A 115343-nucleotide genomic window follows, 5' to 3' on the forward strand; every position below is an offset into this window, starting at 1 on the left:
GCTCCCCGCACGGCGGTGCTGACCAAGCTGTACCCCACACGCTCGCACACGGGTGCCGCACAGGGCGGCATGTGCGCCGCGCTGGCCAACGTCGAGGAAGACAACTGGGAGTGGCACACCTTCGACACCGTCAAGGGTGGTGACTACCTCACCGACCAGGACGCGGCCGAGGTTATGGCCAAGGAGGCCATCGACGCGGTGCTCGACCTGGAGAAGATGGGGCTGCCGTTCAACCGGACCGAAGAGGGCCGCATCGACCAGCGGCGGTTCGGCGGCCACACTCGCGACCACGGGAAGGCCGCCGTCCGCAGGGCCTGCTACGCGGCCGATCGCACCGGTCACATGATCCTGCAGACGCTGTACCAGACCTGCGTCAAGCACGGCATCGAGTTCTACAACGAGTTCTACGTACTCGACGTGGTGCTGACCGACACCGACGAGGGTCCGGTGGCCTCCGGTGCAGTGGCCTACGAGCTCGCAACCGGCGAGATCCACGTCTTCCAAGCCAAGTCGGTGGTGTTCGCCACCGGCGGGTTCGGCAAGGTTTTCAAGACCACCTCCAACGCCCACACGCTCACTGGCGACGGGATGGGCATCTACTTCCGCAAGGGCCTGCCGCTGGAGGACATGGAGTTCTACCAGTTCCACCCGACCGGGCTGGCCGGCCTCGGCATCCTGCTCACCGAGGGAGCCCGCGGCGAAGGCGCGATCCTGCGCAACGCCTCGGGCGAGCGGTTCATGGAACGGTACGCCCCCACGATCAAGGACCTCGCGCCCCGCGACATCGTCGCCCGCTCGATGGTGCTCGAGGTACTGGAAGGTCGCGGCGCGGGTCCTGAGAAGGACTACGTCTACCTGGACTGCACTCACCTCGGCGAGGAAGTGCTGGAGAACAAGCTGCCGGACATCACCGAGTTCGCGCGGACCTACCTGGGCATCGATCCCGTGTACGAGGCGGTGCCGGTCTACCCCACGGCGCACTACGCGATGGGCGGGATCCCGACCAATGTCGACGGTGAAGCGCTTCGCGACAACGACACCGTGCTGCCCGGCCTGTACGCCGCCGGTGAGGTGGCGTGCGTGTCGGTGCACGGTTCCAACCGGCTCGGCACGAACTCACTGCTGGACATCAACGTGTTCGGCAGGCGGGCCGGGATCGCCGCGGCGCGGTACGCCACCCGCCGGGAGCACGTCGAGCTCCCGGAGAACCCCGCCAAGACCGTCGAGGGGATGGTGCACCACCTTCGGACGGCCACCGGCGGCGAGCGAGTGGCCGACATCCGCACCGAGCTGCAGCAGACCATGGACGCCAACGCGGCCGTGTACCGCACCGAGGACACCCTCAAACAGGCCCTGTCCGACATTCACGTGCTCAAGCAGCGCTACGGCAGGGTCGCGGTGCACGACAAGGGGATGCGGTACAACACCGATCTGCTGGAGGCCGTGGAGCTCGGGTTCCTGCTCGACCTGGCCGAGGCGCTGGTGACCACGGCACTGGCCAGGAAGGAGTCGCGGGGTGGGCATGCCCGCGAGGACTACCCGAACCGTGACGATGTGAACTTCATGCGTCACTCGATGTGCTACAAGCTGCTGCCCGAGGAGGAGGACCCGAACGCTCCCCTCGGCCTGACCGGCTTTACGTCCGACATCCGGCTGGACTACAAGCCCGTAGTCTTCACCCGGTACGAGCCCATGGAGCGCAAGTACTGATGGCTAGCCCGACAACCACCGACCCGGCCACCGGCACGGGCAATGACACGGTCCACGACACCTCGCAGATCCCCGCTCCGGAGGGGGCAGTCACGGTTTCGGTCAGGATCCTGCGGTTCAACCCGGAGATCGACGACGAGCCGCACTGGGAGACCTACGACGTCCCGGCGCTGCCCACCGACCGGGTACTGAACCTGCTGATCAACATCAAGAGCTATGTGGACGGTTCGCTGTCCTTCCGCCGGTCCTGCGCGCACGGCATCTGTGGCTCGGATGCGATGCAGATCAATGGTGTGAACCGCCTGGCGTGCAAGGTGCTAGTCAAGGACCTGCTGTCCAAGGGGGACAAGCCGACCACGATCTCCATCGCACCTATCAAGGGCCTCCCACAGCTGAAGGATCTCTATGTCGACATGGAGCCCTTCTTCGAGGCATTCAAGGCGGTGAAGCCGTACCTGATCGCCTACGGCAACGAGCCGAGCAAAGAGCGAGTGCAGTCCCCCGCCGACAGGGAACGCTTCGACGACACCACCAAGTGCATCCTGTGCGCCTGCTGCACCACCTCGTGCCCGGTATACTGGGCGGATGGCTCCTACTTCGGACCGGCGGCGATCGTCAACGCGCACCGGTTCATCTTCGACTCCCGTGACGAGGGGGCCGAGGAGCGGCTGGACATCCTCAACGACACCGAGGGCGTGTGGCGCTGCCGCACCACGTTCAACTGCACCGAGGCCTGCCCGCGCGGCATCCAGGTCACCAAGGCGATCCAGGAGGTCAAGCGCGCCCTGCTGTTCAAGCGCGTGTGAGGGCACCCCGTGTCGGGCCCTGCGAACCCCCGTGTCCGGCGCACCGGCACCTTGTGTTGGGTACGCGTGCACCCCGTTTCAGGTACTCGATGTCAGGACAAGGCGACAGCGTGGCGCGCGCGGCCCTAGCTGATCTCCGTCGAGTGCCCGGTGTGAGCAGACCGGTCGCCCACCAGCGGTACGGTTCTACACGCGCGGAGTGATCCTTGGCGGACTGTCGGTGCGGGCTGCTTAGCTGTATCCATCGAACCGGCACGCAGGACACGGAAGGTGGAGCATGGGCACACGCATCCAGGTGGCGTTCGACGCCGCCGAGCCCCACGCGCTGGCCCGATTCTGGGCGGCGGCGATGCGCTACGAGGTGGAGGACCACAGCGGGCTGGTCGATCACCTGCTCGGCGCGGGCTACATCCAGGGGAGCGACATCATCGACCTCGATGGTCGCAAGGCCTTCCGGGACGCCACCGCGTGCAGCGATCCAGAGGGGGCCGGGCCCCGCCTCTACTTCCAGCGCGTTCCCGAGGCCAAACAGGCCAAAAACCGGGTCCACCTGGACCTGGAGGTCGGCCAGGAGCGCCGGGAAGCGGAGGTGGAGCGCCTGGTCGACCTCGGCGCTACCGTACTGTGGATCACCGCAGATCGTGGGCCGGTCACCACCACCCTGGGCGATCCGGAAGGCAACGAGCTCTGCGTCTGCTGATGGCGGCGGCCAGCGTCACGGAGAGCACCATGCTGACCGTGCTCGGCCGTGGTGTCGAACTCCACCTGGTGTGGCTCGACCCGTCGATCGAAGAAGCCTCCCGGGACCGGCAGGTCACCGATCCCGGGAGGCTGCCACAACGGCCCGTACGGCGCCGGTTACGTCCAGAGAATGGCCAGGCCGAGGTTGACCACGAGCAGCGCACCGAGCGCGCGGTTCAGCCATCCCGGTGCGGCCGGTTTGCGCAGGAAAACCAGTGCCAGCGCGCCGATAGCGACCACGACCAGGATCTTGATTCCCAGCTTCAGGTGGTTCAGGTCGGCGTCGGTGAACGGTTCCAGCGCCATCATGGCCACACCGGTGATCAGCATGACTCCGCTGCCGTGCAGCCAGCCCTTGTTCACCGGGGCGCCCGCCCCGGCGTGCTGCTGCAGCATGAACGTACCGACGAGCAGGCCGAAGCCCAGCACGTGTAAGAACACCAGCACCTGGTGTAGGAACTCCATGGGTGCCCCCTTCGTGGTAGGAATCTCAGCGGGACGGCGAGCCGGTTCGGGAATGTGCGCGCTGCGCGCGCAGGCCGCGCCAGCCGATCACACCGATGATCGTACCCAGAATGATCGACACCACGGTGAGCGCGGCGTGCACCACGAAGTAGGACGTCGGTGAGCCGTCAGCGGCCCAGGAGTCCTCGCTGGCCCACAGGTTGCGGGCGAACATCACCCAGATCACCCAGGACCAGATACCGAAGGCGAGCAGGAACCCTGATGTCAGCCGGGAGTGCATGGTCGCAGTATCCCTACCGGCCGCGGCGGACTCGTCCCCCGGGTACACCACATCACTGGCCGGGCGATCACACACGCGGTGACCGTTTCGTCTCGATATCGTGACAACACACGACTGGGCGTCACTGCGCCATACACAGCGTGCGACCGACACAGTTACGCTGTCCTGCGTGACTGGCTGGTGTTCGCGGGCGCGAGGCGTGGTGCTCCCCCCTGCGCTGCTCGCCCCTGTGCTGCTCGCGTTGACGATCCTGGTGGCGATCACAGGCGTGCCCGCGGCACAGGCCGACCCCGGTACGCCGGAACCACCGGAACCGTGCTCCAACCACGAGACTCCTCCCGGACCGATCTCCCCTTCTGAGGAACCCGCTCCCGGCGAGGACCCGCCCGATCCGCTGCCCGTTCCCGAGGAACCCATTGGCGGCGAGCGGCTGGGAGAGTGCGGCGAGGTGCTGCCGCCCGAGGTGCCCGGCCCGCCGGAGGAGATCACCGCCGCAGCGTGGATGATCTCCGACCTCGATTCCGGCGAGGTGCTCGCCGCCCGCGATCCGCACGGCAGGCACCGGCCCGCTTCGCTGATCAAGGTGTTGCTGGCAGCCACCGTGGTCGACGAGCTCGATCCGGACGAGACGGTGATCGCCTCGGAGGACGACACCGACCAGGTCTGCACCTGCGTCGGCCTGGTCACCGACGAGGAGTACACGGTCGAGGACCTGCTCACCGGCACGCTCATCCACTCCGGCAACGACGCCGCGCACGCGCTCGGCAGCGCCCTCGGCGGCAAACGGGAGGCGCTGGAGGCGATGAACGGCCTGGCCACACGCTTGATGGCGCTGGACACCCGCGCGGCGACCACCTCAGGGCTCGATGGCCCCGGCATGACCAGCTCCGCCTACGACCTGAGCCTCATCTTCCGGCACGCGCTGGAGCAGCCCCGTTTCGTCGAGGCCATCGGCACCCGGAATCTGGACTTCACCTTGGAAGACGACGAGTCGATCTCGCTGTACAACGACAACCGGCTGCTCGGCTCCTACGAGGGCTTCATCGGCGGCAAGACGGGGTACACCAACGCGGCGCGGCACACCTACATGGGTGCCGCCGAGCGGGGAGACCGTAGGGTGGCGGTAGTGTTGCTGCACGCAGAGCAGCGCCCGGTTCCGGTCCACGAGCAGGCGGCGGCCGCGCTCGACTACGGTTTCGCGCTCGCGGGCGAGGGGGTCGCGCCCGTCGGGGAGCTGGTGCCGCCGCTACAGGAAGGCGAGGGCAGTCTCGCGCTGGACGACGACATGCTCGAACGGGACGGCGAGGGGTTCGTGCACGCGATCCTGGACGGTGAGCGCAGCATCCCCGGCATGACGCTGGGTGTCGCGGTGGCCGGTGTGGCGCTGGTCGGCATCGTGCTGATCTGGCGTAGCAGGCGCGACCGGCTGTTCCGCTGACCCGCCACGGTTGGTGCCCGAACGCCACGGCGGGACTGGTCGTTCCGGTCACGAAGCGCCGGGGACTCCCGCGGCCAGCGACGCGGTGACCAGCGGTGCGTAGCCGAGCGCGTAGCCACGCTGATTCGGGTGGTACGACTCCAGGATCGGGTACGACAACCCGTTGATCCACTCGTCACTGTCGCAAACGGCGTGCCCGTTGAATGCCTCCCTCGGATCGGCGAAGGCGAACCCGTGGGCGGCCGCGCGGTTCGCGATCACTTGCGCGAGCAGGTCAGCCGTGGCGTTCAGCTCGGCCTGCTGCTCCGGTGTGATCTGTGCGACGAGGTTGCACACCTGGCCGTTGAAGAGCCTGGGATAGCCGACCGCCACCACCGTGGCCTGCGGCGCGCGCTCGGCGATGGCCCGGTACAACATGTCCAATTTCGCGGGGAGCGCGCCGGTGATGACCGCCCGGGCCTCGGCGATCTCCTCGGCGCAGGTGTATGGCCATGGCCGGGCGCACGCCGTGAGCACCTCGGCGAAACCTGCGTCGTTGCCGCCGACCGTCACGGTGACGTAGTCGGTCGCCGCGCCCATCCCGTCCAGTTGGGAGTCGAGCACGTCGGCGACACGGGCACCGGAACACGCCCGCAGGTCCAGCCGGGCGCCGAGTTCCTCGCCGACCAGTGCCGGGTATCCCAGCGGCGACCGGTAGCACTCCCGTTCGTGGTAGCTGCGGGTGCCGACGCCGGATGCGTAGGAGTCGCCAAGCGCGACGTAGCTGTCCTCCTCGGCCCGCGCCGCCTCGCCGACTCCCACCAGTAGCCCGGTGAGCAGCATCGGCACCAGCGCCATGCGGACGGTACGCCACAACCGGCCCACGCCTCACCTCCCGCCGTCAGCGTCCGCGGCGCCTCCCGCGGCTGGGTTCGAGCGTGGTCGATCCGGACGAACGCGGCAATCATCCGAACAGGAGACTGCCACACGGACAGTGACTACGTACCGTCACCACCGCCGCAACTGTCGCTACTGTCCTCACCGGTCACGATGGCCGGCCAGACCGGCCCGATCCCGGTCAGCGCGTACGGTCGCGGCGCCGCCGGGAGAGCAGGCTCGCCGCGCCGCCGAGAGCCGCACCGAGCCCGACCAGGCCAGCGACATGACCCGCGCTGGGACCACGTCGCACGTGGACGAGCGGCCGCACCATCGTGGGCCCGGGCTCCGGGACGGTCTCCACGACGTTCTCACGTGCGGTGGCGGTCCAGGCGGTGACGAACAGCAGGAACCGCGACACCACGTTGGCGAAGACGAGCAACCCGATGATGGGTCCGAACAGCGCCCCGGTCGGTGAGGTCATCACCGAGGCGATGAACAGCGAGGCGAGCTGTTTCAGGAGCTCGAATCCGATCGCGGCGATCAACGCGCCCTTCACCGCGCTGCGCGCGCTCACCCGCTCGCGCGGCAGGCGCGCGATGACCCACAGGAACACCAGCCAGTTGGCGGCGATGGCCAGCACGATCGTCAGCAGGCTCAACCCCACACGGGCGGGCGTGACATCCTCCAGCCCCACGGTGGCCAGCACAGCCCTTGCCGCCATGGTCCCGGCGGTGGTCAGCCCGAACGACACCAGCAGCGCCGCACCGAGCCCCAGCAATGCCAGCAGGTCCTTCGCCATGCCACTGACCAGCGGGCGTTTCTTGCGCTCCTGACCCCACTGCGCGGTCAACGCGTCCCGCAGGTTGCGCATCCACCCGATACCGGAGTACAGCGCCACCGCCAGGCCAAGGACACCGACCGTGGTGCGGGCCTCCACCGCGGTGAGCACCACCTCCTCGATGGTGCCTTCCAAGCCGTCCGGTGCCGCCTGCACCAGCCTGGTGATCAGCTCCTGCAACAGCGCCGGATCGGCGGCCAGCACGTAACTCGCGATCGCGAAGGCAACCATCAGCAGCGGCACCAGCGATAACACACTGAAATACGTGATGGCCGCCGCGTAGTGGTTGCCGTACCGATCGCCGAACGCTTGTTGCGCCCGGATCAGGTGATCGATGCCGGGATACCGGCGCCGCAGTCGCTGCGCGCGCTCGGAAACCTCCTGCGCCTTCTCCTTGGCCTGCCGCACGCTCGGTGTGATTCCTTGGGTTGCCACGTGCCAACGGTAACCGGCCAGGCGCGTTCCGCTGTGGACGCACCTCCCGAGAGGGGTCGCGTCGCGTGTCGCGTGCTACCGGCCGGAGTCCCGCAGCCCGAGGGCATCGAGGACATCGGCCACACGCCGCGTCTCGACGTCGAGGAACTCGCCGTACTCCTCGCCAGCCAGGTAGGAGTCCTCCCAGCCGTACCGGTCGACCGCCTCGCGCCACGGCGCACTGTCCCGCAACCGGTCGATCGTCCCGATCAGCGCGTCGCGCTCGTCCTCGGCCAGGCCTGGCGGTGCGAGCAAGCCCCGCCAGTTCACGAATTCCAGATCGACGCCGAGTTCCGTCAGTGTCGGGGCATCGATCCCCCGTACCCGTTCTGGCCCCGTCACCGCGAGCACCCGTAGCTCCCCTGCCTCAACGGCGTGCATATGCTCGCCCGCACCCATCGCGGCGTAGTCCACCTCGTGGCTGAGCAGTCCAGCCAGCAGCTCCCCGCCACCGTCGTAGGAATGGTACGACACCTCGGCCGGGTCGATCCCGAGCTCGTCGGCGAGCAGCATCACTGCCAGGTGGTCGGGGCCACCCGGCTGGGAACCGCCGCCGCCTGCCACCTCGCCGGGACGGTCACGCAGATCCGCGACCAGATCCGGCAGATTGCCGTAGTCCGAGCCCGCGGGCACCACGATCGCTCCTGCCTCCTCGACTACTCTGGCCAGCGGGGTGAGCTCGGCAAGCTCCCCGGCATGACCGCTGATCTGCGCCGTGGCCACCAGTCCCAACCCCATCTGCAACAGCAGCGTGTCGTCGCCCGACTCATACCGGGCGCGGGACAGCGCGGCCATACCGGTCTCCCCCGGCATGTTGAGCACCTCGACCGATTCCGCCAGCCCGCTGTCCTCCAGCCCACCGGCCAGGGTGCGTGCCGTCTGGTCGAACCCGCCGCCGGGCGGAGTCGGCACGATGACCCGCAACTCCTCGGGAGCTTGCGTAGTCCCGCACGCCACCGGACCGAGCAACGCCGCGAGAGTCATCGCGATGCCGCGCAGCACGCACCTCACGCCGCGGACACTCCTTCCTGTTCACGGGATCGGGATCGCCGACGCCGCAGCCATCCCACCACACTCGGCAGCAGCGACGCGGCCGCAAGACCCAGCAGCACGGCGGGGATCGGCTGGGTGACGAACACCGACCAGTCGCCCCCGGAGATCTGTAGCGCCTGGCGCATGTTGCGTTCCATCAGGCCACCGAGGATGAGCCCGAGGATGAGCGGGGCAGCTGGGAAGTCGTTGGCCCGCATGAGGAACCCGAGCACACCGAACCCCAGCAGCAACCAGAGGTCGAACACGGCGAAGCTGAGCCCGTAGACTCCGACCGCGCAGAACACCACGACCAGCGGAAGCAGCACCGCTTTCGGGGTGTTGAGCACCTTGGCGAACACCGGGATCAGTGGCAGATTCAGGATCAGCAGCACCACGCTGCCGATGTACATGCTCGCGACGACGCCCCAGAACATGCCGGGGTGCTCGTCGAGCATGAGCGGGCCCGGTTGCACGCCGAGCACCAGCAACGCCCCGAGCAGGATGGCAGTGGTGCCCGATCCGGGGACCCCGAGGGTCAGCAACGGGACGAACGAACCGACCGCCGCGCCGTTGTTGGCGGACTCCGGAGCGGCGACTCCCTTGATGTTGCCCCGCCCGAAGCTGTCACCGTCCCTTGCGATGCGTTTCTCGGCCGAATAGGACAGAAACGAGGCCACGGTCGCGCCCGCGCCGGGAAGCACCCCGGTAAAGAAGCCGAGCACCGAGCCTCGCAACGTCGGCGGCGTGATCGCACCGACCTCGCCCCTGCTCAGCCGAAGCGACGTCACCCCGCCACGCGCGCCGCCCTCGCCGCGCCGGGACAGCAGCACGAACACTTCGGCGAGCGCGAACACGCCGAGCGCGACGATCAGGAAGTCGATGCCCTCGTACAGTTCCGGGCGGTCGAAGGTGAACCGCAGGGTGCCCGTGGCTGCGTCGATGCCGACCAGCGCGACGACCACCCCGACAACCGCGGAGATCAACCCCTTGGTGAGGTTCTTGCCCGACAGCGAGACGATCGCGGTCAACCCGAGGACCATGAGGGCGAAGTACTCAGCAGGGCCGAAGCTCACCGCCACCGTCGACAGTGTGGGTGCGATCAACATCAGTCCGACGACACCGATGGTGCCGCCGACAAACGAGGCGATCGCCGCGACGGCCAACGCCTTGCCCGCCCTGCCGTCACGGGCCATGGGGTAGCCGTCGAACGACGTTGCCACCGTCCCGGCGATGCCGGGAGCGTTGAGCAGGATCGACGAGGTCGACCCGCCGAACACGGCGCCGTAGTAGACACCGGCCAGCATGATCATCCCCGTTGTGGGGTCCATCCCGAAGGCGATGGGGATCATCAACGCGATCGCGCTCATCGGGCCGAGTCCCGGCAGGATGCCGATGACCGTGCCCGCGAGGACACCGACGAAGACGAACGTCAGGTTCTCCGGGCTGAGCGCGACGCCGAACCCGGACACGAGCTGGTTGAGGGTATCCATGGCAGGCTCCGTGAATGCGCGTGGCGGTGGCGATAACGCGAAAGGGGACGACCGGTGGGCCGGCCGGGGGTCGGATCAGCTGGCTCGGGAGTGAGTGGGAACGGCCTCAGAACGGCAGCGGGCCGTTCGGCAGCACCACACCGAGCCCTTCGGTCATACCGAGATAGGTGACCAGTGGGATCCCGATGCTGACCAGCGCAGTGACGAGGTGCCGCCGGTAGCCCAGGTACCACACCATCGCGGCGAGGTAGGCCGCCGTAGCCAGCACGAAGCCCGCGATGGTGAACAACGCGACGTAGGCGGCGGAAGCTGCGGCGAACAGCCCCAGTTCGAGGCGAATGTCGCCGAGCCTGCCGAGCCCACCGGTGCCCGCCTGCCCGGCAGCTGCCGTACCCTCGCCTGCCGGGCCTTCGGACGCCTGCTCCGGCTGCTCGGCCAGCGGGGTGCTGCGCTGGAAGAACAGCACCACCGCCAGGCCGAGCAGCACGAACCCGAGGCCACGCGGCAACGTCGCGGGCTGCACCGGGACGTCCACGGCCACGAAATCGGGCAGCCGGTACGCCCCCGCGAGGTACACGCCCGCGAACAGCGCCACCACAACGGCGACCGTGCGGTTGGACAACCGGAACGCGTTCATGTCCCGCTCCCGATCACCGGAGGCCGACCTCGTCGAGGATGTCGGCGATCTCCTCGTGGGACTCGTCGAGGAAGGCCTCGAACTCCGCGCTGTCCTGGTACGAGTCGACCCAGCCAAGCTTGCTCGCCTCCTGCTGCCACTGCTCGGTCTGCAGCATGTCCGCAAGGACCTCCTCGTAGTAGGCGATCTCCTCCCCGGTCATCTCGGCGGGGCCCATCACGCCACGCCAGATGTCGAAGGTGAAGTCCACATCCTGCTCGGTGAGGGTGGCAACGTCGGGCATGCCGTCGAGGCGTTCCGGGGCCGATACCGCCAGCGGCTTGACCTCACCTGCCTCGATGAGTTCGGTGGCTTCACCGCCGCCGGTCACCGCGGCATCGACGTGCCCGCCGAGCAGCGCGGTCATCGCCTCACCGCCACCGTCGAAGGCGACGTAGTTGAGCTCGCTCGCGTCGACCCCGGCGGCGTCGGCGGCCCCGGCCAACGCCACGTGGTCCATGCTGCCCGGCGCCGAACCGCCCGCGATGCTCACCGAACCCGGGTCGCTTCCCCACTGTTCGACGAGGTCGTCGAAGGATTCCATGGGCGAGTCGGCGGGCACCAGGTACACCATGTAGTCGGTGATCAACCGCGCGATCGGCGTGAAGTCGGTGTGGTCGTGGTCGGACTCACCCGCGAGCGGGACGAGGAGGATCGGCGGGCTGGTCACGAATAGCTTGTGCGGGTCACCGGTGTGGTTGGCGATGTAGGACCAGCCGATCGCTCCGCCACCGCCCGGCTTGTTGACCACCCGCACCGGCTGGTCAACAAGCCCGGTGTCCTCCAGCACCCGCGCGCTCGTGCGGGCCAGCGTGTCCCATCCGCCACCGGTGTCGGCGGGAGCGGTGATCTCGATGGGTTCGCCTGGCGACCACTGGCCGCCGTCACCGCCTGCCTCGGCTCCACAGCCGGCGAGCAGCAGCGATCCGGTCGCGGCCAGCGCGACCAGCGGGCGGGAACGTCGATGCGGCATGACGACCTCCAGGTGGTGGGTAGGTGGTTCCCGCGCAGCGGCAGGGCTGCCGGGTGGGGATGGCGACTCGCTCGTTCCCCGTCTATGAGCTGGCCCACAGGGAAACAGCCGCGAGCGCCCCGATGAAGTGTTGTGTCCGTTACGGGGGCAGTGGTGGTAAACGTCCTTGTGGTCGTTGTGTACACCCGCCGACGCTCGCCTCCGACGACGCATCCGTGCGATCCTGTCGCGACGGAGCGAGCTGGGGGTGAACGCGCAGCGGAGGAGCCCGGCACGCCTGGGCGGGACGCGAAAGGGGCAGCCGGTGCGGCCCAGGTTCACCCTCGCAGGCCAGTTCCTCGCCATCCAGCTGGTCATCATCGTGCTGGTGCTGATCGCCGTCACCGGAGCTTCGGTGGCGCAGTCGGACGCGACATTCCGACAAACCGAGGGGCAGCGGATGCGCGCCATCGCCGAGACCGGCGCCACCCACGAAGCGGTCCGGATGGGCGTGAGCGACGTCGGCGACCAGGGGATCCTGCAGCCCACCGCGGAGAGCCTGCGCAGCCTGTCCGGCGCCGACAAGCTCATCGTGACCCGCAGGGACCTGCGCATCCTCACCTCGCCCGATCCCGGTGATCTCGATCAGCCGCTGGCCATCGGCGACAGCCCGGTACTCGAAGGCCGTGCGTGGACCGGCATGACACCGATCGGCGGTGAGGATTTCCTGGTCGCCCACGTCCCGGTGATCGCCGAGGGCGGGGACGTCATCGGGCTGGTCGCGGCGGCACGCCGCTACCCGGGGTTCAGCCAGCGCCTGGTCGCCGCCGCCCCCAACCTGTTGATCTACCTCGGTATCGCCGGTTCGCTCGGTGTCACCGGGTCGGTGCTGCTGGCGCGCAGGGTGAAACGACAGACGCTGGGCCTGGAGCCCGCCGAGATCACCAGCCTCGCCGAGCACCGGGAGGCCATCCTGCACGGGATCAAGGAGGGGGTCATCGCGCTCGACTCCGAGCACCGGATCACGATGGTCAACGACAAGGCGATCGAGCTGCTGCGGCTCCCCCGCGACTGCGCACAGCGGCGGCTGGCCGAGCTGGACATCGACCCGGCGTTGCACCAGGTACTGACCGGCACCACCAGCGGGCGCGACCAGGTGGTGACCATGGGCGACCGGCTCGTCACACTCAACCGCATGCCGCTGGTCACCGGGGGCAAGGCGGCGGGCTCGGTCACCACCATGCGGGACCGGACCGATCTGGTCGAGCTCAAGCACGAACTGGACGTGACCCGCACGACCACCGAGGCGCTGCGGGCGCAGGCACACGAGTTCAGCAACCAGCTCCACGTGATCACCGGGCTACTGGAGCTCGGCGAGTACGACGAGGTCAACCAGTACATCGGCCGGGTGAGCGGGGCGCGTGCCCAACTCAGCGAGGACATCACCGCGAGCGTCGCCGACCCGTCGGTGGCCGCACTGCTGATCGCCAAATCCAGCCGGGCCGCGGAACAGGGAGCCGAGCTGCGGGTCTCACCGCGCAGCGAGCTGGGACAGCTGAGCGAGGACCTCTCGGCCGACCTCACCACGGTGGTGGGCAACCTGGTGGACAACGCCCTCGACGCGGTGGCCTCGGGCGAGCGATCGTCCGCCGGTTCGGTGGTGGAGGTGCGGCTGGCCGGGGACGCCGATGGGGTGTGGGCGTCGGTGCGTGACTCCGGCCCCGGAGTGCCGAACGAGCTGCACGACGAGATCTTCCGGCACGGCTTCTCCACCAAGACGGGCACCGACCCGGAAGGGCGTGGCCTCGGGCTGGCCATCACCCAGCTCGTCTGTGCCCGGCGCGGCGGGCACGTCCGTATCGCCTCGGCGTCCCCGGCAGGCGGGGACGAACACCGGGAGGACACCGGTGCGGCGCGGGAACACCCCGCTCCCCTAGCGGGGGCCGAGTTCGTCGCGTGGCTCCCGCTTGCTCCCTCGGCAGGCGAACGAAACCGGCCAAGGAGTTCCGAGACATGATCAACGTTGTGGTGGTGGACGACGACTTCATGGTCGCCAGAGTGCACCGGGGCATCACCGAGAGGATCCCCGGATTCTCCGTCCTCGCGGAGGCACGCACCGGCAACGAAGCGCTCGACCTCGTGCGGCGGCACCGGCCCGACCTCGTGTTGCTTGACATCTACCTGCCGGACATGAGCGGCATCGAGGTGCTACGCCTGCTGCGCGGCGACGAGCGGACCGCCGATGTGGATATCCTGGTCATCACCGCGGCGCGCGATGCGGAAACGGTCCGCACCGCGGTGCGCGGCGGGGTGGTGCACTACATCATCAAACCGTTCGACTCCGCTACCCTGCAGGCGCGGCTGGTCGCCTTCGCCGAGAGCCGTAAGACACTGCACCAGATCGACGCCGCCGATCAGGCCTCGGTGGACCGCGTGTTCGGGGGCGCGCCCGCCGCTGCCCGCATGCCGAAAGGGCTGACCTCGCAAACGGCCGACCTGGTCCGCGACGCCCTGCTCCAGGCAGACGACGGCCTCTCGGCTTCCGAATGCGCCGAGGGCACCGGGGTGTCGCGGGTGAGCGCGCGCCGGTACCTGGAGTTCTTCGTGGAATCCGGTAAGGCCGAGGTGCGGCTGCGGTACGGCACAGCAGGGCGACCCGAACGCCGCTACCACTGGATCGGCGGTTAAGCGGCGTGATTCGCGGCGGCGGGAGCCATCGACCAGCCAGCGGTTACCTCCCGCGACGGCCAGTGTGTCGGTGTCGCCAGACGAGATGGAGGGCCGCCGCGCGGAAGAATCCCATCTGGCCGAAGCGCAACGTTGGACGAGCCCAGTCCACACCGAGCAGGCGAAGGCCACCGCCGGTTATCGAACAGGGTCGGCGGGACACGAAGCAATGGGCAGCAGGTGGTCCAGTTCCAGGCGTTCAGTCGCTGCTCACCTCGGCGTCGTGAAGTGAGTTCGATTGACTGTTTTCTCGGGGAACCTGTTCATGCCTTAAGCTTGTGACATCGAATGTGGCGTCGCATCTGCTCTGGATGTAGTGGCTGTGGGTGGCGATGAGCACGGTACAACCCGCGTCGCTCATCTCCCGCAGCGTGTCGATGACCATGGCGGCGTTGGCGCTGTCCAACGCGCCTGTCGGCTCGTCTGCCAGTACCAGGGACGGCTGCTTGACCAGTAGACGGGCGAGGGCGACTCGCTGTTGCTCACCGCCACTGAGGTGATGGATCTCCTCCTTCTCCTGCCCGGCGAGCCCGACGTGTTCGAGCGCGTCACGGTAGCGGGGACGCCGAGCCCGACGGGCTCTGACCGCGATCTCCAGGTTCTCGACCACCGTTGCGGTTTCGATGAGCGCGTAGTTCTGAAAGAGGTAGCCGAGGACGTCGCGCCGGAACCGGCGGCGCGCCCTGCTACCGAACCGTGTGATGTCCGTGCCCTCATATAGGATCTGCCCGCTGTCCGGCCATTCAAGCAGGCCGATGCAGTTGAGCAGTGTGGACTTTCCAGCCCCGCTGGGTCCGGTCACCGCCAGCATTTCGCCGCTGTGGACGGTAACATCGAGATCTGACCACAATGTGCGGCGGCCGAAGGACTTGGACAGGTTCTTCACAGCGATCACAGTCGGGCTCCCGGTTCGCTCAGACGTCGGCAGCGTGGGCTTTGACGATGCGCCGGTGGGCCAGGCCCACGGCAACAACAAGCATGGTCATCGCGAGCGCGGCTACCCCCGCTGCGGGAGCGAGCTCCCACCAGTTGGGTTGCGGTAGTGTCGGCGGCGGTGGAACACCTCGTTCGGTGAACCGCTCGAGCGCGGTGGTTCTGGACCAGATATTCCATCCGACCCAGCTGAGGAGCGCGCAGGCGACGAGGGTGTCCAACAGGAACAGCTTGCGGTGGATCGCCAAGAAGGTCCAGCCGCTGATGTGCTTGGCGAAGATGGTCTGGGCATTCTTGCGTCCATAGATCACGCACACGCCGAGGCCGGTAACGAACAGCACGAGCACGCCCGCCATCAGGGTCAACGCGCCGAGCCGCAGCTCGTGTGCTGCTTCTGCGTGTTCAGCGGCGGCCCGGCCAGCCACGGGCGCGAGCTCGGTGATGTGTTCGCGCGGCACTTCCCTACCGATGGCATCCAACGCGTCCTGGCGATCTCGGAAGATGACCCCATCGCGGGTCGCCATCGCGGTGTAGTCGATCGGTGAGGTCACCGGCGATCCATTGGGGACCACCACCAGCACCGGATCATCGAGCATCAATCTGTCGATCAGGGCGGTCATCTCGTCGGATTGGAAGGTTGCCACCGCCTGGCCGTCCCGCGCCCACATGTGCTCCACACCGGCCTCATGCACCCGCGCCCCCTGATCCGCGGGATTGATCATGGAGGGCACGCGTTCGGTGATCGTGTCGGCGTGCTCGTGGAGCTTCTCCGGGACGAGAATTCGCACTCTATCGTCCCCTGGCTCGGGAACGTAGCGATTCCCTTCCGGGTCCAGGATCTGCTGCTCGGCCAGGAAGGTCTCGTTCACTCGGAGCACATGTCCTGCGGGAAGCCCGGCTCCCGGCGGGGCGATCTCTGCCAGTAGCCGATGGTAGCTGACGATGACCTGCCCACGATCATCAGCGCTGCGCAGCCACCGACCCACTTGATCCGACATCGCCTCCGAAGTCTCGGGGGTGCGGCTGCCGCGGAACGCGACATACGTCGCATCCTCCCCCAGCGAGGCAACTTCCTCATGGTGCGCTTCCTGCTGCTGCACCTGCTGCCACGACCCCACCGTCATACCGCCGAGCAGTAACACGAGCAGCGCTGCCGCAACCCGAACCAGGTAGGTGCTGGCCATCGCAGGCCGCGTCGCCACAGCTCCTTGCAGGCCACGAACGATGCTGCTGCGGGTAGCCAGCACTAGCGCGCCCGCGTGCGCGAGAATCGCGAGCAGGCTGAGCGTACCCGCGAGACCGACCGCGACCAGGGAGAACAGTCCCACCCGAGCGAAACCGTTGTACAGGCCGAGCACAACCAGCGTGATCGCCGCCACGACCGCAACGGCGATCAGCCAGAACGGGGCCAGCCTGCGCAGGTCCCGTCGGAGCATCGACGGCAACGACATGCCGTGCAAACGCAGCACAGCGTACTCCTTGGCGCTCAACAACACACTGGCACCGACGATCAGTACGACGCCGAGCGCCACGACGCCGAAGACCAGCCCGAGTTCCGCCGCTTGAGACTGGATGTGCTGCCTGGGGTCGAAAGGTGGGACCACGTCCCCGGTGAGTCCAAGTTCGGCGAACTCAGCCTGCAGCGCTTTGACCGCGTCTTCGGACCCGTACACGTGGTAGGCACCCCGCGGGTCGGGATCACTGATCTGATCCAACGTATGGGTGTGAAAACGCATGCCGCCGCTGAACGAGGAATACCCGCGCTCCAGCCATGATGCGGGAGCAGAATCGGGATCGCCCGCAGCGATGAACAGATGTGAGACGCGGTCGGGCTCGCGAATGTCGCTTTCCTGTCGCACTACCGAGATATCGTGATCATGCGCGAAATTACGGACCATGCTTCCAGCTTGAACTGCGCTGGCGGAACCATCGGTGTCTTTGATCCAGATGTCGGCTGTGTAATCCAATGCGGCCTGTTCGTCGAGCTCCTCCAACACCAGGAAGGCGAGCATTGTCGAGGCGACGAGCAGGGCAAGGTGAACGATCTTGACCGCGCGGTGACGCAAGCGAATTCCCCTCAGGATGCACCTGTACTCCCCGACGCACAGGGGTGACATGCAGCGCTGTACGCTGACACGTCACCCCTGCGGCCGCGCTTGCGCACCCAGCCAAGCGCCCCGGGGATCAGATCAACTAACTAGCAGGTGTTCCTCCAGTAGGCATGAATGGTGCTGAACCCGTCCCGACTGACCTCTGCGTATGCCCAGTTACCTGCCGGGGTGTCGGGGCTCCGAACAATATTGTCGCCGGATATGGCAGTCGAGCCATGACACCGAGTTCCATGGTAGTAATTCGAGTAGCCCGAGAATGCGCTCGTGCCGTAATGCCACTCACCACCACCCACAAACTCAACACTGTCCAGCGTGGATGGACTATCCGGGTCCATTTCCGTCCCCCCACTATCGGCCAGAGCAGCACCGCCTCCACCGACGATGAGCGCACCCGCAGCGGCAACGGCCAGTAGACCACGCTGAAGCAACTTACTCATGAATCCCCCAATCCAGATCGCATGCCCCGGCGTATCGGGCATGGGTCATCTACGTGACCGAGCGTATGAACTATCGGACGCTGTGTCAAAGAGCCAGCGACAGCACTCCGACCGTCCTGGCCTGCCCGGCCAGTATGGATCGGTCCGATCGACGCAGCGGAGGCGCGAACGCTTCGCCGGAGTGGCGTCACACTCCACAATGCGCCCCGAGTTGCCCGTGCCTACGGCCGGACCGAGAGTACACCGGCCCCGTCAGCCGAAGCGGCCGGAGATGTAGTCCTCGGTGCGCTGATCCCGAGGGGCGCTGAAGATGCGTCGGGTGGTGTCGCACTCCACGAGACGTCCCGTGCGGTCGCCGCCAGGGGTCACCTCGGTGGTGAAGAACGCCGTCATGTCCGATACCCGCGCGGCCTGCTGCATGTTGTGGGTCACGATGACGATCGTGTAGTGCGTCACCATCGACTGGATGAGGTCCTCGATCCGTGTCGTGGCGACCGGATCCAACGCCGAGCACGGCTCATCCATCAACACCACATCCGGCTCCACCGCGATCGCCCGCGCGATACACAACCGCTGCTGCTGGCCACCCGACAGCGTCAGCGCGCTGGCCGAGAGCTTGTCTTTGACCTCGTCCCACAGCGCCGCTCCCCGCAGCGCGCGCTCCACGACATCGTCCATCGATGACCGGCGCACACCGGTGACACGGGGTCCGTAGGCGACGTTGTCGTAAATGGACTTGGGAAACGGGTTAGGTTTCTGGAACACCATCCCGATACGCCTACGCACCTCGGTCGCGTCGATGTTTCCGGCGTAGATGTCGGTGCCGCGGTAGCGCACGGAGCCGCTCACCCTGGCGGCGGGCACGAGGTCGTTCATCCGGTTCAGGCAACGCAACACCGTCGACTTGCCACATCCGGAGGGTCCGATGAGCGCCGATACGCGGTGTCCGGAGATGTCCAGGTTCACGTCGGCCACCGCGTGGAAACCCGAGTAGTACACGTTCAGCTCGCGGCAGGACAGCACCGGCTGCCCTGTGCTGTCAGCGCTCCCGGTCAACGCGATAGGGCTCGCGCTATCCGGTTGCCGGTGTACGGGTGGGGAGGCGGTGTGCTCGGTTCGCGTCATGGTGTCGTTCCTCCTGCCGGGCCCGGCCGGTCAGCCGAACCTCCCGGCCACGTAGTCCTCGGTGCGCTGATCGGATGCGTTGGTGAAGATGGTGTTCGTTGTGTCGAACTCGATGAGCGTTCCCGCGCGGTGGCCCGAGCTGTCGGCGTCGCCGACGCTGAAGAACGCCGTCATGTCCGACACCCGCGCGGCCTGCTGCATGTTGTGGGTCACGATGATGATCGTGTAGCTGTCCTTGAGCTGCTGGATGAGGTCCTCGATGGCCAGTGTCGCGATCGGATCCAACGCCGAGCACGGCTCATCCATCAACACCACATCCGGCTCCACCGCGATCGCCCGCGCGATACACAACCGCTGCTGCTGGCCACCCGACAGCGCTAGACCACTGCTCCGCAGCTTGTGCTCGACCTCGCTCCACAGCCCCACCCGGCGCAGGCAGTCCTCCACCAGCCCATCGAGGTCTCCACGGAACCCGTTCAGCCGGGGGCCGAACGCGACGTTGTCGTACACCGACACCGGGAACGGGTTGGGTTTCTGGAACACCATCCCGATTCGCCTGCGCACCTCGGCCGGGTCGATGTCGGCGGCGTGGATGTCCTCGCCGTTGTAGCGCACGGTGCCGCTCACCCTGGCGCCGGGGATGAGCTCGTTCATCCGGTTCAGGCAGCGCAGCACCGTCGACTTGCCACATCCAGAGGGTCCGATCAGCGCCGTCACCCGGTTGCGCCCGAGGTTCATCGTGACGTCCCGTACCGCGGTGAGGCCGCCATAAGAGCAAGCGACATCGGTGAGCTCGAACACCGCACCATCCGACGGCGCCGCCTCATCACGCGAAGCGTGCGTAGCCTGGCTGTCGATCATCATCCGTTCACCCCCGTCGTTTCGTCGTCCGCGAGCCGATCCAGCGCGCGAGGATCACCATGATCAGCACCAGCAGGAAGAGGCTCAGCGCCCCGCCCCATGCGCGTTCGATCCCCGCCTCGAACGGCTGGTTGATCCCGCGATAGACCTGCAACGGGATCGCGCTCTGCGCCGCGTCGGTGAACGCCGTGACCACCACCTGCGACCCCAGTGCGGTCAGGATCAGCGGCGCAGTCTCCCCGATCCCGCGCGCGATCGCCAGCATCGACCCGGTCGCCAGCCCGGGCGCGGCGGCTGGCAACACCGTCCGCACGATCGTGGTGGCCTTGCCCGCGCCGAGCGCGCGACTGGCGTTGCGCCACTCGTCGGGTACGAGCTTGAGCATCTCCTCGGCCGAGCGCGTGATGATCGGCAGCATGATGATCGCGATCGCCACCGCGGCCGGGAACGTGCCGAAGCCGAGGGCACCGATCAGCAGGCCGTACACGAACAGGCCAACGAAGATCGACGGGATGCCGGTCATGACGTCGGTGAAGAACCGGATCGCCATCGCCAGCTTGCCGCCGCCGTACTCCACGAGGTAGATCGCGGTGGCGATGCCCAGCGGCACGGAGTACAGGATCGCGTGCAGCATGATGTAGGCGGTGCCGAAGAAACCGGCCGCGTAGCCGCCGCCGTCGCGCCGCCACGGCGGTTCGTTCTCCACGAAGAACCCCACATCCAGCACACCGGCACCCCGGTAGGCGGTGTAGCCGATGATCAGTGCGAGCGGGAGCATGCCCAGCGCCATGGCCACGGTCAGCAGCCCGGTACAGAGCCGGTTCTTGATCGTGCGCCACGGCGCGTTGCCCTGCTTGTCCCGCAAGCTCCGGTGGCCCGTAGCGGTGCGTGACGGGCCGCCTCGCTCGGTCCGATCGCTACTGTCGAGGAAGGTGCTCATACCGCGGAATCCCCCGTGACCCGGCCCAGCCGCCAGACGAGCAGCCGCGCACCGACGTTGATGCTCATGGTGACCACGAACAGCGCGACCCCGATGGCCATCAGCCCCCGCACCGCCTCGGGCGAGGCGTCCTGGAAGGTGGCGGCGATGTGGGCGGCCATGGTGTCGCCTGCGAACAGCAGGCTCACGTCCCACTGCTGCGAGCTGCCGACCAGCATCAGCACCGCGATGGTCTCGCCGACGGCACGGCCGAGGCCGAGCATGGTGCCGCCGACGATGCCGGAGAAGCTGGACGGCAGCACCACGTTGCCGATCACCTCCAGCCGGGTCGCGCCCAGCGCGTAGGCCGCGTGCTGCGCATCGGTCGGGTTCACCGCGAACACCTCGCGGATGACGGCGGTCATGATGGGCAGGATCATGATCGCGAGCACGATGCCCGCGCCGAGGTAGCTCGGGCCGAGCATCGGCCCCTCGAACAGCGGGAACCAGCCGAACCAGCGCTCGAGCGGTTCGAGCACGTAGGGTCGCAACACCACGGGGAGGAACCAGAACATCCCCCACATGCCGAAGATGACGCTGGGAACCGCCGCCAGCATCTCGACGGTGTAGGACAGCGGGTTCCGGATCCGGCGTGGTGCGAGCTGGGTGATGTACAGCGCGACGGCGATGGCCAGCGGCAGCGCGATCACGATGGCGATCATCGCGGTCACCAGCGTGCCGTAGATGAACGGCCAGGCACCGTACGTACCGGTGATCTCGTGCCGCGCGTATCCGGCATCCCACACGTCGCCGAGCAGGAAGCCGAAGAAACCCTCGCTGGCCAGCACGGGCCACGCGTCGTGAACGGTGGTGACCACCATCAGGGCCAGCACGATCAGCACCGTGGTAGCGGCGATGGTCACGAACCAGCGGAAGACGGGGTCGGCCAGCCGCCGCCTGCCGCGCAGGGTGGGTGTGGCACCGGGAACGGTGACCGGCATCGGCAATGCTCCTGAAGGGTCGTCGAGCGGCGGGCGACCCGGGCGGGCGTCTCCCGACCTCGCGGCCGCGCCCGCCCCGGTAGGGACAGGTCAGTTCTCGACTTCGGCGCCGTCGACGGCCTTGCTGTTGATCCGCTCGATCTCCCCGGTCACCCGCTCGGCCAGCTCCTCGCCCATCGGTGCGTAGCCGAGCTCCAGCGCCAGCTCGCGAGCCTCGTCCGAGGTGACGGCCCACGTCCAGTAATCCCGCAGGATCTCGCCGGTGGTCTCGTCGTAACCGCACTCGTAGGTGAAGATCCAGTTCGTCCCGGCGATCGGGTAGCCGGTGCCGCCGATGTCGTCGATATCGAACTGGAAGCCCTCGGGGATTTCCGCCTCCTCCGAGGCCTCGGTCGTCGCCTCCAGCGTGGGGTAGACGGCTTCACCGTCGGCGTTGATCACCTGCGCCTGCGGCATGCCGGCCTCGAGCGCGTAGGCCTGGTTGACGTAGCCGAGCGCCCCGGTGTTCTGGTTGATGTTGGCCGACACGCCCTCGTTGCCCTGGCCGCCGACGGTTCCGGACGCCCACTGCACCTCGGTGCCCTCGCCGTAGTTCTCGGCCCATTCGTCGACCTCGTGGGACAGGTAGTGGGTGAACACGTAGGTGGTTCCGGAACCGTCGGAGCGGTGAACCGGAACGATGTCCTGATCCGGCAGGTCCATGTCGGGATTGAGCTCGGCCAGCTCCGGATCGCTGTAGTTGGTGATTTCGCGGTCGAAGATCTTGGCGATCGTCTCCGCGGTGAGCACCATCCCGTCGAGGTCCTGGTCGTTGAACGCGATCACCACCGAGCCAAAGAGCACGGGGAACTGGATCGGCTCGCAGTCCTCGACACCCGTGGCATCCACCCTGGACTGCCGTGCCTCGGACAGGTCGACGTCGTCGAGGTACCGCTCCGAGGAACCGAAGTCCACCGTGCTCTCCAGGAACTGCTCGATCCCGCCGCCGGAGCCGATGCTCTGGTAGTTGATGCTGACGCCCGGTTGTTCGGCGCCGTAGGCCTGCTGCCATTCCTGGAACACCGGTGTCGGGAAGGTCGCCCCCGCTCCGGTCAGACTGCCGGACAGTTCCCCGCCGTCGGGTGCGTTTCCGCCGCCGTCACCGTCCCCCGTGCCGCAGGCCGCCAGTACCAGGACCGGGGCGGCCGCGCAGGCGACGGCCGTGGAACGCCATCTGTGCATGTTCGAGCTCCTTCGGGAAGGTTCGCCAGTCGTTCGAGAACGCGCCATCGCGTCCCGCACGGGAACCTACGAAGGAGACATGAACGGATGGTGGCTTACGCTGAACCCGAGGTAGCGGCCAGGTACACAGCAATACCCGGCCACAGTGACCTGCATGATCACTCGGAAGTGTGATGCATCGCACACACAGCGGGGGACGGGACACGGTCGACGGAGCCGTAGGTGGTGGTGCGTTGCCTCGCGGGCCTGCCCGCCAGACCCGCGAGACGCTCCAGCTCCTCGACCGTGCGGGACGAGCCGTGCTCGGAGCCCGCCATCCGCGAGATGGTCTCCTCCATCAGCGTGCCGCCCACGTCGTTGACGCCACCACGCAGCACCTGTGCGGTGCCTTCCTCGCCGAGCTTGACCCAGGAACACTGCACGTTGGCAATCCTGCCGTGCAGGGCGAGCCGGGCGAAGGCGTGCACCGCACGGTTGTCCCGCACCGTCGGGCCGGGGCGGGCCACCCCAGCCAGGTAGATCGGCGCGTTGTGGTGGACGAACGGCAGCGCCACGAACTCGGTGAACCCGGCGGCGCCGTGCTCGGCGGCGCTGTCGGCCACCCCGGCCAGCACCCGCAGATGCCCGAGCCAGTGTTCCGGGTGGTCGACATGCCCGTACATCATCGTGCTGCTCGACGGGATTCCCAACCGGTGTGCCGTGCTGATCACGTCGACCCAGCTCGCCGCGGGCAGCTTGCCCTTGGTCAGCACCCAGCGGACGTCGTCGTCGAGGATCTCCGCCGCAGTGCCTGGCACCGAATCGAGACCGGCATCGCGCAGCTCGGTGAGCCATTCGGTGACGCTCACACCGGACTTCGCCGCCGCCGAGACGACCTCCATCGGCGAGAACGCGTGCACGTGCATGCCGGGCACGCGGGCCTTGATCGCGCGTAAGATCTCGGCGTAGTAGGTCACCGGGAGCTGGGGATCGATGCCCCCCTGCATGCACACCTCGGTCGCACCGGCCTCGGCAGCCTCGGCGGCCCGCTCGGCGACCTCGGCCGCCGACAGCCGGAACGCGTCGGCGTCGCGCTCCCGCTGCGCGAAGGCGCAGAACCGGCACCCGACGTAGCAGACATTGGAGAAGTTGATGTTCCGGTTGACCACATAGGTCACGTCGTCGCCAACGACGTCGGCGCGCAGCTCGTCGGCCAGCCCGGCCAGCGAGTCCAGCGCGGCCCCGTCCGCGGTGAGCAGCGCCATCGCGGCGCCGGCGTTGGCCTCGTCGAGCAGCGCGGCCGGGTCACGCTGCGCTAGGTCGAGCCCGGTCTTCGTGTCGCCGTCCAGACGCTCCGACACCCGTTGGGCGGCCACCTGGTCGCGCAGCACCTCCCAGTCACCGTAGATGCTGTCGAAGTCGCCGCGCCTGTCGCCGGTCCTGCCCTCGGTGTCGATGGCCTCGTGCAAGTCGGCGCGCCCCGTGGTGGCGGTCCCGCCGTCGGGTTCCTGCCACGGTCTGCCCGCCGCGACGGCATCCGATGCGGCGAGCCCGTCGGCACCCGCCAGTGCCCGCACGTGGTCGTGCAACCGGATGTCGATCCACTTCTCCGGTACCCGGACGTACCGCGGATACGCCGTCAGCCGCTCGCGCAGCTCGAAACCCGCACCGGAGGTCCAACCTTCCAGCGCGTCGATCTGCGGCCACGGCCGCTCGGGGTTGACGTGGTCGGGCGTCACGGGGGACACGCCGCCCCAGTCGTCGATGCCCGCGCGCAGCAGCAGGTCGTGTTCGTCACCGGCGAGGTTCGGCGGCGCCTGCACGCTCACCCCCGGCGGCATCAACAACCGCGCCACCGCCACCGTCGCGGCCAGCTCCACCAGGTCCGCGTCCGGCTCGCCACGCATCGCGGTATCCGGCTTGGCCCGGAAATTCTGCACGATGACTTCCTGGATGTTGCGGTACTGCCTGGCACGCCGCCGGATGGCGTGCAGCGACTCGGCGCGCTCGGTCAGGTTCTCGCCGATGCCGACCAGGATGCCGGTGGTGAACGGCACCCCCACACGTCCGGCGTCGTCGAGCACCCGCAGCCGTACCGCCGGCTCCTTGTCCGGGCTGCCGTAGTGCGGCTGCCCGCGCTCCGACCACAGGCGCTCGGCCGTGGTCTCCAGCATCATGCCCATGCTCGGCGCGACCGGTTTGAGTCGCTGGATCTCTTCCCAGCTCATCACGCCCGGGTTGAGGTGCGGCAGCAGCCCGGTCTCCTCGAGCACCGCGATCGAGCAGGCCCGTACGTAGTCGAGTGTGGAGGCGTACCCGCGGTGTTCGAGCCACTCCCTCGCCTGCGGCCACCGGTCCTCAGGGCGGTCCCCCAGGGTGAACAGCGCTTCCTTGCAGCCCGCCTCGGCCCCGGCGCGGGCAATCTCGACGACCTCGTCACGCTCAAGGAACAGGTGGTCGAGCTTGCCTGGCACCGAGACGAAGGTGCAGTAGTGGCAGCGATCGCGACACAGCCTGGTCAGCGGGACGAACACCTTCCGGCTGTAGGTCACCACGCCGGGGCGGCCCTGATCGACCAGGTGCGCGTCCCGCACCCGTGCCGCGGCGGTGAGCAACCGCTCCAGCTCCTCCCCACGAGCGTGCAGCAGTGTCGTCGCTTCGGTGACATCGAGCGTCGCCCCGTCCTCGGCCCGGCGCAGCGCGCGACGTAGGGCTGAGCTGTTCGGTGGTGCGATCGGTTGCGAATCGGCCATGATCGCGAGGCTACGGGCGAGCGCCGCTCGCCCGCCAGGATTCGCTCGGTGGTTCAGATGGCGGGAGAGCGCCCGCGATCGGAGGATCGCGCGGTGTACGGACCGCCTGCCGAGGCGTGCCCGGCCGCCTGTCCCGCACCGGCGAATGCGCCGACGGATTGTTCGGAACGCCGCTTGCGCGCCGAGCGGGCAAGGCCGAGCAGCATGCCGCTCACCCCGCCGATCACCGCGATCAGACCGACGGGCCCCAGCAGGCCGAACGGCACCCCGGCCGGTGTGACCTGCGCGACAGTGAACGTGGTGGCCGCAGCCGTGCCCGACCCGACGAGCAGGAGTGTTGCTGCCCCCACGATGCTCAGCCCCGCGTGTCGAGCGCATCGCGCGACGGCGATTCGCCGCGAATGTCGACTACGCACGGAAAGCACCTCCAGCCTTGCGCCTCACTAACCCTAGCGAGGGATGGCCAACTGCGTCGCCCAGAAACTACCGGAAGTGAGACCCATTGAGCGCATCGGGTCCCCACTCGGCGCAGCAGGTCACCTGTCTATCGCAATGCATCGTCCCCCAACCCCCGCGCGGGCACCCTCAGCGACGCGCACGTTCCCGGCACCGTCACCCCACCGTGCGGATCCAAGCAGACAGGCAACCGCGCCACGGTGACGAGACGTCTTCCCAACGACCATCACGGCACCAGATACCGAACACCCAGATACCGAACACACTGATACCGGAGACACGGATGCGGACACGAACGGCCGGGCTGCTGGCGGGGACGGCGCTCGGGCTGGCGGCGTGTGGGCAGGCGGGTGCCGCTGCCGGTGACATCGACCGGATCGACAGGGACCTGGCGGACCATCCCGACACGGTGATCAGCGAGACCGCCGCCGGGTTCGACGCGTTCGGCTTCGCCCTGCTCGACGAGCTCATGGCCGGTGCGGGCGAACCGAACGTGGCGTTGAGCCCGCTGTCGGCGGGCGCGGCGCTGTCGCTGATCCTCGCGGGGGCCGGTGGACAGACGGCCGGGGAGATCGCCGACGTTCTCGGCGTCGAGGAGGACGCGCCCGCCGAGGGAGAGGTCGGAGCGCTGTTGCTGGAGCTGGCCGACACCGACGACGTCCACCTCGCCCTCGCTAACGCGGTGTGGACGACGCCCGGCTACCCGCTGACCGACCGGTTCCGCGAGACCGCCACCGGGGCGCTCGGCGCGAGTGTCGACGAGCTCGACCTGAGCGACGTCGACGAAGTCACCGAGATCGACGAGTGGGCAAACAACCGAACCGGCGGGTTGATCGACGAGATCACCGAAGCGCTCGGACTGCCGCGCGGGAACGCGGTGGCCGTGCTGGCCAACGCCACCCACTTCGCCGGGACGTGGAGCACGGAGTTCGACCCCGACGACACCCGCGACGGCACGTTCACCAGGGACGACGGCTCGACCGTCACCGCGGAACTGATGGAGTCCGACGACATGCCCGCCGCGGTCGCCACCGCCGAGGACGGGGACACGCTGCTGGCGCGGCTGCCCTACGGGGAGGACGGCCGTTTCGGTTTCGAGGTGCTGCTGCCCGCCGACGGCACACCGGTCGGGGAGGCGCTGGACGGTCTCGGTGATCAGGGCTGGAGCGAGCTGTCCGAGCAGGCGAGCGAGGCGGACGGGTTGCGGGTGGTGCTGCCCCGGTTCACCGTCTCCTCCGAACACGATCTCACCGGGCCGTTGCACGAGCTGGGCATGCGCCGGGCGTTCGGCAACGGCCACGACTTCACCCCGATGTCGCTGGAGAACCCGTTCCTGGAGACGGTGGTGCAGAAAGCCGTCGTCGAGGTCGACGAGTCCGGAACCGAAGCCGCGGCGGTGACCGGCGGTGTGATGGTCGAGTCCGCACCGATGCTCACCGAGGTGGTCGTCGACCGGAGCTTCGCCTTCGCGGTGCGCGACACCGCCACCGGTGCCGCCCTCTTCCTCGGCGTCGTCGACGATCCCGGCGCGTGAACCCCACCGCCCAGTGCCATGTCCCTACTTCGTCGACCCCGCCAACACGCCCTGCACGAAGTAACGCTGCAACGAGAAGAACACGACCAGCGGCACCATCATCGACAGGAAGGAGCCCGCGGCCAGCAGGTCGATGTTGGAACCGAACTGGCGTAGCTGCGACTGCAACGCGACGGTGATCGGCTGGTTGTCCTGTCCGGCGAACACGAGCGCGACCAGCAGGTCGTTCCACACCCACAGGAACTGGAAGATCGCAAGCGAGGCGATCGCGGGTAGCCCGACGGGCACCACCACCCGGCGGAAGATCACCCACTCCGACGCGCCGTCCATGCGTGCCGCTTCCAGCAGGTCCCTCGGGATCCCGGCGAAGAAGTTGCGTAGCAGGAACACCCCGAACGGCAGCCCGAACGCCACGTGGAACAGCACGACGCCCGCGATGGAACCGAACATCCCCAGCACGCTGTAGAGCTTCGCGATCGGGATCAGCGCCATCTGGATCGGCATGACCAGCATGGCCACAATGCCAAGCAGTAACCAGTCGCGGCCGCGGAAGTCGATCCACGCCAGCGCGTACGCAGCCAGCGAGGCAAGCACCACGACCAGCAACGTCGCCGGAACGGAGATCAGCACCGTGTTCCACAATGACCGGGCGAGCGCCTCGTCGCGCACCACGTTCTCGTAGTTGGCCACGGTGAGCTGGGCGGGCGCGGTGAACACCGTCCACCACCCGCTTGCGCGGTTATCCGCCTCGCTACGCAGCGACGAGACGAGCAGGCCGAGCACGGGCATCAACCAGAACAGCGCGACCACCACGAGCAGCCCGCCCAGGAGACGGCCTGTCAGCCAGCCGACCAGGCGGGAGGCGAGGCCACGGGCAGGGGGGTCGGGCACCTGCTCGCCCGCCGTGGTTCCCGTCGTGCCCGGCACCGCCACGACCGTCATGACGGTCCCTCCCTCCGGAGCCTGCGGATGTTGAACACCATGGCAGGCACCACCAGCAGGAACAGCAGCACCGCCAATGCGCTGCCCAGCCCTGGGTTGCCGCCCGCGCCGAACGACACCTGCCACATCTGCACAGCCAGCACGTTCGCCGCCGCCTGGGACGCCCCAGGGGCAACCACGTAGACCAGGTCGAAGATCTTGAGCACGTTGATCACCAGCGTGACGAACACGACAATCAGCACCGGCCCGAGCAGCGGGATCGTGACCTTGCGCAGCACCTGTCCCTCGCGGGCCCCGTCGACACGCGCGGCTTCGAGCACCTCGCGCGGGATAGCCGACAGCCCGGCGGCGATGAACGTCATCGCGAAACCGGTCATGATCCACACCCACGCGGAAATGATCACGGGGGTCACCAGCTCCGGCCCGAGCCAGGTCAGCCCGCGGAACGGTTCCGCGAAGTTCGCTCCAGGCAAGCGGATCGTGTACGCGCCGTCCGGGAGGTCACCGAACAGGAAGGTGCCGTCGTCGGCGGTGGTGGTCGTGGCCACCACTTCACCGTCACGCACCGCCTCGACCGCGAGCCCGGACATGCCCCGCTCGGCCGGATCGATCATCCCATCCCGGCCGGTGGCACCGGACACGTCCAGCCACACCACCCCGCGCAGCTCCCCCGGACTGCCCTCCGGTTCGCGCGCCTGGCGCGCCTGCTCCGGGGCGTCCTGCGGCCGCACACCGACCATGGGGACACTGACGACCTCGCCGGGACCGGCCGGTTCCGCGGTGGCGAAACCGGCCGGATCGCCATCGCGCGCGGGCACCATCTCGTCCTCGTACCGGGGCCGGGCCCCCGGGTACTGCGAGGCGGAGGCGAACATGTCGTGCACCGTCACCACCGCGGCGTTGGCCACCCCTAGCTCGGGATCGGTGTCGTAAACCAGCCGGAAGATGACCCCTGAGGCGAACAGCGAGATCGCCATCGGCATGAACAGCACCAGCCGGAATGCCGTCGCCCACCGGATGCGTTCGGTGAGCACCGCGAACAGCAGGCCGAACGAAGTCACCAGGGTGGGCGCCACCAGCACCCAGATGAGGCTGTTCCGCAAAGCCACCAAGGTCCGCTCGTCGGTGAACGCCGTGATGTAGTTGCCCAACCCGACGAACGTCTCCCCCGAGCTGTCGAACAGGCTCCTGCCGAAGGAATACGCCAGCGGGTAGGCGATGTAGAGGGTGAGCATCACCAGGCACGGCCACAGGAACAGCGCCGCGCGCCTGCCGCCACCACGCTGCGAGCCCGCCTCCTCGCCGGTCTCGTCGCCGGTGTCCGCTGTGCCGGTGTCGCCACCGTGAGCGGCGTGCCGCCTGCCGTCCACTCTCATCGGTCGAGCCACCCTCGGCTACTCGCCGTACGCGCGGGCCGCGCTCGACTCGAGCCGCTCCATCGTCCCCTCGATGTCGCCGGTATCGGAAAGGAAGTCCTGCAACTCGGCCCACATACCGGACCCGGGTGTCGCGCCGAACGCCGCCGGGGCAGTATCCGACAGGTCGAAGCGGACGTTCTCCCCGACATCCCGCAGTTGCTCCGCGATGTCCCGGCTCAGCTCGTCCGGGTAGGTGTCGAGCGGAACGTCGTGGTTGGGCGAGACGGACACCCCGCCCGCGGCGATGATCTCCCCCGCTTCCGCGGTAGCCAGGTAGGCCATCAGCTCCCGCGTCGCCTCGTCGTCGACGAACGCGACCGCGACATCGCCCCCCACGACCACGCTCTCCTCGGCCCCCTCGACGGTCGGGAACGGGAAGAACCGCGCCTGTTCGCCGAGAACCGCATCGGTGCTGACGTCGATCACCTCGCGCACGAAGTCCCCCTCGTAGATCGTCGCGGCCTCGGGATCCGGCCCGAACACGTTCACGATCGACGTCGAGAAGTCGGTCTGCAGCGCGCCGCTGACACCGCCTGCGAGGAAGTTCTCGTCGAACAGCTCGGCAAGTAACTCGAGCGTTTCCTCCACCGTCGGGTGCGTCCACGGCACCTCCCGTTCGCCCAGCCGGTCGTACATCTCGGGGCCGGCGATCCGCAGGTAGAGGTTCTCGAACCAGTCGGTCAACACCCATCCGTCGGAGCCACCGACGGACAACGGCGCGATGCCGCTGTCGGCCAGGACTCGCGCGGTCTCGAGCAGCTCATCCATCGTATCCGGCGGCGAGACGCCGACCTCGTCGAAGAGTTCCGTGTTGTACCAGAAGGTGGACTTGTTCGACGCCCTGACGTACACGCCGTATTCGGTGCCGTCGACCGTGCCCAGATCGCGCCACAGGTCGATGTAGTGCTCGGCCACCCGCTCCCGTGCCTCGCCGGGCAGCTCGACGAGCGCGCCGTCGCGGGCGAACTGCTCGACAAGCCCCGGCTGCGGGATCACCGCCACCTCCGGCGGGTCAGCCCCGTCGATACGTGTTTGCAGCACGGTGGCCAGGTCGTCGCCGATCGAGGCGTGCCGCACCTCGGCGCCGGTGGCGTCGGCAAACGCGGCCAGCATGTCGAGGAAGGCCTCCTGCTCGTCACCGGTCCACGGGGTGGCGACCTCGAGCTCGTGGCCGCTCAGGTCGGGCAGCCCGAGGTCGTCGAGGGCGGCCTCGCCGCCTCCGTTGGTCTCCGCGGGCGAGCAGGCCGCGAGTCCGAGTGCGGCGACCGTGGCGATCCCGATTCCTGCCTGCGGTTTCCGTAGCATGGGCCGATCTCCTTACGTGTCAGCGACGGCGACCCGGGGTGGCATCGCACCGTGCGCGATGGCCAGACCGGTGCCCGGGTCGAAGAAATGCATCCGGGAGACATCCACACGGATCCGGATTCGCTGCCCCTCGAAAACCCTGGTCCTCGGGCTGAACCGGCCGACTACCACTGTCGACTCGCCGGATGTCGCTGCGCCGGATCCCCCGGACAGGTCGTGGGTCGCCTCGGTGACGACGCCGCTGGTTTCCAGGGGACAGTGCACAAGAACGTCCGAGCCCATGGCTTCCACCAGGTCCGCGGTCGAGGACAGCGTGTCAGCCGTATCGCCTTCACCAGGCGACAGCGCCGCGTCCTCCATGTCCTCCGGCCGGATGCCGAGCACGATCGCGGCACCCCGGTAGGCCTCAAGGGCTGGCCGCTGCGCCACCACGGCAGGCGGAAGCGCCAGCCGCTGCTGTCCGATCGCGACGGTGTAACCGGAACTCTCGCTCCCACCGGCGTGTTCGAGCTTCGCGCGGAGCAGATTCATCCCCGGCGACCCGATGAACCCGGCGACGAAGAGGTTGGCGGGGCGGTCGTAGAGCTGCTGCGGCGGACCCACCTGCTGCAGCACACCCCGCTTCAGCACCGCCACCCTGTCGCCGAGGGTCATCGCCTCGATCTGATCGTGAGTGACGTATACCGTGGTCACATTCAGGTCCCGCTGGATGCGCGCGATCTCAGCGCGCATCTGCACGCGGAGTTTCGCGTCGAGATTGGACAGAGGCTCGTCCATCAGGAAGGCACGTGGCTCCCGTACGATCGCCCGCCCCATGGATACCCGCTGGCGCTGCCCGCCGGAGAGGTTCTTCGGTTTACGGTGCAGGTGATCGGCGAGGTCCAGGGTGCGGACCACCTCCCGAACCCTCCGGTCGATCTCGTCCTTCGGGAGCTTGCGCAGGGTCAGTCCGAACGAGATGTTGTCGTAGACGTTCAGGTGCGGGTACAGCGCGTAGGACTGGAACACCATCGCCACGTCCCGGTCGCGGGCGGCGAGCCGGTTCACGACACGGCCACCGATACGGACCGTCCCCTCGGTGATTTCTTCCAGCCCGGCGATCATGCGCAGCGCCGTGGTCTTGCCGCACCCCGACGGCCCGACAAGGACGAGGAACTCCCCTTCGGAGATGTCCAGATCCAGGTTGTCGACCGCGCGGGTGCCGTCAGCGTACCGCTTACCGAGCCGATGCAGCACGATCCCGGCCACCGGCACCTCCTCGCATCGACGACGGTGTCCCGCGGCGGCTGAGCAGGAGATCCCCCATCCGCCGTGGCGCCAACCCTAGGCGCGAGCGCCCTAACGGATCCTTAAACGCGGGCTCCGGTTGCCTTAACCGGGCGAGATGGGAAACGAAGGAACCGTGGCGCGGTCCCTGTCGAGCTGGTAGTTTTCGCCGCGATCGCACGATATGCCGGTGAACCGACCACGATGTACCGCTGAACGCATCGGGTGGCGCCATGTACACCGTCCTGCTCGTGGAGGACGATCCCGCTGTCCAGGCGGCGCTCGTGCGCGCTCTCGCTGAGGACAGCTTCGCCGTCCGCGCGGTCGGCACGGCCGCCAAGGCGCTCACCGAGGCCGCCGAGCAGCAGCCGGACCTGATCATCCTCGACCTCGGCCTGCCGGATCTCGACGGTTCCGCTGCGCTGCGCATGATCCGCGCTGTCAGTCAGGTACCCGTGATCGTCGCGACGGTGCGCAGCGACGAGACCTCCATCGTCACGTTGCTCAACGACGGCGCGGACGACTACGTGGTCAAACCGTTCTCCAGCAAGCAGCTCATCGCGCGCATGTACGCGCTGCTGCGACGCACCGCTCCAGCCGATCCCGGCACGGACGTCCTCGAGGTCGGCGAGCTGCGGATCGATACCGCCCGGCGGACCGCATCGCTGGGCGGTGTCGAGCTGGACCTCACGCGCAAGGAGTTCGACCTGCTCGCCTACCTCGCCGAGCAGCCGGGCCGGGTGGTCAGCCGCAGGTCGCTGCTGGACAGCGTCTGGCGGGAAGACGAGCGGGGCACGGACCAAAGCATCGACGTGCACGTGTCCTGGCTGCGCCGGAAGCTGGGTGAGTCCGCGGCCGAACCCCGGTACCTACGCACGGTCCGCGGGGTGGGGCTGAAGCTGAGCGAACCGACATGAGGGCGGTGTTCGCCACCACGGTCCTGCTGAGCTCGCTGTGCTGCCTCGTGGCGGTGCTGGGGACGGTGGCGCTGCTTGACCACCTCACCACGCGGCAGCGCGTCGAGGCCGAGTACCAGCGGCAGGCCGAACATGTCGTGGCGGTCGTGGCGGTGACCTCCCGGGCGGAGGCCATCCGTCGGGTCGCCGCCCGCACCCCGGCTGGCCGCCAGGGACGGATCGCGGTCCACCTGCCTGGCGAGGACGTGATCGGCAACAGCCACGCGGCACCGGCCGACATCCGCGCGGCGGCAAACGCACACGAGCCCGTGACGACCAGGACGGGCAGGGAGATCACCTACCTGCATCCTGTCGGCGTCGCGGGCGAGCACGCGGGGGTGGTCGAGGTGGCCGTGCCGCGGCGCGGATTCAGCGAGGGATTCGCAGGCCGGTTCGCGTTGCTGCTGGGCGCTGGGCTGGCTGGCACGCTCGTCGCGGCAGCCGTCGTGCGGCGGCGATCCCGGCCGGTCGTCGACGCCGTCCGCACACTGGCCGACGCGGCCGCGGCCCTCGGACCAGGCGATCAGCGTATCGCGATCCCGTGGCAGGTCCCTGCTGAGCTGACACGGCTGCGCACGGCGCTGACGACCATCGCCCGCCGCTGGGCCGACCTGCGTACCGACGAACGCAAGCTCGTCGCCGACCTGTCCCACCGCCTGCGCACGCCGCTGACCGCACTGCGGCTCGACGCCGAAGCGGTCGGTCCCGGCGCGGTGGGCGAGCGCATCCGCGACTCGATCGCCGCACTGGATGCCGAGGTCAACCGGGTGATCAGCACGTCAGACCCGCGACGCGCCTGCGGGGGCGAGCCCTGCGACTTGGATGATCTGGTGCGTGAGCGCATGGCCTTCTGGGCGGCACTCGCCGAGGCCCAACGGCGGGAGCACCAGATCGAGGTTGACGGCGAGCCGGCACTGGTGGACCTGTCGCGGGATGCCGCGCAGGGGGTGCTGGACTCGTTGCTGGTCAACGTCTTCCAGCACACGCAGGCGGGGACGCCGTTCGCCGTCTTCCTGGTCACTCATGCCCATTGGGTCACGCTCGTCGTCGACGACGGCGGTCCCGGCATCGCCGATCCCGAAGGGGCCGTGCGTCGCGGCGCGAGCAGCGCCCGCTCGACCGGGCTCGGGCTGGACATCGCCCGCTCGGCTGCCGAGTCCTGCGACGGGAGCATCCACATCGAACGCAGTTCGCTCGGCGGCGCGCGGGTACGACTCCGGTTCCCGGAAGCCGGGGGCGAGCAACCCGGCCGTGCCCCGCGCGCGTGGCGCCTGTGGGGGTCGGGCCGAACGTGACATTCAGCGCCTTCTACGGAACCAGCGCCACGTTCAGCTCCCCACCTGAGTCAGTCCAGGGTCCAGTCGTAGGTCACCGTGACGGGGGCGTGGTCGGACCACCGCTGGTCGTAGCTGGGGGCGCGTTCGACAACGGCCTCGCGAGCGCGTTCGGCCAGTGTGGGGGTGGCCATGTGGTAGTCGATCCTCCAGCCCGCGTCGTTGTCGAAGGCCTTGCCCCGGTAGGACCACCAGGAGTACGGGCCGGGGCCGTCCGGATCGAGCGTGCGGTGCACGTCAACGTACCCAGCCTCGGACAGCACCTGCGTCAACCACGCGCGCTCCTCGGGGAGGAACCCGGCGGTCTTCTGGTTGTTCTTCCAGTTCTTCAGGTCGATCTCGGCGTGCGCGATGTTCCAGTCCCCCACCACGAGAACCTGCTTGCCGTCCCGCTCGGCCCGGGTGCGCAGGTCGCTCAGATAGGGCAGGAACTCGGCCATGAAGCGCTCCTTCTCGTCCTGCCTCGGCGTGCCGACCTCACCGCTCGGCAGGTACAGCGAGCCGACTACCAGTACGGGGAACTCGTACTCCAGGTAGCGCCCCGACCCGTCGAACTCGGCGGAGCCGAACCCCACCCGCACCTCGTCGGGTTCCTGCCGGGACAGCAGGGCCACCCCGTTGCGCCCCTTGTCCGCGGCGGGCGCGATGGTGCAGTGCCACCCCTCGGGTTCACGCACCCCGGCGGGCAGCTGGTCGGGCTCGGCCCGAACCTCCTGCAAACCGATGACGTCAGCCTTGGTGGCCGACAGCCACTCCACGTACCCCTTGCGCGTCGCGGCACGTAACCCATTGACGTTAACTGTGGAAACCGTAAGCACGTGGCGGAGAGTACCGGCACGCCACGACATCCTGGCACCGGGATCCCAGCAGGCACCAGGCAGGCGACGACGTTTAGCGGGCTGAACGCGATACGCACCCCACGGTTAGCCCGCGAAACGTGGTACCCGCACCGGCGGAGGTGGGAGCGGGGCGCTACCCCTGCGGGCCGCGTGGCAGGCGCAGCTGCGGGGCCTGCGCGGCGAGCACGTCGAGTTCGGCGTGGAGGCGCTCCAAGCCGGTCTCAGCGGCGGCGTCCACCGCGATCCTCGTTGCCCGCTGGGTGGTCGCGGCGAAGTCGGCCTCGGCCGACCGCAACCGTTCGGCGATACGCTCCACGTCGTCCCGCTCATCCCCTGCCGGTTCGCCGCGCTCCAACTGCTGCCCGAGCCGCGCCAGCCGCAGCGCCTCGTCGAGCTCGGCGTCGAGCCGATCACCGATGTCGACCAGCCATCGCCTGCCCGGCCCCTCCGGGATCGTGTCCACGAGCTCGTGGAACGACGTCACCGCTGAGGCGCAACCACGGTAGTGGCCCGCCCAGCGGCCATCGGGATCCAGATCGGCGGCGTCCAGCCGCTCGGCGCGCGCCGCGACCCTGCGCTCGGCCTCGCGTTCCCGCTCGGTCGGGGCACACAACCAGGCGCGCGCCCCGTGCTGAGCGAGCGCCCCGAGCACGGCACCCGGCACCGCACCAGAGATCACGAGCACGGCCAGCACCGCCAGTACCGCGCCTGCGCCCGCACCGCCCAGCGCACCGGACAGTGCCACGACAGCGGGAGCGAGCACCGCGCCCAGCGCGCCACCGGCGGCCCAGCCCGCGCGCGCCACCGCGTGCACGGCTGGTCCCCCTTTGACCGCGGTGCGCTCCTGCCACCGCGTGACCGGCACCTGGCGGCGCCGCTCCAACGCACCACCGTCATCGGCAAGCTTCAACAATCACCTCCAGCCACCCACACCAGTATGCCTGGCACCACCCGTGGTGGCGGGCTGGACGGCGTCACACGGGCGCCACCGTGGCCGGGGTGCGAGCCGAAGGGACCCTTCGGTACATATTCGGTACCCGAGGAGTCCTTCGGCTCGCACCCAGCGCTACCGGCTGGCCATCTTCTTCTGCAGGTTCTCGTCCAGCGCTGCCAGGAAGTCCTCGGTGTTCAGGTACGGGACGTCGTCGCCAACGATCAGCGCGAGGTCCTTGGTCATCTTGCCGCTCTCCACGGTCTCGATGACGACCTGCTCCAGCGTGCGTGCGAAGTCGACCACCTCGGGTGTGCCGTCCAGCTGGCCGCGGTGGTCCAGCCCGCGGGTCCACGCGAAGATCGAGGCGATCGGGTTCGTCGAGGTCGGCTTCCCCTGCTGGTGCTGGCGGTAGTGGCGGGTCACCGTGCCGTGGGCGGCCTCGGCCTCCACAGTCCTCCCGTCCGGGCTGCGCAGCACCGAGGTCATCAGGCCGAGAGAGCCGAAGCCCTGGGCTACGGTGTCGGACTGCACGTCACCGTCGTAGTTCTTGCAGGCCCATACGTAGCCGCCTTCCCACTTCAACGAGGCAGCGACCATGTCGTCGATCAGCCGGTGCTCGTAGGTGAGGCCCTTGGCCTCGAAATCCGCCTTGAACTCCGACTCGTAGACCTCGGCGAAGACGTCCTTGAACATGCCGTCGTAGGACTTCAGGATCGTATTCTTCGTCGACATGTACACCGGCATGCTGCGGTCGAGCCCGTACTGCAACGAAGCCCGCGCGAAGTCCTCGATCGACTTGCGGTAGTTGTACATCCCCATCGCGACGCCCCCACCTTCGGGATAGCGTGCGACCTCGAACTCCATCGGCTCGGAACCGTCGTCCGGGGTGTAGGTGATGGTGAGGGTGCCGGGCCCGGGAACCTTGAAATCGGTGGCCTTGTACTGGTCGGCGTGAGCGTGACGACCGATGATGATCGGCTTGGTCCAGCCGGGTACCAGGCGCGGGATGTTGGAGATGATGATCGGCTCGCGGAAGACGACACCCCCGAGGATGTTGCGGATCGTGCCGTTCGGGCTGCGCCACATCTTCTTGAGGCCGAACTCCTCGACACGCGCCTCGTCGGGCGTGATCGTGGCACATTTCACACCGGCGCCATGTTTGGCGATCGCGTTGGCAGCGTCGACGGTGACCTGATCATCGGTACGGTCGCGTTCCTCGATACTCAGGTCGTAGTACTCGAGATTCACGTCCAGGTACGGATGAATCAGCTTGTCCTTGATGAATTGCCAGATGATGCGGGTCATCTCGTCGCCATCCAGCTCGACGACGGTGCCCTGGACCTTGATCTTGCCCATGAGCGCCGGGTGCTCCTCTCGCGGATCTTCGCGCGTTGTCGTTGTCAGCGCTGCTCAGCGGACGGCCCGCCCCCTCGTCCGGCAGGCGAGGGTGCCCACCGGGCGGTCTACCCGCCGGATCACGGCCCCGGCGAGCGGGCCGGAGCTCGAGTCGTGCCAACGGTACAAGCGTACTGGTAAACGGTCCGCCTGTCGCCGACACCCTGGTTACCCAGCAGTAATACCCGCTCCGCAGCCCTTCCTCCTATCGTGCTACGGAAGGATGCGAGCCGTCGACGGTCGGGCAACGACCGCGCACTGGCCGCCGTGCCGATCACCTCACTGGCGTTCGAGCCAGACCCCCTCGCATCCGGGCGCGTCCACCGCACCCGACAACTCGGTCATCCCAGGACGCACCACATCGCCGATCACCAGCGGCACCATCTCGTAACCGTCGGGGTGCTCGATCCAGCGTTGTGGGGTGAACACCACGCTCCCGTCGCCGTTCACCTCGACGCTCGCGGCGTAGCTACCCTCCCCGACCCCCGGGTTGCCCGCGACCTCGTAGAACTCGACGATCGCCTCCCCGCGCTCGCCAGCCGCGTCCACCGTCACGCTCATGCCCTGAGGTCCCTGCGGGCAGACGTAACTGCCCTCCCAGGTGCCCGCGATCATCCCGAGATCCGGCGCCGCAGGCTCGGCGGAGCCGGTGATGGCCAGGCCACAACCGCCCAGCACCGCCGCAGGCAGCACCAGCAGCAGCGCGACATGCCTGCCTGCGACGGTCATGGCCGTACGGTACCGCTCCGGCGGACACCACGGATACGCCCGCCGGAGCATTCGCCCCGGGGCACTCAGCCGGGGTGCACGCCGACCGTGTCGCGGATATCCATCCCCTTCGTGGAGTCGGCCGTACGCGCGCAGTGCGCGCAACAGAAGAACCGGCCGTCGATCTCGACTCCGTGTCCGAGAATCCGGCAGCGACAGTGCTCGCATTCCGGGGCGATGCGCTGGGCAGCGCATTCGATCGAGTCGAACGTATGGCGATGACCGCTCGCGGTGTGGACCTCGAAAGCCATCCAGTAGTCGTTCCCGCACACGTCGCACGTAGCCATGACGGCACCTCCTCTTCGAGTGTGGGCGGGATTGGGGGTCATGCCCTCCCACCATGCTCCCGCGGCGGGCAGCAGGCAACTCGACGGTCGGCGGCCAGCCAGATCACGTCCGGCTCACCCCGGCGCGCCGGGACGTGCAACCGACGCACTTCGGTGAACCGCGCTTGCAACCGCGCGGTGAAGGTCGCGTCGTCCTCTGCTCCCCACACCGACACCACCCCTCCCTCGCGCAGCCGTGCGGCGGCGAGCTCGACGCCGTCGTCGGAGTACAGGTGCGCGTTACCCGCACTCACTGTCCATAACGGACCATTATCGATATCCAGGCACATCGCGTCGAACCGCTCCCGCGCCCGCGGCAGCCAGTCGAGCAGGTCCTGCTGGATCACGCGCACCCGCGCGTCGTCCAGTGCGTCGTCGTTCACCCGCCGCAACGGCCCGCGGACGTTCCACTTCACCACCGCCGGTTCCCGTTCGACCACGACGACCTCGGTGACCGCCGGATGATCAAGCGCGGCACGCAGCGAGAACCCGACCCCCAAGCCCCCGATGAGCACCCGTAACCCACCGGTAACCGGTCCCCGGTCAGCGGCGAGCTCGTCGATCGCAGTGGTGACGAGGAGCCTCTCCGAATCACCGTTACGGGTGTCCATCAGGAACACCCCGTCGGCGATCACCTCGAAGTGCTCCCCGTCCGAGCGCAGTGCGATCTCCCCGCACTCACCATCGACGACATCGATGACCTCGGCCACGCGCTCACCGTAACGGGATCGCGACGGTCACCCCATGGAGGGGCACTGGACGGAAACGGAAGCGCCCCGTGGCATCGACGGGCAGAGCGCGATTCTCCTACGCTGGAAGGGAGCTCGGCACGTGGAGGTGGTCGGTAATGCGAGCAAGTGCTGGTGACCGGATCCTGATACACGGCCGTACGGTCGGGGCGGGCGAGCAGCACGCGGAGATCATCGAAGTCCGCGGTGAGGACGGCGCGCCACCGTACCTCGTCCGCTTCTCCGACGGGCACGAGAGCCTGCTCTACCCCGGCCCGGACTCCGAGGTTCTCGCCCCGGAAAGGTAGGCGAGCTCGCCCGCGCCGCGTCACCGCCACGCGGCGCGGGCACCTCGGCGGGTGGCGCGCGTACCGTCGCCCCGTAGCGGTCCGGCAACGACGACAGTGGCGTCACGACGCGACCGCGAGCTGATACCGGCTAGTGGAACGGTCCTCCGGTGATGGTCAGCGCGACCAGCAGGATCATGACCCCGAGGGCGGCGTAACACAGCACGTCCACGAGCCGTCCCCTGATCACAAGCGGTCCGGTTCGTTCGGATGGAAGCACAGCGCGCAACGCCGCGGCGACCACTAGCGCCAGTGCGATCAACGCGGCTCCCTCACGCCAGTGGTACTGCGCGATGCGCACCATGCCCCCCGCGACGATGGCGAGCACCACCAGGAACGGCGCGTGGACCAGCGCGGGATGGTCCCTGCGTGGCAGCCGCGGGATCAGCCCGCGCACCGGTGTGGCTCCGGCGCGTCGGCGGCGCGTTCCGCGGCCTCGACGACATTGCTCAGCAGCATCGCCCTGGTCATCGGACCGACACCGCCCGGATTGGGAGACAGGTAGCCTGCGACCTCGGCCACGTCCGGCGCCACGTCACCGGTCAATGCGCCCTCCACCCGGGAGACACCGACGTCGAGGACCGCCGCTCCCGGCTTGACGTGCTCCGGAGTGATCAGGTGCGGCACCCCAGCCGCGGCGATCACGATGTCGGCGCGCGCGGTCTCGGCCGCGAGGTCCCGCGTGCCGGTATGGCACAACGTGACCGTGGCGTTCTCGGACTTGCGGGTGAGCATCAGGCCGAGCGTGCGCCCCACGGTGATCCCCCTGCCGATCACGGCGACCCGGGCACCGTTGATCGGCACCTCGTACCGGCGCAACAGCTCGATGATGCCGCGCGGGGTGCACGGCACCGGCGCGGGCTCGCCGAGCACCAACCTCCCCAGGCTGACCGGGGCCAACCCGTCGGCGTCCTTGGCCGGGTCGATGCGCTCAAGCACCGCCCCGGAGTCGATGCTCTCGGGCAGCGGGAGCTGCACGATGTAGCCGGAGCACGCCGGATCGTGGTTCAGCTCGTCGACCACCGCCTCCACATCCTGCTGGGTGGCGTCGGCGGGGAGCTCCTTGCTGATCGAGCGCACGCCGACCGTCTCGCAATCCCGGTGCTTCGAACGCACGTAGTTCCGCGACGCCGGATCGTCGCCCACGAGCACCGTCGCCAGTCCCGGATCGGCTCCCCGCTCGCGCAGCGCGGCCACCCGCGGCGCGAGTTCGGCGAACACGGCGTCCTTGGTTGCTCGCCCGTCAAGCAGCGTGGCCACAGCGCACCCTCCTGTCTCGCTCTCGCGCTCGCTCCGTACCCGCGCCTCGCCGCTGGCAAGCGAGCACCGGCGGGGTCATTCTCGCAGAGCACCTCGGCGGGGATAGCGGCTGTGGGGGATCGAGGCGATGGCCGTGGCCAGCAGCGCCAGCAGCAAGCCCGTCGCCGTGGCTGCCGTGACTCCCTCGTCGTGCGCGGGCAGAAACAGGTCGAGCGCGAACGACCCGGCCAGCTGCCCGGTGATGGTCGCCAACCCCAGCACCAGCACCCCGATCCAGCGCACCACCATCACCGCCACGGCGATCACCGTGATCCCGATCAGACCGCCCGAGTACAGCCCGGGGTGTGCCGGGAAGCCGGTCGGGCCGCCGCGCGCGACCAGCGACACCGACCAGCCAGCGACCAGGACGACCGACCCCACGGTGAAGTTGACCAGCGTGGCGGTCATGGCGTTGCGGGTCGCGGCACCCACCCGGCCGTTGATGGCCTGCTGCACGGCGATGGCGATACCTGCTGCCAGCGGTAGCACGAGCAACCACGCCCACTGCCCCGCGACCGCGATCCCGCCACGCATCGTGATCGCTACCGCGACGATCATGAGAAGCGCACCGGCGATTCGCTGTGCGCTCACCGGGCGGGGCGCGGCCGGGCCAAGCCCCACCCGGTCGACCACGAGGCCGCTGACCGTCTGACCGGCGACCACGCCCACCGTGAACAACGCGACCCCGAGGAACCCGACGGTGATCGACTGGCTGGCCACGAGCAGCGCGCCACCCGCCCCACCGAGCAGGTGCCAACGCCGGACGACACCCGAATTCAGGGCCTTGACGAGCCTGCGTACCCCAGTTCGCATGCCGGGTGCCAGCGGCAGCAACACCACCAGCACGGCGAGCCCGCCGCCGAAGGAGATCACCGCGGCCAGCATCGCGTCCCCCAGCTCGGTAGCGAGCTGGCCGTTGATGCGCGCCTGCACCGCCAGCGCGGCGCCGCTGAGCAGTGCAAGCAGCGCACCCACGAGCTTGGCGGCTCGCCGCGCGATCCTTGTCGAGGCGAGACCCGAGGTGAGGCTCTCTGTCATCCTTCGCCGTTCCCCCGGCCGCAGCCGGTACGCCGTCAAGCGGTCACGCTCGCGACAGGCCAGTACCCCGTGCAGGGGACCCACTTCGGTGACGCACCGCAGTCACGCGAACCCTCGGACGTGCCCGGCCTGCCAGATTGTGACCCTGTCGGGTTTTTCGTGCGCAGCGCTTCTCACACGCCCCTGTGCAGAGGCCGGGGTTCCACGTCAAGATATTGAGGTGGCACACGCGACGCAGCTCAACGCGACGGAGCAGGACACGCTGGTCAAGCAGATCGGCCTCGCCCTGCTCCGCTCGGCCCCAGAGGACTGGCAGAGCATCACGGTCGAGTACCGGGCAGTGGGCAAGTACCACGAGCTCGATGGAGAGGTTACCTTCACCGACGGCACGACTCGGGAGTGGATCGCCACCCACGAGGTCGCGACGATGTTCGGCAAGCTGCGCGCGGGCATGTATCGCGACCAGCGGGGAACATGGTTCAACGCGGCGTATCAGCTCGATGCTCCCGCCAGCTACCACCTGGACTACGACAGGGAGGAACCGCGGTGGAACGTCGAGCCGCCCGCCGCTGCCTACTCCGACGAGCTCCGCATGTTCCCCCGGTCAGAGGAGAACGTGCCGGAGTGGCTGATGCGGCGGTTGGCCGGGCTCGGCCCGGAGCGCAGCGGCCCGCACTTCCGCTTCGCGAGGGTGTTCGACGGGAGCGATCCCTCGGGTCGGCCGATGGTCCACCGCGCCGAGCTGGCACCCGAGGAACGCGACCGCGTGCTGGAGTACCTGGACGCCGCACCTGTGGTGCTACCGGGTAACGGTATGGACCTCGACCGGCTGGCACCGCAGCCGGAGCCCGCGGTTCCCATCGCCTTCCACAGCGACGGCACGTGGATCTGGCCTGCCGCAGTGAACTACTACCTGCGCGAACACGGCGTCGCTCCCGAACCCGACCTCGTGGCGCACATCAGGGCGAACTCCTTCACCGTCGGTGAGGTCAGCGAGGGGCAACGAGCCGCGGCCAGCGCCTACATCACCGGCAACAACGCGCAGCCCGGGCCGCCGCCGCGGCACGCCCCGCCACCGCCACCACAAGCGCAGCAGGCGCCGCACTCCCCGCAGGCGCCGACCACGTCGCATGCGACACCGCCGCCGCAGCCACCTCCGGCCCCGCAGCCACCTCCGCAGGAGCAGCGCGGCCAGAGCGAGCTGATGCGCGAGCAGGCCCCGAACGGCCAGCCCGCGGGCGCGGTCGCCGGGGAGGAACCCGGCTCCGGCGGCCTCGCCGGGGTCGCGGCCATCGATCAGCTCGTCAGCAGGCTCAACGAGCTGGGCATCGACCCTTCCCGGTACCGGATCGGGGAACCCGCGCGGCACGCGTGGAGCCTCGAACAGGTGGCGAGCGGATGGCGCGTGGGCTGGTACGACGAGCGGCTCAGCAACCCCGCGGTGTTCGGTGACGCCTCGGATGCCGCCGCGTTCATGCTCGGCAAGCTACTGCTCAGCGAGCACGACACGGCAGGGGGCGCGGCTGCCGAGCCGCGCGGGGCCGGGTTGTATGGCGCTGACGATGAGTCGCTCAGCACTGAGTTGCACGGCGCGGAACCAGCCGGAACCCAGCGGCAAGCGCTCGCCGCGCCGGGGCCGCAACCGCCTGCCGAGCAACCGTCCGCCGAGCAGCCCGCTGCGACACAGCACGGCGAGCATGCCGCGGGCGCGCCGCACGGTGCGCAGGCACCCATCCCCGAACCCGCGCAGCAGCTCTCGCCGGGCAGCACCGCCGTCGCCACGGCACGGCCTGCCCCGGGCCAGCAGTGGCCGATCCAGCCGTTGCCAGGAGAGCCGCCACTGACGCTGTTCCGGGGCAAGGAGCTCAGGCAGCTCCCGGCAGGCAGCGAGCTCGACCGTTTCGGCTCGCCCGACGGCAATCTCACCTACGCGGCAGGAACTCCGTTCGAGGAACGTTCCCTGGTGCCCGAGTGGGTGCACCGGACGTACCACGTCTACCGCGTCCAGCGGCCCATCGAAGCACTCACCGGCGTGGCCATCCCCTGGTTCAACCAGCCGGGTGGCGGGCACGCCTACCTGCTGCCCGCATCTGTGCAGGAACTCCTCGACAACGGCGTGCTGATCGAGCTCGACCCCGGCGACCCCCCTGTCGACTGAGGGTGGGCGCCGAACCTGACGTTCGGCGCCCACTACGGAACGGACGAGCCGTCCGTTCCGTAGTTGAGGTCGACCCGCAAGCCGTGCGCGGCAGCGTAGGCGAGCGCGGTGTCGAGATCGACGTGCGCGCCGCGCAGCGCGGCCTGCACGAGGGCATCGGCTTCCAGCGACGCGCCGCGCAGGTCGGCGCCGTCGAGGCGGGTGTACAGCAGGCGCGCGCCGGTGAGGTCGGCACCGCGCAGGTTCGCCTCGCGCAGGTCGGCCTCGCCGAGGTTGGCCTCGCGCAGCCGCAGCTCCGACAGATCGGTACGGCGCAGATCCGCCGAGGCGAGACTCGCCAACGTCAGGTCGCATTCGCAGAAGGCGACCGATCGCAGCCTGCAGGCCACGAAAACGGAGCCGAGCAGGCTGCAGCGGGTCCAGGAGCTGCCGATCAGGTTGGCCCGGTCGAACGTGCACCCGCGCAGCGCCGTGGCGTCATGGTGAGTCTCGCCGAGATCGACCCTGACGAACGTGCAGTCGGTGAAGGTGCAGCCACTGGTACGCAGGTCGCGCAGGTCAGCATCGGTGAAATCGCAGCCGTGGAAGTGGCGGTTCACCCACTGCTGGCCTGCCAGCACGGCATCCCGGTAATCCTCACCCACCTCGGTGGCGGCGGCATCAGCATCGGACATGCCGGAAGGCTCGCATACCGCACCGACATCGCTCTTCGGGTGCGCAAGCGTGAGCTGAGCGTGACCTTCGTTCCTTTCAGGGCGCTGAATGTCACGTTCGGCCCCACCCACCCGCGCCGATCACCGGAAGTCACGGGAGCGGGAGGGGATGCGCAGATCGAGCTGCTGTAGCTGGTCGGCGAGGACGCTGACGACGCCCTCGCCGTTGCGGGCGTGCTCAACCACCCCGCGCACCAGCAACGCCGGGCTCGAACGCGCGAGGCGATGCTGGCGAGCCCACAACCCGGGCGAGCACACCACGTTGATCATGCCCGTCTCGTCCTCGATGTTGAGGAAGGTGACCCCGCCCGCGGTGGATGGCCGCTGCCGGTGTGTCACCGCACCCCCGATGAGCACCCTGCTGCCGTGTTCCACGGCGTGCAGCTCCCGCGCGGGCACCGCGCCCAGCTCGGCCATGTGCTCCCGAAGGAACTGTGTGGGGAAGCTGTCCGGAGACAGCCCGGTCGCCCAGACGTCAGCGGTGGCAAGCTCCACGGCGTCCATGCCGGGAAGCTCGGGGGGTGTCGCGGGGACCTCGATCCCGGGCAGCGTGTCCTGCCGCTCCCGCACCGCGGCCCCGGCCGCCCACAGTGCCTTGCGCCGGTCCGGTTCGACACTGTGCAGCGCCCCCGCGGTGGCCAACGCCTCCAGCTGCGCCTGGTGCAGCCGCACCCGCCGGACCAGGTCGGTGACACCGGTGAACGCGCCGTCCCGCTGCCGTTCCTCTGCGATCGCCTCGGCACCCCGCTGTCCGAGGGCGCGCACGGTGGCCAACCCGACCCGCACCGCGGGTTCGGCACTTCCGGAGCTTTCCCCGGCGAGCGGCTCCAGCGTGGTGTGCGGCAGGCTGGCGTTCACGCACGGTCCGCGCACCGTCACCCCGTGCCTGCGCGCGTCGGAGACCAGCGACTGCGGAGAGTAGAAGCCCATCGGTTGCGCCCGAAGCAGGGCCGCGCAGAACGCCGCGGGGTGGTATCGCTTGAAGTAGGCACTGGCGAACACCAGGTGAGCGAAGCTGAGCGCGTGGCTTTCCGGGAACCCGAAATCGGCGAAGGCCACCAGCTTGGCGTAGATCCGTTCCGCGACGTCGGCTGGGACGTCGTTGCGCGCGGCTCCCGCCAGGAAACGCTCCCGCAACCGCTCCATCTTCCGCACTGAACGCTTGGCCCCCATAGCCCTGCGCAGCTCGTCGGCCTCGCTCGGGTCGAACCCGGCCACATCGACCGCCACCTGCATCAGTTGCTCCTGGAACAGCGGGATGCCGTAGGTCTTGGCCAGCGCGTTCCGCAGCAACGGGTGTTCGTAGCTGACCTCCTCCTCGCCGTTGCACCGGCGGATGTAGGGGTGCACCGACCCACCCTGGATCGGTCCCGGCCGGATGAGCGCCACCTCGACGGCCAGGTCGTAGAACGTGCGCGGTTTGAGCCTCGGCAGGGTTGCCAGCTGTGCCCGGCTCTCCACCTGGAACACCCCCACCGCATCGGCGCGGCACAGCATCTCGTACACCTCCTGGTCCTCCAGGTCAAGCTCGGCGAGATCCACCGAGACACCTTCGTGTTCGGCTACGAGATCGACCGCGTAGTGCAGCGCCGAGAGCATCCCCAGCCCCAGCAGGTCGAACTTGACCAGACCCGCCGCGGCACAGTCGTCCTTGTCCCACTGCAGCACGCTGCGACCGGCCATCCTCGCCCGCTCCACGGGACACACCTCGCTCACCGGCCGGTCGGCGAGCACCATGCCGCCGGGGTGGATACCCAGGTGCCGCGGGAAATCCCCCAGCTCGTTGGCCAGTGTCAGCACCGGCTCCGGGATGTCCCTGCCGGCGACCCGCGCGGCTCCTGGCTGCCCGCCCGCACCCGCGGGAAGCGTGGCCCACCGGTCCACCTGCTTGCTCCAGGTATCCTGCTGCCCCGGTGAGTACCCGAGCGCCTTGGCCACCTCCCGCACGGCCGAACGCGCCCGGTAGGTGATGACGTTGGCGACCTGCGCGGCCTGCTGCCTGCCGTACTTCCCGTAGACGTACTGGATGACCTCCTCTCTGCGGCCGGACTCGATATCGATATCGATGTCCGGCGGGCCGTCCCGCTCGGTGACCAGGAAGCGCTCGAACAGCAGGTCCCACCGCACCGGATCCACCTTGGTCACCCCGAGGGCGAAACACACCGCGGAATTGGCCGCCGACCCACGCCCCTGACACAGGATGTCGTTCTCCCGGCAGAATCGGACGATGTCAGCGACGATCAGGAAGTAGCCGGGGAAGCCGAGTTCGGTGATCACCGCCAGTTCCCGCTCGAGCTGGCGGTAGGCCCGAGGATTGGCTTCCCGGCCGTCGTACCGCTGCAGTGCCCCGTAGTAGGTCAGCATGCGCAGGTAGCTGGCCTCGGTGTGTCCCTCGGGCACGTCGAACGGCGGGAGTTCGGGGGTGACCAACGTGAGGTCGAAGGCGCACTCCACCCCGAGCAAGGCGGCCCTGCTGACCGCGCCCGGGTACCGGTCGAACCGCTCGGCCATCTCCGCACCAGACCGCAGGTGCGCGCCGTGCGCAGGGGGGAGCCAGCCGTCCATCTCGTCAAGACTGCGCCGTGCCCTGATCGCGGCGATGGTGGCTGCCAACCTGCCTCGCCGCGGGCTCGCGTAGTGCGCGACGTTCGTCGCCACCGTGGGCAGGCCCAGCTCCGCGGCCAGCGTGGCCAGCACGTCGTTGTGCGTGCTGTCGGTCGGCATGCCATGGTCGAAGAGCTCGACGAACACGCCGTCGGTGCCGAAGAGCCCAGTGAGCTGCCGCAGCCGCTCTGCGGCGGCCCGGTACTCGCCCGCGCCGCCGGTGCCCAGCGCGGCACGTACGGCCCCCTTCCGGCAGCCGGTGAGCACCACGCAGTCCTGGCCGACCTCCTCGGCGATCTCGTCCAGCCGGTAGACGGGCTTGCCCTTGACAGCGACATCACCGTCGGTGCCTGCCGCATCATCCTCGCCGCCCGCCAGGTGGGCAGCCGTCAACACCCGGCACAGGGCGCGGTAGCCGCGGGGGTTGCGCGCGAGCAGCAGCAGGTGCTCGCCCTCCGGGTCGGCGACCCCGTTCTGCGGTTGGGACAGGCCCAGGCTGAGCTCCGTGCCGAAGACCGTGCGCACCCCCAGCTCTCGCGCGGCCTGCGCGAAGCGCATCACCCCGTACATCCCGTCGTGGTCAGTGAGCGCGACCGCGTCCAGCCCGAGCCGGGCGGATTCCTCGACCAGCTCCTCCGGGTGGCTTGCCCCGTCGAGGAAGCTGAAGTTGGAATGGCAGTGCAGCTCGGCGTACGGCACGCGGGAATCGGCGCCGGTGTGGTCGGCCCCACGCAGCGAGCGTAGATCGTCCGGGCGGATGTAGCCATCCCGGCGCCGGGTCCACGCCGGACTGTCCGAACCGTCTCCCTGACCTTCCGGCCGTGCCGGCCTGCCGGACAGGGTGCGCTCCAGCTCGGCCCATCGCATCGGCGGATTGTGCCACCCCACTAGTCGTACACTCCCTCAACTATCCACTGTGGTTCTTCTTGAAAGCGGAACTGGAGGAGGAAGGCAGTGCCTTCCCCTCCTTCCCCGGTGACCACCTGGACCCTGCCGCGCGGGCCGGGCGTCTGCCCGTGCCACCACCGCTCGTCCACCGGCCACGGTCCGGCCCAGCCGAGCACCTCCTTGCGGGAACCCTCTCCCGTGACGACATACCGGGGCTGGCCGGTGAGCACGTTCCTGGCGGTGAGCGCCACGGGTTCGCCGCTGGCGGTGAGCACGGTGGCCGCCACCGGCGTCACCGGGACCACCGTGGGTGAGGGCGCGGGTAACCGTCCCGGCCAGGGAGCGGGTTCCTCGTTCTCGCCCGCGCTATCCCCCCACGGTACGAACCGGACCCGCTCGGCGGGGCCCCGGCCACCGACCAATACCGGGGTACACACCCCTTCGGGGCCGAGCAGTGACTGCACCCGGGTGAACGCGCGGCAGGCGCGCTCGGTGGCGCGCATGTCGCCGGTGGCTCCCGAACCGTCCCCCTGCCACAGATCGGGCTGCAGCGCGGTGGGATCTACCAGCTCCTCGGGCTCCAGCCACAACCGCACCACCCCGCTGCTGGGTCGCGAGTCACCGTGCAGCCAGCTCTCGAACTGCCAGCGCACCCTATCCGCGACACCCTGCGCGCTCACCGGCTCCACCGAGCGCCATACCCGCGCGAGTTCCTCACCGCTGGCGGTACGGGCGTAGATCCCCACCCTGGTGCAGGCGAGGCCGTGCGCGGCGAGGGAGGCGTGCAGCTTTCCCGCAAGCGCCCGCGCCTCGAAGGCCGCGGTGTCGATCCGTTCGAGGGGTGGTTCGAAGGTCGCCCCGACACCGAGCTCGCGCGCCGGACGCCGCACCGCCAGCGGGCGCTCCTCGATACCCCTGGCGAACCGGTGCGCGAGCACCCCCTCGTGCCCGAACCGGGACGCCACCGTGCGCTCGGTCAGCTCGGCGAACTGGCCGAGCGTGCGCAGCCCCAGCCGCCACAGCAGGCCGACGAACTCGGCCCGCCCCACCCCCTGCTGCTCCAGCTCGGTGACCGGGAGCCCGGCGAGGAACTCCGCGTCCTGTCCAGCCGGAACGATCGCGCCCCGCCGGGCGGCGAGGGTGGCCGCGAACACCCCGCCCGCGATACCGACCTGGCATTCCACTCCCGCCGCGGTCGACACCTGGTCCGCCAGTTGCTCGACCAGCGCGCGCTCGGCCTCCCCTGCAGGGGCGCCCCTGGCCGCGTAGGCGGTGGCACCCTGCGCGGGCGCGGCGACCACCCCTGGGCGCACCACGTCCACCCGGGGGATCCGGTCCTCCACCGCAGCGACCACCGGCTCGAACAGCCGCGCATCACGTGCGGGGTCCTCGCCGAGCACGGCGAGCTCGGGACATCGCGACTGCGCCTCCCTGCGCAGCATCCCCCTACGTACCCCGCTGCCCCGCGCCACGGCCGAGCAGGAGGCCACCCGGTTGGCCGTGAACACAGCCGCGGGACGGTGCGCGGGCACCCCTGCGGCGAGAGCCGCGGCCGTGACCGGCCAGTCGGGGCACCACAGCACGAGCACGCGCACCGGTCTCGGCATGGCCACCGCCTCATCCCGCGACCAGCTCGCGTACCGGGACGTCGTGGGAAACGGCAGGAGCGACCGCCCCGCCCCCCGGCCCTGGCAGCAACACGTGTACGTCCTGAGGCCTGGCGGCCGCGCGCCTTCCCGAACCGCGCACGGTGAGCTCGCACTCCCGGAGGTAGCCGGGTGCGCAACCGACATGAACGGTACCGCCCTGCTCTTCAAGGCCTTGCCAGCGCCGGGACAGGCAGTGCAGCTCGAGCTCGGCCCCCGGTACGGGCCCCTCGGTGAGCAGCACGGCACCGCGCTGTCGGGCGCGTGCCAGCAGCCGCTCGGTCTGCCTGCGCGGCAGTGATTGCCGCGCAGGCAGGCCGCCCCCGAGCACCACCAGATCAACGCCGTCCAGCAGGGCCCCGACTACGGGCAGGATTTCGGTCCCCGGCGCGGGCACGACCGCGAGCCTGCGCACGTCGACCCCGAGCTCTGCTGCCGCTGCCACCCCGATATCGGGCATCCCCACCACAGCGGCCCACGACCCCCGTGTCGTGGCCTCGGCGAGCAGCGTGAACAGCAAGGCCCTTGATCCCCGGACCGACACCGTGCTTCCCCTACGCAACCCCCCGGACGGAAGCGCAGATTCCAGCGCGGGCGGCACGGGAAGCACCGTTCCCGTGCCCTGGTCCTGCCCGGTGGGCAGGGTGCTGGCCGTGCTCACTCCCGGAAGTGAGGACAACCACCCCACCGCACCCGAGGTACGGGCGGTATCGCTCGAGCCGGGCACGACCATCACCTCCCCTCATCGGCAACCCCTCCGGCGCCGCCTGATGGTATCGAACTTATGTTCGATACCATCAGTCAACCTCACCCCGGGGTGCCCTGTCAAGCTGAGGGGCGGCGCGAACATGACGTTCAGCGCCGTAGACGGAATGAGGCGGATCAGTGTGCGAAGTGGCGAGTGCCGGTGAGGTAGAGCGTCACACCCGCGGCTTCCGCGGCCGCGATCACCTCGGCGTCCCGGACCGAACCGCCGGGCTGCACCACCGCCCGCACGCCGGCGTCCAGCAGCACCTGCAGCCCGTCGGGGAACGGGAAGAAGGCGTCCGAGGCGGCCACCGAGCCTGCGGCGCGGTCGCCTGCACGACGCACCGCCAGCTGCGCCGAATCCACGCGGTTGACCTGCCCCATACCGACGCCGACCGAGGCGCTGTCGTCGGCGAGCAGGATCGCGTTCGACTTCACCGACCGCACCGCCCGCCAGGCGAACGCCAGGTCGGCCAGCGTGCGCTCGTCGGCAGCCTGACCGGCGGCCAGCGTCCAGCCAGCCGGGTCGTCGCCCGGTGCGTCCAGCACGTCGGCGGCCTGCACGAGCATGCCCCCGGTCACCGGCCGCAGCTCCCTGCCCCCGCGCTCCGGGGGCTCGCAACGCAGGATGCGGATGTTCTTCCTGTGCCGCAGCACATCGAGCGCGTCCTCTGTGTAGTCGGGAGCGACGATCACCTCGGTGAACACCTCGGCGATCTGCTCGGCCGCATCGACGCCGACCGCGCTGTTCGCCGCGATGACGCCGCCGAACGCGCTGACCGGGTCACAGGCGTGGGCCTTGCGGTGCGCCGTCGCGATGTCGCCACCGGTCGCGATACCGCACGGGTTGGCGTGTTTGATGATCGCCACCGCCGGTTCCTCGTGGTCGTAGGCGGCACGCAACGCGGCATCGGTGTCGGTGTAGTTGTTGTACGACATGTCCTTGCCGTGCAGCTGCTCGGCACCGGCCAGCCCACCGGAACCGTCGGCGTACAGTGCGGCGGGCTGGTGCGGGTTCTCGCCGTACCGCAGCACCGCCGAGCGCCGCCAGGTGGCGCCGAGGAACTCCGGCAAGGATTCCGGCGCCTGCCCGTCGCCCTCCGCGACGTAGGTACCCGCGAACCAGGACGCGACGGCCACGTCGTAGCCCGCCGTGTGCGCGAACGCCCGCCCCGCCAGCTGCTTGCGCTCGTCGAGGGTGAACCCGCCGCCTGCCACCCGATCCAGCACCCACCCGTACTGCTCAGGGTCGACGACCACGGCGACCGACGGGTGGTTCTTCGCAGCGGCACGCACCATGGCGGGACCACCGATGTCGATCTGCTCGACGCAGTCCTCACCGGACGCTCCTGAGGCCACGGTGTCCGCGAACGGGTACAGGTTGACCACCAGCAGCTCGAACGGGGCGATGTCCAGCTCGTCGAGCTGCTGCCGGTGTTCCTGCCTGCGAGTGTCGGCGAGCAAGCCCGCATGCACACCGGGGTGCAGGGTCTTGACCCTGCCGTCGAGGCATTCGGCGAAGCCGGTGACGTCCTCGACCGGAGTGACGGGCACGCCCGCCTCGCGGATGGCGCGGGCGGTGCCACCCGTCGACACGATCTCGACCCCGGCGCGGTGCAAGCCCGCGGCGAGATCGGCGAGGCCGGACTTGTCCGACACCCCGATCAGCGCGCGCCGCACCGCCGATTGCCCTGATGCGCTCACGAGAACCTCACCTTTCGCCCTGTCACCGTGCACCGATGACTCGCCAGCTTCGCCACGACCTCGACGAGCAGCTCCCGTTCGACGGTCTTGATGCGCTCGTGCAAGGTCTCCTCGTCGTCGTCCGGATCGACACCCACCGCCCGTTGCGCGATGATCGGTCCGGTGTCCACCCCGGCGTCGGCGAAGTGCACGGTCGAACCCGTGACCTTCACCCCGGCCGCCAGCGCGTCGGCTACCGCGTGCATGCCTGGAAACGCGGGCAGCAGCGCCGGGTGGGTGTTGAGCACGCGATTGGGGAAGCGGGCGAGGAACTCCGGGCCGAGAATCTTCAGGAACCCCGCCGAGACCACGTAATCGGGCTCGTAGGCCGCGACGGACTCGGTCAGCGCGCCATCCCAGGCCGTGCGGTCGTCGTAGTCACCGAGCCGGACCACGAATCGCGGCACCCCGGCGTCCGCGGCGCGCTGCAGGGCACCGATGCCGTCGCGGTCGGCTCCGACGGCGACGATCTCGGCCGGGTACCCCGGCTGCTGCGCGGCCTCGAGCAGCGCCTGGAGCAGCGTCCCGGAGCCGGAGGCGAGCACGACCAGCCTGGCTACGGTGTCGCCAGCCGGTACCGGCTCGGCGGATACGCGCCACGAAGGCTGCACTGACGCTCCTTGCCTGGTCACCCGCGTATAAGCAGGGAGAACGATCGATGGCACTGCCCACCCTAGACATCGCGCGGGCAGCGGCCGCTACAGGGACGCCTTGGCGTGATCTGGATCCTCGCCGTCGCCCGCCACGGCCCGCTGCTCGGGGAGATCCCCGGCGACCTCGGCACCGTGCGCGTCCTCGACACCGTTCCCGGCGGCACTCTCACCGGCCTCGACGCGCTCGACTCCCTCACCATCCTCAGGCCCCCCGGCCTCCTCGGTGTCAGCGGCCTCCTCGGTGCCCTCGGTCTCCTCGGTGTCAGCGGTATCGGCGGTATCGGCGGTGTCGGCGGTGGCCTCGTCCCGCTCGACCTCCGTGACCTCGACGTCGGCGTCTTCGGCTTCGGTGTCCTCCGCGGCTGCGGGGGCGTCGGCGATATCCCCGGAAGCTTCGCCGTCATCCACGCCGTCGGCCTCGCCACCCGCGTGATCCTCCCCACAAGCCGACCTGGGGCCTGCGAACCAGGCAACGGCGGCACCGGGGACCGCGAGGAACGCGCACGCCGCCAGCGCCGTGGGAAACGCCGGGATCAGCACCGGCCCCATCGGCCCCTCACCCAGCTTGCCACCCGCCATGGACACCAGCAGCAGGACGCCGAACGCTGCGGTGCCGGCTGCCGCCGCCACGCCGCGCAGCCGCATGACCGGCGAGGGGTCGCAGGTACGCAACCGCCACCCGACCAGCGCCCCCACCGCGACAGGCAGCGCGAGCAGCGCGGGCCACCACGGCGCGTAGCTCTCCGGCACGGCGGCCAGCAGGGGGACGGCGGGTACGGCACCGCCGGAATAGCCGAACGGGTCGAGGGAGACCGAACCGATCGTGAATCCGGGGCCGAGCACGAAAGCCAATGCGGCTAGCACGGCGTTGGGAAGGTAGCCGAGCGAGAGCGCCAGCATGCCCAGCCCGCCGCCCACCCCGGGCGCGACCTCGGCGAACAGCGCCCGCACGGTCGGTGCGGACAGCGCGGTGGCCACCAGCAGCGCGAGCGTGCCAACGGCGAGCAGGGCCGCCAGCCCGAGCAGCCCGGCGCGGAGGCCGTTCACCACGGCGTCGTCGAGATACTCCCGCACCTCCCGGTGCATGCCCAGCTGGCAGGCCACAGCCACCGTGGCCGTGATCCCGGCGAGCAGCGAGGGCACGGTCACGGCGGCGAGTGGGGCCACGGTGACCGAGCTCGACGCCGTCACTGCCGCAGCCGTCCCTCCTGCCAGGCCGTGCGCCACGACGATCGCCGCGACGAGGGTGAGTGAATGCGCGAGCGCGCTGTGGCCCAACCGCTCGGCCGCGTCGTAGGCGGCCTTGCCCACCAGCAAGCACACCGCCACGGTGGCAGCCAGCGGCAGCACCCCGAGTTCGTGCCCGTCGATGGTGACCGGCACCTGGTACATGGCTAGCCATCCTGACCCCGCGGCCAGCAGGACACCGTCGACGGAGAAGTCCGCGTGCCTCGCGCCCGCCGTGACGGCCGCGAGCAGGGCAGCGACCCCGGTGTAGCCCGCCAGCAGTGGCAACGTCGCCGCGGCGAGCAGGATGCGCACCCTGGCAGCCACAGTCGCTACACCTGTTCCTCACATCATCGGGATTCGCAAGCGCCGGGCGGCCCGGCAGGGACCACGTCCCACGATGGCACCGGGACCGGCGGGACGGGGTGAGCCACGCCGGGCACCCGGCGTGGTTGTGGTCTCTGCCACCCAGGGCCACCCAGGAGGGCGGAGCCGGTCGCGTCAGCCCCGCGACTCGCCCTCGCCGGACGCCTCGGTCGTGCCGTGGCCCCCGGCGTCCCTGGCCTGCTGGTGCTGGAACTGGCCTTGGTGCGGCGCGTACTGGGTGGGTTGCGGCTGCTCCTGCCCCTGGGGCGCGGGCTGCCCGGTGTACGGCTGCTGCCCCGGCATTCCGGCGCCGGACTGACCGTACTGCTGGCCGTACTGCTGGCCGTACTGCGCGGGCCCCGCCGCGCCGCCCGGTTGCCCGTACTGGCCCGGCATGCCGAACGGGGCTTGGCCAGCGGGGTAACCGGGGTGGCCTGCGGCGGCTTTCGCCTGCCGTTGCGGCGCCTTGAGAATGCCGAAGTCGAACAGCAGCGCCACGACCGCTGCGCCTGCTTGCAACACCGCGACGATCAGCAGGACGACCAGCGCGCCGGGCACGCTCGGCGCGTCGACCATCGCGCCGAGCGTCAGCAGAAAGCCGACCACGCTCAGCACGGCGGCCACCGGGACCGTCCTCGGGCCGCCGGGCAGCGCGTGGAGTGCGGCTAGCAGCCCACCGGTGAGCAGCGCGACCACCATCAGGCTGCCAGCCGCGACCGTGTCGGCGAAGCTAACCAGGAAGCTGGCGAGCCCGAGCCCGGCCGTGGCCAGGCTCAGGATCAGTCCCAGCGGGATCGTCGACCCACCCGCTGCGACGGGGTTGTTGTGCTGGGGATGCGGGAAGTACTGGGTTCCCTGCTGTTGCTGCGCTGCCTGCTGCGGCCCCTGGGCCGGGAATCCCCCACTCGGCATGGTCATCTGCACTCTCCTGTGAGGGTTATGCACGGTCCAGCAGGCAGCGGCTGCCGTGGCCAGCTCGAGGCTACTGGATGCGGGCGACCAGTCGGTTCCCAGTTACTCATCCCGGTGCATAACCCGGACTGTTGCTTCGGACACTCGTCGGTTGCTCGATCCCGCCCGGCGCCTGATCACCTGATCGAGGCAACGGGTGGTGATGGGCGAACGGTAGTTCATCCCGACGGTTAGGACGGGCGCGGGCCTGGTCTCGTTCCGCCGGAGGGTGGGTGGGGGACGGCGCACCGGAACCGGCCCCCACCCACGCGCGGGTCAGGAGAGGTTCTTGTAGGTCTCCCTGGCGAGCTCGGCGGCCTGGCTGGGGGTCTTGCCGACCTTGACGCCCGCCGCTTCGAGGGCCTGCTTCTTGGCCTCGGCGGTGCCCGAGGATCCGGAGATGATGGCTCCCGCGTGGCCCATGGTCTTGCCCTCGGGGGCGGTGAAACCGGCGATGTAGCCGATGACCGGGGTGGAGACGTGCTCGGCGATGTAGTCGGCGGCGCGCTCCTCCGCGTCACCCCCGATCTCACCGATCATGACGATGACGTCGGTGTCGGGGTCGGCGTCGAAGGCGGCGATGGCGTCGATGTGGGTGGTGCCGATGATGGGGTCGCCCCCGATGCCCACGGCCGTGGAGATGCCGATGTCGCGCAGCTCGTACATCAGCTGGTAGGTCAGGGTGCCGGACTTGGAGACCACCCCGATGCGGCCGGTGTCGGTGATGTCGGCGGGGATGATGCCCGCGTTGGACCGGCCGGGGCTGATCACACCGGGGCAGTTGGGGCCGACGATGCGGGTGGCGTTGCCGGTGGCGCAGGCATGCGCCCACATAACCGCCGCGTCGTGCACGGGGATGCCCTCGGTGATGACCACCACCAGCTCGATGCCGGCGTCGATGGCTTCGATGACGGCGTCCTTGGCAGCGGTGGGCGGCACGAACACCACCGACACGTTCGCCCCGACCTCGGCCATGGCCTCGGCCACGCTGCCGAACACCGGCCGCGAGGCCCCGTCCAGGTCCACCGTCTGGCCTGCCTTGCGGGCATTGACCCCGCCGGCGATGTTCGCGCCAGAGGCCAGCATCCGAATCGCGTGCTTACGCCCCTCGGAACCGGTGATGCCCTGCACAATGATCGTCGAGTCGGAATCCAGGAAGATCGCCATGGCCCGTCACACCCCTGCCTTCGCCAGTTCGGCGGCCTTGTCGGCCGCGCCGTCCATCGTGTCGACCTGGATCAGGCCCGGCAGCCCGGCCTGGTCCAGGATGCGCCTGCCCTCGGTGGCATTGTTGCCGTCCAGCCGCACGACCAGCGGTTTGTCCACCGACTCGCCCCGCGCGGTCAGCAACTCGAAGGCCTGCACGATCCCCTCGGCCACCGCGTCACATGCGGTGATCCCACCGAACACGTTCACGAACACCGACCGCACATCGGTATCGGCCAGAATGACCTCCAGCCCGGCGGCCATGACATCCGCCGAGGCGCCACCACCGATGTCCAGGAAGTTCGCAGGCGCCACACCCCCGTGCCGCTCGCCGGCGTAGGCCACGACGTCCAGTGTCGACATCACCAGCCCAGCGCCGTTGCCGATGATCCCGACCTGCCCGTCCAGCTTGACGTAGTTCAGGTCCTTCTCCGCGGCCATGACCTCCAGCGGGTCCGTGGCCGCCACATCGGCCAGCTCCGCGTGCGCCGGCTGCCTGAACGACGCATTGGCATCCAGCGTCACCTTGCCGTCCAGCGCGATCACCCGGTCCTCCGGGTCAGCCACCAGCGGGTTGACCTCCACCAGCGAGGCATCCTCGGCCACGAACGTCTCCCACAGCCGCACCAGCACATCAGCGGCCTGATCAAGCACCCGATCCGGGAAGTGTCCCCTGCGCAGGATCTCCAGGGCGTGCGCCCGGTCAAGGCCCGCCAGCGGATCGACCGCCACCTTGGCCAGCGCCTCCGGCCGTTCGACGGCCAGCTGCTCGATCTCCACGCCTCCCTCGGCTGAGGCCATCGCCAGGAAGGACCGGTTGGTCCGGTCCACAAGGAAGGACACGTAGTACTCCTCGGAGATCTCCGAGGCCGCGGTCACCAACACCCGCCGCGTGCGGTGTCCCTTGATCTCCAGCCCCAGAATCGCCTCGGCCGCCGCGGCGGCCTCATCCGGGGACTGGGCAAGCTTCACACCACCGGCCTTACCCCGGCCCCCCGTCTTGACCTGAGCCTTCACCACCACCGGGCCACCGATCCGCTCGGCGGCGGCCCGCGCCTGCTCCACGGTCTCGGCCACTTCACCCGGGAATACCGGCACACCATGCTTGGCGAACAGCTCTTTCGCCTGGTACTCGTAGAGATCCACTCTTCAGACTCCTGACGACACGCCGCTGTGTTGTTCACCGATACTCGCCGCGCACAGTCCTGACTCCGGCGCGGCCGCGTGGCGCCTCGCTCCGCCACCACGAATACCGGACGTGATGACCCTAGCGACCCGGCGGCCACGCGTGCAGCCCGCCTGTGATGAACTCCGCCACAGGTCACGCCGACGCCGTGACACCGATCACGAGCTACCGACGAGTAACGCCGAGTAGCACGAAGAGCCGGAGGAACGTCCCTGCCCTCACCCCGGGTGGTAACGACGACACGGCACACGTCAAGCCCCGCCCGAGCGACACCTACCGAGAGTATCCCGCCAGGGCACAATTTCGTAACACAGATCACACCTTGTGGAGTAGCGCGCCGTCTACCTTGGGTGATGCCAGGCACGGCGGAACCGCCAATCGCGTTATGTTGAGCCGACACGCGAGCGGGATCTTGCGGGAACCGGTATCCCTTCGTTACTGTCCACCGGTCCCCATTACAGTCCGGTCACAACCAGGGCTGGCCCTGCACGGGGCTGTGGAGCGGTCCCCCGACCCGCTCCTCCGGGTTCCCCGACCCGGGCCTAGGTTGGTTGACCGGTGACCCCGAGCAACGGAAGGCCCCAGTCTTGGCTAGACACCGCTCCCCCGGCGGTCAGGCACCTTCCCCGGTCATCGCGGACGCATTGCGCGATGGCACCGCGCGCGAGCGCGGCAAGAACGGCAACCACCGGCTGCCCGCACCCAGTTCCGCGGTTCGCGGGCGCATGGTCGTCGCCGCCGTCGCCGCTGGCGCGTTCGCCGCAGCGACCGCCGGTCACACCCTGGACAACGCGCCATCGCCTGCCTCGCACGACGGTGTGACTCCCCTCGCCAACGCTCATGACGCCAAAGGCGCCGATGGTGAGGAGTACCACGGTATGGGCGGCGGGGCGCCGGTCGTCGCCCCTGAGGTACTACCGAGCAAGCACCGCAGCGACGCGGGCACCGAGGCGGAGAAGCTGGCCGCCAGCCACCAGGTCACTCAGGAACGCCTGGAACAGGAGGCGGAGGAGGCCCGGCGTGCGGCCGAGGAAGCCGCCCGCCCCGACGCGGTCAAACCTACCGAGGGGGTACTCACCTCGGCATTCGGTGCACGCTGGGGAGGTAGCCACAACGGCATCGACATCGCTGGGCCCATCGGCAGCCCGATCTACGCGGTCGCCGACGGCACCGTCATCGAGGCGGGACCGGCCAGCGGCTTCGGCCTGTGGGTGCGCATCCAGCACGACGACGGCTACGTATCCGTGTACGGCCACATGAACAGCTACTCGGTGGCGCCGGGCCAGCGCGTACAAGCCGGGCAGCAGATCGCCGAGGTCGGCAACCGCGGCCAGTCGACAGGACCGCACCTGCATTTCGAGGTCTGGCAGGGCGACGGCGGAGCCAAGCTCGACCCGCTCGCCTGGCTGGCCGAGCGCGGCATCCACTACTGAGCCCCCACGGGTTCACCCGGCGTCCCGGTCTCCGGGGAGCCTGCGCACAAAGTACGCGATCGCCACCTGCCACGCCAGGCAGAGCTCACGGCGGCGCCTCGAACGGCAGCCGCGGCACCGGCGACACGAACGACCGTCGAGACCCGCGTCGTGCAACCGCAACAACGCCCGCCAAGCCGCTGCGAGCGTGCGTGCATCGGGCGCCGCAGGGGAAGGATCGGATCCCGCCCGGTCGGCCACCTCATCCAGGTATCGCCATACCGCGCCCGCGACCAGCCCGAACCATCCGTGGACCATCGCACCCCCAGGCCACTTCGCTCAGCATCGAACACGCATTCGATGATAGGAAGTGTGGCGTTGGAACACCCGCATTCCGGACCCGCGTGTCGCGGGAACGGTGCGCCTTCCGGCGACCGTGATACAGCTCGACCGACTACAGCTTGACCATCGGAACGCTGCCGATGAGCAGCAGCTTCACCTGCCCGGAAGTGCCGAAGTCGATCGTCGCCGTGGCACGGGGACCCGTGCCCTCCGTGGCGACGACGGTGCCGAGCCCGTACTTGTCGTGATTGACCCGGTCCCCCACGTCGAGATGCAGCGGCACGGCGTCTTTCCACGCCGCCTGCCTGCCACTCGCGCCGCCCGTGCCGCCGCGTCCCGCGGCGAACCCGCCCCAGGTCGTCGCCGCTCGCGGTGTGCCGGACACGGCAACGCCGCCCTGCTCGTGCCGCGGCTCCTCGCGTCGCCACTCGATCAGCTCCGCCGGGATCTCGTCCACGAAACGGGAGGCGGGGTTGTATGCCGGCTGCCCCCACGCTGTCCTGGTCACCGCACGCGACAGGTAGAGCCGCTGCTGGGCACGGGTGATCGCCACGTAGGCGAGCCTGCGTTCCTCGGCGAGCGCGGACTCCTCGCCAAGCGCGCGCAGGTGCGGGAAGACACCGTCTTCGAATCCCGTACCGAAGACCACGGGATACTCCAACCCCTTGGCCGTATGCACGGTCATCAACGTGACCACACCCTGGTCGGCCCAGTCGCCCACCTCACCGTCCTCACCTGCCTCGTCGGGTTCCGGTACCGAGTCGGCGTCGGCGACCAGCGAGACCCGCTCCAGGAAGGCGGCGAGCGAGCCAGGCGGCAGGGCGTCGTCCTCCTCGTACTGCGCGCCCTCCTCGACCGCCCCGGCGGCATCGGCGTCTCCGGCGTCGCCGCTGCCCCCCTCGGCCGCTGCCGCGTTCTGATCGGTGAACTCCCGCGCCACCGTCACCAGCTCGTCGAGGTTGTCCACCCGGGTCGCATCCTGTGGATCGTCCGATCCTGCGAGGCCGTCACGGTATCCGGTGCGTTCCAGCACCGCCTCGAGCAGATCGGCCGGCTCCTCCCCCTGCTCGGCTCGCTCACACAGCTCGTCGAGCAGCGACATGAAGGACGCGATGCTGCGCTGCGCCCGGGTACCGAGATCGGGCACCGCCCCGGCCGCCGCATCGCGCAACGCACCCGCGAACGAGATCCGCTGCCGGTCGGCGTGCCGCGCCACCGCGGCCTCGGCACGCTCACCGATCCCACGCTTCGGCACATTGAGGATGCGCCGCAGGCTCACCGTGTCCTCGGGGTTGGCGAGCACGCGCAGGTACGCCAGCGCGTCACGCACCTCACGGCGCTCGTAGAACCGCAGGCCCCCGATCACGCGGTAGGGCAGGCCGAGCCGGATGAACACCTCCTCGAACACCCGGGACTGGTTGTTGGTCCGGTAGAACACGGCGACGTCGCGGTAGCTCACCTCACCCCGGTCGACCAGCTCGTCGATCTCCCTGGCCACGAACGCGGCCTCGTCGTGCTCGCTGTCGGCCACGTAGCCGACGATCCTGCTCCCCTCCCCGAGACGCGTCCACAGGCGCTTGTCCCGACGGTTGGGGTTACGGGCGATCACTGCGTTGGCCGCGGAGAGGATGGTCTGGGTCGACCGATAGTTCTCCTCGAGCAGGATCGTGCGCGCGTCACCGAAGTCACGCTCGAACTCCTCGATGTTGCGGATCGTCGCACCGCGGAACGCGTAGATCGACTGGTCCGCGTCGCCGACGACGCACAGCTCGGCTGGTTCGACACCCGACGGGGTCGTCCCGGTTCCCACCAGTTCCCGTACCAGCGTGTACTGCGCGTGGTTGGTGTCCTGGTACTCGTCGACGAGCACGTGCCGGAACCGCCTGCGGTAGTGCTCGGCCACCTCGGGGTGCGCCTGCAGCATGTGCACCGTGTGCATGATCAGATCGTCGAAGTCGAGCGCGTTGGCCGACCGCAGGCGCCGCTGATACTCGGCGTAGACCTCGGCCACCGTGCGTTCCTGGTCGTTGCTCGCCCGCGCGGCGGCATCCTCGGGGTCGATGAGCTCGTTCTTGAGGGCCGACAGCTGGGCGGACAGCGAGCGGGGCGTGTACCGCTTGGTGTTCAAGTCGAGATCGCGCGCGACCAGCGTGAGCAGCCGCCGCGAGTCGTCGGCGTCGTAGATCGAGAAGTTCGAGCCCAGCTCAGCGGTCTTCGCCTCGCGGCGCAGCAGCCGGACGCACATCGAGTGGAAGGTCGACACCCACATCGCGTTCGACCGGATACCGACGAGCTCCGCCACCCGCTCGCGCATCTCGGCGGCTGCCTTGTTGGTGAAGGTGATCGCCATGATCTGGCTCTGGTGCACTCCCCTGCGCGCGAGCAGGTAGGCGATCCTCCTTGTCAGCACGCGGGTCTTGCCCGAGCCTGCGCCTGCGACCACCAGCAGCGGGCTGCCGGAATGGGTGACGGCCTCCCGCTGTGCATCATTGAGATCGCCGAGCAGGTCGGACGGGCTACCAGGGCGATCGCCGCGACCACCAGGGACACCCGGTGTGGCCGCGGATCCGAGCGGGGACTCTCCTGAGGGGTCGAACAGGGTGTTCATCGCCTTCCTACGCTACCGGGGCGCGCCGACGGTGCCCCGGCTTCCCCACGTGCGGTAGGTGTGTCACGATGATGGTGTGTACACCACGCCGCGATTTTTTTACGGGAACCGGACTCCGGCTCCCGTGATGGCGTAGTGCACGACAAACGATCACAGAAGCCCCGGAGTCAGCGGACCCTGGGGCTTTTGTTGTCTCAGGGGCTGACGGGGGCAGTCAGACCGGAGGATGAGATGACCGCACGAGCACCTGAGGACACCGCCGCTCACGGCGAGGAACCGGTGTCCGGCTCCGAACCCGATATCGAAGCGCTCAGGGACGAGATCGACCGGCTCGACGACGAGATTCTCCAGCTCGTCAAGCGCCGGGTCGAGGTGTCACGCCGGATCGGGGCGGCGCGGATGGCCGCGGGCGGCACGCGCATCGTCTACAGCAGGGAGATGGATGTGCTCACCCGGTATGGCGAGCTCGGGCCGGACGGCCGCCAGCTGGCGATGGCGCTGCTGAATCTCGGTCGCGGCAGGCTGGGACGGTAGACGACCTGGCAGGCTACGGGCAGCGATACCGGATCGGCGGATTGACCCCGCTCGGGATCGACGGATCCACCGGCGACAAGGCTCCCGCATCCGCCGGAGCGCCTCCCCTAGCACACCCACCGCAATGCGTCACCCGTTTGGCGGCGCGCGTCGGAGTGATCTCCGTACTTTTTCCGAGTCCGGTGCTGTCACAGGCCGTGTTCCGTCATACCCTGGAGCGCGTGACTGTCCCGCTCGCCCCACGGCCGACGCGCCCGGCACGCACCGACTGTGCCCGGGTGGCGGGTGTTGTGCGGTTCCGGCGACCGGACATCGACGGCGAACGTGTCCACAGTGCCGCTGAACGGCACCGGTATCGTTCGGGCGAGTCGCGTTCCACTGCTCCATTTGGGGGCATATGCTCGGTATTGCCGTCAGACGGGAACCGAGGGAGGGTCACGACGGCATGACCCACGACTTCACGGACCCGGGGGATCAACCGACGCTGCCGGGACGGCACCGGCGAGGCGGCGGAACGCAGACGTGGACTCCCCAGGTGCGCCACCGCAAGGGGGGCGCACGGCATCGCGCGCCGGAGAACACCTCGACCGTCACCGGTTCGCTCGACGTCCCCCGCGAGACGACGTACGAGCCAAGGCACAGCAGCCAGGGACACCGGCAGTTCGCGGGCAAGCTACCCGTCATACAGCAGGAGCAGCAGGCGTCCACACCGCACGCGATCACCCCGCGGCCGCGGCGGGACACCGGCGAGCAACCCCGCATCCCCCAGGGACGGACAGCTGCGGAGCCCGCGCAGGCGGAGTCGCCGGCGGGAGGCAGGAACGAACTCCGGGACGGACCGCACGAGGAGCTGCCGCTGGAGGCGGCAAAGACGCCGGAAGCGCCGGAGCCGCACGAGGTAGTGCAGGAACAAGAGGGTGAGGCGGAGCGCCCCGCGCGCACCAAGGTCACCCTGCTACCTCCCAGGGAAGAGGAGGAACCGAGCGAGGACGCCCGCGTCTACACCGCCCCGCCGCCGGACGGTCTCGGCAAGTTCGATCTCGGTACGGTGCCCGCCTCGGTGACACCGCCGCGCACCTGGCGCAGGGCCGCGTGGTTCGCCACCATGTCCTCCGGTGGTGTGGTCGTCGCGCTGCTCGTGGCGGGTTCCCACCTGGTCAACCAGCCGACCGAGCAGCTGGCCGACGAAGGGTGGCCGGGCTTGCGGGGCGACCAGCCCGAGCTGCACCACGAGGCGCTTCCCGGCCCTGGCGAGGAGACCACACGGGAGACCACCACCGAGCGCGCGGAATCGCCCACCACCGACCCAGACCGCATCAGCGACCTCGCGGGGATACGCGACACCACCACCGCCGCTCCCGATGCGACCGAGCCGCAGGAGCCGACGACCACGCGGGATGCCGGGCAGGGCACGACCGGGTCGTCACCGACTACCACCCAACCGCCCCAGAAACCTTCGCCAAGTCCCGCGCCACGCGAGACAAGGCGGGCTCCGCTGTACTCGTTCCCACCGGACGCGCAGACCATGGGGGACCGCTCGGAGATCTTCCTCAACGAGATCACCGAGAACCCGAAGCGCGCGCACGAGCAGACCGGAGGGGAGTTGCACGCGGAGGGGGCGGAGGCCATCGCGGAACGCTACGCGCACATCGCCTACTTCGAGATCCAGCACATCCACATCGATCAGCGGAAGCGCACGACCGTCAATACGGTCAAGGTGGTGTTCAACGACGGTTCGAGCACCGAGGAACAGCGCACGTTGCGGTTCGAGGACGGCGACAAGATCACTTCCGACTAGGTCGTGACGCACGGTACGACCTCAGGACCGCTCGGCGGAAGATTCGCACCGCTCACCGATCAGCCCGCGTACGGTGCCCTGATCCAGCGCAGACCTCGCGGTGATCCGGGAACCGGCCACGCGGCCGTTCGCGCAGTCCCGGTGCTTCCCCGGAACGACGTAACCTCTTCGAGAGACCCAGTGCCGCGTTCATGTGCAGAGAGTGAAGGCATAGCCTGGTCACGAGCCGATTACGTCGATGTGAGCGGCACCACACGGTGAAGGAGGCTACCCCGGCAAGCGATCATGCCCGAGGGTCGGCGACCACGACCGGGGCGCACGGTCCACCGGGGAAAGAATCGATGCCGAGCGGAAGAGGGGCAACGCAGTGAGCGACGAGGGCGAACTTGTCGCCAACCGGTACCGCATCACCGGACGGATCGGTACCGGTGCGATGGGGGCTGTGTGGCAGGGCCGGGACGAGTTGCTCGGCAGGACCGTCGCCATCAAGCAGCTCCTGCTTCAGCCCGGCCTCGACGAGCTGGAAGCCGAGGAGGCGCGGCAGCGCACCATGCGCGAGGGCCGTATCGCGGCGCGGCTGCATCACCCCAACGCGATCACCGTCTTCGACGCGGTCACCGACGAGAACGGCCAGCCGTGTCTGATCATGGAGTACCTGGAATCCACCAGCCTCGCCGCCATGCTGCAGGAGCGGTCGACGCTGCCGCCGGTGGAGGTCGCCGGGATCGGGCAGCAGGTCGCTTCGGCGCTGAAGAGCGCACACCAGGTCGGTATCGTGCACCGCGACATCAAGCCGGGAAACGTGCTGCTCACCGAGGACGGCCTCGTCAAGATCACCGACTTCGGCATCTCACGCGCCACCGACGACGTGAGCATCACCAAGACCGGGCTGATCGCGGGCACCCCCGCCTACCTCGCACCCGAGGTCGCGCTCGGCAACGATCCTGGGCCCGCCTCCGACCTGTTCTCGCTCGGCTCGACGCTCTACGCGGCGACCGAGGGGGAACCACCGTTCGGGCTCAGCGAGAACACGCTCGGCCTGCTGCACGCTGTCGCGGCGGGCCAGATCAACCCGCCGCGCCAGTCGGGGCCGCTGACCAGCGTGCTGGCGCTGTTGCTGCATCCGGAGCAGGAGCAACGCCCCGACGCGGCGCGCGCCGAGGAGCTCCTCGCGGCCGTGGCCCGCGGCGAGACACCAGTGGGCGGTCCGGTCGACACGCCGACAGGCGGCACCACGGTCGTAGCGGCATCGGGCGCGGCGGGGACGGGGGCCGGTTCCCCTGACTCCCCGGATTCTTCGGAAACCACTGTCGTGGCCCCGACGGAAGCACCCAACGCCACCCGCATCGCACCGGCTGCCGCGGCGGAAGGCGACCCCGCCGAGGACGCCGGTGAGGACCACCACCGTCACAGGCGCCGGTGGGTCCCCATCGCCAGCGGTGGGCTCGTGACGGCGTTCATCGTCGCCTTCCTGTACTGGATCATCGCCACGCCCACACAGACACACGGCGAGACGCCTGCCCCACCGCCGCCGGAAACCACCAGCCCCGAGGAAACGACGACCGACCGCACCACGACGACCACCACTCCCAAGGAGCTCCACCAGCCCACGCGCACCGGATCCGACCGGACCGGTGACCAGGAGCCGGAACGGACCACCACGGAGGGCACCGCCGAGCACGACAGCCCCACCCCACGCACCACCGACGAGGATGCCGACGGCGACAGCGGTGACGAGGGCGACAGCGACCGCGGCGGCAACGGTGGCAGCGACGATGACGAGAACGGAAGCGGCGACGGCGACGGCGACAATGGTGGCGGCGGCGACAATGGGGACAATGGGGATAATGGGGACGACGATGACGATGACAACGGGGGCGACGGAGGCAACGGTGGTGACGGGAACGGCGACCAGGGCGCCTCGACGGCGAGCGGAACGTAACGGCACGTGGTGGACATCGGCACCCTGATCGGCGGCCGGTACCTGCTCGAACAGCGGATCGGCCGGGGCCAGTGCGGCTTCGTGTGGCTGGCTCATGACACGCGGCTGCACCGCACGGTCGCGGCCAAGCCCGTCCAGCCACGCGGGGACGGCGCCCAGGCAGCTGACGGCCCATCCGGCACGGCGAGGCGCGATGAGGTGTTGCGGCAGGCCGAGCTGGCCCGCGAGCTCCGGCACCCCTGTGCCGTCACGGTATACGGCGTGGTCGCCGACGACGAGCACCTCTGGTTGATCACCGAGTACGTGCCGGCCTGCACCATGTCCGATGTCCTCACCACCAGCGGGAAACTCGGCCACGAGCATGCCTCGACCGTGGGAACGCGGCTCGCGGGTGCGTTACGGGCGGCGCACCAACTCGGCCTGCTGCACCGCGCCGTCGAACCGGCGACCGTGCTGCTCGACGAGGACGGCGAGGTCCGCCTCACCGATTTCGCGGTCGGGGTCGCCTACTACGACTCGCCTTACCGTGCCCCTGAAGTGCTGCGTGGCGGGCAGGCGACGACCGCCTCCGATGTGTACTCGCTCGGCGCGACCCTCCACCGGGCGGTCGCGGGCACGCCACGACCCGGCCACGACGACGAGACCCCGGCCACGACGGGTCACCAGGCGCACGGCTGCATGCCGGGACCGTTCCGCGAGGTAGTGCTGCGCATGCTCGCCGAGGATCCCGCGACGAGACCGGGCATGGCAGGTGTCGAGCGGGCACTGTCCGCCCTCGTCCGGGGGGAGCGGGCACCACGGTCTGCGCTGGTGCCCCCCGAGGCCGGTCCGGAGTCGTTCCCCGCGCCCCGTGCGCTCACCCGGCGGGTGACACGGGTGAGCGCGCTCCCGGAGCAGGCTCCCGCCCCGGCACGCCGCGGGCGGGCACCCACTCGCGTGGCGTTCACCGTCCTGGCCGCGTGCTCGATCACCCTCGGGGCGTTCCTCATCCTCGAGTTCGTGATCCGGTGAGCAGCGAGCAGGCCGTTACACGAGCCTGCGGTCGGACGCCCAGCGGGACAGTTCGTAACGGTTGGACAGCTGGGTCTTCCGAAGCACGCTCGACACGTGCGTTTCCACCGTCTTGATCGAGATGAACAGCTCGGAAGCGATCTCCTTGTAGGCGTAGCCGCGCGCGAGCAGGCGCAGCACCTCCCTTTCCCGGTGGGTCAGCTGGTCCAGCTCCGGATCGGACACCGGGGCCGCGCCAGGACGGTCGGCGAAAGCGTCGAGCACGAACCCGGCAAGGCGTGGCGAGAACACCGCGTCGCCGTCGGCGACCCGCGACACGGCGTTGGCGAGCTCGGCGGACGAGATCGTCTTGGTCACGTACCCGCGCGCGCCTCCCCTGATCACGGCGATCACGTCCTCGGCGGCATCGGACACCGAGAGCGCAAGGAAGATCACCTCCGGCATCGCGGGACGGACCCGTCGGAGCACTTCGGCTCCCCCGCCGTCGGGCATGTGCACGTCGAGCAGCACCACCTGCGGCCGGTACCGCGCGATGCCCGCCACCGCCTCACCGACCGAGCCCGCCTCGCCGATCACCGTGATCCCGTCGCTCACCTGCTCGAGCTCCGCGCGCACACCGGCGCGGAACAGTGCGTGATCGTCGACGAGATACACCGTCACGGGCCCGCCCCCGGAACTCTCCGCCGCCTGCTGCCCGCTGTCCGAACCCGCGCTCTGCGCCGGTCCGTCATCGCCGTCGGTCACGATGCCCCTTCCCGTTGTCCCACCAGTGGCATGCTCAGCACGACCTCGGTCCCCGCTCCCGGCGCGGTACGGATGTCACTGCTGCCGCCGCTGCGCGCCATCCTGCCGTGTATGGATTCGGCCACGCCACGGCGGTCGCCTGCGACCGCTGCCTGGTCGAACCCGGCGCCGCGATCGCGGACGTAGACCGCGACCCGCTCCGGCTCCACCTCACCGTAGACGCTGACCTCGTCCACCCCGGCATGTTTGGCGGCATTCACCATGGCCTCACGTGCCGCCCTGATCAGCGCCGTGACCGGTTCGTCGAGCTCGACGTCACCGACGACGACCTGGTCGACGGCGATCCCGAAGCTGTCCTCGACCTCCCCGCACACGGCGTGCAGCGCGGCGGCGAACCGCTCGCCGGAGCGGTCACCCGGGTGGTCGCTGCCGTCGTCTCCTGCCGACGTCCCGGCCGGCCCGTAAAGCCAGCGGCGCAGCTGCCGTTCCTGCCCGCGCGCGAGTTTGGCGACCTCCCGTGGCGTCTCGGCCTGCTTCTGGATCAACGCGAGCGTCTGCAGCACCGAGTCGTGCAGGTGCGCGGCGATCTCGGCGCGTTCCTCCGTCCTGATCCGGGCACGCCGTTCCTCACCGAGGTCACGCACCATCCGCAGCCAGAACGGGACGGTGAGCACCGCGACCCCGACAAGTGTGGCCACCACCGCGGCCAGCGCGAACTGTACCTGGTCGAAGCTGCCGCCCCGCATGATCACGATGCCGATCCCGGTGGCGACCAGCAGCACGCCCGCGACGATCCGGACGGTGGCCGTCCAGCCGCCCCGGCCCCGCACCGCACCGGAGACGCCGGAACGCGCACCGCTGCGCCACCGGTCGCGCTGCGACGCGTCGGCCTCCCGCCAGACCACGACGGCGCCGATGAGCCCGACGGCGAGCGCTCCGGCGAGCCACCCGCTGAGCACGCCGGTCATCACGTTGCCCGCCACGGCCAGTCCCAGCGCCAGCACGAGCAGCCCAAGCGCCTGCCGCCGCTCGGCCTCCGACGGCGCCGGGTCGTCGTCGGCGCTGCGTTGCGGCGCGAACATCCACAACAGCACGTAGGCGACCAGCCCGGCGGCGCCGAGGGCGCACAGCACCACGAAGGTCATGCGCACCCACAGCACGCGCACGCCGAGATGCTCGGCGAGCCCGCCTGCCACGCCTGCCACGACCCGGCCGTTACGGCGCCGGTACAGTCGCGGTGCGCGTTCGGCCTCCTGGCGCGCGACCGCCGCCTCGGGCGGTCGCTGCTCAGGGTCGTACGCGGGCGCGTGGTCGTGCACGCAACTATGCTCACACGGTTCGCCTGCGATCGGCATCAGGGAATCTCCCTGAGAGCTCGCGCGGCGCGGATCTCAGGGAGATCCCCTGATGTCACGCGTCCCGGCTAGGCGCATGATCTGACGGTATGGACGCAGCACGGCACACGGCTGAGACCGGGCCCGGCGGCAGCGGCGGGGGCAATGGGATCGAGGACACGCTGCGGGATTTCTGGGTGAGCAGGCCGCGCAGGCCACGCAGGGGACGCATGATCGCGGGTGTGGCGGTGGCGATCGGCAACCGTTACGCCATCGACCCGGTGATCGTGCGCGTCGCGCTGGTGGTGACCGCGCTGATCGGCGGCGCCGGGCTGCTGGCCTACCTGCTCGGCTGGCTGCTGTTCCCCGAGGAAGGTGACGAGGTCTCGGCCGTCGAAAGCCTCCTCGGCAGGGGGCGCAGCTCGACCTCGGGCACGTTGACCGTGCTGCTGTGCGTCGCGCTGCTCCCGGTGGCAGGCGGGACCATCGGCGGCGCGCCGTTCCACGGCGGTGGGTTCCTCGGAGTGGTGCTGCTCGGGGCAGGGCTGTACCTGCTGCACCGCAACAGGGGGCACGAGAACCGCCCGGTCGTGCCTCCCCCCGCGAGCACCGGACACCCCGACAGCGCCGCGCCGGACGAGCACGCCGCGCAGCGGCAGTCCCCCGCCTCGGACTCACCACACGCCTGCGACCCGAGTCGGGCCCAGACCTCCCACCCGGCCGCAGCCCCGGCCACCGCGGCGGGCGACGGTGCCTCGGGCGAGACCACGGACACGGACACAGGCCAGGCGGCGCACACGGCGTGGGACCCGCTGGGCGCGTCGCCGTTCGGTTGGGAGTTCGCCGAGCAGAACGCGGTCGCGGAAGGGGTGGGGCCGCACGCGCCGCGGCGCCGCTCGAGGGTCGGCGTGGTCACCGCCGCGCTCGCCCTGCTCACCGCCGGGGTGGCCACGGCGCTGCACCTGGCGGGCCTCGCGCCGCTGTCGGTGCACCAGATCGTCGGCCTGACGCTGGCGGTGGTGGGGTTCGGCCTGGTGCTGGCCTCGATGGCCGGTTCGGGCCGCGGCCTCATCGCGCTGGCGGTCCCGCTGGCCGTGGCCGGGTTGCTGGTGACGGCGGTGCCGCTGCCGGAGATGCCCCGCGGTGGTTGGGGCACCATCCACGCCACCCCGAGCTCGGCCGAGGATGTGCGCGCCGAGTACCGGCGCACCGCGGGCGACATCACGCTGGACCTCACCGGCGTTGCCGGGGACGAGCCGCTGCGCTCTTCGCTGCGTAACACTCTCGGCGGGGCCACCGTCATCGTGCCGGAGGATGCCGAGGTGTCCTTCCGGTGCGCCAGCGCGGCTGGCAACGTGGACTGCTTCACGCAGCGCCGTGAGGGGATCGGCAACGACGTCTCCGGCGTCGACCGGCCGGACGGCGAGGAGGTGCGGCAACGGATCACGCTGGACCTGCGGACCGTGCTTGGCAGCGTGGAGGTGCGTCGTGGCTGAGACACCGCGGCGCGGGCCCGCCGCGGGCGACCGCCGCCTCGACCCGGTCGCACTCATCGCGGGCGTGGTGACGCTGTTGCTCGCGGCGTACGTCTACACCGACGGCGCGATCGTGCCCGCGGATATCGACCCGCGCTGGCTGCTTGCGGGTGGGGCGATCGCGGTGGGGCTCGGCATGCTGCTCACATCGATGCGTTCCGGCTCCCGGTAGCGCGCGGGCTCACTCCCACTCGATGGTGCCTGGCGGCTTCGACGTCACATCCAGCACGACCCGGGTCACGCCGGGAACCTCGTTGGTGACGCGGGTGGAGATCCGTTCGAGCACATCGTACGGCAGCCGTGACCAGTCGGCCGTCATCGCGTCCTCACTACACACCGGCCGCAGCACGATCGGATGACCGTAGGTGCGGCCGTCGCCCTGCACACCCACGCTGCGCACGTCGGCGAGCAGCACCACAGGGCACTGCCAGATCTCCCGGTCGAGCCCAGCCAGCGTCAGCTCCTCCCTGGCAATGGCGTCGGCGGCGCGCAGGGTCTCCAGGCGCTCGCCGGTGACCTCGCCGACCACCCGGATCGCCAGGCCGGGGCCGGGGAAGGGTTGCCGGTGGACGATGGTCTCCGGCAACCCGAGCTCCAGCCCGACCCGGCGCACCTCGTCCTTGAACAGCGACCGTAGCGGTTCGACGAGCTCGAACGCCAGCTCCTCCGGCAGCCCGCCGACGTTGTGGTGGCTCTTGATGTTGGCCGTGCCCGAGCCGCCTCCGGACTCCACGACGTCCGGGTAGAGCGTGCCCTGTACCAGGTAGCGGTAGTCGCCCTGGGCGGCGAGGTCACGCTCGGCCTTCTCGAAGATCCTGATGAACTCGTGGCCGATGATCTTGCGCTTGGCCTCCGGGTCGGTCACCCCGGACAGTGCGGCCAGGAACTCCTCGCGCGCGTCGATGGTGACCAGCCGGACGCCGGTTGCCGCCACGAAGTCGTGCTCGACCTGCGCCCGCTCCCCGGCGCGCAGCAGCCCGTGGTCGACGAAGACGCAGGTGAGCCGGTCGCCGATCGCGCGGTGCACCAGCGCGGCCGCCACCGCCGAGTCGACCCCGCCGGACAGGCCACAGATGGCCCTGCCCTCACCGACCTGCTCGCGGATCGCGGCGACCTGCTCGTCGACGATGGAGGCGGTGGTCCATGTGGGGCGCAACCCGGCGATCTCGTGCAGGAAGCGCCGCAGGATCTCCTGTCCGTGCGGCGAGTGCGCCACCTCGGGGTGATACTGCACGCCCGCGATCCGACGCTCGGGGTCCTCGAAGGCCGCGACCGGGGAGCCGTCGGAGTGCGCGGTGACCTCCGCGCCCGGCGGTGCCCCGGTGACGCTGTCGCCGTGGCTCATCCACACCGGGTGGCGCGCGGGCAGGTTCCCGTGCAGCAACCCGCCGGAGCCGGACCGGTACAGCTCGGTGCGCCCGTACTCGCTGGTGCCGGTGCGCTCCACCGTGCCGCCGAGCGCGCGAGCCAGCAGCTGGAAGCCGTAGCAGATGCCGAACACCGGGATGCCAGCATCGAACACCTCCCGCGTGATCTCGGGGGCGCCCGGAGCGTAGACGCTGGCGGGACCGCCGGACAGCACGATCGCCGCGGGGTTACGGCGCAGGATCTCGTCCGCGCTCGCGGTGTGCGGCACCACCTCCGAGTACACCTGGGCCTCCCGTACCCGGCGGGCGATCAGCTGGGCGTACTGGGCCCCGAAGTCGATCACCAGAACGGGACCGGTCGGCTTCGGCCCTGCGCTACTCGGCACGGCGTTCCTCCTGCTGCTTGCTGGTCGACCACCCCTATCGTCCCAGGTGAGCTCCGGCACGACAGCACCAGGTCACACCTGCACCCCCACCCCGTGTCGGGCGCTTGGGCACCCCGTGTCGGGCGCTGGTGCACCGTGTGTCAGGCGCTGGTGCCGCGTCACGGGCGAGCACATACGGTAAACGTATGGACACGATCATGCCGGAGCCCCGTGCCTGCTGGGTAGCCGGAGAGGCCGAGCAGGGCGATGCCACCACCACCGTGACGCACCCCTACGACGGCAGCCCCGTGGCCGATGCCGTGCTCCCCGATGATGAGCAGGTGGAGCGCGCCGTTCACGGTGCCACGACCGCGGTCAGGGCACTGGCCGAGGTCCCTGCCCGCGACCGCGTGGCCACGCTGTACCGGGTGGCAGACTCGCTTCGGGACCGCCAGGAGGAGATCGCCGAGCTGGTCACGGCCGAGAGCGGGACCCCCATCGTCCGGTCGGCCGGGGAAGTCGACGAGGCCGCCGCGCTGTGCGAGGCCGCCGCGAGACACGCCGAGTACCCCGATCAGCCTGCTTGGCAGCAGGACACCGCGCAGCGGGCACTGGTCAGCACCCGGCAGGTCGCGCGGGGCTCCGTCCTGGGCATCGGTTCCGCGGGCGCCCCGCTCGCGGTCGCCACCGCCCAAGTCGCCGCCGCGCTGGCCGCAGGCTGCCCTACCGTGCTGAAACCGGCCCTGCGCACCCCGCTGGCCACGATGCTGCTCGGCGAGGTGCTCGCCGAGCAGGACCTCCCGGCAGGCTGGTTCTCGATCTTGCCCGCCGACCACGACACCACCGCTCGCCTGCTCACGGATACGCGCCTGCCGACCGTGCTGTTCAGCGGCGCCGTGGCCACAGCCGAGCGGCTGGCGCGCGCGGCGGAACGCACACGGTGGGTGCACCTGGCAGGCGGCGTCGGCACGGCTGTCGTCCTGGCCGACTGGCCCGATCTCGACTGGGCGGCGCATCGCATCGCGTGCTCCGGGCTGGCCGGTGGCGGTTCCTCGTCTCTCGCCACGCAACGGGTGATCGTCGAGAGCGCCATCGCTGAGGAGTTCCTGCCGAAACTGGCTAGCGCGGTCCGCAGTGAACGAGCGGGAAGCCCCTACGACGATACTGTCCGCATCGGCCCCCTAGCCGACGTGGACAGTGCCCGGCGGGCCGTGGACTACATCGACGCGGCAGTGTCGGCCGGGGCCACGCTCCTCGCCGGAGGGTCCACTGAGGATGCTTCCATGGATCCCGCACTGATCACCGACGTGCCTACCGACTCGTCACTCTGGACCGAGGAGGTCGCTGCCCCGCTCCTGGCAGCATCGGTGGCCGACGGGCCGGCTGGTGCGTTCGCACTGGCACGCCAGGCACCGCACACGGCCGCTGTCGGGGTGCTGACCCGCGACACCCGGCAAGCCCTGTCCGCACCCACCGGCCTCGCCCCCGCCGACATCACCACCGGCGACCTACCGGCCTTCGCCACCGGGCGCGACCAGGCGATGCCGAGAATCGGACCCGACACCCGCACCCTCACCCGCGCGATCCGCGCCCTGACCGATGAGCAAGTCACGGTGTGGCGCTGACCGGGGCGGCCGGGGTATGGGGGTTAGCTTTGGCATGCACGCGGCCAACGGCGCATCCAGGATGTCGGCAACGCAGTGTTCTGTGTCGCGGATGCGGGTGCGGGACGGGCCAAGTACGAGCTCAGCGCCACTGCTGGTGGCGCGCTCTCGCTGACGCGTGACGCTGCCGACACGGATGGATACGCTGGATAGCAGCCGTCTGTGCCGCGGAGGCTAAGTCCCTACCGAGGGACCAGGGCTGAGAGTAGGGCGCATTGGTGAAGGTGGCGTAGTACGGACTCTAAGGTCTCGTTCGGTGAACGACTCAAGGAAGCACGTACGCGAGCAGGGATGCCACGGTCCGTATTGGCTGGCCTGGTCGGGCGCTCCGCAGAGTGGCTGAAGGCGGTGGAGGAACGGGCGACTGTTGCCACCGCGACTGCCGCTGATGCTACGCCTGGCCGAGGCGCTTGGTATCTGCGACCTCGGTGAGCTCACGGGAGACGAGCGGTTGACCGCCGCCTCGTTCGGCGAGAGCACCCACGAGAACCTCTCCGAGGTCGCGGAGGCGTTGGCCAGCCACCCCATCTCAGGGTCGGAAGAGCCGATCGACGTAGCCGGGATCACCGCCCGGGTACGACAGGGATGGGAGCTATGGCACGGTAGCCGCCGTCATCGCACCACGCTGGCCACCATCCTGCCCGGACTGCTGCGTGACACCCGCACCGCCGTACGACGCGTCGACGGAGACGAGCGCCGCACGCTGCTGTCAGCGCAAGCGCAGGTCTATCACCTGGCGCAGCTGTACCTCTCGTTCCAACCGGCCTCGGAACTGTTGTGGTTGACCGGTGATCGAGCCATGACCGCCGCACAGGACGCCGACGACCCTCACGCGATGGCTGCAGCCGCTTGGTAGGTCAACCACGTCTACCGCGATGCTGGTGAGATGGTCGAGGCGCGTGTCCATGTGGCCACCGACGCCGCCGCATTGCTCAACCCGGAGCGCAGCAACGAAGACCGCGCCCTGTACGGGCTGCTGCACCTGGCGATGGCGCTGTCGCACGCCAAGATCGGTCAGGAAGGTGAGGCGTGGCGCGCCTGGGACGTCGCCGACCGCACCGCCACAGCCCTCCCGGACGGCTGGACCCACCCATGGCTGATCTTCGGTCGGTGCATGGTGGATGCTTACGCCGTGACGATGCTGGCCGACTTAATGAAACCTACCGAAGCGGTGCGGCAGGCCGACCAGCTCCACCTCCGCCAGATGGGCTCAGCTACCCGGCGGTCGTTCCACCTGATCGAGACCGCACGAGCCTTCTATCTCCAGCGCGAGCCGGTCGCCACCGTAAGCCTGCTACGCAAAGCCGAAACCGAAGCTCCGGAGACGGTGCAATACAACCTCTTCACCCGCGCCGCCGTTAACGAACTCGCCGAACACGGCGGCACGACGGTGCGTGACGACGCTCGCGACCTGATGGGCAGCCTCGGACTGAGCCCCGTCTGACGGGTACAGCGTATGCCCCACCACGCAGGGGTATCGATTATACCCGTTGTGTAAGCAGGACCGACACACGATGGCGGCATGTCCAATTTTCTACTCAGCATTGCGCACATCTTTGCCCTGCCCCTGATTGCGCTCGTGCCATGGGATCGGCTCCTGTCCCAACCTCGGTGGCAACGAGTGGGTGGCAGACACCGCGCGACCGGGCACAACTCTGAAGGGTGGCCACCGTATCGCGAGGTCGACGTCTCACCGCAGGTTCGCTTATGACAGTCACCACGACCTACTGAATAGCCGAGGTTCCTGACCTGATCTACGGGCAGCAACCGGCTCACTGCATTACAGACGAACCCGAGTGCACCTCTCACGGCAACTACGGCGTCGTCTATCGCGCTGCATGCGGCGCTCCGCGCATCCCGTGCCACGACGACGGACAACGACATCGCTGCACACGATGTTTGTCGTTGATGTGGATGTTCGTGAAGTCAGCCCCACGACGGAAGGAGCCATAATGCGCCCGCTCACGCTTCCTGCCGACGGTTGGATGCCGCAGATCCCCGAGAACATCCGGCGCCTCCCCGCACACTGGGTCACGCCAGGCACCGCGAAAGTGGAGCTATGCCAGGGCCGGGGCTATCCCTCCACCTGCGGCCAAGCTTACTGCCTGCCGCTCTACGGATGGGATCGCAACGCCCGCATCCACGCCCACGAAACCTGCCCCGACTGCGCGACTATCGCGCCCTACGCACCCCGCACACCCATCCGCCCGGAAACACAAAGGGACGCCACATGAGCACCTGGCACCGCGCCGACGGCACCATCATCATCCACGACTACGACTACGACTACGACTACGACTACGACGAAGTCCACATCATCACCCCCGACGACCCCGACCACCCCACCAACACCACACCTCACGGCGACGGAGAGAGCTAAGGCTCCCGGTCCGGCGCATACGCTTCCGAGCCCACGCCGGGCCGGGTTCCCAACCGGCCGAGGCAGGCGTGGGACACCGAGACGGCATCATCGAACGCTCGCCACGTTCTCGCCAGCCGACTCAAGGACGCGCTAAGGTCTGAACGCCCGGTAGTGGACACGCATGAAAGCTCCGGAACTGGCCGGGATGAGTGTCGGCTTCACTACACAGCTCCAACGCCAGTCATCGTGCCCTTACGGAAACGCCGGACGGGCATCTCGCCCGCGTCCGGATCACAGTGAACGGTCCCGCCGCAGGGATCACCAGGACCCCCCTGCGCGGGGAGCACTGCTACAGCAGTGCGCTGACAGTGCGCACGGCAGGATCATCCCCGCATGCGCGGGGAGCACCCTCCGGTGGTGCTGTTGCTGCTGGGGCTGCTGGGATCATCCCCGCATGCGCGGGGAGCACGCGCCGCAGAGCACGATCGGGTCCGCTGCGGCGGGATCATCCCCGCATGCGCGGGGAGCACGGCGACGTGTACTGCTACTACGCCGTCGCATCGGGATCATCCCCGCATGCGCGGGGAGCACGCAACTGGTTCCACCTCAACCTGGAGGGCAAGGGGATCATCCCCGCATGCGCGGGGAGCACTAACCGTACGAGGCCCGGCGGACGCCGACGTAGGGATCATCCCCGCATGCGCGGGGAGCACGTGAAGATCATGCGCCGGAGCACTCGGAACTACGGGATCATCCCCGCATGCGCGGGGAGCACCAGCAGGGTCAGCCACGACTGCGATCATCCCTGGGATCATCCCCGCATGCGCGGGGAGCACTCCACGATCAAGCGGGTTCCCAGGCACTATCTGGGATCATCCCCGCATGCGCGGGGAGCACGTCGGCCCAGTCCTGCTCGGTGATCTGCTGCTGTGGATCATCCCCGCATGCGCGGGGAGCACGTGGGTGCTGCTGCGGCGGCGATCGGGCTGGGGGGATCATCCCCGCATGCGCGGGGAGCACACCCTCGACAAGTGGTACCAGCATGAGCAATCGGGATCATCCCCGCATGCGCGGGGAGCACACCAACCGGGACATCAGAGAGCAGGTAGTGGAGGGATCATCCCCGCATGCGCGGGGAGCACTTCGATTGCCTGGCTCCTCAATCACGGGAAACAGGATCATCCCCGCATGCGCGGGGAGCACCGCGCCGCGGCGGTGCAGCGGCACGGGTTGGCGGGATCATCCCCGCATGCGCGGGGAGCACGAGTCCGAGCATGTCGAGTAGTTGGGCGAGGTCGGATCATCCCCGCATGCGCGGGGAGCACTGTTCCATGCCGACCTCGCGCAACGCGGCGCGGGGATCATCCCCGCATGCGCGGGGAGCACGCCTGCGGCTGCAGCTGCAGCGGCCAACCCACGGGATCATCCCCGCATGCGCGGGGAGCACCAACAGAGAACGTCGCTGCGGTCCTAGCCATCGGGATCATCCCCGCATGCGCGGGGAGCACAGCCCGAACTGTGCGGCGGTGCGTTCGGCGTCGGGATCATCCCCGCATGCGCGGGGAGCACTTCCGGTACTTGGTGCTGCGCGCCGTGTACGTCGGATCATCCCCGCATGCGCGGGGAGCACCACAGGTGACGCAACTTCGCCCCGTAGCTGGTGGGATCATCCCCGCATGCGCGGGGAGCACCGACCGCCACGGCGGCGGCGGAGGCATCGGGCGGGATCATCCCCGCATGCGCGGGGAGCACAACCTGCCACGCAGAATCCCGGACGACGGGAAAGGATCATCCCCGCATGCGCGGGGAGCACGTCGCCAGTGGAGTAGTAGAAATTGCCGGTGAAGGATCATCCCCGCATGCGCGGGGAGCACGCCTGCGGGGCCTGCACGTGTATGGCGGCAAGGGGATCATCCCCGCATGCGCGGGGAGCACCTCCGAATCATTGCAGGTCACGGGCTCGTTTCGGGATCATCCCCGCATGCGCGGGGAGCACTCCCGGCATCGCCGAAGGGCCGCGGTGAAAACGGGATCATCCCCGCATGCGCGGGGAGCACCGCGGGCGGCTGCCCTGCCACAGGTGACGCAACGGATCATCCCCGCATGCGCGGGGAGCACGTCATCGACGAGTTCCGCAAGTCGAGCTTCCTGGGATCATCCCCGCATGCGCGGGGAGCACCTCGCGGACCCCGAGACCGCCTCGTTCGCGCGCGGATCATCCCCGCATGCGCGGGGAGCACTTTGGGAGTCGGCACAGACTGATTTGAGCGGAAGGATCATCCCCGCATGCGCGGGGAGCACACTTGATGACCTGCAATTTCAAGAGCTGAACCGGCCGTTCACCATCGGTTTCGATCCGTTGTCGCTTACAGGCATCACTCCTCAGTCTTCCTCTTACGGAACTTCTTTCTCGATTCACGGCGCTTCCACACCGTTTCGCTCTGGAAACCTCCGACTTTCGCGGCACTCGCGCCGCCGCTGGATGGTTTCGACTCAGTCGGGGTGTAGTCCGGGACGGTCTTCCTCCTCATCAGGGTGATCCCGTCGTAGTCCACCGGAGTCCAGTCGTGCCCGTGCACGTGGAAGGCCAATCGTTGTTCTCCACGGACGGCGTGAACCATGAGAGCGCGCCCATCCTGGACGTACTCGACAATGCGTTGCCACATCAGTGCCCGTACGCGGGCGGACACGTAACCGACGAAGACGCCCGGGCTGAGTTCCAGCAGCCACCTGGTGAGGTGTCCCCGTAGCCCGGGAGGCACCGCGGTGAGGATGACCACGGTCATGACGGCTCCTCGTACGCTATTCCGGCGCCGACCTCGCCCAGGTACTCGTCCCAGAGCACCACGTTGTCAGTGAACATGATGTCGTCCGTGGCGTCAGCCTCCTGCTCACCGAGCAACAGGCGCCGTATATCGCGGGAGCAGCGTTGCAGCAGGTTGCCATCGTGCACCATGTCACGCACGCGCCTGCGGACATCCGCTCCGATCTCCATGCAGTCACCTGCCGCGACGTCGAACGACGTGGGGATTGTGATCTCCGCCTTGTAGAGATCGGCGATGTCGTAGACGAACGAGCGGCTATGGCCGGTGTGGATGAAGCCCAGGGCCGGTGCGCACCCGAGTGCCACGATCACTGAGTTGACCACACCGTACAGGCACGCGTTGGCTGCGGACAGGGCCTGATTAACCGGGTCGCTAGCTTCCCAGTCCTCGGGATCGTAGGTTCGCCCTGACCACCTCACGCCGGTTCGTTCCGACTGCTCCCTGTACACACGCCGTACCCGTGCGCCTTCCCTGCCACGGAGCTGCTGCATGGACAGCTCCGACACCTGTTCCCCGGGAAACCGCATCGCGTACATCTCCCGCGCGACCCGCAGGCGCGACCGGCGATTGGTGACGGCTTCGGCCTGCGCTTCCGCCAGCCGTGACGTTCGGGCGAGGCCACCGCCGTGCGCATAGCATCGCACGCCTCGCTCCCCGACCCAGAGCACCGTCGACCCGCTGTCCGCCAGCAGCGCGATCGCCTGGTGCGTGACCGTGGTTCCCGGACCCAGCATCAACGCCCCGACCGAGGCGGCCGGTATGTGCACCGTGCCGCGCTCGTCGGTCGCGGTGATGGCATTGCTGTCCCGGTTGACCACGCAGCGTTCGAGGTAGAGGAACGAAATGCGGTCCTCGGCGCGCACCAGCTCTGCAAGCTCGGTGGGGCGGCGGCCTACGGTCCCGCTCATGAGAGGTCCTGGGAAGCAGGTCGGGCGAGCGTGAGCAGGCCGCAGCCGTAGGCCTTCGCCCGCCCCACGCCGAAGGTCAACGCGGAGCGGAGCGCATCCACATCGGTCACTTCAAGCTGGCCCTGGAACGTGGCTGTCGCAACGGTGACCCGGCGGTTGCCACGGGAAAACCTCAGCACGTTCCGGTGCACCACCGCGAGATCCGGCTCGCCGTCACGCCAGTTGGCCCCGGCAGCCTTTACGACGCGCACACCCCACGTGCCAGCACGATCCAGCAGCCACTGTTGCTGCTGCGTCACCGTCACGTGCCCCAGCGGCTTGGTGTCGCTCCAACCCTGCCGCCTACCGGATCGCACCGGGTTGGCGGTCAGCCGGAACTGCCAGCGCTGACCGAGCGTCAGCGAGTCGAGCAGCCGATCGTACGGCCGCGTGTCCCACGCGTCCGTGGTGGGGCGGCCTGCCTGCTCGGCGAGGTGCGTGAAGTCCGGCTTGTCGGGGCTGGCGACATACAGAACAGTGCGATGGTGGTCGCAAGTATCCACCCGCCAGAGTATCCGGCCCCCGTCGGTCGACCGCGGATCAGCGAACCCGGCGAGGACGGCAGCGTGCATGGCTTGGGGGGATCCCAGTAGCTTGCGCGCACCACGCCGGTGTGCGTTGAGGAACATCTTGGTCAGGAACACGTCACCCTCCCAGCAGGCTCATCGGGTCGTGCTCGTTCGTGGGCTCGTGCACGCCGTGCGGGTTGGGGACCTCCACCGACTCGCGTGTGACCGAGCGCCAGGCGTGCCTGCGCCGGTTCGGATCGAAACTCACCGGTTCGTCGCGCAGTGTCTCCGCGCCTGCTTCGTGCTCGGCGGCGTCTCGCACGGTTTCCAGGCGCACCGTGGCATCTCGGTGACGCCGCTGCTGGGCGGACGACGCCAGCCACGGGTGCGTGGTAAGCACCTCCTCCAGCGTCGCATCCCACACGTCCAGCGCGATCGGCCCGGCAGGCGGGCACGACCGCCTGCCCAGATACAGCGGGAACGCGGGACTGCGGACCGCCCTGTCGATGCCCTCGACGAGCGACCGCTCCCCTTCCAGCGCAGCCAGGAACACAGCGTCGCTGAGGTAGTAGCGGTGCGATAGCGGGAGGCGCTGCCACGTGACGGTGCCGTCACGTGCCTTTTTCGGGCGCTGCGCGGTCTGGAAGTCGCGCAGCAGCCTGCCGGGCTGGTCCAACCGCACCCCGAGCCGCAGTCCCAGCAGCTCCTCCAGCGGGTCGGTCCGCCGGATCCCCAGTGCCGAGGCGACCATCCCGACCACACCGCTCTTGGTCGGCGCAGTCTCGGTGCCACGGCGTACGAAGCGGCTCGCCGAGCCCCACGATTGCAGCGGCCCCGCCAGGCGCAACGCGACCGTCGCCATCACTGCCCTCCCAACCGCTGCGCCGCCAGCTCCCCGACACCGGAGACGAGGTCCGCCAGCGGCACGTTGGTGCCCATCTCATCCAGGCTGGCGGTGTCCTCGCCGACCCGGGTGACCCAGCTCGCTACCGGCCGCTCGCCGTACGCGCGCTCCACCTCAGCAGCCTCGGCGCACAACGCATCGGAGGCGCGCTTGATCCTTCCTTCGGCACCCGACTCACGTACCGGCGCCTCGAACGCACCGACCAGGTTGATCGGCTGGCTGTCCCGCACCTGAGCGACGACTGCCTCCGGCAACGTGCGGTTGGCGAAGGTGTTCTGCTTGCCGCTGGGCATGGTCCGCACGAAACACTCGACGAACGCCTCCACCGCACGGCGAGCCGCTTCGGTGCTGCCCAGGTTCGCTGCGAGGTGACCGAGATTGACCGTGGCGTAGCGGTACAGCGTGGACGAATTGAACTCGACCGTGCCGATCATCCCGGCGCCGGTTTCCTCCTCGGGGTTGGTGTCGTCGACGGCAGTGTAGTAGTCGAACTCGGTCTCCACCGGATGAACGCTGATGGCGTGCGCCACCTGCGCGGCAGCGTCGACGTTGATGTCGGCCTGGTCTGCGACCATCCTGCCGAACAGGGCGACATCGACCGAGTGGTCCCGGTTGGCGAGGTCCTTCACCTTGGCGTCCTTCAGCGCCTTCTTCACGTCACCAGCCTGGGCGGCGTCGATCGCCGCAGCGGCCAGGTTGTCGATCTGGCGGCGGCTCAGGAACACGAGATACCCGGACTCCTCGGTTGCCTCCGCCTGGGGCTCGTCGGAATCCTCGCCCTTCTTCGCCTTCCTGGACGGAACACTGGTCTTGATGCCGACCTCGTTCATGGTCGCCGTCGCCAGTTCGACCGCCCGGTCCGCCAGCTCGGGTGAGCTCTGCTCGATCGCGTCCGCCAGCAGCTGGACGATGCGTTTGGTCCGCACCCCCAAGTCGCTGTCGTCAAGACGGTCTCCGAAGGCCATGCGGGTGGCGCGCTTCCACGCCTGGCTGGACACGCGTGCTCTGCGGTAACCGCCGTAGACCGCGGTCTTGGGGCTTCCGGTGTCATCGCGGTTCAGGTTGCTCGGCGGCACCGTTTGCAGGACGTGGATGTCGATAAAGGTACGGCTCATGTCAGTCCTTCCTTCACATTGTGGACAGATCGTGCTCCCGGGTCGGTGTAGTCAGTCCGTGCCCTCGTTGTCGGCATCACCGGCGTCGCCGTGGCCCGACGCGGAATCGACCCGGTAGAAGTCGCGCCCCCACACCAGGCGCACCGACTCCCGTCGAGCGGGAGTGAGCAGCGCGGCGATGTCGCCGGCGAACGCGGCGTAATCGACACCGATGCCTGCCGCTTTGAGCTGATCGATGAGGCCACGGACGTGCACGAGCAGCTCGTCGACTGACTGGGCGGTGGCCGCTGCCATGAATCGGCGGGTGATCGCCTGCTCGCGCGCCCGATCGCGCTGTGCGAGCAGGCCGACCGCCCAGCCGAACGACACGCCCTGCCAGTGCACCGGGGCGGCCTGGGATTGCAGGTGCAGCGAGAACAGGGTGAGCGCCGCGTGAGCCGCTTGCTCCGCGCGGCTCGGACCGGTGCTGTCGCTGCCCGCCATCGACTCCGGCACCGCGCCGATCGTGTGCTCCCAGATCTCGGGAACGCTGCCCGCCGGCTTGCCCAGGCCACGCCGCAGCTGTGCCAGGTCGGCACGGGCAGACGGGGATCCGCGCAGGTACTCGTTCTGCAACCGGTCGATGCGGGGTTCCAGCGCGCGGCCGAGCTCGCGGTGCTCACGCGACCGCATGCGCCCACCCGCGTCGGAGCGTCCGGTCGCTGCTGCTTGTGCTGTCATCGTTCCTCCTGAAGTGCGGACTCGTCAGGGATGTGAGCGTGGACCAGCGCGAGCTTGGTTCGCAGCGCAGCACGGAACCACACCTCGGCCAGCGGCACGTTGACCAGCCGGTCGTTGATCGTCCGGCCGGTCCACGCAGCCGGGCTCGCGGTCGCCAGGAGCTCACCAGCCAGCTGAAGGCATGCTCGATGGACCCATCGCTGCCAGATGGCTCGCGCTTCCGGGAGGTCCGATCCGGTATCCAGCCGCGCCAGCCACGCACGGTACGGCGCGTCCAACGCCGCGTAGAGCTGCTCGCGCGCCTCGTCACCCGCGCCCGACCGGGCCTCGGCCCCGGCCGCTTGCGCAAGGTTCTCAGCGAAGATCCACAGCGCTCCCGCCGCCCCATCGGCATCACTCACGGCTTGTTCCGCGAGCTGACCGAGAGCGGGATCGTCGTGGCGTAACAGTGCCACCGCCACCGGTATCGAGTCATCGACGATCTCGGCGTAGGTCGAGCTCTGCGAGCCGTACTCGACCCCGATCGCCCGCACTCGCGCGCGGAACTCCTCGTCGAGGTGTCCTTGCGCCACCAGATGGGCGATCCATTGCAGGACACCGGGAGCGATGTGCTTCGGCTGCCCGGACTTTCCAGCCGTGTACCTGCCCGCGGTCGAGGGCAGCATCGCCCCGATACCGCGCCACACCGACCGCGCCGGGTCATGCGACTGCGGCATGTACACGGGTTCTTTGAACGACTTGCTTTGTGGCTCGCTGTAGCGCCACACCGAGTGGGGTTCCAGACGGTGCAGGTTGCGCGGTGGGATCCGGTCTCCGTTGGACAGCACCACCCCCGTGACGCCGCTCCGGTTCCCCACCAACCGCACACGTCGTGTCTGCCAGGTGTACAGGTCGATCGCACCGCGCGGCGGGCGATCCTCGGCTCCCGCAGGCTTGTCGACCTCGCGCTCCCACGGCGGCAGATCCTCCTGCCCGCCGATGCGCACGTAGGTGCCGAACTCACGCCCGATGAGGTTCAGCAGCAGCGTCTCCCGCAGGTTCGATCCCTGCGGCACGACCCCACCGAGCCAGCCGGACCAACCGGTACCGATCGGATAGCTCTTGCCTCGCTTCGCATTGTGATCGCCCACGACACCGGACTTGATTCCCGACGGGTCGAACGCGTGCGCATGTACCAGCCACCGCCCCGCCTCAGCGGGTTCCATACAGGCGAGGCTGGCGGCCGAGCGGGTGGTGAACAGCGGCTCACCGTTGGGAACGTCCGCGACCAGCCTGTCCAGACCCGATACCTCGTCCTTCTCGGTCCGCAGCCCCGGAACCTGGAAGAACGGTGCGGACTCGTCGAACAGGTCGAAGCGATTCTCCACACGCTCCGCATACCGGGCTATCCGGTCGGTCGGCAGCGCACCGGCCGACCACAGCTCCTCCCAGTCCTCGCCGTCCTCCGGCCCCTCCAGCGCTCGGTGGAGGAATGCCAGCAGCAGGCGCAGGATCGCGAAATCCTGTGTCGGCACATCCCCCGCGATGGAAACCACACCGGGCGCTTGCTCGAAGACCTCCGGAACGGACAGTTGACGCTCCCGTCCTCGCAGGTCGAGCACCGGAACCCACGGCTCGTGGAGCAGGTTGAATCCTTCACCCATCGTCGCTCACCACTTCCAAACCCCGTTCTCGCGTGTAGCGCACGTCCCGTCCGCCGATGCGGCCGGTGCCGTCACCGGAGAGGACCAACACCGGCATGCGATAGATCAGCGGGGAGTTCTCCCAGATCTCGGGCGTGACCTCCCACAGCTCGTCCTCGGTCTTTTCGTTGCTGAACGCCAACGGCAGACGGATGGCGCACCGGGTCATCACCTCGGCGAGCTCCTCCGGCGGCACCTCGTCGCGGGGAACGTCGAGGCCGGCCTGATCGCCCTCCAGCCACTGAGGCGTACGCCAGACTCCGTCGGCACCGGAGAGCACGAGAATCGCTTCGAGGCTCGGAGCGCCGTCACGGACCTGCCCCCGGCCCGCTGACTCCTCGTCGGCCTCCCCGGCATGCGCCGAGAGCCAACCCGCGATCGCCTTACCGGGCTTGCCCGGCGTTTCGATCTGGAAGCGTCGCGCCTTCTCCTCGCGCCGCTCGGTCGACGCGCGCAGCGCCTGCGCTGCCTCGTCGATAGCGGGCTGCCACTCCTGCGGGCCCAACGGCTCCGTGCCGTACGCGCGCTGCACCAGCGATGCGATATCCCCGGGCAGCTCAATGGTGGCGCCGAAACGCTCCCGAAGCACCGCGGCCGCGCGAAGCAGCGTGTAACGGTGATAGACGTACCGTTCCGCACCGGGTTCGAGTTCGGGTGGGCTCTGCTCGAAATCCGCGCCGGTGATGTAGGTGCGCGCGGTGCGCAGCTTCGGCGGTCGCCCGTCCTGCCCCTGCCCGCGCTGGTGACGGTGCGACCGGCCCATGCGTTGCAGCACCAGGTCGATCGGTGCCAGGTCGGTGACCAACAGGTCAAAGTCGACATCCAGCGACTGCTCGACCACCTGGGACGCCACCACGATGCACCGCTCCGGCCGACGCCGCGCCCGGCCCGGCGGACCGAACCGGTCAAGAAGCTCCCGGTCGTTGACCATCCGGTCAGCAATGATGAACCGCGAATGCGCGACGATCACTTCTCCGGGGAACGCGGATTCCAGGTGGGCCGCCGAATCCAACACACGGGCCACGGTGTTACGCACCACCAGCGCGCACCCGCCGTCCGCCAGCTCCTCCCGCAGCGTCGTGGTCAACGTGTCCGGCTCGTCGTCCAGCCAATCCACCCACATCGAGGTACGGCGCCCAGACGCCTCCACCGTCCGGACTTCCACCCGCGGCCCATCGGTCCAGGTGATCAGCGGGTAGGGAGTCGACCCCGTGCCCTGCTCCGAAGCATCACCCGTGCCTGCGTCGGCCTCGCCGCACCGCCCGGCCTGGTACGCCTCAAGCAGCTCCCGGCGCCGCTGCTCCGGCAACGTCGCCGACAGTGCCACGACCGGGACACGGTAGGCCCCTAGCCAGGTCAGCACCGTGGCCAGGTACGAGTTCATGTACGCGTCGTAGGCGTGGATCTCGTCCAGCAACACGACCTTGCCCGCCAGTCCCAGATGGCGCAGCATCAGGTGCCGGGATCGCAAACCGGCGAACAGGAGCTGGTCGATCGTGCCGACCGCGAAGTTCGCGAGCTGATTCTTCTTGCGCCCGGACAGCCAGGCGTGCGCGACCACGGCGTGCGCCCTGTCGCCGTGCTCATCGCGACCGACATCCGGCAGCCGACCGGCGCGCACCATCCCTCGGAACAGCCGGTTGAATCGGGCTTTCCCGTGGCTGAGCGTGATCGCCCCACCCACCGGTTGGTCCTGCGCACCGAGGGCGTCGAGCCAGGCGACGACACGATCGAACATGGCGTCCGCCGTCGCCTGGGTAGGCAGGGCAACGTGGAGTCCACCCGCGCCGGACCCGGCGGCAAGCACCTCGGCCGCGGCCAGCGCCGCCTCGGTCTTGCCCTCGCCCATCGGTGCCTCGATCACCACCATGCCCGGCTCGCGCGTTTGCCTGCAGACATCGAGCACCGCGTGCTGCACCGGGCGGGGGGTCGCGCCCTTGGGCAGATCGAACCGGCTGCCGAACAGCTCAACCGTCGACTCGGGCGGCTGCCGCACCTGCCACGGCTTCGGGAGCCGCAGCCCGCGTAGCGCCGCCGCCACTCGCTCGGAGTGCTCAGTGACTGGCGGCAGCGATGCGGCGTAGTAGTCGAACAGGTCCTGATTGCTGGCGATCCAGTCGGACACGATCACCAGACCGGAGGCCAGCACCTGAAACCGCTGGGACAGCGAGTGTTCCGCCCAGCGGTACAGCCGTTCCCCCGCGCCGGATCGCTCCGCGATCCACTGCACGAGCTCGTCCTGAACCTGCTTCCACAGCCGTGTGCCGTACAGCGAGGGGTTCGTCTGCGGGGTGATCTGCTCCTGCACGTCGTCGGGCGGGACACCATGGTGCCCACCCAGGATCACCCCCCACGCACGGGCGCGCTTCCTCGGCCAACCGCGTTCCTCCAACCACCTGATGAGCAGCTGGTGGCTGGCAAGGGCATGCGGGACGGAACGACGCTCAGGATCATGCTTGTTCGTCGGCATGTACAGGCCGTAGTCGCCCATGCGGTTCGCGAGGAAGTCGTGCTGCACGGCGAACGCCGGGGTCGCCTTACCGAGGTCGTGTGCACCGGCGAGGAACCCGACGGCCGCGCGGGCAGCCGCCACATCCCCACCGAACTCATCGGCCAGCAGGCCGGAGACGTTCGACGGCAGCCACTCGTCGAACAGCCGCGTGGCCACATGCAGGGCATCGTCCATGTGCTGCCACAGCGGGAGCCACCGCCCGTCGCCGTCGGCGGACTTCGACCAGACAGCCCTGGCAGGCTCGCTCAACCCCATAACTTCCCATCTCCGCGCCCGAGCTGGCCTGCCGGGAATCCGGTGGCTCACGGACGCCATCGCGACGCGTGACGCGCATCACTTTGCCATCCACCTCCGACACGAATCACCGATCGTCACCCGGATAGCCGAGGACTGTCACGGGCGAATTACCGGCGGTGGCGCGAATGCGTAACAACGTCCGTGTGGCTGTAACGGGGCCTGACGGCCTGCGACGAGGACGCGCGGACGTGCGACGGGAAGCATCGCGAGCCCCCAATATGCGGTGTCGCAGCGCCCGACACGGGGTGCTCCGGCACTGGACACGGGGTGGCCGTGTCCAGAGGCGAAAGGGTCAGCGGACCTCGGCGATGGGCAGGCGGAGTGCGCCGGGTGCGTGATCGGGGACCACGGGGTACTCGGGAGCCACCGGGCTGACCCGGCGGTAACCCTCGTGCTGCGGCGGGCGGGGGTCAGCCTCGCCGCGGTTCGGCCACATCGCGAAGGCGCGCTCGGCCTGCGCGGTGATCGTCAGCGAGGGGTTCACCCCGAGGTTCGCAGTGATCGCGGAACCGTCCACCACCGACACCCCCGGGTAGCCGTACAGCCGGTGGTACGGATCGATCACGCCCTCCTCGGCGCTGGAGCCGATCGCGCAACCACCGATGAAGTGGGCGGTGAGCGGGATGTTGAACAGCTCACTCCAGGTACCGCCTGCCATCCCCCCGATGTGCTCGGCGGCCCGCTGGGTGGCCTCGTAGCCTGCGGGGATGAACGTCGGGTTCGGCAGGCCGTGGCCCTGCTTCGAGGTGTAGCGCCTGCGGCCGAACCAGCCCTTCTTGGTGTAGGTGGTGATCGAGTTGTCCAGGCACTGCATCACCAGCAGGATCAGCGTCCGCTCGCTCCACCGGTGGGTACGCAGTAGCCGCGCCGCCTCGATGGGGTGGCGCGCCATGTAGCCCAATGCCTGCCGCCAGCGCGGCACGTCGGACTCGCCGTCGGTGGCGATGGTCTGCAGCAGCCCCATGGCGTTGCTGCCCTTGCCGTAGCGCACCGGCTCGATGTGGGTGTTCTCGTCGGGATGGATCGACGAGGTGATGGCGATGCCCGAGCTGAAGTCGCGCTCCGGATCGACCGACAGCCGCCCGGCGCCTGCGATGGCCTCGGAGTTCGTCCTGGTGAGCTCGCCCAGCCTCGGCGAGATCCGCGGCATGGCCTCGCTGTCGCGCATGCTGTGGAGCAACCGCTGCGTGCCCCAGGTACCGGCGGCCAGCACGACCTGGCCCGCGGTGAGCGTGCGCCGGAACCGGCGCGAGTGCTTACCGGTCTTGCGCACATCCACCTCGTAGGCGCCGTCGCCGCGCGGGCGCACCGCCGTGACGGTGGTCATCGGCACGACCTGCGCGCCTGCCTGCTCAGCCAGGTACAGGTAGTTCTTGACCAGGGAATTCTTGGCACCCACCCGGCAGCCGGTCATGCACGCGCCGCATTCGGTGCAGCCGGTACGTTCCGGACCGACTCCGCCGAAGTACGGGTCGGCCACCTGCTTGCCCGGCTCGCCGAAGTACACGCCGACCGGGGTCTTGTGGAAGCTGTCCGACACGCCCATGTCCGCGGCTACGGAGCGCATGACCTCGTCATGCGGGGTGTCGATCGGGCACTCGACCACGCCGAGCATCCGGCTCGCCTGGTCGTAGTAGGGCGCGAGCTCGGTCTCCCAGTCGGTGATGTGCGCCCACTGGCTATCGGTGTAGAACTGGCGCAGCGGGCGGTAGAGGGTGTTCGCGTACACCAGCGAGCCGCCACCCACGCCGGCTCCCGCCAGAATCATCACGTCGGAGAGCAAGTGGATCCGCTGAATGCCGTAGCAGCCGAGTTCGGGGGCCCACAGGTACTTCGGCAGGTCCCATGAGGTCTCGGCGAGCTCGTCGTCGGCGAACCGCCGCCCGGCCTCGATGACGCCGACACGGTAGCCCTTCTCGGTCAGGCGGAGGGCGGCCACACTGCCGCCGAAGCCGGAACCGACCACGATGACGTCGTAGTCGGGCTCGCTTCTCGTGGTGTTACGCGCAGTCACAGTTATGAGGATAACCCCGACGCGCACCCCTGACCATAGGTAGGTTACTGGCCGGTTACCCACGACAGAGATTTATCGATATATCGATCGAAATCGCACCGCGTGCTCACCGGGCGAGGCACTCACACCCGGGTGGTGACCTCGACCTTCTGGAACTCCTTCAGATCGGAGTACCCCGTCTTGGCCAACGCCCGGCGCAGCGCCCCGAACAGGTTGATCGTGCCGTCAGCGTCCGAGGCAGGCCCCAGCAGCAGGGTCTCCAGGTCCACGTGCCGCCCGGCCGCCGACACCACGCGGGAGCGCGGCAACGACGGGTGGGCCGCAGCGGAGGTCCAGTACAGTCCCTTCCCCGGCGCCTCATGCGCGGCAGCCAGCGGCGCGCCCAACATCACCGCATCCGCACCGCAGGCGATGGCCTTGGCGATATCGCCGCTGCACGTGAGCCCGCCGTCGGCGAGCACGTGCACGTACCGACCACCGGTCTCGTCGAGGTAGTCACGACGCGCGGCCGCCGCGTCGACCAGCGCCGTGGCCATCGGCACGCCGATCCCCAGCACCCGATCGGTGCTGGTGACACCGGGCGCGTAACCGTGCCCCACGATCACCCCGGCCGCACCGGTACGCATCAGGTGCATCGCGGTGCGGTAATCGCTTACCCCACCCGCGATCACCGGGACGTCGAGATCGGCGATGAACTCCTTGAGGTTGAGCGGCTCCTCGCCTTCCTGCGCCACGTGCTCGGCCGAGACGATGGTGCCTTGCACCACCAGGATCTCCACGCCCGCTGCCAGCAGCTCCGGCGCCAGCTCCACCGCGTGCTGCGGGCTCACCCGCGCCGCGACGGTGACCCCGGCCTCGCGCACGGTCTTGACGGCCTCGGCGATGAGCTCGCTACGCAGCGGCGCCGCGTGCAGCTGTTGCAGCTCGTTGACCAGGACCGCGGGATCGTCGGAACGCTCAGCCGTCCGCAACAGTCCGGCCAGCGCCGCGTCGGCGTCCGCGTGCCGTGCCCACAGTCCCTCCGCGTTGAGCACGCCGAGGCCACCGAGCTTGCCGAGCTCCACCGCCGTCGCCGGGGACACGATCGCGTCCGAGGGGTGAGCGACCAGCGGCAACTCGAACCGGTAAGCGTCGATCTGCCATGCGGTGGAGACCACCTTGGAGGAGCGGGTGCGCCGCGACGGCACGATCTCGACGTCGTCGAGGTCATACGCCTTGCGCGCGGTGCGCCCCATGCCGATCTCGACAAGATCTCGCACGTGCATTCCCTTCACCTGAACGCGGCTACCCGTCGGGTGCATCCTCCCACCCCGCGATGCTCGCGCCCGAGCCGGCGTGCCCGCGAGTGCTACCGGGTGGTGTAGTTCGGGGCTTCCACCGTCATCGTCACGTCATGGGGATGGCTCTCCTTGAGCCCCGCGGCCGTGATCCGGACCAGCTGCGCCTGGTGCAGGTCAGCGGTGGTGCGTGCGCCGGTGTAGCCCATGCCGGAGCGGACCCCGCCGACGAGCTGCTGCACCACGTTGGCCAACGGGCCACGGTACGGGGTCCTGCCCTCGATACCTTCCGGGATCAGCTTGTCCTCGGAGAGCACGTCGTCCTGCGCGTACCGATCCCGGGAGTGGGACTGCCCACTCTCGCTGCGGGAACGCATCGCACCGAGCGAGCCCATCCCCCGGTAGGTCTTGTACTGCTTACCACCGACCAGCACAAGCTCACCCGGCGCCTCGTCGGTGCCAGCCAGCAGGCTGCCCAGCATCACCGTGGAGGCACCCGCGGCGATGGCCTTGACGATATCGCCGGACTGCTGGATACCACCGTCACCGATCACCGGCACCCCGGCGGGGCGACACACCTGGTCGGCGTCGTAGATCGCGCTGATCTGCGGAACCCCGACCCCGGACACCACCCGGGTGGTGCAGATCGATCCCGGGCCCACACCGACCTTCACACCATCGGCACCGGCGTCCACCATCGCCTGCGCACCAGCCCGGGTGGCCACGTTGCCGCCGACCACGTCGACGGTATCGCCCAGTTCCTTCTTCACCGTTGCGAGCGTGTCCAGCACGTCGCGGGAGTGACCGTGAGCGGTGTCCACCATGAGCACGTCCACCCCGGCGTCGGCCAGCGCGAGCGCGCGTTGCCTGCCGTGCGTGCCGACCCCGATCGCGGCGCCGCACAGCAGCCGCCCGTCCGGGTCCTTGGTCGCGTGGGGGTACTTCTCCGTCTTGACGAAGTCCTTGACCGTGATCAGCCCGCGGAGCTTGCCGTCGCCGTCCACGATCGGCAGCTTCTCCACCTTGTGTCTGCGCAGCAGGCCCAACGCCGCGTCGGCGGAAACCCCGACCTGTGCGGTGATCAGCGGCGCCTTGGTCATGACCTCGCTCACCGGGCGCGAGTGATCCGCCTCGAACCGCATGTCCCGGTTGGTGATGATGCCCACCAGCGTGCCTGAGGCGTCGGTCACCGGAACCCCGGAAATCCGGAACCGCGCGCAGAGCGTGTCGACCTCGGCGAGGGTGTCCTCGGGCGAGCAGGTCACCGGGTCGGTGACCATGCCCGCTTCGGACCGCTTGACCACCTCGACCTGGGCCGCTTGCTCGTCGATGGGCAGGTTGCGCTGCAGCACGCCCAGCCCACCCTCACGCGCCATCGCGATAGCCATGCGCGCCTCGGTGACGGTGTCCATCGCGGCCGACAGCAGCGGGATCCGGAGCGTGACGTTACGGGAGAGCTGGGCACTGGTGTCGACACTGCTCGGCAGGACGTCCGTCTCGGCTGGCAACAGCAGCACGTCGTCGAAGGTCAATCCGAGCGGAGCGAACTTGGCGGGGACGGCGTCTGTGATCTCAGTGGTCATCGTGGGTGGCTGACCTTCCTTGCCCTGGTGGTTGGCCGCTCGTGCAGGTCGGGTGCACGGAAGAACCGTCGATAAGCTCCTACCGTGCATGGTATCGACCCACCGGCCACCGCACCGAGACGACCGGCGATTTCCCCGACCGGCTCACCAGCGGGCCACCAGCGAGGAACGGTGCTGTGAATAACCCGACATGTCGACCTGACAGGGGCGTTTAGTACCGTGCTAGCGTGCCGCACAACGTTTTGCCCCCAGACCCATTCGCCAACGATCCGAACGATCCCGCCAAGAGCCTAGGTGCCATGGACGACGAGCGAGGGGAGCCGATCAGCGATGCTGAGCGGGCCGAGTTGCTCGCCGACCTGGCCGACCTGTCCGTGTACCAGGCCTTGCTGGAGCCGCGCGGCGTTCAGGGAATCGTGGTCGATTGCGTGGACTGCGAGCAAGCGCATTTCCACGAGTGGCACCTGCTGCGCGCGAGCCTCGAGCAGTTGCTGACGGACGAGCGGATGCGACCGCACGAGCCCGCCTTCGACCCCGACCCACAGCACTACGTCAGCTGGGAATACTGCCGGGGCTTCACCGACGGCGTCGGCAACTGACAGGGCAATCGACAGCCTGCCGAAACCGCTCGCTCTACCGACGCCGCCGACGGAAGCGGTTGTGACACCCCTGCTCGCGGTACGCGCCTGAGCTGATACTCGCCGCGCTACCGCTACTCGTCGTCGGAGCTCTCGGAACCGTTCGAGTCGTCGTCGGAACCACCGGAATCCGAGTTGTACTTGCGTTCCGTGGTGTCGCCGGTGGGCTCGTCCTTATCATCCGATGGTGTCGGGCTTGGCGAGGTGGTCGCGTCGTCGGTCTCCGTCGGTGTCCCGTCCGGGGAGGTGGTCGGGCTCGTCGTGGCGCTGGTCGCGTCCTTGTCCTTGGACGTCGCCGGGCTGCTCGTCCTCCCCTCCGGCGAGGTGGTGCCCTCGGCACCCCCCGCAGAGTCGCCGTCGGTACCACCCTCACCGGAGGAGCCGTTCCCCTCGTCGAGGCGCGTCATCAGCTCCCGGTGCTGCTCGGTCAGCTCGGCCCGATCCTCCTCGATGTGGACCGAATCGAGCGCGACCTGCGCCTCCTCCAGCGCGGACCGGGCGTCCTCCAGCTGCCCCCTGGAAAGCGCCGTCCTCGCGAGGTTGAACTCATGACGCACCTCGGTAGCCGCTTCGATGGAGCGCGCCTTGTCCGCGTACAGCACCTTGGTCACGCCCCAGAGCGTATCCCCAGGCTGTGCGTCCTTCGCCGCGATCCCCGCTCCCGCGAACGCGATGCCCAGCACCGAAGCCGCAGCAGCCACCGGGACCAGGAACTTCCACCGGCGCGCCCGGTCACCGTGACGCCTAGCCAGGTTCGCCGCAGCGACCGTGCGTACGGCGGTGTCGGAATCCACCAGCTCGGGAACCGGCTGGCTGTCGACCTCCCGTCGCCACGACAGCAGCAGGGCGTTGAGCTCGGCCTCACCGAGCTGGTCCGACTCGCTGGGATCGGCACCGCCGAGCGCATCCAGCAACGCGTCGTCGGCGTGGACCTGCGCGATGTCGTCGAGCTCGCGCTCCCACTCGTCCCAATCGCGCTCGGGCACTCAGACCACCTCCTCCGCGGCCAGCGCCTTCCTCAGCCGAGCGAGCGCACGGTGCTGAGCAACCCGAACAGCTCCCGGGGTCGATCCCACAGCTTCAGCTGCCTCCTCCGCTGACATGCCAACGACGACGCGCAGCAGCACGATCTCCCGCTGCTTCTCCGGCAGCACGTCGAGCAGCTGCGCCATGCGGTTGTTCAACTCACCCTGCAAGGCGCGTTGCTCCGGGTCGACACCGGTTTCGACTTCATCGGGCACTTCCGAGACCGGGTCGGCACGGTTCCGCCGGGCTGCACGGTGCGCGTCTGCGACCTTGTGTTGCGCGATGCCGTACACGAACGCCAGGAAGGGCCGCCCCTGGTCCTGGTAACTCGGCAACGCTGTCAACACCGCCAGACACACCTCCTGAGCAACGTCGTCCGCGGAGGCGAACGAACGCTCCTGCATCCCGACCCTGGCGCGGCAGTACCGCACCACGAGGGGACGGATAGCGGCAAGCAGCCGCTCGATCGCTTGAGGATCGCCCTCGACGGCAGCCGCGACCGACTGGTCGAGTCCATCCCCCACATTCGACATCGCAGACAAGGGTCCAGGTGTTACGTGTAGGCGGACAGAGAACACGGCGCGAGACACATTGCGTCACTCGCGCCGGTGACCTCTCTACGTTACCTGCCTGCCATATGGGCCACGAGCCCGGCAGGCACCATTTCCGGTTCCGGGGACACGAACCCGGCCACCATGGGGCGGTACTCGGGTGTCAGGACACCAGACCGCGGCGGAAACCGTACGCGACGGCCTGCGCCCGATCCCGCACGCCGAGCTTGCGGAACAACCGCCTGGCGTGGGTTTTCACGGTGTCCTCGGACAGGTAGAGCTCGCGCCCGATCTGGCCGTTGCTCTTGCCCTGGCTCATCCCGCGCAGTACCTGCAGCTCCCTGTCGGTGAGCTGCACGCCGGGATCGGAGGGCTGGCGCTGGGTCGGTACGGACGTACTCGCCAGGGTATGTGCCAGCGCGGCGACCAGTTCGGGGCGGGAGGCGTCCCACCGCAGGTAGCCGCGCGCCCCACCGGCGATCGCGGCCGCGATGCTGCTCGCGTCGTCCGGCGCCCCGAAGACGATCACGTTCGCCTGGGGGTTGGCCGAGACCAGCCTGCGGGTGGCTTCGACACCGGTGGGCACGGCCCGCTGTGTCCCGACAAGCACGACATCGACCGGCTGCCGGGAGTATCTGGCCAGCAACTCCTCGCCGTGCGCCACACAGTCGATTCGGCTGACTCCGGGGACAGCCGACATCACGCGAGTCAGCCCTTCGCGCACACTGCGCCGGTCATCACAGATCAAGACCGTCGTCACGGGGGGTTCCTTCCTGCAGCCGGGTGACGTTCCAATTCCCCTATCGGACGCTGACGGCCCAACCTTGACACGATCCGGTGGCTTTTTTTCCAAGAATTTCGCCCAGATGTCTGTACCGGTACTCAGATCGAGAGACAAGCGCAGGCTGACCACCCACAACGGGTATCCGTAGCCACGAGTGAGGGACAGAGCCGCGCACCACGCTACGTAGCGCGCCATGCACAGTATGCCAAGACCTGTCCACCTTCGCAGCCCCGCATCCCACGCCACCCGAGGCCGAGCCCTCCGGCCTCACCCGTGCCGTCGAGCCGGTGCGCTCACCCCGGCGTCACCACGCCGGCAAGGACGTAGCTGATGCGATCCGCCGCCTCGGTGACCGAACCGAGCGGTTCGACGGAGGCGGGCAACGCCGAGACGTCCCACCCGGAGCCCCACACGAACACCCTGCCCCGCTGCTTACTCCTGGACAGCCGCCGCGCCAGCACCGGCTCGGCGGCGCTCGCGTGATACGCCCACAGCACGATGGCCGACGGAGCGCAGCGACGCGCGGCGGCCACCAGCGCGTCGCTGGGCAGCGTCGCGTTGAACACCAGCGCGTCGACCCCCCGCAGCGCCAGACCGGCGGCGAGCGCGTACAGCGCGAGGTTGCGCCGGTCGTCTCGCATCGCGACCAGCAGCACCGGGTGGTGGTTGCTCGGCCGTTCCACCCGCGGTGTGGCGCGGACCAGCGCGCCAAGCGCGCATTCGGTCAGCACGTGCTCGGACTCGATGCCGGGGCGCTGCCTGCCCCACCCCTGGGTGATCGCGGCCAGTACGGGCGCGATCACCTCGTCGAAGGTGGACAGCGGGCCGTCTGCGGCCACGGCGTCCTCAACGAGGCGACGCACCGCACGGGGATCCATCGCCAGCGTGGCCGCGCTCAGCCTACGCGCGTGGCGCGAACGGCGCTCGCGGGCGCGCGCGTCGTCGGCTGCCGCCTGCTCCTGCTTGCCCGCCCCGGCCGGAGCTCGCGCGGCGGGCTCGGCTGACTCGCCTGGCTCGTGCGGTGGCCGTGCCGCGTCACCGGCCTCCAGCGCGTACCTGGCTGCCTCCGCGGTCGAGGCGCCACTGAGCAGCGCACGCTGCATAGCCTCGAGCCTGGCGATGTCGCCGGGCGAGTACCGCCGGTGCTTACCTCCGGTATGGCCACTCGGCCCCAGCCCGTACCGCCGATCCCAAGTCCGCAGCGTCGCCGGTGCCACGCCGAGCCTGCGCGCCACGGCCGCCACCGGCAGCGTCGGCTCCTCCGAATCCGGCTGCGTGCGCCGCCGACCCGCCTCCGACGCGCGGTGATGCGCGGCAGGCTCGTGGCCATCCGCGTACTCAGCGGGCATCCCTGGCGGCACTCCCATCAATATTCCGGCGTGCGATGCACCGGGCAACCGGAACCCTTCGCATCATAGGCCGTTCCTCACACGCCTGGGGGATCTTAGCCGCCCGAATTGACCTTGGTCCCTTGAACAACTCTTGGCGCGGTTCTAACGTTACGGCCACTGCACCAAATGGAGCAGCACGAGAGAGACAAGGACGGCACACGCGCTTCACGCAGGCGCTCGCCGCACGGCCGAGCGCACAACCGCATGAACGACAACATCCGACTCCACTCGTAAGGCGGCGACCATGGCAGACACGCGGAGGCTCCCCGGCCCCAACGCGGACGTGTGGGACTGGCAACTCGAAGGTTCATGCAGGGGGATGGACAGCGCGTTCTTCTTCCATCCCGACGGCGAGCGTGGACCCGCGCGGGCACGGCGCGAAGCGATAGCGAAGGCCATCTGCCAGGGCTGTCCCGTGCTCCAGATGTGCCGCTCGCACGCGCTCGCCGCGCAGGAGCCCTACGGGGTCTGGGGCGGGCTCTCCGAAGCAGAGCGGGAGAGCATCATCAGATCGCGCAAGGCGAGACAGGAGTCGCTCGCCCTCGCCAACGGATAGGGCTGTCACCAACCATCCTGCTCGCTCGATGCTGACGTCGATGTGCGAAGGGGCGGTCGGCTCCCGGTACCATCCGGGAGCCGACCGCCCCTTGTGTGCTCGTCGCCGAGCGGGCGATACGGCGCAGGCTACCCCTAGTGGGAGTGCCCGCCGTCCTCCTCGTCCTCCTCCGGCTTCTCCACAACGGAACCCTCCGTTGTCAGCACGGACTTGGCGATCGACGTCGCGTTGGACACCGCCGAGCGGGTGACCTTGACCGGGTCGACGATGCCGGCCGCGGCGAGATCGACGATCTCACCGGACGCGGCGTCGAAGCCGCGGCCCCAGCTCTCCTCTGCCACCTTGGACACCACGACCGCGGCCTCGTGGCCCGCGTTGTGGCTGATCCAGAACAGCGGCGCCGACAGCGCCTCGCGCACGATCGACACGCCCGTGGCCTCGTCGCCGGTGTAGCCGAGGTTGTCCTTCAGTGACGCTGCGGCGTGCACCAGCGAGGAGCCACCGCCGGGCAGGATGCCCTCCTCGACCGCTGCCTTGGTGGACGCGACCGCGTCCTCGATACGGTGCTTGCGCTCGTTGAGCTCGGTCTCGGTGGCCGCGCCGACCTTGATCACAGCGACCCCGCCGCCGAGCTTGGCCAGCCGCTCCTGCAGCTTCTCCCTGTCCCAGTCGGAGTCGGTGGTCTCGATCTCCTTGCGGATCTGGGCGATACGCGCCTGCAGGTCCTCCGAGCTGCCACCGCCGTCGACCAGCGTCGTCTCGTCCTTGGTGATCACCGCACGACGGACGGTGCCGAGCGATTCGATGCCGGTCTCGGACAGCTTGCGGCCGAGCTCGCTCGAGATCAGCTCGCCACCGGTGACCACGGCGAGATCCTGCAGGAAGGCCTTGCGGCGGTCGCCGAAGAACGGTGCCTTGACCGCCACCGCACTCAGCGTCTTCCGCAGCGAGTTGACCACCAGGGTCGACAGGGCCTCGCCCTCGACGTCCTCGGCGATGATCAGCAACGGCTTCTTCGCCTCGATGACCTTCTCCAGCAGCGGGAGCAGGTCGTTCAGCGCCGAGATCTTCTCGGTGCACAGCAGCACGTAGGCGTCCTCGAGGACGGCACGCTGCTCCTCGGGGTTCGTGGCGAACTGGGCGGATACGTAGCCCTTGTCGAACTGCACGCCCTCGGTGATGGACAGCTCGGTTCCCATCGTGGAGTGCTCCTCCACGGTGATCACGCCATCCTCACCGACCTTCTCGACAGCCTCGCCGAGCAGGGCTCCGATGTCGGGATCACGCGAGGTGACGGTACCGACCTGCGTGATGCTCTCCCGGCCCTTGACCGGCGTGGCGTGCTCCTTCAGGGTCTCCACGACCTTCTCGGCGGCCGCCTCGATGCCGACCCCGAGCGCGGCCGGGCTCGCTCCGGCGGCCACGTTCCGCAGGCCGTGCTTGACCAGCGCTTGCGCCAGCACGGTCGCGGTGGTGGTGCCGTCACCGGCCACATCGTTGGTCTGAGTCGCGACGCTCTTGGCCAGCTGAGCTCCGAGGTCCTCGAACGGGTCCTCGAGCTCGATGTCCCGCGCGACCGTCACGCCGTCCAGCGTGACCGTCGGACCGCCGAACTTGCGGTCCAGCACCACGTGCCGACCGCGCGGGCCGAGCGTCACCTTGACCGCGTCGGCGAGTTTGTTGACGCCACGCTCGAGGGCCTTACGCGCCTCGTCGTCAAAGTTGATCTGCTTAGGCATAATCGTTGCCTGCTTACCTCTCGGTGACTTGTTTGGTGCGTCGGGCTTGCCACACGCGAAAACGTGCCGAGCATGTGCTGAAGCCACGACGACAACAGGCGCCCCGGCCCCCGGGTTCTGGTGTGGGGGTCCGGGGCGCCTGCGCGTATCGGTTGTCGCCTGGCGCTGGTCAGTTGACGATGGCCAGCACGTCGCGCGCGGACAGGATCAAGTACTCCTCACCGTTGTACTTGACCTCGGTACCGCCGTACTTCGAGTGAATGACAACGTCACCCTCCTTGATGTCCAGGGGGATGCGGTTGCCCTTCTCGTCGATCCGGCCCGGGCCTACGGCCAGGACCTTGCCCTCCTGGGGCTTCTCCTTGGCTGTGTCCGGAATGACGAGGCCGGAGGCCGTCGTCTCCTCGGCCTCGCTCGCCTGGACAACGATCCTGTCCTCGAGCGGTTTGATGTTCACGCTCACCGGTTTGACCTCCACGGGTCGAAAGAAAGCGTTGGCAGGTTTTCGGTGCTTACATGCTCGATGGCCGGGCGCGTGCGGGCTGGCTCACCATCCCGAGCGGCCGTTCGACGACCACCCATCCGGGAAGCGAGGTTGGCGCGCACTTGCCCGTCATCTCGCAGGGGTACGACTCCTACCACCCCGTCGTCGCGGGTTGCCGGGGCGTGCTTGGCGCCGTCGATTTAGCACTCTACCCATGTGAGTGCTAGACGTGCAACCGGGGCCCGGTACGGTCGCACACGAGCGTGCGTGTGCCTAGCGTTGACGGCGTATGCCACCACGCCCGCTCGAGACCCTGATCGCTGTATTCGGCGCCGTCGCCGTCGTCGGCGTGTTCGTCGCGGGCGTGTTGCTCCTCGGCTCCGATGACGGCGGCGACGACCCGTCGGCGGACCGCGAACCGCCGCCACCCGCCAGCGAGCACGCGCCCGAACCCGCACCCGAGCCGGAACCGTTCCCGCCCGCGGTGGTCACCAAGATCGACGCCAGCGACAGGGGGGCGCCCCACATCGGGCTCGGCTCGGCTGGTGCCATCCTCGTCCAGCCGGTCGAGGGCGGGCTGAGCCTGCTGCTTGCCGTGCACTGGAACGACCGGCCCCCACTGCTCGGCCCGATCAGCAGCGCCCGGCAGACCGACCTCGAACTACTCGGGCAGTTCCGGCAGCCCGTGCTCGCCCACTCCGGGGCCGCTCCCGAACTCCTGCCACTGGTCGCCGCGACCCTCCCGCGATCGTTCACGCCGGAGAACCGGCCGGAGGCCTTCCACAGGGACACCGATCAACCCGGCCCGCGCAACCTCTACGTCCACCCTGATCGGCTCCCGGAGACCCCCGAGACCCGTCGCCCGTTCCCGACCGGACCCGCCCCGCGCGGTGGCGCGCCCGTGACCGACTACCAGGTCCCCTTCACCAGGGACAGCTACGAGTTCACCTGGTCGGACGAGCGGGAACGGTGGCTCGTCGAGCGCAGCGGCGAACCGTTCACCTCCGAGGAGACAGGGCAGCTGGACGCCGGGACCGTCGTCGTGCTCCGCGTACCGACCGAGACCGGCCTCGGCATCACCGACGCCTCGGGACGCCTGTCCCCGTTCGCCCGAACTGTCGGCGAGGGCGAGGCGACCGTACTCCGTGACGGGCGGGCGTTCCCGGCCACGTGGCAGCGCTCCGGCGCCGCGGAACCGACACGGTTGACCACCGAGAACGGCGTCCCTATCGCGCTCGGCCCTGGCAGGCTCTGGGTACTGCTCGCGCCCGAATGAGCGCCTGGTGAGCGCCTGTCGCACCGCCGCACCGAGCCCGGCGGCGACGCTCCCACCCGGTATACCTCAGCTTCCGAAACGGTAACCGTTCGCGCCAGACGTTGAATGCGCCACGCAGCGCAACAGATACTCACCCAGACGGATTACACTACGCAGGGGAGCTGGCACCTCCATCGATGGAATGGCGAACGCACCGTAACGGACTCCGAGTCGCAGGCACGACCCTGGCCCTCATCATCACCGTCATCGCATCGATCGCACTGTTACCTCCGCCCCAAGCTCCGGCGACCGAGCGGGCCCTACCCACCAGTCACTCTTCCCCCGAAAGCGGGAACAGGCAGGAGTTCGTGTGGCCGGTAACCGGCTGGATCGCCGCCACCGACGTCTACGCCACCGGCGCCCACCACCATGGTTCGGCCGATATCGCCGCGCCACACTTCACCCCGGTCCAACCCGCCCGATCCGGCAGGGTCGCGGCCACCGGATGGAGCGAGACCAACGGGTGGTACGTGCGGATCGACCACGGCGGGCTCGACGGCTACACCTACCAGACCCGCTACGCGCACCTGCTCGACGAGCCGCAGGTGGCGCCGGGCGACCTGGTCTCCGAGAGCTACGACGGTGGCACCGTGCTCGGCTACGTGGGCCGCACGGGCAACGCCGAGATGAGCGGCCCGCACGTACACTTCGGCATCACCCGGATCGACACCAGCACCGGCCGGGCAACGGACCTCGCGATACCCGAGGTGGCCATCGGCGACTGGGTGCACGCGGGCGAACACATCCCCGGCCGCTACCCCGGCCTGACCCCCATCCCCCTGGAACCGGCACGCCCGTTCGACGTCCGGGTGACCGAGCCCAATGGGGTCGGCCTCTACGAGACGAGCCGACGCAACGGCGACGAACTGCTCGGCACCATCCCGCGCGACACCGTGCTGACGGTCTTCGACAGCCGCCAGGGTCAGTACCGCGTACGCCACGGCGACCACGCAGGCTGGATCTCCCATTCCGGGACCCTACCCAGCGGCTCCACCGTGTCCGGGCTGCGTATCGAGCCCGGGTACGCGAGCGTGAACGTGCGGCGCTCCCCCGGCGGCGAGATCATCGGAACGCTACCGGGCGGGACCCTGCTGACCGCGTTCAGCGTCGACGAATCCGGATCCTGGTACCGAGTGCAGTGGCCGTGCACCAGCGAATCCAACCGGAGCACCACCGCGGCCGACCGAGGCAGGGAACACGGCGGATGCCCAAACGTGTCCACCCCCCGATCGGTGAAGTACGGGTGGGTCAGCGCCGGCGTCAGCGACCCCACACCTGCCTTCCGGGCACGTACCCGGATCGAACGCCTCGCCGTGTACGGCGGTACCGCCGTACACGGGCAACGCTACCCCGATACCGGCAGCCCGCGCGACCGGTTACGCATCCGAGCAGGCGTGACCGTCACCGGCAGCTGGAATGGTTGGTACCGCATCGACCACGACGGCGAACCCGGATGGATCAGGGGCTGGTTCACCGCGGGCAGGCAGTAACCCAGCAACCCAACAGCGCGGTAACGCAGCGCTCACCCTCGCGGGCCCGGCTACACCGGCGGGTCGGGGTGGTACTGGATGTAGTCCCGCACCTCACGCGCTCGTCCGCGGCTGTGCAGCCGGGCGATGAGGTGCAGCGCCATGTCGATACCAGCCGACACCCCGGCCGCGGTGATCACCGATCCGGCGTCCACGAACCGGTCGTCGGCTGCGACCTCGATCCTCCTGCCGAGCGTGGGCAACCGTTCCAGCGCCGACCGGTGCGTCGTGGCCTGCCTGCCGTCGAGCAACCCCGCGGCGGCCAACACCAGCGATCCGGTGCACACGCTGGTCATCAGCACCCCGCTGCCCGCGAGCTCACGCATCCGCCGCAGCGTGTCCGGCTCCGCCAGCTCCCGCCGCGCCCCCCTGCCGCCGGGATAGACCAGCACATCCGGAGTACCAGCCTGCTGCCACGAGACGTCCGGCAGCACCCGGAGCCCTTTCCCGCACACCACCGGCTCGGTCGTACGGGCCACCGTGCGCACCGTGGCCCCGTCATCGGGCCACAACGCCGCCCACGCCGCCAGCACCTCCCACGGTCCCGCCCAGTCCAGCTCCTCGGCGCCGTCGAACAGCTCGATATGGAACTCCATTACCCCTCCCGTCCCTCCCGGGCACGACCGGATCGCCTGCCGGACCGCCGACCGTGCCGCCGGTCCCGGAACCGTCAGACCGTGATCATATCCACCGGAAGTGCCGGGTTCGCCGAGAAATCGGGAGCCGAAGGTTTCACCCCCGCGCCAAGCACGTGCGCGCCGAGCGCGGCGATCATCGCACCGTTATCCGTGCACAGCTTCGGTCGCGGGATGCGCAGCGTCACCCCCGCGGCCTCGCACCGCTGCCGCGCGAGCGCCGACAGCCTCCCGTTCGCCGCGACACCACCCGAGATCACCAGCGTGTCGATGCTGGTATCCCGCGCGGCGGCCACCGCCTTGGCGGTGAGCACATCGACGACCGCCTCCTGGAACGAAGCGCAGACATCGGCGATCGGGATCTCCTCGCCGCGGCGCTCGGCCGCCTCGACCCACCGTGCCACGGCCGTCTTCAGCCCGGAGAAGGAGAAATCGAACGCCGCATCCTTGGGGCCCGTCATCCCGCGCGGGAACGCGATCGCTTCCGGATCACCGTCGGCGGCGGCCTTGTCGATGGGCGGACCTCCCGGGTAGGGCAGGCCCAGCACCCTGGCCACCTTGTCGTAAGCCTCGCCGGCGGCATCGTCCACTGTGGATCCCAGTTCGGTGATCGTCGAGGCGACGTCGTCCACCCGGAGAAGCTGGGTGTGGCCGCCGGAAACCAGCAGGCTCAGGCAGGGCCGCGGTAGCGCGCCGTGCTCGAGCGAGTCCACCGCCACGTGGCCCGCGAGATGGTTCACCCCGTACAGCGGGATGTCGAGCGCGGCGGCGTACGCCTTCGCGGCCGCCACCCCCACCAGCAACGAGCCAGCCAACCCCGGACCGGCCGTCACCGCGATCGCGTCGATATCCCGCAACGTGACACCCGCGCCGTCGCAGGCACGGCGCACCATGGGCTCGAGCGCCGCCACGTGCGCCCTGCTGGCGACCTCCGGGACGACACCGCCGAACCGCGCGTGTTCCTCCACACTGGACGCGACCGCATCGGCAAGCAGCCGCGGCGGGTGTCCCGGCTCCAACACGACCACACCGACGCCGGTCTCATCGCAGGACGTTTCGATACCCATCACGATGCGCGACATCAACGCCTCACCTCATCGTGCTCACCCGCGCCGTGCTCACCCGCGCAGTGCCGCCCGGACACGGCGCTGGCCGCGGGACGGCACATCGCGTACGCGTCGGCCCCGGATGGCTGGTAGTACCGCTCCCGCACCCCGATCGTGCAGAAACCCATAGTCGTGTACAGCGAGATCGCCGCGTGATTGTCGGTACGCACCTCGAGGTAGACCGGAGCATCGACCTCGTCGGCATGCCCGAGCAACCGCTCGAGCAGCGCACGGCCCACACCACGGCGCTGCGCATCCGGAGCCACACCGATGGTGTGGACCTGCCCCTCATAGGTACCCCGTCGCCGTGCCAGACCAAGGCCACCGTAGCCGAGCAGCACGCCATCCCCGTCGTAGGCACCCAGGTAGTACGCACCGGAACTCAGTTCCGCGCGGAACGCCCGCGCGTCCCACGGCGAATCCTCGGGGAAGAGCAACCGCTCGATCTCCACACAGCGGGCGACGTCGGCCCGCCGCAGCGGCGCAAGCACCGGATCCGCCCCTGCCTGATCACCCGTCGCCGTCATGGACTCACCCGCTTCCGCTCCCCCGGCTGAACCGCATGCGGCCTGCGCAGGTACACCGGCGCCAGCGGCGCGGGGGATCGCCCCTCGGCCAGCTCCGGCGCGGCGGTGGTCACCAGCCCGCGCACCCCCGGGTAGCGCGGCTCGACCACGCGCACCCCGGTACCGCCGAGTGCCGACTCGTACATCCGGGCACCATCGCCTGCCGCGCGCATCCCCGGAACGGCCACCGGAACCTCAGCAGGCGGATCGACGCGAGGGGCCGTGTCACGCTCACCGCCTCCGCTGTACCGCGCCCAGTACACCTCACGCCTGCGCGCGTCGCTGACGACCAGGAACGGGTCACCAGGCTCCACCTCGGCGGCCATCACATCAAGGCTGCACACCGGGTAGGCGGGTACGTCGAGGCTGTGCGACAGCGCGGCCGCGGTCACCACCCCCGCACGCAACCCCGTGTACGGGCCCGGCCCGGCGCCGCACACCACGGCCTCGATGTCGCGCAACGAGACACCGGCGGCACCCACCGACTCGGTGACGTGCGGGGTGACGAGCTCAGCATGCGCCCGCGCGTCGACGACCACCCGGGTCGCGAGCACGGTCACACCGGTATCCAGGGTGGCGACCCCCGCCGTCACCGCGGGCGTCGAGGTATCGATCGCGAGAACCAACACACTGACCAAGCGTACGGCCACCTGGCATGTTGCCAGCACCGGTCCCACCGAGGAGGCTTGATCACATGCTGTTTCCACGCCTGGCCGACCCCGACACAGCCGAGGCGGTACGTTTCGGCGACCGCGGTCTCAACTACTCCGAACTGGCCACCACCGCCCGTGCCGTGGCGGGTTCGCTCAGCGCGACCCGCGGACCGGTGGCGGTGCACGCCGAGCCCCGCATCGAAACCGCCGTCGCGGTGATCGCGGCGCTGCACGCCGGTGTCCCAGCGGTGCCGGTCAACCCGGCGAGCGGGCCCGCCGAGCTGGCACACATCCTCGGCGACAGCACCCCAACCGGCGTGCTGTGCGCACCGGATACCGCGCTACCGGACGCCCTGACCGGCCTGAGCCGGATCGAGGTCTCCGCGCCGCAGGATACGCGCACCCTCGCCGCCGACCTCCCCGAACCGTCGACCAGCGCCGCCGCACTGGTGGTGTACACCTCCGGCACCACGGGGCCACCGAAAGGCGCGGTGCTCTCCCGCGGCGCCCTCGCCGCCACCCTGGATGCGCTCGCGAGTGCGTGGCGGTGGAGCGGCGAGGACGTGGTGGTGCACGGCCTCCCGCTGTTCCACGTCCACGGGCTGGTGCTCGGGGTACTCGGCCCGCTCCGCAGGGGCGGCACCGCCTGCCACCTTGGCCGGTTCTCCCCCGAAGCCACCGCCACGGCGCTGCGCGCCTGGTCCGGTAGCCGTCCCACGATGCTGTTCGGGGTGCCAACCATGTACCGCAGGCTCGCAGACAGCGCCGAAACCGACACCACGGTGGCCGATGCGCTGCGCACCGCCCGCCTGCTGGTGTCGGGTTCGGCCGCGCTACCCGTGCGCGAGCACGACCGGATCACCCGCCTCACCGGGCAACGTGTGATCGAGCGGTACGGCATGACCGAGACGTTGATGAACACCAGCCTCCGAGTCGACGGCCCGCATCGCCCCGGGACCGTTGGTGTCCCACTCGACGGGGTGGACCTGCGCATCGTGGACGACGAGGGAGCGCCGATCACCACGCTGGACGGGACGAGCATCGGTGAGATCCAGGTACGTGGCCCGAACCTGTTCACCGGCTACCTCAACCGTCCGGAAGCCACCGCCGAGTCGTTCGACGGGGACTGGTTCCGCACCGGCGACATGGCCACCGTCGACGGCGACGGGTTCGTCCGCATCGTCGGGCGCAAGGCGACGGACCTGATCTCCAGCGGTGGTTACAAGATCGGTGCCTGCGAGATCGAGAACGCGTTGCTGGAGCACCCCGCCGTCGCCGAAGCCGCCGTGACCGGCCAGCAGGACACCGATCTCGGCGAACGGATCGTGGCCTGGGTGGTTCCCCGCGACACACCCCCCGCGGCCGAGGAGCTGATCGACCACGTCTCAGGCACGCTCGCGCCGCACAAGCGCCCCCGCGTTGTGCACTTCGTCGACGCGCTGCCACGCAACGAGCTCGGCAAAGTCACCAAGACGGCCCTCCGGGACCAACATCGGTAGGGCCACGCCCCACCCCGCGAGCAGCGACCCCCACCTGGCCGGTTGCCGACGCCCGGGGCACGGTTAGCGGGCTAACCGTGCCCCTGCGGTGCCACCAACCCGCAACACAGCGCTGCCGTCACCGGCCACGGCCATCCACGTCAGCGGGTAGCGCGGCGTCGCCGTAGGTCTCGTGCACCAGTAGTGCCAGCTCGAGCGGGAGCCCGCGGCGCTCGGGCCGTTCACCGAGTACCGGCTCGACCTGGCGAAGTCGGTAGAGCACGGTGTTCTTGTGCACCCCAAGCGCATCGGCCGCCGCCCGCGCGTTCGCCCCAGCACCGAGATAGGCGCGCACCGTCTCACGCAGCCTGGCTGCAGTCGCATCCCGGCGCGCCAACCCGCCGAGCTGCCTCGCGACCAGCGCACGCACGGCCTCACTGTCCGGCGGAAGGCAACTGGCCAGCTCGACCTCCCGGTACCAGGTGACCAGCTCATCGCGCGCGCTGCGCACCGCGACGGTCTGGGCACGGATCGCCTGCCGGTGGCTGTCCCGAAACCCGGCCAACCCCGGTGCCGGGATACCCACCGCCGCCCGCAAACCCGGCCCTCGCCGCTCGACTACCGCCGCGATCCTGGCTAGCTCGGGCTCCGACCCACTAGCCAGCCACGACCAGACCACCCGGGAGCCGGCTTGCACGTTTAGCGGGCTAACCGTGCCCACCGCGGTAGCCAGCTCGCAGGCAAGACCCTCCAGCCGGGAACTGGGATCGGCGTCGGTGACGGCGTCCGTGGCCCACAGCACCAGACCGGTCTGGTGCCGGTGCAGGTTGTGCCCCAGCCGCTTACACGCAGTGTCGATTTCCAGCGCCTCGCCGCGCAGGATGGCGTGAACTGTCTCGAGCCTGCGCGCGACCGACCCTCGCAACCTGCGCTCAGTCTCCTCGGTATGCACCGTGACGAGTGCGTCGATGTGTTGCTCGAGCAACCGGCTCACCCGCTCCCACAGCAGCTCGAGCACCGCCATCTGCAGTTCGGCGTCGGTGATCTCGGCGCGTACGATGCGCATCACCTCCACCCAGAACACCCGCTGTCCCGTGCGGTACAACCGCAGCAGCAAGCCCACGTCGTACTGGCGTTGTGCCAGCGTCCTGGCCAGGCCGACCGCGCCCACGGGCACCTCGAGGAGCTCGTGCGCGTCCTTCGACAGCATGTCTAGGAACATGCGCACCGCGTCCCGAGTGCTCGCGTCGAGATCACGACGCACTCCCGGATCGGATCCGAGTTCTGGTAGCTCCTCGATGAGCTGGCCATTCCAGCGGACGACGAGCTCGTCCACGCTCTCCTCACACAGCATGGCCGTGGCGTACTCGCGGACCCAGGCTCGTGCCGCCTGACACTGATCACTTTCGTTCGACAGCACACTTCCTCCCGGAGGAACGCCGGAGCATCCCGACGATCACCAACACTTATTGTGTCATCCGCACAGTATCTGGTGGCGAGCTCAGCCACGAGACCCAAGCGCGACACAACCCCCACCAGGCATGCTGCTGCCAACCACAACCACGCATAACCAATCCACGCATCGACCCTCGGAGAACCCCTCAGCGAACAAGGAGGCGCACCGTGCACATCTCACCGTCACAGCGACCCCGCCGCTTCCGGCGCTCCCGGCGCATCAACCCCGCCCTACCCGGCGCTGTCGTCGCCGTCACCGGCGGGGCGCGCGGGATCGGCCGTGCCACCGCCGAAGCGTTCCGCGCGGGCGGGGCACGGGTCGCGATCGGCGACATCGACGCCGAGCTCGCCGACAAGGCCGTCGCGGAGATGGCCAGCACACCCGGTCCCGCGGTGGTCGGTCTTCCACTGGACGTGACGGACCGCTCGTCCTTCGTCACGTTCCTCGACACCGCCGAACACGAGCTGGGGCCACTCGACGTGCTGGTGAACAACGCCGGGATCATGCCAACCGGCGGGTTTCTCGACGAGACCGACTCTACGACCGGGCAGATGCTCGACATCAATCTCCGCGGTGTCCTGGACGGCACCCGGCTGGCCGCGTCCCGGTTCGTGTCGCGCGGAGGCGGGATGGTCATCAACATCGCTTCGCTAGCCGGGGTAGCGGGCATTCCAGGCCTGGTCACGTACTGCGCGAGCAAGCACGCAGTCGTCGGGTTGAGCGAAGCGGCGTACCGGGAGCTACGCAACACCGGGGTTCATGTCGCGGCCGTCCTTCCCGGGGTAGTACGAACCGAACTCTCCGCGGGTGCGGAACTGCCCCCATGGCTGGAGGGGTTCACCACCGTGGATCCCACCGACGTCGCCGAAGCCGTGGTACACGCGGCCACGACACGCAAGCCGAAGCTCACGGTGCCCACCCGGCTCGGCGCGCTGCTCGCCGTCGCGAGCCTGCTCCCGCCCGGTGCGCAGCAGCTGCTCGAGCGGTTCACCCGGCTGGACACCGCGTTCTTGCACGCGGACCCGCAGGCCCGCGCCACCTATCACAACCGCCTGCCGGGAGTCCGGTGACATGTAGGCGACCGGTAGACCACGACCGCGCGCCCAGTTACCCGCCTGCCCGCCGCCGACCCGCGTCTGCGCAGGCCGCCTCGCGGCGGTGCATGACGCGCCAGAGCCCGCGTTTCGCGGGCTAACCGTGGTCCCAGGGACGCGTTTCGCGGGCTAACCGCGGCCACCGGCCCCCGCCGGTCACGGGCCGACCGGGGTGACGGCGAGGGTGCCGTCGCCTGCCGGGACCTCGGCCATGACCAGGCCTCGGCGGGGGTCCCACCGCCACTGGTCGGTTCCCGACACCGCGACGCCCTCGGGATAGCGCTCGGCTGGGGCGCGTAGCAGCGCCACACCTCCCTCGCCGCCGGACCACGCGAGGTCCAGGGTCCGCCGCTCGGCGTCGTAGTCGATGTCGCGCAGCGTGCCGGGCACCGCCTCCGGGTAGGCACGCAACACCGGGTCGTACAGGGGGGATGGTTCCCAGGTCTCGGTGTCGAACGGGCTGTAGGCCGAGTCCCCGTACTCCCAGATCGCGGTGCCAGCGAGCGCGTCGTCGACCATGTCGTAGACGTGTGTGACGTAGTCGGCCGCCCCGGTCGCGGTGGTAAAGACTCCCCACTCGCCCAGCCACAGTGGCACCCCCGCGGACGCGGCCTCCTTGCGACTCGCGGCGAAGTTCACATCAGCGAGCCGCCGCGTTTCCTGCAGGATCTCGATCTCGCTTGTGAAGTCCCACGGCCCGTACAGGTGCGGGCTGTACACGCTGTTGTCCGGCAGCATCCCCGCAGGCGGCGGAGAGGCCATAGTCACGGACTTGAGCACGTTCGGCTCCACGAACCCGATCCCGTTGGGGTCTGCCTCCCTGATGGCCTCCAGCCAGCGCGCCTGACTAGGGTAAAGGTAACGGCTCTCGAACAGCACCGGCGGTATGTAGCCCTGCCAAGGCTCGTTCATCAGGTCGTAGCCGATCACGTTCGGCTCGCCACCCACCGCTTCGGCCATCGCCATCCACGCATCCGTGTAGTACCCCTGCAAGGTGCTCGACAGCCAGAAGCGCGTGAACGCGCAGTTGACCTCGGGAGAAGCGTAGTTGGCCGCCCATGCGCCGGTGGGTTCGGCAAGCTCGATGTGGGGGCATCCCGAGGGGCGGTACGCCCAGTCAGGGGCGCCGTTCCCGCGCGGCCCGCCGTAGAGATCCTGGTGCATGTCCAAGATGACCAGCAGTCCGCCCCGCCCGGCATCGCGCACGATCCGGCGGATCTCACGCAGGTACCCCGGGTCGACCTCGCCCTCCTCCGGCATGATCCCTTCCCAGGAGATGCCCAACCGGATGTGGTTGAGGCCGAGGTCTCGGATCCTGCGGAAGTCCGACGCGTCCACATCGGGGTAGAAGGGGTCCCGCTTATTGATCACACTGATACCGCGCAGGACGACGTCCCGACCCTCGGCGTCGCGGATGCGTTCGCCGTCCACTCGCAACGGCGTGGCGATTTCGGTGGCGCCGTGTGGGTGTACCGGCTGTCCGGCCACTGCGGCTGCCTGCGGCAGGGCGAGGGTGGCCAGCAACCCCAGCAGCATGCTTACGGCTACCGCGGCACGGCCACGCACCTGTCGCGAGTGGCCGGTGGTGTTCATGGCCAGCAGATGCTAGCCGAAACGTGAATAAATGTCACCTTTCGGCGGTACATCGCCGACCGGCAGATCCCGCCCGTGCCAGGCACCGTGCGGCACCAGCTCGGCCAGTCGCATCTCGTCGTCCCGCCGCTCAAGCCGCACCAGCAGGTAATCCTCGGCGAGCATCTCCGCGACACCCTCACCCCACTCCACCACCACGGCCGCGTCGGCGAGCTCCGTATCCAAGTCGAGGTCATCGAGCTGCGCCAGGTCACCACCCAACCGGTAAGCGTCCACATGCACCAGCGGCACCCCCCGTTCGCCAGCCGGATGCACCCTGGCGAGCACGAACGTCGGTGAGCTCACCCGTCCCGACACCCCGAGCCCACCGGCTATCCCCTTGGCCAGCACGGTCTTACCCGCACCGAGCTGCCCGGACAGCAACACGAGATCACCGGCACGGAGCGTCTGACCCAGCCGCTGGCCGAGGGCGACCGTGTCGTCGGGCGTTGGCAGCTCGATCATCTCGTGAACCACCTCATCACACGCTCCCGGAACGACGCGATGACGCTACGGCGCTCCAGCTCAACCAAGGCGCACTGCTGCAGCAAGTCGATCAGGTTGCTGTTGACATCCTGCGGGCGCTCCAGATGCACCATGTGGCCCGCACCGTGCACCCGGACCAGCTCGGCCGCACCGATCTCCTCCGCGATGCGCTCGCTGTGCTCGAACGGGGTCAACATGTCCGCGTCACCGCAGATCACCGAAACGTGGGTGCTCGAGAACGTGGCGAGCGCGGGATAGCGGTGATGATCGCCGAAGGTGTCGATGAACGACACCAGATCCCGAACCCGTGTGCCCTGCAGCAGCTCGAGCATGAAATCCACCAGGCTGGGGCTGATGTCCCCGCTGCCGAAGGCGAGCCTCCGCACCGCCTGCCTGGTCAGCTGGCCGCCTGCGGCGCGCACGAACTCCACCAGCCCCGGCTGCCAGCCCGCGAGACCACCCACCCCGCGCGTCAGCGGGTTGTACCGCGACAGCAGCGAACGCGGAACCCCGGCGGAGGCCACCTCGCCTGCCGCGGTCGCGATCAGCGCCACACCGCGCACCCGGCCCGGCCCGTTCCCATTCCGCGCCACGGATTCGAACAGCTCCGGAGCCTGCTGCGCGAGCTCCATGACGGTCATACCGCCCATCGAGTGCCCGAGCAGCACGACCGGTCCCTCCGGAGCCATCGCACGGATCACCGCGTGCAGATCGGCGGCCAGCTGCTCGATCGTCGCCGCATCCGGATCCGCCCGCCCCGACCTACCGTGGCTGCGGTGGTCGTAGTACACCTGGCGCACCCGAGGCATTGTCAACGCGGCGAGGTCGCGCCGTTGGAAATGCCAGCTCCGCGCGGACAACGCGAAACCGTGCACCCCGATCACGGTGATCTCGGGAGTCCCACCGTCAGCGGGGTCGACCTCCGCCACGTACAACGGTGTGCCGTCGTCCGCGGCCACCGTGCTGGTGCGATCCGGGGCCAGGTCGCCGAGGGGCTCGTGCGCATAAGGGTCCTCCCGGGCGCCGCGCCTGCCCACCGCGAGCGCCGTGGCAGCCGCTCCCGTGGCAACCGCACCGACTCCCCCGATCAACCCGAGCAGGCGTCGATCCACTGCTGTCACACCCTCTCTCTGCTCACCGCGCGAACGGCCGCTCGCCCGCGGAAACGCTTCCTCGCATCTCGCAGGCCCGCGTCGGAATCACCGCAGCCACTACTCGCGCGGATCGCCTTCGGTACCTACGTACCTTCTGCGAACCCGCGGCCGGTACATCCCGGTGACGATCTCGTAGTCGATCGTGCCGAGCGTATCCGCCCACTCGCGAGCGGTCGGTTCACCCGAACTCCCCGTGCCGAACAACACCACCTCGGCGCCGAGCGGCGGCTCCCAGTCCCCGCAGTCGACCACGATCTGATCCATGCACACCCTGCCGACCACCGGGCGGCGTCTGCCACCGAGCCACACACTGAACCTCCCCGACAGGCTGCGGGGCACCCCGTCACCGTAGCCCACGGGAACCAGCGCGACGGTCGTCTCCCTCGGCGCGGTCCAGGTGTGCCCATACGATACCGACTCACCCGCCACCAGCCGTTTCACGAGCACCACGCTCGAACGGAACGTCATGGCCGGGCGCAGATCATCCGCCGTAGGCACAGGATTCAACCCGTAGATCGCGATCCCCGGCCGCACCAGCTCGAAATGATACTCCGGGCGGGTCAACGTGGCCGCCGAGTTCGCCAGGTGACGTAGCGGATGCAAACCCGCCTGCCGTGCCGACCGGTAAGCCTCATCGAAGCGGGCGGCTTGCACGTCAATGGACGGATCCCCTGGCTCATCGGCACACGCGAAGTGGGACCACATCGCCACCACGTCGATCTCGCCTGCGGCGGCCGCCTTGACCAACGCGGGCCACTCAGCTGCGGCGCAGCCGTTACGGCACAGCCCGGTGTCGACCTTCAGGTGCACCCGTGGCCGGAGGCCGGTACGGCCAGCGGCGTCGATCACCCTGGCGAGTTCGGGTTG

101 protein-coding genes and 1 CRISPR repeat array (2 of these 102 cut by a window edge) are annotated in these 115343 nt (G+C 69.3%); of the genes, 29 read left to right on the plus strand and 72 right to left on the minus strand.

Annotated elements, in window-relative coordinates:
* The 3 genes from sdhA to F8178_RS10985 all read left to right on the plus strand — a co-directional run.
* Positions 1–1710 carry the 3' portion of a succinate dehydrogenase flavoprotein subunit gene (gene sdhA, locus F8178_RS10975; protein WP_317494643.1) on the plus strand. The gene continues 93 nt to the left of window position 1, outside the view, so the window shows 1710 of its 1803 coding nt (coding positions 94–1803); the start codon falls outside the window, past its left edge; the stop codon is at positions 1708–1710.
* Positions 1710–2516 (plus strand): succinate dehydrogenase iron-sulfur subunit, encoded by an 807-nt coding sequence (locus tag F8178_RS10980; RefSeq protein WP_317494644.1) that lies wholly within the window; start codon positions 1710–1712, stop codon positions 2514–2516. Before sdhA ends, F8178_RS10980 begins: the two co-directional genes overlap by 1 nt.
* A 277-nt stretch (positions 2517–2793) precedes the next feature.
* Positions 2794–3216, plus strand: coding sequence for a VOC family protein (locus F8178_RS10985; RefSeq protein ID WP_317494645.1), 423 nt, complete (start codon positions 2794–2796; stop codon positions 3214–3216).
* A 158-nt stretch (positions 3217–3374) separates the two neighbouring features.
* On the opposite strand, the gene F8178_RS10990 is transcribed toward F8178_RS10985, so the two are convergent.
* Both F8178_RS10990 and F8178_RS10995 read right to left on the minus strand, forming a co-directional pair.
* The gene (locus tag F8178_RS10990) at positions 3375–3722 is read right to left on the minus strand and encodes a hypothetical protein (RefSeq protein ID WP_317494646.1); all 348 of its coding nucleotides are present in this window, start codon (positions 3720–3722) and stop codon (positions 3375–3377) included.
* Between the two features lie 25 nt (positions 3723–3747).
* Positions 3748–4002 (minus strand): SCO4848 family membrane protein, encoded by a 255-nt coding sequence (locus F8178_RS10995; RefSeq protein WP_317494842.1) that lies wholly within the window; start codon positions 4000–4002, stop codon positions 3748–3750.
* 169 nt (positions 4003–4171) lie between these two features.
* On the opposite strand from F8178_RS10995, the gene F8178_RS11000 reads away from it, so the two are divergent.
* A complete protein-coding gene (locus F8178_RS11000; RefSeq protein WP_317494647.1) occupies positions 4172–5440 on the plus strand; it encodes a serine hydrolase in 1269 nt (422 codons plus the stop codon).
* Between the two features lie 48 nt (positions 5441–5488).
* Here the strand turns inward: F8178_RS11000 and F8178_RS11005 are convergent, their stop codons facing one another.
* The 6 genes from F8178_RS11005 to F8178_RS11030 form a co-directional block, all read right to left on the minus strand.
* The gene (locus F8178_RS11005) at positions 5489–6304 is read right to left on the minus strand and encodes an SGNH/GDSL hydrolase family protein (protein WP_317494648.1); all 816 of its coding nucleotides are present in this window, start codon (positions 6302–6304) and stop codon (positions 5489–5491) included.
* A gap of 193 nt (positions 6305–6497) precedes the next feature.
* Entirely contained in the window at positions 6498–7544 is a 1047-nt protein-coding gene (gene yhjD, locus F8178_RS11010) for an inner membrane protein YhjD (protein ID WP_317494843.1), read from the minus strand.
* A gap of 102 nt (positions 7545–7646) precedes the next feature.
* The gene (locus F8178_RS11015) at positions 7647–8621 is read right to left on the minus strand and encodes a tripartite tricarboxylate transporter substrate-binding protein (RefSeq protein ID WP_317494649.1); all 975 of its coding nucleotides are present in this window, start codon (positions 8619–8621) and stop codon (positions 7647–7649) included.
* Positions 8618–10132, minus strand: coding sequence for a tripartite tricarboxylate transporter permease (locus F8178_RS11020; RefSeq protein WP_317494650.1), 1515 nt, complete (start codon positions 10130–10132; stop codon positions 8618–8620). The genes F8178_RS11015 and F8178_RS11020 overlap by 4 nt, the downstream gene beginning before the upstream one ends.
* A 106-nt stretch (positions 10133–10238) precedes the next feature.
* Positions 10239–10769: a tripartite tricarboxylate transporter TctB family protein gene (locus F8178_RS11025; RefSeq protein WP_317494651.1), complete on the minus strand. Its 531-nt coding sequence runs from the start codon at positions 10767–10769 to the stop codon at positions 10239–10241.
* A gap of 13 nt (positions 10770–10782) precedes the next feature.
* Positions 10783–11781: a tripartite tricarboxylate transporter substrate binding protein gene (locus tag F8178_RS11030; RefSeq protein WP_317494652.1), complete on the minus strand. Its 999-nt coding sequence runs from the start codon at positions 11779–11781 to the stop codon at positions 10783–10785.
* A 304-nt stretch (positions 11782–12085) separates the two neighbouring features.
* Here F8178_RS11030 and F8178_RS11035 point away from each other — a divergent pair, with 304 nt between their 5' ends.
* Positions 12086–13777, plus strand: coding sequence for a sensor histidine kinase (locus F8178_RS11035; protein ID WP_317494653.1), 1692 nt, complete (start codon positions 12086–12088; stop codon positions 13775–13777).
* Positions 13774–14448, plus strand: coding sequence for a response regulator (locus F8178_RS11040; RefSeq protein ID WP_317494654.1), 675 nt, complete (start codon positions 13774–13776; stop codon positions 14446–14448). Before F8178_RS11035 ends, F8178_RS11040 begins: the two co-directional genes overlap by 4 nt.
* 238 nt (positions 14449–14686) lie before the next feature.
* Here F8178_RS11040 and F8178_RS11045 read toward each other — a convergent pair whose 3' ends face one another.
* The 10 genes from F8178_RS11045 to F8178_RS11085 form a co-directional block, all read right to left on the minus strand.
* On the minus strand, positions 14687–15382 hold the full coding sequence (locus F8178_RS11045) for an ATP-binding cassette domain-containing protein (RefSeq protein ID WP_317494655.1): 696 nt from the start codon (positions 15380–15382) through the stop codon (positions 14687–14689).
* Positions 15383–15401: 19 nt separating this feature from the next.
* Positions 15402–17486: a hypothetical protein gene (locus tag F8178_RS11050; RefSeq protein ID WP_317494656.1), complete on the minus strand. Its 2085-nt coding sequence runs from the start codon at positions 17484–17486 to the stop codon at positions 15402–15404.
* Between the two features lie 131 nt (positions 17487–17617).
* Positions 17618–18010: a lactococcin 972 family bacteriocin gene (locus F8178_RS20415; protein ID WP_396345317.1), complete on the minus strand. Its 393-nt coding sequence runs from the start codon at positions 18008–18010 to the stop codon at positions 17618–17620.
* A 210-nt stretch (positions 18011–18220) separates the two neighbouring features.
* Positions 18221–19093: a phosphate ABC transporter ATP-binding protein PstB gene (gene pstB, locus F8178_RS11055; protein ID WP_317494657.1), complete on the minus strand. Its 873-nt coding sequence runs from the start codon at positions 19091–19093 to the stop codon at positions 18221–18223.
* Between the two features lie 30 nt (positions 19094–19123).
* On the minus strand, positions 19124–19954 hold the full coding sequence (pstB, locus tag F8178_RS11060; RefSeq protein ID WP_396345386.1) for a phosphate ABC transporter ATP-binding protein PstB: 831 nt from the start codon (positions 19952–19954) through the stop codon (positions 19124–19126).
* 7 nt (positions 19955–19961) lie between these two features.
* Positions 19962–20894 (minus strand): phosphate ABC transporter permease PstA, encoded by a 933-nt coding sequence (pstA, locus tag F8178_RS11065; RefSeq protein ID WP_317494659.1) that lies wholly within the window; start codon positions 20892–20894, stop codon positions 19962–19964.
* A complete protein-coding gene (pstC, locus tag F8178_RS11070) occupies positions 20891–21874 on the minus strand; it encodes a phosphate ABC transporter permease subunit PstC (protein ID WP_317494660.1) in 984 nt (327 codons plus the stop codon). Before pstC ends, pstA begins: the two co-directional genes overlap by 4 nt.
* Positions 21875–21964: 90 nt before the next feature.
* Positions 21965–23095 carry a phosphate ABC transporter substrate-binding protein PstS gene (pstS, locus tag F8178_RS11075; protein WP_317494661.1) on the minus strand — a complete coding sequence of 377 codons (1131 nt, stop codon included), beginning with the start codon at positions 23093–23095 and terminating at the stop codon, positions 21965–21967.
* Positions 23096–23253: 158 nt separating this feature from the next.
* Positions 23254–25827, minus strand: a complete 2574-nt coding sequence (locus F8178_RS11080) for a bifunctional FO biosynthesis protein CofGH (protein ID WP_317494662.1) — start codon at positions 25825–25827, stop codon at positions 23254–23256.
* Positions 25828–25880: 53 nt separating this feature from the next.
* Positions 25881–26177: a hypothetical protein gene (locus F8178_RS11085; RefSeq protein WP_317494663.1), complete on the minus strand. Its 297-nt coding sequence runs from the start codon at positions 26175–26177 to the stop codon at positions 25881–25883.
* 389 nt (positions 26178–26566) lie between these two features.
* Here F8178_RS11085 and F8178_RS11090 point away from each other — a divergent pair, with 389 nt between their 5' ends.
* Positions 26567–27817: a serpin family protein gene (locus F8178_RS11090; protein ID WP_317494664.1), complete on the plus strand. Its 1251-nt coding sequence runs from the start codon at positions 26567–26569 to the stop codon at positions 27815–27817.
* A 24-nt stretch (positions 27818–27841) separates the two neighbouring features.
* Here F8178_RS11090 and F8178_RS11095 read toward each other — a convergent pair whose 3' ends face one another.
* From F8178_RS11095 to F8178_RS11110, 4 genes are read right to left on the minus strand one after another with little or no spacing between them, the layout of a single operon-like run.
* Positions 27842–28759: a carbohydrate ABC transporter permease gene (locus F8178_RS11095; RefSeq protein ID WP_317494665.1), complete on the minus strand. Its 918-nt coding sequence runs from the start codon at positions 28757–28759 to the stop codon at positions 27842–27844.
* Entirely contained in the window at positions 28756–30135 is a 1380-nt protein-coding gene (locus F8178_RS11100) for a sugar ABC transporter permease (RefSeq protein ID WP_317494666.1), read from the minus strand. The genes F8178_RS11095 and F8178_RS11100 overlap by 4 nt, the downstream gene beginning before the upstream one ends.
* A gap of 18 nt (positions 30136–30153) precedes the next feature.
* On the minus strand, positions 30154–31482 hold the full coding sequence (locus F8178_RS11105) for an ABC transporter substrate-binding protein (RefSeq protein ID WP_317494667.1): 1329 nt from the start codon (positions 31480–31482) through the stop codon (positions 30154–30156).
* A gap of 12 nt (positions 31483–31494) precedes the next feature.
* Positions 31495–32730 carry a sn-glycerol-3-phosphate ABC transporter ATP-binding protein UgpC gene (locus F8178_RS11110; protein ID WP_317494668.1) on the minus strand — a complete coding sequence of 412 codons (1236 nt, stop codon included), beginning with the start codon at positions 32728–32730 and terminating at the stop codon, positions 31495–31497.
* Positions 32731–32981: 251 nt separating this feature from the next.
* Here F8178_RS11110 and F8178_RS11115 point away from each other — a divergent pair, with 251 nt between their 5' ends.
* Positions 32982–33665, plus strand: a complete 684-nt coding sequence (locus F8178_RS11115; protein WP_317494669.1) for a response regulator transcription factor — start codon at positions 32982–32984, stop codon at positions 33663–33665.
* The gene (locus F8178_RS11120; protein ID WP_317494670.1) at positions 33662–34999 is read left to right on the plus strand and encodes a HAMP domain-containing sensor histidine kinase; all 1338 of its coding nucleotides are present in this window, start codon (positions 33662–33664) and stop codon (positions 34997–34999) included. Before F8178_RS11115 ends, F8178_RS11120 begins: the two co-directional genes overlap by 4 nt.
* A gap of 50 nt (positions 35000–35049) precedes the next feature.
* Here F8178_RS11120 and F8178_RS11125 read toward each other — a convergent pair whose 3' ends face one another.
* The 6 genes from F8178_RS11125 to F8178_RS11150 all read right to left on the minus strand — a co-directional run bounded on the left by F8178_RS11125 (position 35050) and on the right by F8178_RS11150 (position 40010).
* A complete protein-coding gene (locus F8178_RS11125) occupies positions 35050–35856 on the minus strand; it encodes an exodeoxyribonuclease III (protein ID WP_317494671.1) in 807 nt (268 codons plus the stop codon).
* A gap of 154 nt (positions 35857–36010) precedes the next feature.
* Entirely contained in the window at positions 36011–36787 is a 777-nt protein-coding gene (locus F8178_RS11130) for a hypothetical protein (RefSeq protein ID WP_317494672.1), read from the minus strand.
* 156 nt (positions 36788–36943) lie between these two features.
* A complete protein-coding gene (locus tag F8178_RS11135) occupies positions 36944–38167 on the minus strand; it encodes an NADP-dependent isocitrate dehydrogenase (protein ID WP_317494673.1) in 1224 nt (407 codons plus the stop codon).
* A gap of 318 nt (positions 38168–38485) precedes the next feature.
* A complete protein-coding gene (locus F8178_RS11140) occupies positions 38486–38935 on the minus strand; it encodes a hypothetical protein (protein WP_317494674.1) in 450 nt (149 codons plus the stop codon).
* A 65-nt stretch (positions 38936–39000) separates the two neighbouring features.
* Entirely contained in the window at positions 39001–39261 is a 261-nt protein-coding gene (locus F8178_RS11145) for a Prokaryotic metallothionein (protein ID WP_317494675.1), read from the minus strand.
* A gap of 38 nt (positions 39262–39299) precedes the next feature.
* Positions 39300–40010, minus strand: a complete 711-nt coding sequence (locus F8178_RS11150) for a spermidine synthase (RefSeq protein WP_317494676.1) — start codon at positions 40008–40010, stop codon at positions 39300–39302.
* A gap of 137 nt (positions 40011–40147) precedes the next feature.
* Here F8178_RS11150 and F8178_RS11155 point away from each other — a divergent pair, with 137 nt between their 5' ends.
* Positions 40148–40336 (plus strand): DUF1918 domain-containing protein, encoded by a 189-nt coding sequence (locus tag F8178_RS11155; RefSeq protein ID WP_317494677.1) that lies wholly within the window; start codon positions 40148–40150, stop codon positions 40334–40336.
* A 130-nt stretch (positions 40337–40466) separates the two neighbouring features.
* Here the strand turns inward: F8178_RS11155 and F8178_RS11160 are convergent, their stop codons facing one another.
* From F8178_RS11160 to F8178_RS11170, 3 genes are all read right to left on the minus strand, one after another.
* A complete protein-coding gene (locus F8178_RS11160; protein ID WP_317494678.1) occupies positions 40467–40772 on the minus strand; it encodes a DUF3017 domain-containing protein in 306 nt (101 codons plus the stop codon).
* Positions 40760–41635, minus strand: a complete 876-nt coding sequence (locus F8178_RS11165; protein ID WP_317494679.1) for a bifunctional methylenetetrahydrofolate dehydrogenase/methenyltetrahydrofolate cyclohydrolase — start codon at positions 41633–41635, stop codon at positions 40760–40762. The genes F8178_RS11160 and F8178_RS11165 overlap by 13 nt, the downstream gene beginning before the upstream one ends.
* Positions 41636–41710: 75 nt before the next feature.
* A complete protein-coding gene (locus F8178_RS11170; RefSeq protein ID WP_317494680.1) occupies positions 41711–42712 on the minus strand; it encodes a DMT family transporter in 1002 nt (333 codons plus the stop codon).
* A gap of 220 nt (positions 42713–42932) precedes the next feature.
* Here F8178_RS11170 and F8178_RS11175 point away from each other — a divergent pair, with 220 nt between their 5' ends.
* The gene (locus F8178_RS11175; RefSeq protein ID WP_317494681.1) at positions 42933–44870 is read left to right on the plus strand and encodes a glycohydrolase toxin TNT-related protein; all 1938 of its coding nucleotides are present in this window, start codon (positions 42933–42935) and stop codon (positions 44868–44870) included.
* A 32-nt stretch (positions 44871–44902) separates the two neighbouring features.
* On the opposite strand, the gene F8178_RS11180 is transcribed toward F8178_RS11175, so the two are convergent.
* The 10 genes from F8178_RS11180 to sucC all read right to left on the minus strand — a co-directional run bounded on the left by F8178_RS11180 (position 44903) and on the right by sucC (position 58760).
* Positions 44903–45544, minus strand: coding sequence for a pentapeptide repeat-containing protein (locus F8178_RS11180; RefSeq protein ID WP_317494682.1), 642 nt, complete (start codon positions 45542–45544; stop codon positions 44903–44905).
* Positions 45545–45664: 120 nt separating this feature from the next.
* Positions 45665–49075 carry an error-prone DNA polymerase gene (locus F8178_RS11185; protein ID WP_317494683.1) on the minus strand — a complete coding sequence of 1137 codons (3411 nt, stop codon included), beginning with the start codon at positions 49073–49075 and terminating at the stop codon, positions 45665–45667.
* The gene (locus F8178_RS11190) at positions 49075–50682 is read right to left on the minus strand and encodes a DNA polymerase Y family protein (RefSeq protein WP_317494684.1); all 1608 of its coding nucleotides are present in this window, start codon (positions 50680–50682) and stop codon (positions 49075–49077) included. Before F8178_RS11190 ends, F8178_RS11185 begins: the two co-directional genes overlap by 1 nt.
* A 10-nt stretch (positions 50683–50692) precedes the next feature.
* Positions 50693–51448 carry a hypothetical protein gene (locus F8178_RS11195; protein WP_317494685.1) on the minus strand — a complete coding sequence of 252 codons (756 nt, stop codon included), beginning with the start codon at positions 51446–51448 and terminating at the stop codon, positions 50693–50695.
* A gap of 155 nt (positions 51449–51603) precedes the next feature.
* Positions 51604–53172 carry a bifunctional phosphoribosylaminoimidazolecarboxamide formyltransferase/IMP cyclohydrolase gene (gene purH / locus F8178_RS11200; protein WP_317494686.1) on the minus strand — a complete coding sequence of 523 codons (1569 nt, stop codon included), beginning with the start codon at positions 53170–53172 and terminating at the stop codon, positions 51604–51606.
* Entirely contained in the window at positions 53169–53822 is a 654-nt protein-coding gene (gene purN / locus F8178_RS11205) for a phosphoribosylglycinamide formyltransferase (protein WP_317494687.1), read from the minus strand. The genes purH and purN overlap by 4 nt, the downstream gene beginning before the upstream one ends.
* Positions 53823–53909: 87 nt before the next feature.
* A complete protein-coding gene (locus tag F8178_RS11210) occupies positions 53910–55418 on the minus strand; it encodes a DUF6350 family protein (protein WP_317494688.1) in 1509 nt (502 codons plus the stop codon).
* 174 nt (positions 55419–55592) lie between these two features.
* Entirely contained in the window at positions 55593–56375 is a 783-nt protein-coding gene (locus tag F8178_RS11215) for a DUF5336 domain-containing protein (RefSeq protein ID WP_317494689.1), read from the minus strand.
* A 309-nt stretch (positions 56376–56684) separates the two neighbouring features.
* On the minus strand, positions 56685–57575 hold the full coding sequence (gene sucD / locus F8178_RS11220) for a succinate--CoA ligase subunit alpha (protein WP_317494690.1): 891 nt from the start codon (positions 57573–57575) through the stop codon (positions 56685–56687).
* Positions 57576–57581: 6 nt separating this feature from the next.
* Positions 57582–58760, minus strand: a complete 1179-nt coding sequence (gene sucC, locus F8178_RS11225) for an ADP-forming succinate--CoA ligase subunit beta (RefSeq protein WP_317494691.1) — start codon at positions 58758–58760, stop codon at positions 57582–57584.
* Between the two features lie 627 nt (positions 58761–59387).
* On the opposite strand from sucC, the gene F8178_RS11230 reads away from it, so the two are divergent.
* Entirely contained in the window at positions 59388–60233 is an 846-nt protein-coding gene (locus F8178_RS11230; protein WP_317494692.1) for a M23 family metallopeptidase, read from the plus strand.
* A gap of 12 nt (positions 60234–60245) precedes the next feature.
* On the opposite strand, the gene F8178_RS11235 is transcribed toward F8178_RS11230, so the two are convergent.
* Positions 60246–60530: a hypothetical protein gene (locus tag F8178_RS11235; RefSeq protein WP_317494693.1), complete on the minus strand. Its 285-nt coding sequence runs from the start codon at positions 60528–60530 to the stop codon at positions 60246–60248.
* 136 nt (positions 60531–60666) lie between these two features.
* Positions 60667–63162 (minus strand): UvrD-helicase domain-containing protein, encoded by a 2496-nt coding sequence (locus tag F8178_RS11240; RefSeq protein WP_317494694.1) that lies wholly within the window; start codon positions 63160–63162, stop codon positions 60667–60669.
* A gap of 231 nt (positions 63163–63393) precedes the next feature.
* On the opposite strand from F8178_RS11240, the gene F8178_RS11245 reads away from it, so the two are divergent.
* The 4 genes from F8178_RS11245 to F8178_RS11260 all read left to right on the plus strand — a co-directional run bounded on the left by F8178_RS11245 (position 63394) and on the right by F8178_RS11260 (position 68447).
* Positions 63394–63696, plus strand: a complete 303-nt coding sequence (locus F8178_RS11245; protein WP_317494695.1) for a chorismate mutase — start codon at positions 63394–63396, stop codon at positions 63694–63696.
* Between the two features lie 445 nt (positions 63697–64141).
* On the plus strand, positions 64142–65494 hold the full coding sequence (locus F8178_RS11250) for a hypothetical protein (protein ID WP_317494696.1): 1353 nt from the start codon (positions 64142–64144) through the stop codon (positions 65492–65494).
* A gap of 367 nt (positions 65495–65861) precedes the next feature.
* Positions 65862–67436 carry a serine/threonine-protein kinase gene (locus F8178_RS11255; protein WP_317494697.1) on the plus strand — a complete coding sequence of 525 codons (1575 nt, stop codon included), beginning with the start codon at positions 65862–65864 and terminating at the stop codon, positions 67434–67436.
* Positions 67437–67445: 9 nt separating this feature from the next.
* Positions 67446–68447 (plus strand): protein kinase domain-containing protein, encoded by a 1002-nt coding sequence (locus tag F8178_RS11260; RefSeq protein ID WP_317494698.1) that lies wholly within the window; start codon positions 67446–67448, stop codon positions 68445–68447.
* A gap of 15 nt (positions 68448–68462) precedes the next feature.
* Here the strand turns inward: F8178_RS11260 and F8178_RS11265 are convergent, their stop codons facing one another.
* Together F8178_RS11265 and F8178_RS11270 are read right to left on the minus strand one after the other, a co-directional pair.
* Positions 68463–69107 (minus strand): response regulator transcription factor, encoded by a 645-nt coding sequence (locus F8178_RS11265; RefSeq protein ID WP_317494844.1) that lies wholly within the window; start codon positions 69105–69107, stop codon positions 68463–68465.
* Between the two features lie 80 nt (positions 69108–69187).
* Positions 69188–70546 carry a PspC domain-containing protein gene (locus tag F8178_RS11270; RefSeq protein WP_317494699.1) on the minus strand — a complete coding sequence of 453 codons (1359 nt, stop codon included), beginning with the start codon at positions 70544–70546 and terminating at the stop codon, positions 69188–69190.
* 89 nt (positions 70547–70635) lie between these two features.
* Here F8178_RS11270 and F8178_RS11275 point away from each other — a divergent pair, with 89 nt between their 5' ends.
* Positions 70636–72021 (plus strand): PspC domain-containing protein, encoded by a 1386-nt coding sequence (locus F8178_RS11275; protein WP_317494700.1) that lies wholly within the window; start codon positions 70636–70638, stop codon positions 72019–72021.
* The gene (locus tag F8178_RS11280) at positions 72014–72232 is read left to right on the plus strand and encodes a hypothetical protein (protein WP_317494701.1); all 219 of its coding nucleotides are present in this window, start codon (positions 72014–72016) and stop codon (positions 72230–72232) included. Before F8178_RS11275 ends, F8178_RS11280 begins: the two co-directional genes overlap by 8 nt.
* A gap of 9 nt (positions 72233–72241) precedes the next feature.
* Here the strand turns inward: F8178_RS11280 and guaA are convergent, their stop codons facing one another.
* Positions 72242–73813 carry a glutamine-hydrolyzing GMP synthase gene (guaA, locus tag F8178_RS11285; RefSeq protein WP_317494702.1) on the minus strand — a complete coding sequence of 524 codons (1572 nt, stop codon included), beginning with the start codon at positions 73811–73813 and terminating at the stop codon, positions 72242–72244.
* A 185-nt stretch (positions 73814–73998) separates the two neighbouring features.
* On the opposite strand from guaA, the gene F8178_RS11290 reads away from it, so the two are divergent.
* The 5 genes from F8178_RS11290 to F8178_RS11305 all read left to right on the plus strand — a co-directional run bounded on the left by F8178_RS11290 (position 73999) and on the right by F8178_RS11305 (position 77836).
* The gene (locus F8178_RS11290; protein ID WP_317494703.1) at positions 73999–75417 is read left to right on the plus strand and encodes an aldehyde dehydrogenase family protein; all 1419 of its coding nucleotides are present in this window, start codon (positions 73999–74001) and stop codon (positions 75415–75417) included.
* 330 nt (positions 75418–75747) lie between these two features.
* Complete coding sequence (locus tag F8178_RS20420; protein ID WP_396345333.1) at positions 75748–75888, plus strand: hypothetical protein; 141 nt, start codon at positions 75748–75750, stop codon at positions 75886–75888.
* A complete protein-coding gene (locus F8178_RS11295) occupies positions 75824–76312 on the plus strand; it encodes a hypothetical protein (protein WP_317494704.1) in 489 nt (162 codons plus the stop codon). The genes F8178_RS20420 and F8178_RS11295 overlap by 65 nt, the downstream gene beginning before the upstream one ends.
* 30 nt (positions 76313–76342) lie before the next feature.
* Positions 76343–76900 (plus strand): hypothetical protein, encoded by a 558-nt coding sequence (locus F8178_RS11300; RefSeq protein WP_317494705.1) that lies wholly within the window; start codon positions 76343–76345, stop codon positions 76898–76900.
* Between the two features lie 786 nt (positions 76901–77686).
* A complete protein-coding gene (locus F8178_RS11305) occupies positions 77687–77836 on the plus strand; it encodes a hypothetical protein (RefSeq protein WP_317494706.1) in 150 nt (49 codons plus the stop codon).
* Between the two features lie 301 nt (positions 77837–78137).
* A CRISPR array of direct repeats spans positions 78138–80119; the repeat unit is 28 nt; unit sequence GGATCATCCCCGCATGCGCGGGGAGCAC.
* A gap of 74 nt (positions 80120–80193) precedes the next feature.
* Here F8178_RS11305 and cas2e read toward each other — a convergent pair.
* From cas2e to guaB, 11 genes are all read right to left on the minus strand, one after another.
* On the minus strand, positions 80194–80604 hold the full coding sequence (cas2e, locus tag F8178_RS11310; RefSeq protein ID WP_317494707.1) for a type I-E CRISPR-associated endoribonuclease Cas2e: 411 nt from the start codon (positions 80602–80604) through the stop codon (positions 80194–80196).
* Positions 80601–81551, minus strand: a complete 951-nt coding sequence (gene cas1e, locus F8178_RS11315) for a type I-E CRISPR-associated endonuclease Cas1e (RefSeq protein WP_317494708.1) — start codon at positions 81549–81551, stop codon at positions 80601–80603. Before cas1e ends, cas2e begins: the two co-directional genes overlap by 4 nt.
* On the minus strand, positions 81548–82234 hold the full coding sequence (gene cas6e, locus F8178_RS11320; RefSeq protein ID WP_317494709.1) for a type I-E CRISPR-associated protein Cas6/Cse3/CasE: 687 nt from the start codon (positions 82232–82234) through the stop codon (positions 81548–81550). Before cas6e ends, cas1e begins: the two co-directional genes overlap by 4 nt.
* Before the next feature lies 1 nt (position 82235).
* Positions 82236–82961, minus strand: coding sequence for a type I-E CRISPR-associated protein Cas5/CasD (cas5e, locus tag F8178_RS11325; protein WP_317494710.1), 726 nt, complete (start codon positions 82959–82961; stop codon positions 82236–82238).
* Positions 82961–84118: a type I-E CRISPR-associated protein Cas7/Cse4/CasC gene (cas7e, locus tag F8178_RS11330; protein WP_317494711.1), complete on the minus strand. Its 1158-nt coding sequence runs from the start codon at positions 84116–84118 to the stop codon at positions 82961–82963. Before cas7e ends, cas5e begins: the two co-directional genes overlap by 1 nt.
* Before the next feature lie 51 nt (positions 84119–84169).
* The gene (gene casB, locus F8178_RS11335) at positions 84170–84838 is read right to left on the minus strand and encodes a type I-E CRISPR-associated protein Cse2/CasB (protein WP_317494712.1); all 669 of its coding nucleotides are present in this window, start codon (positions 84836–84838) and stop codon (positions 84170–84172) included.
* Positions 84835–86481: a type I-E CRISPR-associated protein Cse1/CasA gene (gene casA, locus F8178_RS11340; protein ID WP_317494713.1), complete on the minus strand. Its 1647-nt coding sequence runs from the start codon at positions 86479–86481 to the stop codon at positions 84835–84837. Before casA ends, casB begins: the two co-directional genes overlap by 4 nt.
* A complete protein-coding gene (gene cas3 / locus F8178_RS11345; RefSeq protein ID WP_317494714.1) occupies positions 86474–89287 on the minus strand; it encodes a CRISPR-associated helicase Cas3' in 2814 nt (937 codons plus the stop codon). The genes casA and cas3 overlap by 8 nt, the downstream gene beginning before the upstream one ends.
* Before the next feature lie 334 nt (positions 89288–89621).
* A complete protein-coding gene (locus tag F8178_RS11350; protein ID WP_317494715.1) occupies positions 89622–91343 on the minus strand; it encodes a GMC family oxidoreductase in 1722 nt (573 codons plus the stop codon).
* A gap of 122 nt (positions 91344–91465) precedes the next feature.
* On the minus strand, positions 91466–92602 hold the full coding sequence (locus F8178_RS11355) for a GuaB3 family IMP dehydrogenase-related protein (protein WP_317494845.1): 1137 nt from the start codon (positions 92600–92602) through the stop codon (positions 91466–91468).
* An 89-nt stretch (positions 92603–92691) separates the two neighbouring features.
* A complete protein-coding gene (guaB, locus tag F8178_RS11360) occupies positions 92692–94203 on the minus strand; it encodes an IMP dehydrogenase (protein ID WP_317494716.1) in 1512 nt (503 codons plus the stop codon).
* A 227-nt stretch (positions 94204–94430) separates the two neighbouring features.
* Between guaB and F8178_RS11365 the strand changes: the two genes are divergently transcribed.
* Positions 94431–94802, plus strand: a complete 372-nt coding sequence (locus F8178_RS11365) for a DUF5319 domain-containing protein (RefSeq protein ID WP_317494717.1) — start codon at positions 94431–94433, stop codon at positions 94800–94802.
* A 113-nt stretch (positions 94803–94915) separates the two neighbouring features.
* Here F8178_RS11365 and F8178_RS11370 read toward each other — a convergent pair whose 3' ends face one another.
* The 4 genes from F8178_RS11370 to F8178_RS11385 form a co-directional block, all read right to left on the minus strand.
* Entirely contained in the window at positions 94916–95827 is a 912-nt protein-coding gene (locus F8178_RS11370) for an anti-sigma-D factor RsdA (protein WP_317494718.1), read from the minus strand.
* Entirely contained in the window at positions 95828–96400 is a 573-nt protein-coding gene (locus F8178_RS11375; protein ID WP_317494719.1) for a sigma-70 family RNA polymerase sigma factor, read from the minus strand.
* Between the two features lie 181 nt (positions 96401–96581).
* On the minus strand, positions 96582–97178 hold the full coding sequence (locus F8178_RS11380; protein WP_317494720.1) for a response regulator transcription factor: 597 nt from the start codon (positions 97176–97178) through the stop codon (positions 96582–96584).
* A 317-nt stretch (positions 97179–97495) separates the two neighbouring features.
* A complete protein-coding gene (locus F8178_RS11385) occupies positions 97496–98551 on the minus strand; it encodes a MerR family transcriptional regulator (protein WP_317494721.1) in 1056 nt (351 codons plus the stop codon).
* A 286-nt stretch (positions 98552–98837) separates the two neighbouring features.
* Between F8178_RS11385 and F8178_RS11390 the strand changes: the two genes are divergently transcribed.
* Positions 98838–99149 (plus strand): WhiB family transcriptional regulator, encoded by a 312-nt coding sequence (locus tag F8178_RS11390; protein ID WP_317494722.1) that lies wholly within the window; start codon positions 98838–98840, stop codon positions 99147–99149.
* A 134-nt stretch (positions 99150–99283) separates the two neighbouring features.
* Here F8178_RS11390 and groL read toward each other — a convergent pair whose 3' ends face one another.
* Both groL and groES read right to left on the minus strand, forming a co-directional pair.
* The gene (groL, locus tag F8178_RS11395; RefSeq protein WP_317494723.1) at positions 99284–100888 is read right to left on the minus strand and encodes a chaperonin GroEL; all 1605 of its coding nucleotides are present in this window, start codon (positions 100886–100888) and stop codon (positions 99284–99286) included.
* 169 nt (positions 100889–101057) lie between these two features.
* On the minus strand, positions 101058–101351 hold the full coding sequence (gene groES / locus F8178_RS11400) for a co-chaperone GroES (protein WP_317494724.1): 294 nt from the start codon (positions 101349–101351) through the stop codon (positions 101058–101060).
* Positions 101352–101661: 310 nt separating this feature from the next.
* On the opposite strand from groES, the gene F8178_RS11405 reads away from it, so the two are divergent.
* Positions 101662–102648, plus strand: a complete 987-nt coding sequence (locus F8178_RS11405; protein ID WP_317494725.1) for a DUF3048 domain-containing protein — start codon at positions 101662–101664, stop codon at positions 102646–102648.
* 347 nt (positions 102649–102995) lie between these two features.
* Positions 102996–104177, plus strand: a complete 1182-nt coding sequence (locus F8178_RS11410; RefSeq protein ID WP_317494726.1) for a M23 family metallopeptidase — start codon at positions 102996–102998, stop codon at positions 104175–104177.
* A gap of 50 nt (positions 104178–104227) precedes the next feature.
* Here F8178_RS11410 and F8178_RS11415 read toward each other — a convergent pair whose 3' ends face one another.
* The 4 genes from F8178_RS11415 to tsaB all read right to left on the minus strand — a co-directional run bounded on the left by F8178_RS11415 (position 104228) and on the right by tsaB (position 107152).
* Positions 104228–104812, minus strand: a complete 585-nt coding sequence (locus F8178_RS11415; RefSeq protein ID WP_317494727.1) for a DJ-1/PfpI family protein — start codon at positions 104810–104812, stop codon at positions 104228–104230.
* 74 nt (positions 104813–104886) lie between these two features.
* Complete coding sequence (gene tsaD / locus F8178_RS11420; protein WP_317494728.1) at positions 104887–105933, minus strand: tRNA (adenosine(37)-N6)-threonylcarbamoyltransferase complex transferase subunit TsaD; 1047 nt, start codon at positions 105931–105933, stop codon at positions 104887–104889.
* Complete coding sequence (gene rimI, locus F8178_RS11425; protein ID WP_317494729.1) at positions 105933–106484, minus strand: ribosomal protein S18-alanine N-acetyltransferase; 552 nt, start codon at positions 106482–106484, stop codon at positions 105933–105935. Before rimI ends, tsaD begins: the two co-directional genes overlap by 1 nt.
* Positions 106481–107152 (minus strand): tRNA (adenosine(37)-N6)-threonylcarbamoyltransferase complex dimerization subunit type 1 TsaB, encoded by a 672-nt coding sequence (gene tsaB, locus F8178_RS11430; RefSeq protein ID WP_317494730.1) that lies wholly within the window; start codon positions 107150–107152, stop codon positions 106481–106483. The genes rimI and tsaB overlap by 4 nt, the downstream gene beginning before the upstream one ends.
* Before the next feature lie 65 nt (positions 107153–107217).
* On the opposite strand from tsaB, the gene F8178_RS11435 reads away from it, so the two are divergent.
* A complete protein-coding gene (locus F8178_RS11435) occupies positions 107218–108675 on the plus strand; it encodes an acyl-CoA synthetase (protein ID WP_317494731.1) in 1458 nt (485 codons plus the stop codon).
* Positions 108676–108793: 118 nt separating this feature from the next.
* Here the strand turns inward: F8178_RS11435 and F8178_RS11440 are convergent, their stop codons facing one another.
* On the minus strand, positions 108794–110074 hold the full coding sequence (locus F8178_RS11440) for a helix-turn-helix domain-containing protein (RefSeq protein WP_317494732.1): 1281 nt from the start codon (positions 110072–110074) through the stop codon (positions 108794–108796).
* Between the two features lie 203 nt (positions 110075–110277).
* Between F8178_RS11440 and F8178_RS11445 the strand changes: the two genes are divergently transcribed.
* Positions 110278–111180 carry an SDR family oxidoreductase gene (locus F8178_RS11445; protein ID WP_317494733.1) on the plus strand — a complete coding sequence of 301 codons (903 nt, stop codon included), beginning with the start codon at positions 110278–110280 and terminating at the stop codon, positions 111178–111180.
* A gap of 180 nt (positions 111181–111360) precedes the next feature.
* Here the strand turns inward: F8178_RS11445 and F8178_RS11450 are convergent, their stop codons facing one another.
* From F8178_RS11450 to alr, 4 genes are all read right to left on the minus strand, one after another.
* Positions 111361–112797 (minus strand): cellulase family glycosylhydrolase, encoded by a 1437-nt coding sequence (locus F8178_RS11450; RefSeq protein ID WP_317494734.1) that lies wholly within the window; start codon positions 112795–112797, stop codon positions 111361–111363.
* Positions 112798–112809: 12 nt separating this feature from the next.
* Positions 112810–113301: a tRNA (adenosine(37)-N6)-threonylcarbamoyltransferase complex ATPase subunit type 1 TsaE gene (gene tsaE / locus F8178_RS11455; RefSeq protein WP_317494735.1), complete on the minus strand. Its 492-nt coding sequence runs from the start codon at positions 113299–113301 to the stop codon at positions 112810–112812.
* A complete protein-coding gene (locus F8178_RS11460; RefSeq protein ID WP_317494736.1) occupies positions 113298–114443 on the minus strand; it encodes an alpha/beta hydrolase in 1146 nt (381 codons plus the stop codon). The genes tsaE and F8178_RS11460 overlap by 4 nt, the downstream gene beginning before the upstream one ends.
* Positions 114444–114533: 90 nt before the next feature.
* On the minus strand, positions 114534–115343 hold the 3' portion of the coding sequence (alr, locus tag F8178_RS11465; RefSeq protein ID WP_317494737.1) for an alanine racemase. The gene runs 318 nt beyond the window's last position; the window shows 810 of its 1128 coding nt (coding positions 319–1128); its start codon lies beyond the right edge, outside the window; the stop codon is at positions 114534–114536.

Source organism: Haloechinothrix sp. LS1_15 (assembly GCF_033042135.1).
Classification (GTDB): Bacteria; Actinomycetota; Actinomycetes; order Mycobacteriales; family Pseudonocardiaceae; genus Haloechinothrix.

Excerpts from the sequence above, each read along its gene's own strand:
- F8178_RS11095 (WP_317494665.1), bottom strand. The coding sequence starts at position 28,759 with ATGACGGTCGTGGCGGTGCCGGGCACGACGGGAACCACGGCGGGCGAG.
- F8178_RS11020 (WP_317494650.1), bottom strand. The coding sequence starts at position 10,132 with ATGGATACCCTCAACCAGCTCGTGTCCGGGTTCGGCGTCGCGCTCAGC.
- F8178_RS11120 (WP_317494670.1), top strand. The coding sequence starts at position 33,662 with ATGAGGGCGGTGTTCGCCACCACGGTCCTGCTGAGCTCGCTGTGCTGC.
- F8178_RS11450 (WP_317494734.1), bottom strand. The coding sequence starts at position 112,797 with ATGAACACCACCGGCCACTCGCGACAGGTGCGTGGCCGTGCCGCGGTA.
- F8178_RS20420 (WP_396345333.1), top strand. The coding sequence starts at position 75,748 with ATGCCACGGTCCGTATTGGCTGGCCTGGTCGGGCGCTCCGCAGAGTGG.
- rimI (WP_317494729.1), bottom strand. The coding sequence starts at position 106,484 with ATGACGGCGACGGGTGATCAGGCAGGGGCGGATCCGGTGCTTGCGCCG.
- F8178_RS10995 (WP_317494842.1), bottom strand. The coding sequence starts at position 4,002 with ATGCACTCCCGGCTGACATCAGGGTTCCTGCTCGCCTTCGGTATCTGG.
- F8178_RS11170 (WP_317494680.1), bottom strand. The coding sequence starts at position 42,712 with ATGACAGAGAGCCTCACCTCGGGTCTCGCCTCGACAAGGATCGCGCGG.
- F8178_RS11190 (WP_317494684.1), bottom strand. The coding sequence starts at position 50,682 with ATGCCGAGACCGGTGCGCGTGCTCGTGCTGTGGTGCCCCGACTGGCCG.
- F8178_RS11245 (WP_317494695.1), top strand. The coding sequence starts at position 63,394 with ATGACCGCACGAGCACCTGAGGACACCGCCGCTCACGGCGAGGAACCG.
- F8178_RS11145 (WP_317494675.1), bottom strand. The coding sequence starts at position 39,261 with ATGGCTACGTGCGACGTGTGCGGGAACGACTACTGGATGGCTTTCGAG.
- pstS (WP_317494661.1), bottom strand. The coding sequence starts at position 23,095 with ATGCACAGATGGCGTTCCACGGCCGTCGCCTGCGCGGCCGCCCCGGTC.
- cas5e (WP_317494710.1), bottom strand. The coding sequence starts at position 82,961 with ATGGCGACGGTCGCGTTGCGCCTGGCGGGGCCGCTGCAATCGTGGGGC.
- F8178_RS10990 (WP_317494646.1), bottom strand. The coding sequence starts at position 3,722 with ATGGAGTTCCTACACCAGGTGCTGGTGTTCTTACACGTGCTGGGCTTC.
- F8178_RS11030 (WP_317494652.1), bottom strand. The coding sequence starts at position 11,781 with ATGCCGCATCGACGTTCCCGCCCGCTGGTCGCGCTGGCCGCGACCGGA.
- groL (WP_317494723.1), bottom strand. The coding sequence starts at position 100,888 with ATGCCTAAGCAGATCAACTTTGACGACGAGGCGCGTAAGGCCCTCGAG.
- F8178_RS11235 (WP_317494693.1), bottom strand. The coding sequence starts at position 60,530 with ATGGTCCACGGATGGTTCGGGCTGGTCGCGGGCGCGGTATGGCGATAC.
- casB (WP_317494712.1), bottom strand. The coding sequence starts at position 84,838 with ATGACAGCACAAGCAGCAGCGACCGGACGCTCCGACGCGGGTGGGCGC.
- F8178_RS11105 (WP_317494667.1), bottom strand. The coding sequence starts at position 31,482 with ATGCTACGGAAACCGCAGGCAGGAATCGGGATCGCCACGGTCGCCGCA.
- F8178_RS11140 (WP_317494674.1), bottom strand. The coding sequence starts at position 38,935 with ATGACCGTCGCAGGCAGGCATGTCGCGCTGCTGCTGGTGCTGCCTGCG.
- F8178_RS10985 (WP_317494645.1), top strand. The coding sequence starts at position 2,794 with ATGGGCACACGCATCCAGGTGGCGTTCGACGCCGCCGAGCCCCACGCG.
- F8178_RS11090 (WP_317494664.1), top strand. The coding sequence starts at position 26,567 with ATGCGGACACGAACGGCCGGGCTGCTGGCGGGGACGGCGCTCGGGCTG.
- guaB (WP_317494716.1), bottom strand. The coding sequence starts at position 94,203 with ATGACCACTGAGATCACAGACGCCGTCCCCGCCAAGTTCGCTCCGCTC.
- F8178_RS11305 (WP_317494706.1), top strand. The coding sequence starts at position 77,687 with ATGAGCACCTGGCACCGCGCCGACGGCACCATCATCATCCACGACTAC.
- pstC (WP_317494660.1), bottom strand. The coding sequence starts at position 21,874 with ATGCCGGTCACCGTTCCCGGTGCCACACCCACCCTGCGCGGCAGGCGG.
- pstB (WP_396345386.1), bottom strand. The coding sequence starts at position 19,954 with ATGATCGACAGCCAGGCTACGCACGCTTCGCGTGATGAGGCGGCGCCG.
- F8178_RS11385 (WP_317494721.1), bottom strand. The coding sequence starts at position 98,551 with ATGCCCGCTGAGTACGCGGATGGCCACGAGCCTGCCGCGCATCACCGC.
- F8178_RS11435 (WP_317494731.1), top strand. The coding sequence starts at position 107,218 with ATGCTGTTTCCACGCCTGGCCGACCCCGACACAGCCGAGGCGGTACGT.
- cas1e (WP_317494708.1), bottom strand. The coding sequence starts at position 81,551 with ATGAGCGGGACCGTAGGCCGCCGCCCCACCGAGCTTGCAGAGCTGGTG.
- F8178_RS11080 (WP_317494662.1), bottom strand. The coding sequence starts at position 25,827 with ATGGCCGATTCGCAACCGATCGCACCACCGAACAGCTCAGCCCTACGT.
- F8178_RS11270 (WP_317494699.1), bottom strand. The coding sequence starts at position 70,546 with ATGCCGATCGCAGGCGAACCGTGTGAGCATAGTTGCGTGCACGACCAC.
- casA (WP_317494713.1), bottom strand. The coding sequence starts at position 86,481 with ATGGGTGAAGGATTCAACCTGCTCCACGAGCCGTGGGTTCCGGTGCTC.
- pstA (WP_317494659.1), bottom strand. The coding sequence starts at position 20,894 with ATGAGCACCTTCCTCGACAGTAGCGATCGGACCGAGCGAGGCGGCCCG.
- F8178_RS11100 (WP_317494666.1), bottom strand. The coding sequence starts at position 30,135 with ATGAGAGTGGACGGCAGGCGGCACGCCGCTCACGGTGGCGACACCGGC.
- sucD (WP_317494690.1), bottom strand. The coding sequence starts at position 57,575 with ATGGCGATCTTCCTGGATTCCGACTCGACGATCATTGTGCAGGGCATC.
- cas3 (WP_317494714.1), bottom strand. The coding sequence starts at position 89,287 with ATGGGGTTGAGCGAGCCTGCCAGGGCTGTCTGGTCGAAGTCCGCCGAC.
- F8178_RS11025 (WP_317494651.1), bottom strand. The coding sequence starts at position 10,769 with ATGAACGCGTTCCGGTTGTCCAACCGCACGGTCGCCGTTGTGGTGGCG.
- F8178_RS11040 (WP_317494654.1), top strand. The coding sequence starts at position 13,774 with ATGATCAACGTTGTGGTGGTGGACGACGACTTCATGGTCGCCAGAGTG.
- F8178_RS11290 (WP_317494703.1), top strand. The coding sequence starts at position 73,999 with ATGGACACGATCATGCCGGAGCCCCGTGCCTGCTGGGTAGCCGGAGAG.
- F8178_RS11375 (WP_317494719.1), bottom strand. The coding sequence starts at position 96,400 with ATGTCGAATGTGGGGGATGGACTCGACCAGTCGGTCGCGGCTGCCGTC.
- F8178_RS11250 (WP_317494696.1), top strand. The coding sequence starts at position 64,142 with ATGACCCACGACTTCACGGACCCGGGGGATCAACCGACGCTGCCGGGA.
- F8178_RS11155 (WP_317494677.1), top strand. The coding sequence starts at position 40,148 with ATGCGAGCAAGTGCTGGTGACCGGATCCTGATACACGGCCGTACGGTC.
- F8178_RS11240 (WP_317494694.1), bottom strand. The coding sequence starts at position 63,162 with ATGAACACCCTGTTCGACCCCTCAGGAGAGTCCCCGCTCGGATCCGCG.
- F8178_RS20415 (WP_396345317.1), bottom strand. The coding sequence starts at position 18,010 with ATGCCCGATACGCCGGGGCATGCGATCTGGATTGGGGGATTCATGAGT.
- cas2e (WP_317494707.1), bottom strand. The coding sequence starts at position 80,604 with ATGACCGTGGTCATCCTCACCGCGGTGCCTCCCGGGCTACGGGGACAC.
- F8178_RS11300 (WP_317494705.1), top strand. The coding sequence starts at position 76,343 with ATGGTCGAGGCGCGTGTCCATGTGGCCACCGACGCCGCCGCATTGCTC.
- F8178_RS11135 (WP_317494673.1), bottom strand. The coding sequence starts at position 38,167 with ATGGGCAAGATCAAGGTCCAGGGCACCGTCGTCGAGCTGGATGGCGAC.
- F8178_RS11415 (WP_317494727.1), bottom strand. The coding sequence starts at position 104,812 with ATGGAGTTCCATATCGAGCTGTTCGACGGCGCCGAGGAGCTGGACTGG.
- pstB (WP_317494657.1), bottom strand. The coding sequence starts at position 19,093 with ATGACGCGAACCGAGCACACCGCCTCCCCACCCGTACACCGGCAACCG.
- F8178_RS11180 (WP_317494682.1), bottom strand. The coding sequence starts at position 45,544 with ATGTCCGATGCTGATGCCGCCGCCACCGAGGTGGGTGAGGATTACCGG.
- tsaD (WP_317494728.1), bottom strand. The coding sequence starts at position 105,933 with ATGTCGCGCATCGTGATGGGTATCGAAACGTCCTGCGATGAGACCGGC.
- tsaE (WP_317494735.1), bottom strand. The coding sequence starts at position 113,301 with ATGATCGAGCTGCCAACGCCCGACGACACGGTCGCCCTCGGCCAGCGG.
- F8178_RS11405 (WP_317494725.1), top strand. The coding sequence starts at position 101,662 with ATGCCACCACGCCCGCTCGAGACCCTGATCGCTGTATTCGGCGCCGTC.
- F8178_RS11275 (WP_317494700.1), top strand. The coding sequence starts at position 70,636 with ATGGACGCAGCACGGCACACGGCTGAGACCGGGCCCGGCGGCAGCGGC.
- F8178_RS11390 (WP_317494722.1), top strand. The coding sequence starts at position 98,838 with ATGGCAGACACGCGGAGGCTCCCCGGCCCCAACGCGGACGTGTGGGAC.
- F8178_RS10980 (WP_317494644.1), top strand. The coding sequence starts at position 1,710 with ATGGCTAGCCCGACAACCACCGACCCGGCCACCGGCACGGGCAATGAC.
- F8178_RS11215 (WP_317494689.1), bottom strand. The coding sequence starts at position 56,375 with ATGACCATGCCGAGTGGGGGATTCCCGGCCCAGGGGCCGCAGCAGGCA.
- cas7e (WP_317494711.1), bottom strand. The coding sequence starts at position 84,118 with ATGAGCCGTACCTTTATCGACATCCACGTCCTGCAAACGGTGCCGCCG.
- F8178_RS11115 (WP_317494669.1), top strand. The coding sequence starts at position 32,982 with ATGTACACCGTCCTGCTCGTGGAGGACGATCCCGCTGTCCAGGCGGCG.